107 protein-coding genes, 5 pseudogenes and 1 riboswitch (2 of these 113 cut by a window edge) are annotated in these 111,891 nt (G+C 71.6%); of the genes and pseudogenes, 73 read left to right on the top strand and 39 right to left on the bottom strand.

Going from position 1 to position 111,891, the window contains the following annotated elements; all coding sequences use genetic code 11:
- Window positions 1-701, top strand: partial view of a gamma-glutamyltransferase gene (gene ggt, locus HJD23_RS06030; RefSeq protein WP_171133992.1) — the final stretch only. The gene continues 1,102 nt to the left of window position 1, outside the view; only the last 701 of its 1,803 coding nucleotides appear in the window; the start codon falls outside the window, past its left edge; it ends in the stop codon at window positions 699-701.
- Window positions 702-730: 29 nt separating this feature from the next.
- Here ggt and HJD23_RS06025 read toward each other — a convergent pair whose 3' ends face one another.
- Both HJD23_RS06025 and map read right to left on the bottom strand, forming a co-directional pair.
- On the bottom strand, window positions 731-3,265 hold the full coding sequence (locus HJD23_RS06025; RefSeq protein WP_171109377.1) for an ATP-dependent Clp protease ATP-binding subunit: 2,535 nt from the start codon (window positions 3,263-3,265) through the stop codon (window positions 731-733).
- 122 nt (window positions 3,266-3,387) lie between these two features.
- On the bottom strand, window positions 3,388-4,158 hold the full coding sequence (map, locus tag HJD23_RS06020; protein WP_171109378.1) for a type I methionyl aminopeptidase: 771 nt from the start codon (window positions 4,156-4,158) through the stop codon (window positions 3,388-3,390).
- 32 nt (window positions 4,159-4,190) lie between these two features.
- Between map and HJD23_RS06015 the strand changes: the two genes are divergently transcribed.
- From HJD23_RS06015 to HJD23_RS05975, 9 genes are all read left to right on the top strand, one after another.
- Entirely contained in the window at window positions 4,191-4,442 is a 252-nt protein-coding gene (locus tag HJD23_RS06015; RefSeq protein ID WP_171109379.1) for a helix-turn-helix transcriptional regulator, read from the top strand.
- 150 nt (window positions 4,443-4,592) lie between these two features.
- Window positions 4,593-6,692, top strand: coding sequence for a hypothetical protein (locus tag HJD23_RS06010; RefSeq protein ID WP_171133991.1), 2,100 nt, complete (start codon window positions 4,593-4,595; stop codon window positions 6,690-6,692).
- 154 nt (window positions 6,693-6,846) lie between these two features.
- On the top strand, window positions 6,847-7,689 hold the full coding sequence (locus HJD23_RS06005) for a nitrilase-related carbon-nitrogen hydrolase (protein ID WP_171109381.1): 843 nt from the start codon (window positions 6,847-6,849) through the stop codon (window positions 7,687-7,689).
- On the top strand, window positions 7,686-8,972 hold the full coding sequence (locus HJD23_RS06000; protein WP_171109382.1) for an aspartate aminotransferase family protein: 1,287 nt from the start codon (window positions 7,686-7,688) through the stop codon (window positions 8,970-8,972). The genes HJD23_RS06005 and HJD23_RS06000 overlap by 4 nt, the downstream gene beginning before the upstream one ends.
- A gap of 229 nt (window positions 8,973-9,201) precedes the next feature.
- Complete coding sequence (locus tag HJD23_RS05995) at window positions 9,202-10,770, top strand: PucR family transcriptional regulator (RefSeq protein WP_171109383.1); 1,569 nt, start codon at window positions 9,202-9,204, stop codon at window positions 10,768-10,770.
- 164 nt (window positions 10,771-10,934) lie between these two features.
- Complete coding sequence (locus tag HJD23_RS05990) at window positions 10,935-11,777, top strand: nitrilase-related carbon-nitrogen hydrolase (protein ID WP_171109384.1); 843 nt, start codon at window positions 10,935-10,937, stop codon at window positions 11,775-11,777.
- A 112-nt stretch (window positions 11,778-11,889) separates the two neighbouring features.
- Complete coding sequence (gene hydA / locus HJD23_RS05985) at window positions 11,890-13,293, top strand: dihydropyrimidinase (protein WP_171109385.1); 1,404 nt, start codon at window positions 11,890-11,892, stop codon at window positions 13,291-13,293.
- A gap of 11 nt (window positions 13,294-13,304) precedes the next feature.
- Window positions 13,305-14,324 carry a TIGR03842 family LLM class F420-dependent oxidoreductase gene (locus HJD23_RS05980; RefSeq protein ID WP_171109386.1) on the top strand — a complete coding sequence of 340 codons (1,020 nt, stop codon included), beginning with the start codon at window positions 13,305-13,307 and terminating at the stop codon, window positions 14,322-14,324.
- Between the two features lie 144 nt (window positions 14,325-14,468).
- Window positions 14,469-16,013, top strand: a complete 1,545-nt coding sequence (locus HJD23_RS05975; RefSeq protein WP_171109387.1) for an NCS1 family nucleobase:cation symporter-1 — start codon at window positions 14,469-14,471, stop codon at window positions 16,011-16,013.
- Between the two features lie 27 nt (window positions 16,014-16,040).
- Here the strand turns inward: HJD23_RS05975 and HJD23_RS05970 are convergent, their stop codons facing one another.
- Window positions 16,041-16,703 (bottom strand): hypothetical protein, encoded by a 663-nt coding sequence (locus HJD23_RS05970; protein ID WP_171109388.1) that lies wholly within the window; start codon window positions 16,701-16,703, stop codon window positions 16,041-16,043.
- Between the two features lie 322 nt (window positions 16,704-17,025).
- Window positions 17,026-17,153, top strand: a riboswitch (cobalamin riboswitch).
- Between the two features lie 58 nt (window positions 17,154-17,211).
- Here HJD23_RS05970 and HJD23_RS05965 point away from each other — a divergent pair.
- The 15 genes from HJD23_RS05965 to HJD23_RS05895 all read left to right on the top strand — a co-directional run bounded on the left by HJD23_RS05965 (window position 17,212) and on the right by HJD23_RS05895 (window position 34,099).
- On the top strand, window positions 17,212-17,616 hold the full coding sequence (locus HJD23_RS05965; protein ID WP_171109389.1) for a (2Fe-2S) ferredoxin domain-containing protein: 405 nt from the start codon (window positions 17,212-17,214) through the stop codon (window positions 17,614-17,616).
- Window positions 17,617-17,709: 93 nt separating this feature from the next.
- Window positions 17,710-18,663, top strand: coding sequence for an ABC transporter substrate-binding protein (locus tag HJD23_RS05960; RefSeq protein WP_171109390.1), 954 nt, complete (start codon window positions 17,710-17,712; stop codon window positions 18,661-18,663).
- 74 nt (window positions 18,664-18,737) lie between these two features.
- Entirely contained in the window at window positions 18,738-19,769 is a 1,032-nt protein-coding gene (locus tag HJD23_RS05955; RefSeq protein ID WP_171111515.1) for an iron ABC transporter permease, read from the top strand.
- Window positions 19,766-20,596, top strand: coding sequence for an ABC transporter ATP-binding protein (locus HJD23_RS05950; RefSeq protein WP_171109391.1), 831 nt, complete (start codon window positions 19,766-19,768; stop codon window positions 20,594-20,596). The genes HJD23_RS05955 and HJD23_RS05950 overlap by 4 nt, the downstream gene beginning before the upstream one ends.
- Window positions 20,593-21,288: a (2Fe-2S)-binding protein gene (locus HJD23_RS05945; protein ID WP_171109392.1), complete on the top strand. Its 696-nt coding sequence runs from the start codon at window positions 20,593-20,595 to the stop codon at window positions 21,286-21,288. Before HJD23_RS05950 ends, HJD23_RS05945 begins: the two co-directional genes overlap by 4 nt.
- A 236-nt stretch (window positions 21,289-21,524) precedes the next feature.
- On the top strand, window positions 21,525-23,351 hold the full coding sequence (locus HJD23_RS05940) for a gamma-glutamyltransferase (RefSeq protein ID WP_171109393.1): 1,827 nt from the start codon (window positions 21,525-21,527) through the stop codon (window positions 23,349-23,351).
- Window positions 23,352-23,466: 115 nt separating this feature from the next.
- On the top strand, window positions 23,467-24,312 hold the full coding sequence (locus tag HJD23_RS05935; RefSeq protein WP_171109394.1) for an inositol monophosphatase family protein: 846 nt from the start codon (window positions 23,467-23,469) through the stop codon (window positions 24,310-24,312).
- A 108-nt stretch (window positions 24,313-24,420) separates the two neighbouring features.
- The gene (locus HJD23_RS05930) at window positions 24,421-25,830 is read left to right on the top strand and encodes an NAD(P)/FAD-dependent oxidoreductase (protein ID WP_171109395.1); all 1,410 of its coding nucleotides are present in this window, start codon (window positions 24,421-24,423) and stop codon (window positions 25,828-25,830) included.
- Window positions 25,827-26,348: an O-acetyl-ADP-ribose deacetylase gene (locus HJD23_RS05925; protein ID WP_171109396.1), complete on the top strand. Its 522-nt coding sequence runs from the start codon at window positions 25,827-25,829 to the stop codon at window positions 26,346-26,348. Before HJD23_RS05930 ends, HJD23_RS05925 begins: the two co-directional genes overlap by 4 nt.
- 206 nt (window positions 26,349-26,554) lie before the next feature.
- Window positions 26,555-30,445: a glycoside hydrolase family 2 TIM barrel-domain containing protein gene (locus HJD23_RS05920; protein WP_171109397.1), complete on the top strand. Its 3,891-nt coding sequence runs from the start codon at window positions 26,555-26,557 to the stop codon at window positions 30,443-30,445.
- A 115-nt stretch (window positions 30,446-30,560) separates the two neighbouring features.
- A complete protein-coding gene (locus tag HJD23_RS05915) occupies window positions 30,561-31,202 on the top strand; it encodes a phosphoribosyltransferase family protein (RefSeq protein ID WP_171109398.1) in 642 nt (213 codons plus the stop codon).
- Between the two features lie 22 nt (window positions 31,203-31,224).
- The gene (locus HJD23_RS05910) at window positions 31,225-31,650 is read left to right on the top strand and encodes a CBS domain-containing protein (RefSeq protein WP_171109399.1); all 426 of its coding nucleotides are present in this window, start codon (window positions 31,225-31,227) and stop codon (window positions 31,648-31,650) included.
- Window positions 31,651-31,709: 59 nt separating this feature from the next.
- A complete protein-coding gene (locus tag HJD23_RS05905; protein ID WP_232108079.1) occupies window positions 31,710-32,030 on the top strand; it encodes a DUF6343 family protein in 321 nt (106 codons plus the stop codon).
- A 102-nt stretch (window positions 32,031-32,132) separates the two neighbouring features.
- Complete coding sequence (gene lpdA / locus HJD23_RS05900) at window positions 32,133-33,545, top strand: dihydrolipoyl dehydrogenase (protein ID WP_171109400.1); 1,413 nt, start codon at window positions 32,133-32,135, stop codon at window positions 33,543-33,545.
- A 122-nt stretch (window positions 33,546-33,667) separates the two neighbouring features.
- Window positions 33,668-34,099, top strand: coding sequence for a hypothetical protein (locus HJD23_RS05895; RefSeq protein WP_171109401.1), 432 nt, complete (start codon window positions 33,668-33,670; stop codon window positions 34,097-34,099).
- Between the two features lie 6 nt (window positions 34,100-34,105).
- On the opposite strand, the gene HJD23_RS05890 is transcribed toward HJD23_RS05895, so the two are convergent.
- Complete coding sequence (locus tag HJD23_RS05890; RefSeq protein WP_240980639.1) at window positions 34,106-34,453, bottom strand: metalloregulator ArsR/SmtB family transcription factor; 348 nt, start codon at window positions 34,451-34,453, stop codon at window positions 34,106-34,108.
- Window positions 34,454-34,566: 113 nt separating this feature from the next.
- Here HJD23_RS05890 and HJD23_RS43470 point away from each other — a divergent pair.
- The 3 genes and pseudogenes from HJD23_RS43470 to HJD23_RS05875 all read left to right on the top strand — a co-directional run.
- Window positions 34,567-34,776, top strand: a pseudogene (locus HJD23_RS43470) (heavy metal translocating P-type ATPase); the annotation flags it as partial.
- 79 nt (window positions 34,777-34,855) lie between these two features.
- Complete coding sequence (locus HJD23_RS05880) at window positions 34,856-36,337, top strand: AlkA N-terminal domain-containing protein (protein ID WP_277347769.1); 1,482 nt, start codon at window positions 34,856-34,858, stop codon at window positions 36,335-36,337.
- 9 nt (window positions 36,338-36,346) lie between these two features.
- Window positions 36,347-36,829 carry a methylated-DNA--[protein]-cysteine S-methyltransferase gene (locus tag HJD23_RS05875; protein WP_171109403.1) on the top strand — a complete coding sequence of 161 codons (483 nt, stop codon included), beginning with the start codon at window positions 36,347-36,349 and terminating at the stop codon, window positions 36,827-36,829.
- On the opposite strand, the gene HJD23_RS05870 is transcribed toward HJD23_RS05875, so the two are convergent.
- Window positions 36,826-37,551: a Sir2 family NAD-dependent protein deacetylase gene (locus HJD23_RS05870; RefSeq protein ID WP_171109404.1), complete on the bottom strand. Its 726-nt coding sequence runs from the start codon at window positions 37,549-37,551 to the stop codon at window positions 36,826-36,828. The genes HJD23_RS05875 and HJD23_RS05870 overlap by 4 nt on opposite strands.
- Window positions 37,552-37,633: 82 nt before the next feature.
- Between HJD23_RS05870 and HJD23_RS05865 the strand changes: the two genes are divergently transcribed.
- Window positions 37,634-37,834, top strand: a complete 201-nt coding sequence (locus tag HJD23_RS05865; RefSeq protein WP_171109405.1) for a type II toxin-antitoxin system VapB family antitoxin — start codon at window positions 37,634-37,636, stop codon at window positions 37,832-37,834.
- A gap of 15 nt (window positions 37,835-37,849) precedes the next feature.
- Here the strand turns inward: HJD23_RS05865 and HJD23_RS05860 are convergent, their stop codons facing one another.
- Both HJD23_RS05860 and HJD23_RS05855 read right to left on the bottom strand, forming a co-directional pair.
- Window positions 37,850-38,341: an NUDIX hydrolase gene (locus HJD23_RS05860; RefSeq protein ID WP_171109406.1), complete on the bottom strand. Its 492-nt coding sequence runs from the start codon at window positions 38,339-38,341 to the stop codon at window positions 37,850-37,852.
- Between the two features lie 97 nt (window positions 38,342-38,438).
- Window positions 38,439-39,524 carry an ADP-ribosylglycohydrolase family protein gene (locus HJD23_RS05855; protein ID WP_171109407.1) on the bottom strand — a complete coding sequence of 362 codons (1,086 nt, stop codon included), beginning with the start codon at window positions 39,522-39,524 and terminating at the stop codon, window positions 38,439-38,441.
- Window positions 39,525-39,706: 182 nt separating this feature from the next.
- Between HJD23_RS05855 and HJD23_RS05850 the strand changes: the two genes are divergently transcribed.
- Window positions 39,707-40,843: a glycerate kinase gene (locus HJD23_RS05850; RefSeq protein ID WP_171111523.1), complete on the top strand. Its 1,137-nt coding sequence runs from the start codon at window positions 39,707-39,709 to the stop codon at window positions 40,841-40,843.
- 162 nt (window positions 40,844-41,005) lie between these two features.
- Here the strand turns inward: HJD23_RS05850 and pssA are convergent, their stop codons facing one another.
- The 9 genes from pssA to HJD23_RS05805 all read right to left on the bottom strand — a co-directional run bounded on the left by pssA (window position 41,006) and on the right by HJD23_RS05805 (window position 51,904).
- A complete protein-coding gene (gene pssA, locus HJD23_RS05845) occupies window positions 41,006-41,788 on the bottom strand; it encodes a CDP-diacylglycerol--serine O-phosphatidyltransferase (protein WP_171111524.1) in 783 nt (260 codons plus the stop codon).
- Between the two features lie 58 nt (window positions 41,789-41,846).
- Window positions 41,847-42,503: a phosphatidylserine decarboxylase gene (locus tag HJD23_RS05840; RefSeq protein WP_171109408.1), complete on the bottom strand. Its 657-nt coding sequence runs from the start codon at window positions 42,501-42,503 to the stop codon at window positions 41,847-41,849.
- A 169-nt stretch (window positions 42,504-42,672) separates the two neighbouring features.
- Window positions 42,673-43,878, bottom strand: a complete 1,206-nt coding sequence (locus tag HJD23_RS05835; RefSeq protein ID WP_171109409.1) for an acyl-CoA dehydrogenase family protein — start codon at window positions 43,876-43,878, stop codon at window positions 42,673-42,675.
- 2 nt (window positions 43,879-43,880) lie between these two features.
- Window positions 43,881-44,393 carry a MaoC family dehydratase gene (locus HJD23_RS05830; RefSeq protein WP_019757884.1) on the bottom strand — a complete coding sequence of 171 codons (513 nt, stop codon included), beginning with the start codon at window positions 44,391-44,393 and terminating at the stop codon, window positions 43,881-43,883.
- Window positions 44,394-44,398: 5 nt separating this feature from the next.
- A complete protein-coding gene (locus HJD23_RS05825) occupies window positions 44,399-45,361 on the bottom strand; it encodes a CoA ester lyase (protein WP_171109410.1) in 963 nt (320 codons plus the stop codon).
- A complete protein-coding gene (locus HJD23_RS05820; RefSeq protein ID WP_171109411.1) occupies window positions 45,358-47,385 on the bottom strand; it encodes a protein meaA in 2,028 nt (675 codons plus the stop codon). Before HJD23_RS05820 ends, HJD23_RS05825 begins: the two co-directional genes overlap by 4 nt.
- A gap of 10 nt (window positions 47,386-47,395) precedes the next feature.
- Window positions 47,396-48,733, bottom strand: coding sequence for a crotonyl-CoA carboxylase/reductase (ccrA, locus tag HJD23_RS05815; protein ID WP_171111526.1), 1,338 nt, complete (start codon window positions 48,731-48,733; stop codon window positions 47,396-47,398).
- A gap of 419 nt (window positions 48,734-49,152) precedes the next feature.
- On the bottom strand, window positions 49,153-49,962 hold the full coding sequence (locus HJD23_RS05810) for a TetR family transcriptional regulator (RefSeq protein WP_232108077.1): 810 nt from the start codon (window positions 49,960-49,962) through the stop codon (window positions 49,153-49,155).
- 136 nt (window positions 49,963-50,098) lie between these two features.
- Entirely contained in the window at window positions 50,099-51,904 is a 1,806-nt protein-coding gene (locus HJD23_RS05805) for a 3-hydroxyacyl-CoA dehydrogenase (RefSeq protein WP_171109413.1), read from the bottom strand.
- A gap of 369 nt (window positions 51,905-52,273) precedes the next feature.
- Here HJD23_RS05805 and HJD23_RS05800 point away from each other — a divergent pair, with 369 nt between their 5' ends.
- Window positions 52,274-52,855, top strand: a complete 582-nt coding sequence (locus HJD23_RS05800) for an adenylosuccinate lyase (RefSeq protein ID WP_171109414.1) — start codon at window positions 52,274-52,276, stop codon at window positions 52,853-52,855.
- A gap of 91 nt (window positions 52,856-52,946) precedes the next feature.
- Here the strand turns inward: HJD23_RS05800 and HJD23_RS05795 are convergent, their stop codons facing one another.
- From HJD23_RS05795 to HJD23_RS05780, 4 genes and pseudogenes are all read right to left on the bottom strand, one after another.
- Entirely contained in the window at window positions 52,947-53,492 is a 546-nt protein-coding gene (locus HJD23_RS05795) for a GNAT family N-acetyltransferase (protein WP_171109415.1), read from the bottom strand.
- Window positions 53,489-53,887 (bottom strand): RidA family protein, encoded by a 399-nt coding sequence (locus HJD23_RS05790; RefSeq protein ID WP_171109416.1) that lies wholly within the window; start codon window positions 53,885-53,887, stop codon window positions 53,489-53,491. Before HJD23_RS05790 ends, HJD23_RS05795 begins: the two co-directional genes overlap by 4 nt.
- A gap of 57 nt (window positions 53,888-53,944) precedes the next feature.
- Window positions 53,945-55,501 carry an alpha/beta hydrolase gene (locus HJD23_RS05785; RefSeq protein ID WP_171133990.1) on the bottom strand — a complete coding sequence of 519 codons (1,557 nt, stop codon included), beginning with the start codon at window positions 55,499-55,501 and terminating at the stop codon, window positions 53,945-53,947.
- 135 nt (window positions 55,502-55,636) lie between these two features.
- Window positions 55,637-55,789 (bottom strand): annotated as a pseudogene (locus tag HJD23_RS05780) (radical SAM protein); the annotation flags it as partial.
- A 113-nt stretch (window positions 55,790-55,902) separates the two neighbouring features.
- On the opposite strand from HJD23_RS05780, the gene HJD23_RS05775 reads away from it, so the two are divergent.
- Window positions 55,903-56,391: a hypothetical protein gene (locus HJD23_RS05775; protein ID WP_171109418.1), complete on the top strand. Its 489-nt coding sequence runs from the start codon at window positions 55,903-55,905 to the stop codon at window positions 56,389-56,391.
- Between the two features lie 27 nt (window positions 56,392-56,418).
- Here HJD23_RS05775 and HJD23_RS43465 read toward each other — a convergent pair whose 3' ends face one another.
- Both HJD23_RS43465 and HJD23_RS05765 read right to left on the bottom strand, forming a co-directional pair.
- A complete protein-coding gene (locus HJD23_RS43465) occupies window positions 56,419-56,631 on the bottom strand; it encodes a hypothetical protein (protein ID WP_232108076.1) in 213 nt (70 codons plus the stop codon).
- Between the two features lie 805 nt (window positions 56,632-57,436).
- Complete coding sequence (locus HJD23_RS05765; RefSeq protein ID WP_171109419.1) at window positions 57,437-58,183, bottom strand: class I SAM-dependent methyltransferase; 747 nt, start codon at window positions 58,181-58,183, stop codon at window positions 57,437-57,439.
- A 249-nt stretch (window positions 58,184-58,432) separates the two neighbouring features.
- Here HJD23_RS05765 and HJD23_RS42990 point away from each other — a divergent pair, with 249 nt between their 5' ends.
- Complete coding sequence (locus HJD23_RS42990) at window positions 58,433-58,825, top strand: hypothetical protein (protein ID WP_197973238.1); 393 nt, start codon at window positions 58,433-58,435, stop codon at window positions 58,823-58,825.
- Between the two features lie 23 nt (window positions 58,826-58,848).
- Here the strand turns inward: HJD23_RS42990 and HJD23_RS05755 are convergent, their stop codons facing one another.
- Window positions 58,849-59,373 carry a transposase gene (locus tag HJD23_RS05755; protein ID WP_269475825.1) on the bottom strand — a complete coding sequence of 175 codons (525 nt, stop codon included), beginning with the start codon at window positions 59,371-59,373 and terminating at the stop codon, window positions 58,849-58,851.
- Between the two features lie 232 nt (window positions 59,374-59,605).
- Between HJD23_RS05755 and HJD23_RS05750 the strand changes: the two genes are divergently transcribed.
- The gene (locus HJD23_RS05750; protein ID WP_171109420.1) at window positions 59,606-59,833 is read left to right on the top strand and encodes a hypothetical protein; all 228 of its coding nucleotides are present in this window, start codon (window positions 59,606-59,608) and stop codon (window positions 59,831-59,833) included.
- A 275-nt stretch (window positions 59,834-60,108) separates the two neighbouring features.
- Here HJD23_RS05750 and HJD23_RS05745 read toward each other — a convergent pair whose 3' ends face one another.
- Both HJD23_RS05745 and HJD23_RS05740 read right to left on the bottom strand, forming a co-directional pair.
- The gene (locus tag HJD23_RS05745; RefSeq protein ID WP_240980638.1) at window positions 60,109-60,732 is read right to left on the bottom strand and encodes a 2'-5' RNA ligase family protein; all 624 of its coding nucleotides are present in this window, start codon (window positions 60,730-60,732) and stop codon (window positions 60,109-60,111) included.
- A gap of 14 nt (window positions 60,733-60,746) precedes the next feature.
- Window positions 60,747-62,222 carry an XRE family transcriptional regulator gene (locus HJD23_RS05740; protein WP_240980637.1) on the bottom strand — a complete coding sequence of 492 codons (1,476 nt, stop codon included), beginning with the start codon at window positions 62,220-62,222 and terminating at the stop codon, window positions 60,747-60,749.
- A 302-nt stretch (window positions 62,223-62,524) separates the two neighbouring features.
- Between HJD23_RS05740 and HJD23_RS44930 the strand changes: the two genes are divergently transcribed.
- The 6 genes from HJD23_RS44930 (at window position 62,525) to HJD23_RS05710 (ending at window position 66,583) form a co-directional block, all read left to right on the top strand.
- Complete coding sequence (locus tag HJD23_RS44930) at window positions 62,525-63,049, top strand: hypothetical protein (RefSeq protein ID WP_332112088.1); 525 nt, start codon at window positions 62,525-62,527, stop codon at window positions 63,047-63,049.
- The gene (locus HJD23_RS05730) at window positions 63,049-63,405 is read left to right on the top strand and encodes a DUF6415 family natural product biosynthesis protein (protein WP_171109421.1); all 357 of its coding nucleotides are present in this window, start codon (window positions 63,049-63,051) and stop codon (window positions 63,403-63,405) included. Before HJD23_RS44930 ends, HJD23_RS05730 begins: the two co-directional genes overlap by 1 nt.
- A 391-nt stretch (window positions 63,406-63,796) precedes the next feature.
- On the top strand, window positions 63,797-64,093 hold the full coding sequence (gene tgmA, locus HJD23_RS05725; RefSeq protein ID WP_171109422.1) for a putative ATP-grasp-modified RiPP: 297 nt from the start codon (window positions 63,797-63,799) through the stop codon (window positions 64,091-64,093).
- The gene (gene tgmB, locus HJD23_RS05720) at window positions 64,093-65,058 is read left to right on the top strand and encodes an ATP-grasp ribosomal peptide maturase (RefSeq protein ID WP_171109423.1); all 966 of its coding nucleotides are present in this window, start codon (window positions 64,093-64,095) and stop codon (window positions 65,056-65,058) included. The genes tgmA and tgmB overlap by 1 nt, the downstream gene beginning before the upstream one ends.
- Window positions 65,058-66,188, top strand: a complete 1,131-nt coding sequence (locus HJD23_RS05715; RefSeq protein WP_171109424.1) for a protein-L-isoaspartate(D-aspartate) O-methyltransferase — start codon at window positions 65,058-65,060, stop codon at window positions 66,186-66,188. The genes tgmB and HJD23_RS05715 overlap by 1 nt, the downstream gene beginning before the upstream one ends.
- 62 nt (window positions 66,189-66,250) lie before the next feature.
- On the top strand, window positions 66,251-66,583 hold the full coding sequence (locus tag HJD23_RS05710) for a DUF6087 family protein (RefSeq protein WP_171109425.1): 333 nt from the start codon (window positions 66,251-66,253) through the stop codon (window positions 66,581-66,583).
- An 82-nt stretch (window positions 66,584-66,665) separates the two neighbouring features.
- On the opposite strand, the gene HJD23_RS05705 is transcribed toward HJD23_RS05710, so the two are convergent.
- The 3 genes and pseudogenes from HJD23_RS05705 to HJD23_RS05695 all read right to left on the bottom strand — a co-directional run bounded on the left by HJD23_RS05705 (window position 66,666) and on the right by HJD23_RS05695 (window position 68,291).
- Window positions 66,666-66,818: a hypothetical protein gene (locus HJD23_RS05705; protein WP_180686899.1), complete on the bottom strand. Its 153-nt coding sequence runs from the start codon at window positions 66,816-66,818 to the stop codon at window positions 66,666-66,668.
- Between the two features lie 17 nt (window positions 66,819-66,835).
- Window positions 66,836-67,118 (bottom strand): annotated as a pseudogene (locus HJD23_RS05700) (alpha/beta hydrolase); the annotation flags it as partial.
- 135 nt (window positions 67,119-67,253) lie between these two features.
- Window positions 67,254-68,291, bottom strand: a complete 1,038-nt coding sequence (locus HJD23_RS05695; protein ID WP_171109426.1) for an Rv2578c family radical SAM protein — start codon at window positions 68,289-68,291, stop codon at window positions 67,254-67,256.
- A gap of 179 nt (window positions 68,292-68,470) precedes the next feature.
- On the opposite strand from HJD23_RS05695, the gene HJD23_RS05690 reads away from it, so the two are divergent.
- The 12 genes from HJD23_RS05690 to HJD23_RS05635 all read left to right on the top strand — a co-directional run bounded on the left by HJD23_RS05690 (window position 68,471) and on the right by HJD23_RS05635 (window position 84,279).
- Window positions 68,471-68,914: an SRPBCC family protein gene (locus HJD23_RS05690; protein ID WP_141307564.1), complete on the top strand. Its 444-nt coding sequence runs from the start codon at window positions 68,471-68,473 to the stop codon at window positions 68,912-68,914.
- A gap of 162 nt (window positions 68,915-69,076) precedes the next feature.
- Window positions 69,077-71,464 carry an MFS transporter gene (locus tag HJD23_RS05685; protein ID WP_171109427.1) on the top strand — a complete coding sequence of 796 codons (2,388 nt, stop codon included), beginning with the start codon at window positions 69,077-69,079 and terminating at the stop codon, window positions 71,462-71,464.
- Between the two features lie 144 nt (window positions 71,465-71,608).
- Entirely contained in the window at window positions 71,609-74,056 is a 2,448-nt protein-coding gene (locus HJD23_RS05680; RefSeq protein ID WP_171109428.1) for a SpoIIE family protein phosphatase, read from the top strand.
- 153 nt (window positions 74,057-74,209) lie between these two features.
- Complete coding sequence (locus tag HJD23_RS05675) at window positions 74,210-74,935, top strand: class I SAM-dependent methyltransferase (protein ID WP_171109429.1); 726 nt, start codon at window positions 74,210-74,212, stop codon at window positions 74,933-74,935.
- Window positions 74,936-75,019: 84 nt separating this feature from the next.
- Window positions 75,020-75,853, top strand: a complete 834-nt coding sequence (locus HJD23_RS05670; RefSeq protein WP_171109430.1) for a M55 family metallopeptidase — start codon at window positions 75,020-75,022, stop codon at window positions 75,851-75,853.
- Window positions 75,846-77,150, top strand: coding sequence for a M20/M25/M40 family metallo-hydrolase (locus HJD23_RS05665; RefSeq protein ID WP_171109431.1), 1,305 nt, complete (start codon window positions 75,846-75,848; stop codon window positions 77,148-77,150). Before HJD23_RS05670 ends, HJD23_RS05665 begins: the two co-directional genes overlap by 8 nt.
- 4 nt (window positions 77,151-77,154) lie before the next feature.
- A complete protein-coding gene (locus tag HJD23_RS05660) occupies window positions 77,155-79,119 on the top strand; it encodes a prolyl oligopeptidase family serine peptidase (protein WP_171109432.1) in 1,965 nt (654 codons plus the stop codon).
- Complete coding sequence (locus HJD23_RS05655) at window positions 79,116-80,039, top strand: LD-carboxypeptidase (RefSeq protein WP_171109433.1); 924 nt, start codon at window positions 79,116-79,118, stop codon at window positions 80,037-80,039. The genes HJD23_RS05660 and HJD23_RS05655 overlap by 4 nt, the downstream gene beginning before the upstream one ends.
- Window positions 80,040-80,169: 130 nt before the next feature.
- Window positions 80,170-81,954, top strand: a complete 1,785-nt coding sequence (locus HJD23_RS05650) for a CocE/NonD family hydrolase (protein WP_171109434.1) — start codon at window positions 80,170-80,172, stop codon at window positions 81,952-81,954.
- Window positions 81,955-81,985: 31 nt separating this feature from the next.
- Complete coding sequence (locus HJD23_RS05645; protein WP_171109435.1) at window positions 81,986-82,537, top strand: GNAT family protein; 552 nt, start codon at window positions 81,986-81,988, stop codon at window positions 82,535-82,537.
- A 203-nt stretch (window positions 82,538-82,740) separates the two neighbouring features.
- On the top strand, window positions 82,741-83,244 hold the full coding sequence (locus tag HJD23_RS05640; RefSeq protein WP_171109436.1) for a phage holin family protein: 504 nt from the start codon (window positions 82,741-82,743) through the stop codon (window positions 83,242-83,244).
- An 18-nt stretch (window positions 83,245-83,262) separates the two neighbouring features.
- Entirely contained in the window at window positions 83,263-84,279 is a 1,017-nt protein-coding gene (locus HJD23_RS05635; RefSeq protein ID WP_171111537.1) for an SDR family oxidoreductase, read from the top strand.
- Here the strand turns inward: HJD23_RS05635 and HJD23_RS05630 are convergent.
- Window positions 84,269-85,225 carry an LLM class F420-dependent oxidoreductase gene (locus tag HJD23_RS05630; RefSeq protein WP_171109437.1) on the bottom strand — a complete coding sequence of 319 codons (957 nt, stop codon included), beginning with the start codon at window positions 85,223-85,225 and terminating at the stop codon, window positions 84,269-84,271. The genes HJD23_RS05635 and HJD23_RS05630 overlap by 11 nt on opposite strands.
- A gap of 162 nt (window positions 85,226-85,387) precedes the next feature.
- Between HJD23_RS05630 and HJD23_RS05625 the strand changes: the two genes are divergently transcribed.
- From HJD23_RS05625 to HJD23_RS05565, 12 genes and pseudogenes are all read left to right on the top strand, one after another.
- On the top strand, window positions 85,388-87,049 hold the full coding sequence (locus HJD23_RS05625; RefSeq protein WP_171109438.1) for an NAD(P)/FAD-dependent oxidoreductase: 1,662 nt from the start codon (window positions 85,388-85,390) through the stop codon (window positions 87,047-87,049).
- A complete protein-coding gene (locus tag HJD23_RS05620) occupies window positions 87,046-88,893 on the top strand; it encodes a transketolase (protein WP_171109439.1) in 1,848 nt (615 codons plus the stop codon). The genes HJD23_RS05625 and HJD23_RS05620 overlap by 4 nt, the downstream gene beginning before the upstream one ends.
- On the top strand, window positions 88,890-89,816 hold the full coding sequence (gene ligD, locus HJD23_RS05615; protein ID WP_171109440.1) for a non-homologous end-joining DNA ligase: 927 nt from the start codon (window positions 88,890-88,892) through the stop codon (window positions 89,814-89,816). Before HJD23_RS05620 ends, ligD begins: the two co-directional genes overlap by 4 nt.
- Before the next feature lie 45 nt (window positions 89,817-89,861).
- Window positions 89,862-90,212, top strand: coding sequence for a gas vesicle protein (locus HJD23_RS05610; protein ID WP_171109441.1), 351 nt, complete (start codon window positions 89,862-89,864; stop codon window positions 90,210-90,212).
- A 46-nt stretch (window positions 90,213-90,258) separates the two neighbouring features.
- Window positions 90,259-90,690: a gas vesicle structural protein GvpA gene (locus tag HJD23_RS05605; protein WP_171109442.1), complete on the top strand. Its 432-nt coding sequence runs from the start codon at window positions 90,259-90,261 to the stop codon at window positions 90,688-90,690.
- A complete protein-coding gene (locus tag HJD23_RS05600) occupies window positions 90,687-91,460 on the top strand; it encodes a GvpL/GvpF family gas vesicle protein (RefSeq protein ID WP_171109443.1) in 774 nt (257 codons plus the stop codon). The genes HJD23_RS05605 and HJD23_RS05600 overlap by 4 nt, the downstream gene beginning before the upstream one ends.
- Before the next feature lie 4 nt (window positions 91,461-91,464).
- Entirely contained in the window at window positions 91,465-91,728 is a 264-nt protein-coding gene (locus HJD23_RS05595; RefSeq protein ID WP_171109444.1) for a gas vesicle protein GvpG, read from the top strand.
- The gene (locus HJD23_RS43460) at window positions 91,725-92,486 is read left to right on the top strand and encodes a hypothetical protein (protein ID WP_240980636.1); all 762 of its coding nucleotides are present in this window, start codon (window positions 91,725-91,727) and stop codon (window positions 92,484-92,486) included. Before HJD23_RS05595 ends, HJD23_RS43460 begins: the two co-directional genes overlap by 4 nt.
- Entirely contained in the window at window positions 92,483-92,809 is a 327-nt protein-coding gene (locus HJD23_RS05580; RefSeq protein ID WP_171109445.1) for a gas vesicle protein, read from the top strand. Before HJD23_RS43460 ends, HJD23_RS05580 begins: the two co-directional genes overlap by 4 nt.
- Entirely contained in the window at window positions 92,806-93,594 is a 789-nt protein-coding gene (locus HJD23_RS05575) for a GvpL/GvpF family gas vesicle protein (protein WP_171109446.1), read from the top strand. The genes HJD23_RS05580 and HJD23_RS05575 overlap by 4 nt, the downstream gene beginning before the upstream one ends.
- A gap of 79 nt (window positions 93,595-93,673) precedes the next feature.
- A pseudogene (locus tag HJD23_RS43455) lies at window positions 93,674-93,769 on the top strand (hypothetical protein); the annotation flags it as partial.
- A gap of 6 nt (window positions 93,770-93,775) precedes the next feature.
- Window positions 93,776-94,060 carry a gas vesicle protein K gene (locus HJD23_RS05565; RefSeq protein WP_171109448.1) on the top strand — a complete coding sequence of 95 codons (285 nt, stop codon included), beginning with the start codon at window positions 93,776-93,778 and terminating at the stop codon, window positions 94,058-94,060.
- 15 nt (window positions 94,061-94,075) lie between these two features.
- On the opposite strand, the gene HJD23_RS05560 is transcribed toward HJD23_RS05565, so the two are convergent.
- The 3 genes from HJD23_RS05560 to HJD23_RS05550 form a co-directional block, all read right to left on the bottom strand.
- Window positions 94,076-94,246 carry a hydrophobic protein gene (locus HJD23_RS05560; protein WP_141307543.1) on the bottom strand — a complete coding sequence of 57 codons (171 nt, stop codon included), beginning with the start codon at window positions 94,244-94,246 and terminating at the stop codon, window positions 94,076-94,078.
- 40 nt (window positions 94,247-94,286) lie between these two features.
- Window positions 94,287-95,108, bottom strand: a complete 822-nt coding sequence (locus tag HJD23_RS05555) for a class I SAM-dependent methyltransferase (protein WP_171109449.1) — start codon at window positions 95,106-95,108, stop codon at window positions 94,287-94,289.
- A 101-nt stretch (window positions 95,109-95,209) separates the two neighbouring features.
- The gene (locus HJD23_RS05550) at window positions 95,210-96,706 is read right to left on the bottom strand and encodes a phosphatase PAP2 family protein (RefSeq protein ID WP_171109450.1); all 1,497 of its coding nucleotides are present in this window, start codon (window positions 96,704-96,706) and stop codon (window positions 95,210-95,212) included.
- Between the two features lie 71 nt (window positions 96,707-96,777).
- Between HJD23_RS05550 and HJD23_RS05545 the strand changes: the two genes are divergently transcribed.
- Entirely contained in the window at window positions 96,778-97,443 is a 666-nt protein-coding gene (locus HJD23_RS05545) for a histidine phosphatase family protein (RefSeq protein WP_171109451.1), read from the top strand.
- 70 nt (window positions 97,444-97,513) lie between these two features.
- Window positions 97,514-99,133, top strand: a complete 1,620-nt coding sequence (locus tag HJD23_RS05540) for an ATP-binding cassette domain-containing protein (protein ID WP_171109452.1) — start codon at window positions 97,514-97,516, stop codon at window positions 99,131-99,133.
- Window positions 99,134-99,168: 35 nt separating this feature from the next.
- Here the strand turns inward: HJD23_RS05540 and HJD23_RS05535 are convergent, their stop codons facing one another.
- On the bottom strand, window positions 99,169-100,293 hold the full coding sequence (locus HJD23_RS05535) for a Vms1/Ankzf1 family peptidyl-tRNA hydrolase (RefSeq protein WP_171109453.1): 1,125 nt from the start codon (window positions 100,291-100,293) through the stop codon (window positions 99,169-99,171).
- 57 nt (window positions 100,294-100,350) lie between these two features.
- Here HJD23_RS05535 and HJD23_RS05530 point away from each other — a divergent pair.
- A pseudogene (locus HJD23_RS05530) lies at window positions 100,351-100,596 on the top strand (DUF6158 family protein); the annotation flags it as partial.
- Window positions 100,597-100,820: 224 nt separating this feature from the next.
- Here the strand turns inward: HJD23_RS05530 and HJD23_RS05525 are convergent.
- The 4 genes from HJD23_RS05525 to HJD23_RS05510 form a co-directional block, all read right to left on the bottom strand.
- Window positions 100,821-101,363, bottom strand: a complete 543-nt coding sequence (locus tag HJD23_RS05525) for a type 1 glutamine amidotransferase domain-containing protein (protein ID WP_171109454.1) — start codon at window positions 101,361-101,363, stop codon at window positions 100,821-100,823.
- Window positions 101,364-101,398: 35 nt separating this feature from the next.
- Window positions 101,399-101,854, bottom strand: a complete 456-nt coding sequence (locus HJD23_RS05520; protein WP_171111539.1) for a CBS domain-containing protein — start codon at window positions 101,852-101,854, stop codon at window positions 101,399-101,401.
- A gap of 2 nt (window positions 101,855-101,856) precedes the next feature.
- A complete protein-coding gene (locus HJD23_RS05515) occupies window positions 101,857-102,237 on the bottom strand; it encodes a DUF2795 domain-containing protein (protein WP_171111541.1) in 381 nt (126 codons plus the stop codon).
- Between the two features lie 62 nt (window positions 102,238-102,299).
- Window positions 102,300-104,093, bottom strand: coding sequence for a thiamine pyrophosphate-requiring protein (locus tag HJD23_RS05510; RefSeq protein WP_171109455.1), 1,794 nt, complete (start codon window positions 104,091-104,093; stop codon window positions 102,300-102,302).
- A gap of 252 nt (window positions 104,094-104,345) precedes the next feature.
- On the opposite strand from HJD23_RS05510, the gene HJD23_RS05505 reads away from it, so the two are divergent.
- From HJD23_RS05505 to HJD23_RS05490, 4 genes are all read left to right on the top strand, one after another.
- Window positions 104,346-105,158, top strand: a complete 813-nt coding sequence (locus HJD23_RS05505; RefSeq protein ID WP_171109456.1) for an RNA polymerase sigma factor SigF — start codon at window positions 104,346-104,348, stop codon at window positions 105,156-105,158.
- A 228-nt stretch (window positions 105,159-105,386) separates the two neighbouring features.
- Window positions 105,387-105,980: a hypothetical protein gene (locus HJD23_RS05500; RefSeq protein WP_171109457.1), complete on the top strand. Its 594-nt coding sequence runs from the start codon at window positions 105,387-105,389 to the stop codon at window positions 105,978-105,980.
- A 133-nt stretch (window positions 105,981-106,113) separates the two neighbouring features.
- Window positions 106,114-107,343 (top strand): aminotransferase class I/II-fold pyridoxal phosphate-dependent enzyme, encoded by a 1,230-nt coding sequence (locus HJD23_RS05495; protein WP_171109458.1) that lies wholly within the window; start codon window positions 106,114-106,116, stop codon window positions 107,341-107,343.
- Window positions 107,344-107,357: 14 nt separating this feature from the next.
- On the top strand, window positions 107,358-108,458 hold the full coding sequence (locus HJD23_RS05490; protein ID WP_171109459.1) for an MBL fold metallo-hydrolase: 1,101 nt from the start codon (window positions 107,358-107,360) through the stop codon (window positions 108,456-108,458).
- A 65-nt stretch (window positions 108,459-108,523) separates the two neighbouring features.
- On the opposite strand, the gene HJD23_RS05485 is transcribed toward HJD23_RS05490, so the two are convergent.
- Together HJD23_RS05485 and HJD23_RS05480 are read right to left on the bottom strand one after the other, a co-directional pair.
- Window positions 108,524-109,144, bottom strand: coding sequence for a VTT domain-containing protein (locus HJD23_RS05485; protein ID WP_171109460.1), 621 nt, complete (start codon window positions 109,142-109,144; stop codon window positions 108,524-108,526).
- Window positions 109,141-109,914: an MBL fold metallo-hydrolase gene (locus HJD23_RS05480; protein ID WP_171109461.1), complete on the bottom strand. Its 774-nt coding sequence runs from the start codon at window positions 109,912-109,914 to the stop codon at window positions 109,141-109,143. Before HJD23_RS05480 ends, HJD23_RS05485 begins: the two co-directional genes overlap by 4 nt.
- An 82-nt stretch (window positions 109,915-109,996) precedes the next feature.
- On the opposite strand from HJD23_RS05480, the gene HJD23_RS05475 reads away from it, so the two are divergent.
- On the top strand, window positions 109,997-110,398 hold the full coding sequence (locus HJD23_RS05475) for a hypothetical protein (RefSeq protein ID WP_141307529.1): 402 nt from the start codon (window positions 109,997-109,999) through the stop codon (window positions 110,396-110,398).
- Window positions 110,399-110,490: 92 nt separating this feature from the next.
- Window positions 110,491-111,891 carry the 5' portion of a phage holin family protein gene (locus HJD23_RS05470; protein WP_171109462.1) on the top strand. Its footprint extends 696 nt past the window's final position, so the window shows 1,401 of its 2,097 coding nt (coding positions 1-1,401); its start codon is at window positions 110,491-110,493; its stop codon lies off the right edge, out of view.

Genomic DNA, 111,891 nt, shown 5'->3' with positions numbered 1-111,891 from the left:
GGGCGTGCCTGATCAAGGACGACGCGGTGCTGACCAGCCCGGTCGCGCCGGGTGACCCGCGTGACCCGGCGGCGTGCTCCGCGGGCGGCACGGCGGCCCCGACGACGTACGAGGGCGACAGCACCACCCACCTCACCACGGCCGACAAGTGGGGCAACGTCGTCTCCTACACGCTCACCATCGAGCAGACCGGCGGCAGTGGCATCACCGTCCCGGGGCGCGGCTTCATCCTCAACAACGAGCTGACGGACTTCTCCTTCACCCCGGCCAACCCGGCGGTGCACGACCCCAATCTGCCGGGTCCGGGCAAGCGCCCGCGGTCGTCGATGTCGCCGACGATCGTGCTGGACGAGCACAGGAAGCCGGTGGTGGCGCTGGGTTCGCCCGGCGGCGCGACCATCATCACCACCGTGCTGCAGACGCTGACCGGTTTCCTGGACCGCGGACTGCCGCTCGCCGACGCCATCGCCGCACCGCGAGCCAGCCAGCGCAACGCCGCCCAGACCGACGTGGAGCCCGGGCTGTACGACGACAGCGAGGTGCGCGAGCGGTTGCAGGACATCGGCCACTCCTTCCGCCTCACCCAGGAGATCGGCGCGGCCACGGCCGTCCAGCGCCTGCCGGGTGGCAAGTGGCTGGCGGCGGCGGAGAAGGAACGGCGTGGGGGCGGGTCGGCGATGGTGGTGTGGCCGGTGCGGTGACGCTCGTGCGGCCGCGCTCTCGCCGGCGGTTACGCCGTTGCGCTCTCCGTCCGGAACGTCAGCCTGCCGTTCTCCGTGTCCACCCTCACCCGGTCGCCCTCCTGTACCCGGCCGTCGAGGAGGAGGCGGGAGAGTTCGTTGTCGACCTCGCGCTGGATGGTGCGGCGCAGTGGGCGGGCCCCGTACTCCGGCTGGTAGCCCTGGCGGGCCAGCCAGTCCACGGCCGGGTCGGTGAACTCGACCAGGATGCCCTGGGCCTGCATCAGGCGGCGGGTGCCTTGCAGCAGCAGGTTGGTGATGCGGTGCAGCTGATCCGGCGTGAGCTGGCGGAAGACGACGATCTCGTCGATACGGTTGAGGAACTCGGGGCGGAAGTGCTCCCGCAGCGGCCGCAGGATCTGCTCGCGCCGCGCCTCCTCGTCCGCCTCGGCGTCGCCCGCGCCGAAACCGATTCCCGCACCACGCCGGGTGATCGCCTCGGAGCCGAGGTTGCTGGTCATCACGATCACCGTGTTGGTGAAGTCGACCGTGCGGCCCTGGGAGTCGGTGAGGCGGCCGTCGTCGAGGACCTGAAGGAGGATGTTGAAGACGTCGGGGTGCGCCTTCTCCACCTCGTCGAGCAGCAGCAGTGAGTACGGGTGCCGGCGCACGACCTCGGTGAGCTGCCCGGCCTCCTCGTGGCCGACGTATCCGGGCGGCGCGCCGACCAGGCGGCTGACGGTGTGCCGTTCCTGGTACTCGCTCATGTCGAGCCGGACCATCCGCTCCTCGCTGCCGAACAGCGCCTCGGCGAGGGCCCGCGCCAGCTCCGTCTTGCCGACGCCGGTCGGGCCGAGGAACAGGAAGCTGCCGATCGGCCGGTCCGGGCTGGCGAGCCCCGCGCGGGAGCGCATGACCGCCTCGGAGACGACCCGGACCGCCTCGTCCTGGCCGATGACCCGCTCGTGCAGGTGCTCCTCCAGGCCGAGCAGCCGTTCCTTCTCCTCCTCGGTCAGCCTGCTCACCGGGATGCCGGTCTGCCGCGACACCACCTCGGCGATGGCCTCGGCGGTGACCTCCAGGTTCTGTCCCTCGTCGGCCTCCTCGTCGCCGCTTGCCTCGGCGATCCGCCGCTTCAGCTCCGTGATCCGGTCCCGCAGCTGCGTGGCCTGCTCGTACTGCTCGGCGGCGACGGCCTGGTCCTTGTCCCGGACCAGCTGCTCGGCCTCCCGTTCCAAGGCCCGTACGTCCGTGCCCTTGGTGCGGGCGCGCAGCCGCACCCGCGCGCCCGCCTGGTCGATCAGGTCGATGGCCTTGTCGGGCAGGCGGCGGTCGGTGAGATAGCGGTCGGACAGCTCGACGGCGGCGACCAGGGCCTCGTCCGTGTAGCGGACCTGGTGGTGGGCCTCGTAGCGATCGCGCAGGCCACGCAGGATCTCGATGGCGTCCGAGGCAGTCGGCTCGGGGACCAGGATCGGCTGGAAACGGCGGGCGAGCGCCGCGTCCTTCTCGATCCTGCGGTACTCCTCCAGGGTGGTGGCGCCGACGATGTGCAGCTCACCGCGGGCCAGGGCGGGCTTGAGGATATTGCTCGCGTCCATGGAGCCGCCCTCGCCGCCGCCACCCGCGCCGACGACCGTGTGCAGCTCGTCGATGAAGATGATCAGCCGGTCGGAGTTGGCGCGGATCTCGCCCACGATGGTGTTGAGCCGCTCCTCGAAATCACCCCGGTAACGGGTTCCGGCGACCACACCGGGCAGGTCCAGGGCGATCACCCGCCGCCCGATCAGTACGTCGGGCACGTCACCGTCGGCGATCCGCTGCGCCAGCCCCTCCACGATCGCGGTCTTGCCCACCCCCGCGTCACCGATGAGCACGGGGTTGTTCTTGCCGCGCCGGGACAGCACCTCGATCGTCTGCTCGATCTCCTCGTCCCGCCCGATCACCGGGTCGATACGGCCCTGACGGGCCAGGTCGGTGAGATCACGGCCGAACTTGTCGACGGTCGGCGTGGCCGCCGGGCGGGCCTGCTCGGGGCGCGCCTGCGTGACGTCCGGGGCCTCCGGCGGCAGGCCGGAGGGGGCGAAGCGGGCCGCGTTGAGGATGTGCCCGGCGGCGGAGTCCGGGTTGGCGGCGAGGGCGCTGAGCACATGCTCGGGGCCGATGTAACCGGTGCCGCTCGCGCGGGCCAGGTCGTGCGCGTCCAGCAGGGCGCGCTTGACGGCCGGGGTGAGCGATAGCGAGGTGGGCGGCGGGACCTCGCCCTGCGGGTGCTGGACCGGGCCCGAGCGCTCGTCGATCTCCGACGCCAGGGTGTCGGGGTCCGCGCCGGCCCGACTGAGCAGGCTCCGGGTCGGCTCGCTGGCGAGCGCCGCGCGCAGCAGGTGCTGGGTGTCGAGATCCCGGCTGCCGTGTTCGGCGGCGTACTGGGCGGCGCCGCGCACCAGGTCCCGGGCCGGCTGACTGAGCAGCCGGCCGATGTCGATCTGGCGGGGCCCCGGGCGGGGGCCGCCGAAGAAGCGGGCCAGGAATTCTCCGAACGGGTCCGGGTTCATGCCCTCCGGGCCAGGGAAGCCGCTGGTCATCACAGTTCCGTTTCGCTGATCGGCGTACCGGTGTGCACGAGTGCGCCGGCGCTGCGCGGCTAAACGTGGGGCACGCTCCTTAACACCTTGGCACGATCGGGGGTGGGCGGCATGTGGGGCGCCTACCGTCTGGCCGTGAGGATGCGGGGGCCGGTCTCCGTGATCGCCACCGTGTGTTCCGCGTGGGCTGCGTGTGAGCCGTCGGTTGTGCGGAGGGTCCAGCCGTCGGGGGACGCGTGGTAGTCGTCCCGGCCGCCTGCGATGAGCATGGGTTCGATGGCCAGGACCATGCCCTTGCGCAGGGGGAGGCCGCGGCCCGGGCGGCCCTCGTTCGGGACCGAGGGGTCCTCGTGCATACGGCGGCCGATGCCGTGGCCGCCGAAGCCGTCCATGATGCCGTAACCGGCCTTGCGGCAGACCGTGCCGATGGCGTGGGCGATGTCGCCGATGCGGTTGCCGACGACCGCCGCCTCGATCCCGGCCGCGAGGGCCCGCTCGGCGGTCTCGATCAGGCGCAGGTCGGCGCGGCGGGGGCGGCCGACGACGAAGCTGATCGCCGAGTCGCCCACCCAGCCGTCCAGCTCGGCGCCGCAGTCGACGGAGAGCAGGTCGCCGTCGCGCAGCCGGTAGCCGGTCGGGATGCCGTGCACGATCGCGTCGTTCACCGAGGTGCAGATGACGGCCGGGAAAGGCGTGGGCGCGAAGGACGGGCGATACCCGAGGAAGGGCGACGTCGCGCCCGCCTCGCGCAGCACCTCGCGGGCCACCTCGTCCAGCTCCAGCAGGGAGACGCCCACGGCGGCGGCCTCGCGTACGGCCGTGAGGGCGCGGCCGACGACCTGGCCCGCCGCGTACATGGCGTCGATCGATGTGTCTGTCTTCAGCTCCACCATGCCAATTACTATACCGGTATTACAATGACGGTATGGTGCGCACCCCTCTCACCCCCGAAGAGCGTGAACGCGGCGAGCGGCTCGGACAGCTGCTGCGCGAGGCCCGTGGCGGCCGCAGCATGACCGAGGTGGCGGCTCGGGCGGGTATCTCCGCGGAGACCCTCCGGAAGATCGAGACCGGACGGGCCCCGACCCCGGCCTTCTTCACGGTGGCCGCGCTGGCCCGCGCGCTCGGTCTGTCCATGGACGAACTGGCCGGAGCCTGCGCGCCGGTTGGCGTCTGACGGCAGGGTCGGTTGCAGGGCTGATGTCACCGTCGCGACGTGGCTGATCTGAGGCCTCTGCGTCCCCTCGGAAAACTTCCCGTAGCGAGCCCGTAACACGACTGGTGTTGTCTACGGGCCGGAGTTGTCCGTCCTTACGGGGGTTGCGCGATGGCAGTGGATCAACTCCCGGCTCGGCTGCGGGAGTTCGCGAACTACCTGAACGGCCTGCTGGCGCGCCTGGATCAAGGCGCCGGGTGGTGCGCGGTGTTCTGGCAGCGCGATCCGGAGGGCATGCGGGCCTGCCTCGACGGGCGGGAGGTGCCGCCGTGGGACGTGGTCGAGGCGCTGCTGCACGATCTCGCCGCCGAGTACGGCCCCGAGGTCGCCGCCCCCGAGGAGGAACGGGCCCGCCCGCTGCACGCCGCCGCGCTCACCGCGTACGACGCCCGCCCCGGCGGCCGGGACGCCCTCGGGAACCGGCTCGACGTCATGCTCCGCGAGCAGCGGTACGCCGCGGAACGGGTCGCCGAGCTGGGGCGATTGCTGCCCACCGCCGCGAGTCAGGAGGACGCCGACGCCATCCGCCTGGACCTGGCGTGGGCCCGCGACGACCATGACCGGGCGACCGCCCGGTGCGCCGAACTCCGGTCTCGCATGGCGGAGTTGGACCGGCGCTCGGTGGGCGGCGGTCACGTGCGGGGCGCACAGCTGATCCGGCCGCGGAGTGCGGGGGAGAGGCAGGGACACGGGCCCGTGCTGCGCACGGAGGCCGGTCCGTACGGCTCACCGGGCGCCCACCCTTCCGGCGACGACGCGGGCGTAGCCACTCCCGACCCGGGCACCCCTTCCGTCCCCGGCAACTTCGCCGCCCCAGCCCCTGTCGCCAACGACCCCACCACACCGACCCCGACCGCCCCCACGCAGCCCACCCCCTTCGCCCACGAGCCCCGTCACCCCACCGCCTATGACCCGGCTCAGGCCTACGAGGGCTCAGAGCCCGCCGCCTTCGACCCGGGCCGTGTTCGTGAGCCCCGGCGGCCCACTGCCCATGACCCGGCTCAGGCCTACGACGGCTCACAGGCCGCCGCCTTTGACCCGGGCCGCGTCCGTGAGCCCCGGCGGCCCACTGTCCACGACCCGGCTCAGGCCTACGACGACTCAGAGCCCGCCGCCTTCGACCCCGGCCGCGTCCGCGAGCTCCGGCAGCCCACCGCCGACAACCCGGCCCAGGCCTACGAGGGCTCGCAGGCCGCCGCCTTCGACCCGGCTCTCGCCCGTGAGACCCCGCATCCCACCGCTTTCGACTCAGCCCCGGCCCCAGCCCGCAGGACCCCGCGCCCGTCGGCCTTCGACTCAGCCCCAGCCCCGGCTCGCGGGACCCCGAGCCCGTCGGCCTTCGACCCGACCCCAACCCCGACTAGCGGGACCCCGAGCCCGTCGGCCTTCGACCCGACCCCAACCCCCGAGCCCCCGCAACCCCCAGCCTCCGACCCGGCCCCCGCCTCCACCCCCGAGTCCCCCCGCCCCGCCCCCAAGCAACGCAAACGCCGCCGCGGCAGCGCCCGTTTCGCCGGGATGGTCGAGGAGGAGGCCGCCCCCACTGTCGTACCGCCGGGCGCCGTACCCGTACTGCCCGCCCCGGACCCCACCACCGGTCGTACCCTGCGCGGCGCCCGTTTCGCGGGGGCGGCCGAGGAAACGGGCGGGCGGCCGGAGCCGGAGGTTGAGGTGGTGGACGCGGTGGCGCGGCGGGACGTCGCCGGGATGGTCGAGACGCTGGTGCGGCTGCGCGGTGAGGGGCGCACGGGTGAGGCGCACGTTCTGCTGGTCGAAGCCGCCTATTGGCCCGCCGCCCGCTTCCCCCTGCTCGCCGCCGAAATGGAACGCGCCGGGCTCGGTGCCGACTGGGCGACGCTGCTGTGGGAGGCCGCCTCGCTGCCCGCCGAACAACTGGTCGCCGCCGCGGACGCGCTGGTCGCGGCGGGCCGGGACGCCGACGGGGAGCAGATCCTGCGGCAGGGCGTGGGGCGGCCCGCCGGTGAGATCGGCCGGGCCGTGCTCGGGCTGGCCCGCGAGGGCCGTCGCCGCGAGGTGCGGGCGCTGCTCGACGCGTACGTCCGGGTCCGCACCCCCGAGGAGGCCGCGCGCAGCGCCGAGCCCGACCCGCAGACCCTGGCGCCGCTCCTGCTGGAGGCCGCGCAGGGGGTGTCCGCCGAGCGGCACTGGGACCTCGTGCACGCCCTGCGTGTCGCCGGTCTCACGACGTAGCCACCCGTGATCACCCACAGGGGTGTGAAACAGCGCCGACTCCGCGGGTTAACGACGATGGTCTTGGCAAGGCCTTCACCTAGGCATACGTTCGTGCCTCTACAGCCCGCTCTACGGGCGTAGAGGCGCTGACGTCCCGTCGAAGGAGCAGCTCATGGCGAACGTCGTCCGTGCCGCTCTGGTCCAGGCCACCTGGACCGGCGACACCGAGTCCATGGTGGCGAAACACGAGGAGCACGCCCGCGAGGCGGCCCGGCAGGGTGCCAAGGTCATCGGGTTCCAGGAAGTCTTCAACGCCCCTTACTTCTGTCAGGTCCAGGAGCCGGAGCACTACCGGTGGGCCGAGCCGGTGCCGGACGGGCCGACCGTACGTCGTATGCGGGAACTGGCCCGCGAGACCGGCATGGTGATCGTGGTGCCGGTCTTCGAGGTCGAGCAGTCCGGCTTCTACTACAACACCGCGGCCGTGATCGACGCGGACGGCTCCTACCTCGGCAAGTACCGCAAGCACCACATCCCGCAGGTGAAGGGTTTCTGGGAGAAGTACTACTTCAAGCCCGGAAACCTCGGCTGGCCGGTGTTCGACACCGCCGTCGGAAAGGTCGGCGTCTACATCTGCTACGACCGCCACTTCCCGGAGGGCTGGCGCCAACTCGGGCTCAACGGCGCCCAGCTGGTGTACAACCCGTCCGCTACCCACCGAGGTCTGTCCGCCTATCTGTGGCGGCTGGAGCAGCCCGCGGCCGCCGTCGCCAACGAGTACTTCGTCGCCGCCATCAACCGCGTCGGGGTCGAGGAGTACGGCGACAACGACTTCTACGGGACGAGCTACTTCGTCGACCCGCGGGGGCAGTTCGTCGGTGAGGTCGCGAGCGACAAGACCGAGGAACTGCTCGTGCGCGACCTCGACCTCGACGTCATCGAAGAGGTGCGGCAGCAGTGGGCCTTCTACCGCGACCGCCGCCCCGACGCCTACGAAGGGCTGGTGCAGCCGTGACCAAGGACCTGCTGGGACGCCACCGGGCCGTGCTCCCCGACTGGCTCGCCCTCTACTACGACGAGCCGATCGAGATCACCCACGGCGAGGGCCGGCACGTCTGGGACGCCGACGGAAACCGGTACCTCGACTTCTTCGGCGGCATCCTCACCACGATGACCGCGCACGCCCTGCCCGAGGTGACGAAGGCGGTGAGCGAACAGGCCGGGCGGATCATCCACTCGTCCACCCTGTACCTGAACCGCCCGATGGTCGAACTCGCCGAGCGCATCGCCCAGTTGAGCGGCATCCCGGACGCCCGCGTCTTCTTCACCACGTCCGGCACGGAGGCCAACGACACGGCCCTGCTGCTGGCCACGACGTACCGCCGCAGCAACACGATCCTGGCGATGCGCAACAGCTACCACGGCCGCTCCTTCAGCGCCGTCGGCATCACCGGCAACCGCGGCTGGTCACCGACCTCCCTGTCCCCGCTGCAGACGCTGTACGTCCACGGCGGCGTGCGCACCCGAGGGCCGTACGCCTCCTTGAGCGACGACGAGTTCATCGCGGCCTGCGTCGAGGACCTCACCGACCTGCTCGGCCACACCCGCCCGCCCGCCGCACTGATCGCCGAGCCCGTCCAGGGCGTCGGCGGCTTCACCTCACCGCCGGACGGCCTGTACGCCGCCTTCCGCGAGGTGCTCCACGAGCGCGGCATCCTCTGGATCGCCGACGAGGTGCAGACCGGCTGGGGCCGCACCGGCGACCACTTCTGGGGCTGGCAGGCGCACGACCGCAGCGGCCCGCCGGACCTGCTCACCTTCGCCAAGGGCATCGGCAACGGCATGTCCATCGGCGGGGTCGTCGCCCGCGCCGAGATCATGAACTGTCTCGACGCCAACAGCATCTCCACCTTCGGCGGCACCCAGATCACCATGGCGGCGGGCCTCGCCAACCTCACGTACCTGCTGGAACACGACCTCCAGGGCAACGCCCGACGGGTCGGCGGGCTGCTGATCGAGCGGTTGCGGGCCGTGGCCGCGCAGGTGCCGGCCGTGCGTGAGGTGCGGGGACGCGGATTGATGATCGGCATCGAGGTGGCGCGGCCCGGCACGGACGAGGCCGATCCGCAGGCCGCGTCCGCCGTGCTGGAGGCGGCCCGCGCGGGCGGGCTGCTCATCGGCAAGGGCGGCGGACACAACACCAGCGCCCTGCGCATCGCCCCGCCGCTGTCCCTGACCGTCGCGGAGGCCGAGGAGGGCGCCGCCATCCTCGAACGCGCTCTGAGGAGCATCGGCTAGTGCCCCGGCAGGCAACGTTTGCCCGTCAAGGAGCGGCGTCGTGGGGGTCCCCCCGCTCGAGCGCAGCCGAGAGTGGGGGAGCGTGCTCTCGGCGTGCCGGCCGGAAGCCCTCGTACTGGATGTACTTGGGCTTTCGGCCGGTGCGGCGAGAGGGCGTGCCGGGCGTCGCGACGGGGCGAACGTTGCCTGATGGGGCACTAGGCACTGGTACGAGCAAGGGAACGCCGCCATGACCACCACCTTGGAGTCCTGGGAACCCTTGGAACCGGCCCTGTCGGTCCGGCAGGTCCTCACCCTGGAACGGGTGCTCGCCGGGGAGCCCGAAGTGGTGGCCGGCGCGAGCCAGCTGGACCGGCCGGTGCGCTGGGTGCACGTCGCCGAGGCCGCCGACGTCGGGGTGATGCTCAGCGGCGGCGAGATGGTCCTCACCACCGGCGTCCTGCTCGCCGGTGACCCGGACAAGCAGGCCGAGTACGTCCGGTCGCTGCACCGCGCGGAGGCGGCGGCCGTCGTGCTCGGCCTCGGCCGCGCCTTCCCCGCCGCGCCGGACGCGATGCGGCGGGTCGCCGAGCGGTGCGGGCTGCCCCTGGTCGTCCTGCACCGCCCCTTCCCGTTCGCCGAGCTCACCGAGGAGGTCCAGTCCCGGCTGGTGCGGCGGAAGTTCGCCGCCGTCAGCCTCTCCGAGGCCGTACGCACCGAACTCACCGCGCTGATCACCTCCGGCGCCCCCTTGCAACGCCTGCTCGACGAGGTGGCCCGGCACAGCGCCTGCCCCGTCGTCGTGACCAACCTCGCCCACCGCGTCCTCGCCACGGCGGGGGAGCGGCCGGCCGTCGACGACGTGCTGCGCGACTGGGAGCGCATCGCCCGCCAGGCCGGCGGCAGCGAGGGCGACGGCTGGATCCGCGCCGAGCTGAGCGGGCGCGGGGAGCGGTGGGGACGGATCGTGCTGTGCGGTTACCGGGGTGACACCGCCACCGGGCGACTGCTCGCCGACCGCGCCGCCGAGGCCCTCGTCCTGCACCGGATGCTCGGCGGCCCGTCGGGCAGCTGGGAGGAACAGTCGGCGCAGAGCCTGCTGACGGATCTGATCAGTGGCGTCGTACCCGCGCGGCAGTTGCTGCCCAGGGCACGGGCGGCCGGGCTGCCGGTCAACCGGCGCACCTTCGTGCCGCTGGTCGTGCGCGACCGTGAACCGGACCGGCTGGACCGCGTGATGCGCCTGCTGGGGCTGCCCGGAATCGCCGCCGAACTCGCCGACGGTGCCACCGCCGTGCTGCTCAGCCTCGCCCGGGACCAGGACGCCGAGGCGCTCACCGCCCACTTCGCGGCCCGGCTGCGGTCCACGTCAGGGCCCGTCGCCGCCGCGGCACCGCGCACCGACTGGGACGACGTGCCCGCCGGGCTGCGCGAGGCGCGGCACGTCGCCGACGCCGTGGCGGACTCCTCGGCCGCGCTGGACCTCCCGGCGGTCGTCCGCTTGAAGGACGTACATCTGCGGGGCCTGATCCGGCTGCTGCGGGACGACCCGCAGGTGCAGTCCTTCGCCGAGCGGGAGCTGGACGGGCTGCTGTGCGGGCCGGACGACGAGGCGGGAGCCCTGCTCGCCGTACTGCGCACCTATCTCGCCACCGGCCGCAACAAGTCCCGCACCGCCCAGCTGCACCATGTCTCGCGGCCCGCGCTCTACCGCCGCCTGGAAGCCATACAGGCGCGGCTCGGGGTGGACCTCGACGACTTCGAGCAGGCCGCGTCGGTGCACATCGCGCTCCTCGCACATGACGCGCAACAGGGGTGAAACATGCGACGACCTGGGAAAACGGTGGTGAAACATGAGCCTGCCGAAGGGTGACACGGTGACACGCCGCAGCGTCGCAGACGTGACACAGTGCACCTCAAAGACGACATCCGGACTTCCTAGGCTCACCGCACACCGAGCTACCGGAGCGACCGGAGGTCCCGATGAGCCGAGTGATCCGCGCCGCCGTCTTCCAGACCGCATGGACCGGCGACAAGGAGTCGATGATCCAGGTGCACGAGCAGGCCGTGCGCGACGCCGCCGCGCAGGGCGCCCAGGTCCTGTGTTTCCAGGAGCTGTTCTACGGACCGTACTTCTGCCAGGTCCAGGACCCCGCCTTCTACGAGTACGCCGAGCAGATCCCCGAGGGCCCGATCGTCCGGCGCTTCCAGGCCCTCGCGAAGGAGCTGGGCATCGTCCTCGTGCTGCCGATGTACGAGGAGGAGCAGCCCGGCGTCCTCTACAACACCGCCGCCGTGATCGACGCGGACGGCTCCTACCTCGGCAAGTACCGCAAGACGCACATCCCGCAGGTGAAGGGGTTCTGGGAGAAGTTCTACTTCCGGCCCGGCAACAGCGGCTGGCCGGTCTTCGACACCGCTGTCGGCAGGATCGGCGTCTACATCTGCTACGACCGTCACTTCCCGGAGGGCTGGCGGGCGCTCGGCCTCGCGGGCGCCGAGCTCGTCTTCAACCCGTCGGCCACCTCACGCGGCCTGTCCGCCTACCTGTGGCAGCTGGAGCAGCCTGCGGCGGCCGTCGCCAACGAGTACTTCGTCGGCGCGATCAACCGGGTGGGGGTCGAGGAGTACGGAGACAACGACTTCTACGGCACGAGCTACTTCGTCGACCCGGAGGCCCAGTTCGTGGGGGAGGTGGCGAGCGACAAGGAGCCCGAACTGGTCGTCAGGGACCTGGACATGGCGAAGCTGCGAGAGGTCAGGGACCGCTGGCAGTTCTACCGGGACAGGGCACCGGGAGCGTACGGTCCCCTGACGACGCCGTAAGGAGCGACGTACCTCAGGGGCGCGGGGCTGTGCTCGATGTGCGGCTGCCGCCGCGCGGGCGCGACCAGCCACAAACAACCCGCACACACCCACAACGAGGAGCGACCCGGACATGACCACCCGAACACTCATCCGCGGCGGCCTCGTCATCACCGCCTCCGACGAGATCCACGCCGACGTCCTGATCGAGGACGGCCGTATCGCCGCCCTCGCCACCTCCGGCACCCCGGCCGCCGAGGCCTGGACGGCCGAGCGGACGATCGACGCCACCGGAAAGTACGTCATCCCGGGCGGCGTCGACGTCCACACCCACATGGAGCTGCCGTTCGGCGGCACCTTCGCCTCGGACACCTTCGAAACCGGCACCCGCGCGGCAGCGCACGGCGGCACCACGACGATCGTCGACTTCGCGGTGCAGAGCGTCGGCCGCACCCTGCGCGAGGGGCTGGACGCCTGGCACGCCAAGGCCGAGGGCAACTGCGCCATCGACTACGGCTTTCACATGATCGTCTCCGATGTGAACGAGGAGACGCTCAAGGAGATGGATCTGCTGGTGGAGGAGGGGGTGACCTCCTTCAAGCAGTTCATGGCGTATCCGGGCGTCTTCTACAGCGACGACGGCCAGATCCTGCGCGCCATGCAGCGCTCCGCCGACAACGGCGGGCTGATCATGATGCACGCGGAGAACGGCATCGCCATCGACGTCCTGGTCGAACAGGCGCTCGCCCGCGGGGAGACCGATCCCCGGTATCACGGGGAAGTGCGCAAGGCGCTGCTGGAGGCCGAGGCCACGCACCGCGCCATCCGGCTCGCGCAGGTCGCCGGGGCGCCCCTGTACGTCGTGCACGTCTCGGCGATGGAGGCAGTCGCCGAGCTGGCCAAGGCACGCGACCAGGGGCTCAACGTCTTCGGCGAGACCTGCCCGCAGTATCTGTTCCTGTCGACCGACAACCTCGCCGAACCCGACTTCGAGGGCGCGAAGTACGTGTGCAGCACTCCTCTGCGGCCGCGCGAGCACCAGGCGGAGCTGTGGAAGGGGCTCAGGACCAACGACCTTCAGGTCGTCTCCACCGACCACTGCCCCTTCTGCTTCGTCGGGCAGAAGGAACTCGGCCGCGGCGACTTCTCCAAGATCCCCAACGGGCTGCCGGGCGTGGAGAACCGTATGGACCTGCTCCACCAGGCCGTCCTCGACGGGCACATCTCACGCCGCCGCTGGATCGAGATCGCCTGCGCCACCCCGGCCCGGATGTTCGGCATGTACCCGAAGAAGGGCACCATCGCGCCGGGCGCCGACGCAGACGTCGTGATCTACGACCCGCACGCCGAGCAGATCATGTCCGCCGAGACGCACCACATGAACGTCGACTACTCGGCGTACGAGGGGAAGCGCGTCACCGGCCGCGTCGAGACCGTGCTCTCCCGCGGCGTCCCCGTCATCACCGAGCGGGAGTACACCGGGCACGCCGGGCACGGCGTCTACACCCCCCGCTCCACCTGTCAGTACCTCAACTAGGAGCGGTGCCCATGGACTTCGGACTCGTGCTGCAGACCGACCCGCCGGCCTCCCGGGTGGTCTCCCTGATGAAGCGCGCCGAGCGCAACGGGTTCACCTACGGCTGGACCTTCGACTCGGCCGTGCTCTGGCAGGAACCGTTCGTGATCTACAGCCAGATCCTCGCGAACACCCGGAAACTGACGGTCGGGCCGATGGTGACGAACCCCGGCACCCGCACCTGGGAGGTCACCGCCTCCACCTTCGCCACGCTCAACGACATGTTCGGAAACCGCACGGTGTGCGGTATCGGGCGCGGCGACTCGGCGATGCGGGTGGCCGGCCGCAAGCCCAACACGCTGGCCCGGATCAGCGAGGCCATGAAGGTCATCCGGGCGCTGGGCAGCGGCCGGGAGGCCGACCTCGGCGGCACGGTGATCAGGTTCCCGTGGATCAAGCCGGGCGCCCAACTGCCCGTATGGATGGCGGCGTACGGGCCCAAGGCGCTGAAGATGACCGGCGAGGAGGCGGACGGGTTCATCCTCCAGCTCGCCGACCTGTATCTGACCGAGTACATGGTCAAGGCGGTCAAGGACGCGGCCGTCGCCGCCGGGCGCGACCCTGCCGAGGTGACCATCTGCGTGGCCGCCCCCGCCTACGTCACCGAGGACGACTCGCCCGAAGCCCTGGCGCACGCGCGGGAGCAGTGCCGCTGGTTCGGCGGGATGGTGGGCAACCATGTCGCCGACCTGGTCGCCAAGTACGGCGAGCACTCGGCGGCCGTACCCGACGAACTCACCGACTACATCAAGGCCCGTGAGGGCTACGACTACTCCCACCACGGGCGCAGCGGAAACCCCGACACCCGGTTCGTGCCGGACGAGATCGTCGACCGGTTCTGCCTCATCGGGCCGGTCGAGAGGCACATCGAGAAACTCAACGCGCTGCGTGAGCTGGGCGTCGACCAGTTCGCGGTGTACGACATGCACGACGCGCAGGAAGCGGTGATCGACGCGTACGGCGCACAGGTCATCCCGGCGGTCAACGCCTGATCCACCACCCCCGGGGTCAACGCCTGACCCACGCTCCACCCCGACCCCCCCCACACCTTGTCCCCCCTCTCCGCTCCCCCGGAGAGGGGCCCAAGGCCAGCCCCGCACGGCCTCTCCCGTCCCACCTTGTCGATTGGCCTGCCCATGACCGAAACAGTCCCCACGGGGTCGCCCGCCGCCCGGACCGCCGACACCGACGGCCGGATAGAACTCGCCCCCGAGGCCTTCCCCACCGACAGTCCGTTCGCCAACGAGGACCTGCGTCCCGTCCCGGTCGCCGAGCGCAAGTGGACGACCTACAACTTCGCGGCGCTGTGGATCTCCATGGCGCACTGCATCCCCAGCTGGACCCTGGCCTCCGGCCTGGTGGCGCTCGGCATGGACTGGAAGCAGGCGGTCTTCACCATCGCGCTGGCCAACGTCATCGTGCTACTGCCGATGCTGGCCACCGGCCACGCCGGCCCCAAGTACGGCATCCCCTTCCCGGTGCTCGCCCGCGCCTCCTTCGGGCTGCGCGGCGCCAACGTCCCGGCGCTGATCCGGGCGGCGGTGGCGTGCGGCTGGTTCGGCATCCAGACCTGGATCGGCGGCAGCGGCATCTTCGTCCTCGGCTCCAAGCTCACCGGCGGTGAGTGGGAGAAGGCCGGGCAGATCGCCGGCAACCCCTGGCCGTTGTGGCTGTGCTTCATCCTGTTCTGGGCCGTGCAGATCGCCATCATCTACCGCGGCATGGACTTCCTGCGGCACTTCGAGAACTGGGCCGCGCCCTTCGTGATCGTCGGCGCCTTCGTGCTGCTGATCTGGATCGCGGTGGAGGCAAACGGTTTCGGCGAGTTGCTGTCGCAGCCCTCGCAACTCGGCTGGGGCGCGGACTTCTGGCCGGTCTTCTTCCCGTCCCTCATGGGCATGATCGGCTTCTGGGCGACCCTCTCGCTCAACATCCCCGACTTCACCCGCTTCGGCGCCAGCCAGCGCGCCCAGACGTGGGGTCAGTCACTGGGCCTGCCCACGACGATGACCCTGTTCGCGATCCTCGCCGTGCTGGTCACCTCCGGCTCCGAGGTGGTCTACGGCGAGGCGATCTGGGACCCGGTCGTCCTCGCCGCCAAGGCGGACAACGTCTTCGGCCTGCTCTTCGCGCTCATCACCGTGCTGGTCGCCACCATCTCCGTGAACATCGCGGCCAACGTGGTGTCCCCGGCGTACGACCTGGCCAACCTGGCGCCGAAGTTCATCAACTTCCGTACCGGCGCGCTGATCACGGGCGTCATCGGCGTCCTGATCTTCCCGTGGAAACTGATCTCGACGCCCGAGTTCTACATCTTCACCTGGCTCGGCGTGGTCGGCGGCCTGCTCGGCACGGTCGCGGGCATCCTGATCGCCGACTACTGGATCGTCCGGCGTACGGTCCTGCATCTGGCGGATCTGTACACGCCGGGCGGGCGCTACTGGTACACCTCCGGCTGGAACTGGCGGGCCCTGGTGGCGTTCGTGGTCGGCGGTGTGCTGGCCGTCGGCGGGTCGTACTCCTCGGTGAACGCGGACGGAGTGAAGTCCGGCCCCTTCCCGGCGGACGGCGTGATCCCGTTCCTGAAACCGCTCGCCGACTACGGCTGGGCGGTGGGCCTGGCGGCCTCACTGCTGCTGTACGTGGCGCTGATGCTGCCGCGTGAGCGCACCGCGTCCTGACAGGTCGCCCGTCGGAGGGCGGTCGGCCTACTGACCGCCCTCCAGCGCCGCCACCGCCTCCTTGGCCGCCTTGATCGCACCCTTGTTGATCTCGTCGGAGCTGGGCGCACCCTTCGACTCGAAGTCGGAGCCGTTGTACGTCACGACCACCAGCGCGTTGGAGGCGCGCGCGATCACCACGCCCTCGCGGGTCTTCTGGTCGTCCTCGGTGGTGAGGTTCACGACGGAGTAGGCCGCGTCCCCCACGCCGGGGACGACGCCACCGCCGCTCTTCTCCTCGACGCGCTGCTGGTACTGCTTCTGCGCATCGTCGTCCGAGTCGCGGATCTCGAAGGAGACGTCGAGCCAGCGGTAGTCGTAGCCCTTGAGGGCGTTCCAGGAGCAGGTGCGGCGCACCGAACTGTCCGTCGAGGCGATCTCCTTCCCGGCCGTCTTGGCGCCCGGTACCAGCGACGTGATCGTCTTCTTGGCGAGGCTGCCGCACGGCGCCGGGGCCTTGGTGTACGTCTTCGGCACGGCCGTCGAGGACGGTGCCGAGGCGGACTGGGTCCCGGTCCTGTCCGCCGCCTTGTCCTGGGCGGCGGGCGCGGCGGACTCCGGGCCGGAGGTGAGCGCCCAGCCCGCGCAGGCGAGCACGGCGACCGGGGTCAGGCGCGCGGTGAGAGCGAGCGGCAGAGGTAGGGAACGCACGGCGCACTTCTCGTGGGGGATGGTGCGGAGGGGGTCCGCACTGCGGACGGGACGCCAGTGTCACACGACTCCCTGTGGGGCGGAAGTGCCAACTCGCTCCGTACTTGAGCGGTAACTGAGCCTGACGGTCGGTGCGTTGTGTGTCCCGTTATGTCCGCGCGGGCGCGGCAGGGGCGGTGCATCCTCGGCTGGGGCAGCCGGCGTGGTGACGAGCTCGGCAGCGGAAGGCAGATCGGTGATGAGGTCGACGCCCTCGCCCGTGGCGCCCTGATGACGCGCCGTGTCGCAGATGCGATGATGCTCGGCGACAAGGCGACGGCGGAACGAGGAAGCCGGTGTGAATCCGGCGCGGTCCCGCCACTGTGATCGGCGAGCGGATCCCGAACAGGCCACTGCCCGAAGGCGGGTGGGAAGGCCGGGACGAGCTTCGACCCGAGAGCCAGGAGACTCACGCGGTCGCCTCCTCGACGAACCCGGGGCGGATTTCCCCGGAGGAGGGTGGTTCGGCATGCCCGTGAGGCCGGCCGAGGGGGCGTACGAGAGCCCGGTGGGCAGAGGGTCGGTCGATCCGGTGCCGTGCCGGGTCGTCGTGTGCCGGGACTGCTGCTGCGGCAGTCCCAAGGTGACCGGGGTGGATCACACGGCGCAGACCGCGCGCCTGCGTGAGACCGCTCCCGTACGCGTCTCCGCCTGTCTGGACGTGTGCGATCAGGCCAACGTGATCGTCGTGCAGCCCTCCGCCGCCGGACGGGCCGCCGGGGCGCGGCCGGTCTGGCTGGGCCTGGTCAACGACCCGGCCGCCACCGAGGACATCGCCGCCTGGGTGAGCGCGGGCGGCCCCGGCATCGCTCCCCGGCCCGAGATCCTCGACCTCTACGCCTTTACCCCGCCTCGGCGCCGCGCGGTCTCCTGAGACCGGCAGCCTGCGCGCCGACCGTCCGTAACACCCGTACGAGAGGAACCTTCCCATGACGGGCAGACGACCGCTGTCCCCCCCCTGCTGGCCATGGCCACAGCTCTGCTGATCTCCGGTTGTGGCGGGAGCGCCCAGGACAACGGCGGTGGCGCCGAGGGCCCGGCCGCGAAGGGCTTCCCGGTCACCGTGTCCAACTGCGGGGTGATGACGACGTTTCAGCGCCCGCCGCAGCGCGCGGTGTCACTGAACCAGCACGCGACCGAGGTGATGCTGGCGCTCGGCCTGGAGAAGTCGATGGTCGGCACGGGCTACCTCGACGACGAGATCCTCCCCGAGTACCGGGCCGCCTACGACAAGGTCGAGGTGCTGTCGAAGGAGTACCCGTCGTACGAGACGCTGCTGGCCGCCGAGCCCGACTTCGTCTACGGCGGCTGGGCCTCCACCTTCGACGAGAAGGAGGGCCGCTCCCGTGACGCCTTCACCAAGGCCGGCATCAACACCCGCCTCAACATCGAGGAGTGCCCGTCCGGGCCGGTCACGATGACCCTGATGGACCGGGAGATCCGCGAGGTCGCCGAGGTCTTCGGCGTCCCGGAGCGGGCCGAGCGGCAGATCGAGCGGCTGCACGCCACCCTGGACGAGGTGGACAGGAAACTCGACGGCGTCGAGCCGGTGAAGCTGTTCGTCTACGACAGCGGCGACAAGACCGCCTTCACCGCGGGTGGCGCGGGCATCGGCAACGACATGATCGAGCGGGCCGGAGGGGTCAACCTCTTCGCCGACCTCGACAAACCGTTCGGTGACGTGTCGTTCGAGCAGGTGGCGGAGCGGGCGCCCGAGGTCATCGTCATCTACGACTACGGCGACCGGACCGTGGCACAGAAGAAGGAGTTCCTGCTCGCGAACCCGGCGCTGAAGGACGTGCCCGCCATCAAGAACCAGCGGTTCGCGGTGCTGCCGCTGTCCTCCACCGTCGTGGGCGTACGGGTGCCCGCGGCCGTTGCGTCGCTGGCCCGTCAGCTCCACCCGGACCGCTTCCGGTGACCGGCGTGACCGAGCCGGCCGCCGCCGAGGCGGTCGGCAAGAGCGACTCCCCCGGAGCAGGGGCCGCGCAGGCCGTGACCGGCCGCCGCAGACTCCCCTACGCCCTGGTGCTGGCCGGGCTCGCCGCCCTGGTGGCGGTGGCGGCGACGGTCGGGATCGCGGCCGGTTCGGTCACGATCCCCGCCGGGGAGGTGTGGGGCATCCTGCTCCACCACCTGCACCCCGCCCTGGCCGAAGCGACGTGGCCCCCGGTGCGGGAGACGATCGTCACCGACGTCCGGCTGCCCCGGGTGCTGTTGTGCGCGGTGGTGGGAGCCGGACTGTCGGTGGCGGGGATGGCGTTGCAGGCCCTGGTCCGCAACCCGCTCGCCGATCCGATGCTGCTGGGAGTGTCGTCGGGCGCGAGCGTCGGCGCGGTGCTGGTCCTCGTCTTCAACGTGACGCTGTTCGGGGCCTTCTCGCTGCCGCTCGCGGCGTTCTGCGGCGCTCTGGCGGCCCTGGTCGCGGTGTACTTCCTGGCCCGCTCCGGCGGACGGATGACCACCGTGCGGCTGGTCCTGGCGGGCGTGGCGACGGCCGAGGTGCTGTCGGCGGTGGCGAGTTTCCTCGTGGTCACCTCCAACGACCCCCACAAGACGCAGTCGGCGCTGCGCTGGATGCTCGGCGGACTCGCCGGCACCACCTGGACGATGGTGTGGATCCCGGCCGCAGCGGTCCTGCTCGGCACGGCCGTCCTGCTCGGCGTGAGCCGCCCGCTGAACCTGCTGCTCGCCGGAGAGGAGGCCGCCACCGCCCTCGGCCTGGACGTCCACCGCTTCCGTGCCGCACTGTTCACCCTGGTCGCACTGATGATCGGCACGATCGTCGCGGTCAGCGGCCAGATCGGCTTCGTCGGCCTGATCCTGCCGCACGTCGTACGGCTCCTGGTCGGGGCCGACCACCGCCGAGCGCTCCCGGCCGCGGCGCTGCTCGGCGCGGCCTTCCTGATCGCCGCCGACCTGGCCGCGCGCACCCTCATGAGCCCCGAGGAGATCCCCGTCGGCATCCTCACCGCCCTGGTCGGCGGCCCGTTCTTCCTCTGGCTGATGCGCAGGAGGACACGATGACCGGACGGCCGGAAGCGGCACCCGGAACCTTGGACATCGACGACGTGTCGGTGCTCGTCGACGGCAGGCCGCTGGTCGACCAGGTCTCCCTGACGGTGCCTGCCGGCGAGGTGGTCGGGCTCGTCGGCCCGAACGGCGCCGGCAAGTCCACCCTCCTGCGGACCGTCTACCGGGCGCTGCGCCCCACGTCGGGCCGCGTGCTGCTGGACGGGACGGACGTCTGGCGGATGCCCGGCAAGCGCCTGGCCCGGCACCTGGCGGCCGTCCTGCAGGAGCACGCCGGGGACTTCGAACTCACCGTGTACGAGGTAGTGGCCATGGGCCGCACCCCGCACAAGCGCCCCTTCGCGGGCGACGACGCCGACGACCGCGCCATCGTCACGGCCGCCCTGACGGAACTCGACGTCGCCGACCTGGCCGACGCACCCTTCGACCGGCTGTCGGGCGGGGAGAAGCAGCGCGTCCTCATCGCCCGCGCACTCGCCCAGCAGGCCGGAACGATGGTGCTGGACGAGCCCACCAACCACCTCGACCTGCGCCACCAGCTCGACGCACTCCGTCTCGTCCGCCGCCTCGGAGTCACCGCCGTGGTCGCGTTGCACGACCTCAACCTCGCCGCCTCGTTCTGCGACCGCCTCTGCGTGATGCAGGCCGGACGTCTGGTCGCCCACGGCGCGCCACGGGACGTCCTCACCCCCGCCCTGCTGGCCGGCGTCTACCGCGTCGAGGCGGACGTCACCGAGCATCCCCGCACCGGCCTGCCCCAGGTGACGCTGCTCACCGGCCACGATCCGACCGGACAGAGACAGGGAGTTGCGCAGACATGACGGCACCCGCACCCGCTCGCGCGCCCGCCGCGGCCGTCGCCGCCGCACTGGTGGACGTGGCGGCTCTCGGAGGTTTCTTCACCCTGGGCGTGGGCGGACCGGACCAGGGCTGGCACCCGGTCACCGACGCCTACGCCCGAGGCTTCACCGACCTCGCGGAGGCCGTCGCCGACCGGTACGACACCCACGAGAGGCGCATCGGCGTCTCCATCGCCCAGCTCGGACACGCCGCACGCCTGTGGTCCCCGGTCCTCGCCTGCACGCTCCTCCACGGCATCGTCCCCGACCTGGCCCGGCTGCACCGCGCCGACGAAGGCCCCGCGCTGCGGCTGCCCGCCCCCACCGGCTGGTACGCCGACCGTATCCCGCACCTCACCGAGGCGCTGTACGAGTTGGTGGTCGAGCAGCACCTGGACGTGCTGGCCGCCGGGCTCCGCGTCAAGATCTCCCCCCGCCTCCTGGACGGAAACGCCGCCTCCGCACTGGCCGGGACGGCCCAGGTGCTCCTGACGGCACGGCCGGACCTGCGCGACCCGCTCACCGAACTCACCACCGACCTGCTCGGCACCGGACGCCTGGCCGGCACCGGCCACTTCACCGGGTCCGACCTCAGCTTCCGCCGCCGCAGCTGCTGTCTCTTCTACCGCACGCCGGCGGGCACAAAGTGCGGAGACTGCTGCCTGGCCCGATGACTCAGCCGACGGCCGGGGCACCAGGGGGACACGGCCGGCCAAGGCGCCGGGCCTCACTGGTTTTCACACGTCCCTCGTGCTGGAGGCAGGGAAGAGGGGGCGCAAGGCGATCGATAGCCTGTTGGGGGAGCGGGCGGAGGGGAGTTCTGGCCCGAACTCCCCAGATTCTCCCCAGGAACGATCCTGAGCGTCGACCGGTCCGGCCGTTGCACGGAAACAGTGAGGTGAGAGGCCACATGTTCACCACCCGCCCCACCCTTCAGGGCACCTTCGGCATGGTGTCGTCCACCCACTGGCTCGCCTCGCAGTCCGCGATGGCCGTGCTGGAGGACGGCGGCAACGCCTATGACGCGGCCGTGGCCGGGGCGTTCGTGCTGCATGTCGTCGAGCCGCACCTCAACGGGCCCGCCGGGGAGGTGCCGATCCTGATCGCGCCCGCCGGCGGTGAGGTGAGGGTGCTGTGCGGGCAGGGCGTCGCGCCCGCCGGGGCGAGCGTCGCCCACTACCGGGGGCTCGGCCTCGACCTCGTACCCGGCACCGGGCCGCTCGCCGCCGCCGTCCCGGGCGCCTTCGACGCGTGGATGCTGCTGCTGCGCGACCACGGGACGAAGCCGCTCGCCGACGTCCTGAAGTACGCCATCGGGTACGCGGAGCACGGGCACGCGCCCGTGGAGCGCGTCGGCGAGACCGTCGAGACCGTGCGTGAGCTGTTCGAGACGGAGTGGACCTCGTCGGCGGAGGTGTACCTGCCGGGCGGCAGCGCCCCGCGCCCCGGGGAGCTGCTGCGCAACCCGGCGCTCGCCGCCACCTGGAAGCGGCTGCTCGCCGAGGTCGCCGGGGCGGGGGACCGGCAGGCGCAGATCGAGGCGGCCCGGGAGGTGTGGCGCACCGGATTCATCGCCGAGGCGCTGGTACGGCAGGCGGGGCGGCCCACGCTGGACACCAGCGGCGAGCGCCACACCGGTACGCTCACGGCCGACGACCTCGCCGGCTGGTCCGCGACCTACGAGGCGCCGGCGACGTACGACTGGAACGGCTGGACCGTGTGCAAGGCCGGCCCCTGGAGCCAGGGCCCGGTGCTGCTCCAGCAGCTCGCCCTGCTGCCGCCCGAGCTGCCGGCGTACGGCTCCGCGGACTACGTCCATCTGCTGATCGAGGGCTGCAAGCTCGCCATGGCCGATCGGGAGGCCTGGTACGGGGACGCCCGCGAGGTGCCGCTCGACGACCTGCTGTCGGCGCCGTACAACGCGAAGCGGCGCGGCCTCGTCGGTGACCGGGCGTCGTACGAGCTGCGGCCGGGCAGCCCCGGCGGGCGTATGCCGCGACTGTGCGCCCACGCGCGCGTGGTGGCCACCGAGGACCCGGGCTTCAACCCGATGGGGGTGGGGGAGCCGACCGTCGCCAAGAGCCCGACCTCCCCGGTGCCCGGCGAACCCGACGTCTCCGGCGACGGCGCCACCCGCGGCGACACCTGTCACCTCGACGTCGTCGACCGATGGGGCAACATGGTCGCCGCCACGCCCAGCGGAGGCTGGCTGCAGTCCAACCCCGTCGTGCCCGAGCTGGGCTTTCCGCTCGGTACGCGGTTGCAGATGACCTGGCTGGAGGAAGGGCTGGCGAACTCGCTCACGCCGGGCCGCCGGCCGCGGACCACGCTCACCCCCTCGATCGCGCTGCGTGACGGCGTGCCGGTGATGGCGTTCGGCACGCCCGGCGGGGACCAGCAGGACCAGTGGCAGCTGCACTTCTTCCTGGCGGTCGCCCTGCGCTCCCCGGTTCGCGGCGGACTCGACCTGCAGGGCGCGATCGACGCCCCGAACTGGCACAACGACAGCTTCCCCGGCTCCTTCTACCCGCGAGGGATGCGCCCGGGGAGCGTGACGGTCGAGGGACGGATGGCCCCGGACGTCGTCGAGGGGCTGCGGCGCCGAGGTCATGACGTCACGGTGGGTGACGACTGGTCGGAGGGGCGGCTGTGCGCGGTGGCGCGGGATCCGGAGACGGGTGTGCTGTCGGCGGCGGCGAATCCGCGCGGGATGCAGGGGTACGCGGTCGGCCGCTGACCCTGTGCAGTCGGGAAGCCGCGCGCGGAGGCGGGTGGCCGGGAGTTCATCCCGATTCCACCCGGAGTGCACCGCCCCGGCGGGCATTGTCAGCGCCGCGTGCTCTCATGGAGGCATGATCGAAGAGATGGAAACCATCGACGAGTTTCTCGCACGTAACTCGGCCGACGTGGAAGAAGCGGTGCGCAAGGCGGCCGCGGCCGAGATCATGCCGCGCTTCCGGCAGCTGGCCGCGCACGAGGTCGACCAGAAGAGCGGCCCGCACGACCTGGTGACGGACGCCGACCGGCTGGCCGAGCGGCACCTCACCGAGGCGCTCGGCGCGCTGCTGCCCGGCTCCGTGGTGGTCGGCGAGGAGGCGGTGCACGCCAACCCCGCGTCGTACGAGGCGATACGTGGCGACGCCCCGGTCTGGATCATCGACCCCGTCGACGGCACCCGGCAGTTCGTGCGCGGCGACGACGGCTTCTGCACGCTGGTCGCGCTCGCCCACCACGGCGTCGTGCTGGCCTCGTGGACCTACGCCGCCGCCCGCGACCAGCTGGCCACGGCCGTCCGCGGCCGGGGCGCCTTCCTCGACGGTGAGCGGCTGTTCGCCGGCCCGCCCACGCCGGGCCGTGACCTGCGCGTCGCCACCTCCCACCCGGACTACACCACCGACGAGGAGAAGCGCGCGCTGCTCGGCCTGTGGACGGACGGCGTCGCCCCGCGCGAGTGCGGTTCGGCCGGTCTGGAGTATCTTGCCGTCGCCCGGGGCGAGTCGGACGCCACGGCGTTCTCCTGGGAGGCCGCCTGGGACCACGCGGCGGGCCTGCTGCTCGTCGAGGAGGCCGGCGGTGCCCACCTGACCCGTACGGGCGAGCCGTTCCGCATCACGGGCGGCAACACCCTGCCCTTCACGGCGGCCCGCGACGCGGCCACGGCCCGGCGGGTGGCGGGACTGCTGGCCTCGGCGGTCTGAGCCCCGGTTCGTCCGTCACGGGCACCCGTCGCGGAGGGGTGTCAGTCCCCCGGCATATCCTGACCCTGAGTGGCCATCGGCTGACGAAGGAGTCCGAAGGTGCCGTCGATGCTCGATGCGGTCGTGGTGGGTGCGGGGCCGAACGGACTGACCGCCGCAGTGGAGCTGGCCCGCCGCGGCTTCTCCGTGGCGGTGTTCGAGGCGCGGGACGCGATCGGCGGCGGCGCCCGCACCGAGGAGCTGACGCTCCCCGGTTTCCGCCACGACCCGTGCTCCGCGGCCCACCCCCTCGGCATCAACTCCCCGGCGTTCCGGGCCCTCCCCCTGGACCGTTACGGCCTGGAGTGGCTGCACGCCGAGCTGCCCATGGCCCACCCGTTCCCCGACGGCACCGCCGCGATCCTGTCCCGCTCGGTCGGCGAGACCGCCGCCTCCCTCGGCCCGCGCGACGCGGGGACGTACCGCAGACTGGTGGAGCCCTTCCTGCACCACTGGGACACGCTGGCCCGCGACTTCATGTCCCTGCCGCTCAGCGCGCTGCCCCGCGACCCGGTGACCCTGGCCCGCTTCGGCCTGGCCGGCCTGCCCCCGTCCACCTGGCTGACCCGCCGCTTCCGCGACGAACCCGCCAAGACCCTCTTCGCCGGTCTCGTCGCCCATGTGATGGCCCCGCTCACCGGCTTCGCCACCGGCGCGATCGGCCTGGTCTTCGCCCTCGCCGCGCACGCCCGGGGCTGGCCCGTGGCCCGTGGCGGCTCCCAGTCCATCTCGGACGCGCTCGCCGCGTATCTGAAGGACCTCGACGGCGCGATCCACACCGACTACGAGGTCAAGCGCCTCGACGACCTGCCGCCCGCGCGCGCGTACGTCTTCGACACCTCACCCACCGCCCTGGCCCGCATCGCGGGCTTCGGCCGCTACTACGAGGGGTACCGGTACGGCCCGGGCGTCTTCAAGGTCGACTACGCGCTGGACGGCCCGGTGCCGTGGACCGCCGAGGAGCCGCGCAGGGCCGGGACCGTGCAGATCGGCGCCAGCAGCGCGGAGATCGGCACCGCGCTGCGCGAGGCGTCCCGCCTCGGCCGGGCGCCCGACCGGCCGTTCCTCATCACCGTGCAGCCCAGCCTCGTCGACCCCACCCGGGCCCCCGACGGCAAGCAGGTCTTCTGGGTGTACGGCCATGTCCCCAGCGGCTGGACCGGAGACCTCACCGACACCATCGAACGCCAACTGGAGCGCTTCGCCCCGGGATTCCGCGACCGCGTCCTCGCCCGCGCGACCGCCGGACCGCCCGAACTCGCCGCCCGCAACGCCAACTACGTCGGCGGCGACATCGGCTCCGGCGCGGTCAGCGGACTCCAGACGGTGCTGCGCCCCAAACTGTCCCTGTTCCCGTACAGCACCCCGCACCCGGCCGTGTACATCTGCTCCTCGGCCACCCCGCCGGGACCGGGCGTGCACGGCATGTCGGGGCACAACGCGGCGAAGGCCGTGTGGAGGAGGCTGAGGCAACCATGACCCCCGCAACCCCCACCATCACGCTCGTCCGGGGCGACATCACCGAGCAGAGCGCCGACGCGATCGTCAACGCGGCCAACTCCTCGCTGCTGGGCGGCGGGGGCGTGGACGGCGCCATCCACCGGCGCGGCGGCCCCGCGATCCTGGAGGACTGCCGCAAGCTGCGCGCCTCGACGTACGGCAAAGGGCTGCCGACCGGGCAGGCGGTCGCCACCACGGCGGGCGAACTGGACGCACGCTGGGTGATCCACACGGTGGGGCCGGTCCACTCCCAGCAGGAGGACCGCTCCGCGCAGTTGGCCTCCTGCTACCGGGAATCCCTGCGCGTCGCCGACGAGTTGGGCGCCCGGACCGTCGCGTTCCCGGCCGTCTCCGCGGGCATCTACGGCTGGCCGATGGACGACGCCGCACGGATCGCGGTCGAGACGGTACGGGCCACACGGACATCGGTCGAGGAGGTCAAGTTCGTCCTCTTCGACCAGCGGGCGTACGAGGCGTTCGCGGCGCAGGTGGGCTGACCCGGCACCCCCGACGCCCATCAGGAACCAACAAAGTCCGACGGGCCAATTGCTTGGTTGTGTTCGAAGTCCTAGGGTGATCCGGGCGCAGCAGCCGACACCGTCCCCATGAGCCGCCTCGCACCACGACGGCAACGGCTGCCCCGTCACCGTGAGGTGACCCGCCCTCAGTTCGTGCAGCGCACGTCCCGAGGAAGGACACGGTCATGCCGCACCCGTACCCCTCTCCCGCCGACCGGCCCGTCGTCAGCCGCCGCCGGCTCTTTCAGACCAGCGCCGCCGTCCTCGGCGGGCTCGCCCTGTCCTCGTCGCCCCTCGCCGCGTACGCCGCCCCGCGCGGCGCGACGGCGGACGGAACGCCGGAGTGGAACGGCACCATCGACCTGTTCCGGCTGGGCACCGAGCCCCCGCACACCACGCTCATGCCGTACGCGGACGTACGGCAGGCCCTGACCGCCGACCGCACCCGCTCCCCGTACCGGCTGAGCCTCGACGGCAGCTGGAAGTTCGCCTACGTCGACCGCCCCGCCGACCGGGACACCGACTTCTACCGCACCGACGTCGACGACCGGTCCTGGGACACCATCCCCGTCCCCTCCGTCTGGCAGCTGCACGGCTACGACTTCCCGATCTACGTCAACATCACCTACCCGTGGTGGGGCCCCAACGGCCTGGGCGAGGAACCGCAGCCCCCGGCCGCCCCGACCCGTTACAACCCCGTCGGCCAGTACCGGCGTACCTTCACGGTCCCGCGCAACTGGTCGGGGCGGCGAACCTTCCTGCATTTCGAGGGTGTCAAGTCGGCCCACTACGTGTGGATCAACGGGGAGCTGGTCGGCTACCACGAGGACTCGTACACCCCCGCCGAGTACGACATCACCTCGTACCTCAAGCCGGGCACCAATCAGATCGCCGTCGAGGTGTACCGCTACTCGGACGGGGACTGGCTGGAGGACCAGGACATGATCCGGCTGAGCGGAATCTTCCGCTCGGTCTACCTGTACTCCACACCGGTCGTCCATCTGCGCGACTTCAAGCTGGACACCCCGCTGAGCGAGGACTACACGGCCGCCGAGCTGGCGGTGACCGCGAGTGTGCGGGCGTACGCCGACGGCGGCGCCGGGCGGTACACGGTGGAGACCCAGCTGTACGACGAGCGCGGGCACCCCGTCTGGTCCCGGCCGCTGGAGCAGGCCGTCGACGTCACGGCGGTCGGCGAGGACGCCACCGTGCGGGCCGCCAGAGCCGTGCCCGCGCCCCGGCTCTGGTCGGCCGAGCACCCGAACCTCTACACCGCCGTCCTGCGGCTGCGCGACCCGCGCGGCAAGGTGATCGAAACGCTGTCGCACCGGGTCGGCTTCCGCGAGTTCGCGCTGAAGGACGGGCTGATGCGCATCAACGGCAAGCCCGTCTCCTTCCGGGGCACCAACCGGCACGAGATGCACCCCGAGCGCGGCACCGCGCTCACCCGCGCGGACATGGTCGAGGACATCGAGATCATCAAGCGGATGAACATAAACTCCGTCCGCACCTCGCACTACCCCAACAACCCGCTGTGGTACGAACTCGCCGACGAGTACGGCCTGTACCTGGTGGACGAGGCCAACGTCGAGACCCACGGCATACGCGACCGGTACCCCGGCAACCACGCCGACTGGAGCAGAGCGTGCGTGGCCCGCGCGCAGAACATGGTCCACCGGGACAAGAACCACGCCTCGGTGGTCATCTGGTCACTCGGCAACGAGGCGGGCGGCGGCAGCACCTTCGTCGCCATGCACGACTGGATACGCTCCTACGACCCGACCCGCGTCATCCAGTACGAGGGTGACGACCGGCCCGGGGTCAGCGACATCCGCTCGGAGATGTACGACAGCCCCGCGCGCGTCGAGGCCCGCGCCAAGGACACCGCGGACACCCGGCCGTACGTGATGATCGAGTACTCGCACGCGATGGGGAACTCGAACGGCAACTTCCGGAAGTACTGGGACATCATCCGCCGTCACGACGTCCTCCAGGGCGGCTGGATCTGGGACTTCGTCGACCAGTCGCTCAACTGGCCCACTCCGACACGGAAGCTGCTGACGGAGAGCGGTCCCGGCAAGCTGAAGGGCGAGATCCTCGCGCCCGGCGGCACCTTCGACCGGGCCAAGGGCGTCTCCGGCGGAACCGTCTTCGCCCGCGATCCCTTCCTCGACCTCACCGGCTCCCTGACGCTGGAGGCCTGGGTGACCCCGCACGTCACCGGGTACCACCAGCCCATCCTCGCCAAGGGCGACACCCAGTACGCGCTGAAACAGACCAACAGGAGCCTGGAGTTCTTCATCCACGGCGGCGGCCAGTGGATCACCGCCAGTTGGGCCCTGCCCGCGGAGGGCTGGACCGGCACCGAGCATCACATCGCCGGTGTCTTCGACGCCGCAACCGGCACGCTGACCCTCTACGTCGACGGCGTCGTCCGCGCCACCCGGACCACCACACGCCGGCCCGGCAGCAACACCGCGCCCCTCGCGCTCGCCACCGACGTCGACAACTGGACCCGGGAGTTCAGCGGCACGATACGCCGGGCACGCGTGTACGCACGTGCGCTGAGCGCCGGTGAGCTGGCCTCCGACAGCCGGGGTCCCGGCGACGACGGGGTGCGGCTCTGGTTCGACGCGGCCACGGTCGGGTTCGACGAGAGGAAGCCGCGTGAGAAGACGTTCCTCGCGTACGGCGGCGACTGGGGCGACAACCCCAACGACGGGAACTTCGTGGCGGACGGCATCGTGACCGCCGACCGCGGCCTCACCGGCAAGGCGACCGAGGTCAAGCAGGTCTACCAGGCCATCAACGTCACGCCGGGCACCGGCTGGGGAGCGGTCACCCTCACCAACGAGAACCTGTTCACCAACCTCCGTGCCTACGACGGCATCTGGACCCTGCTCGCCGACGGCAGGGCCGTTCAGCGCGGCAGGCTCACCCGAGGCCAGCTCGACGTACCGCCGCTGTCGAGCAAGGACATCACCCTCCCCGTACGCCGGCCGGGCAACCCGGCGCCGGGCGCGGAGTACTTCCTCCAGCTGTCCTTCACCACCAAGGAGCCCACGCAGTGGGCGAAGGCGGGCTTCGAGGTCGCCCGGCAGCAGCTGCCCGTCGACGTGGGCAGCCCGGCCGTGACGCCGGTGCCGCTGGCGCGCGTCCCGGCGCTGAGGTACGACGACGCCGAGACGTCCGTCACCGTCACGGGACGGGGTTTCTCCGTCACCGTCGACAAGGGCAGCGGGGTCATCACCTCGTACGAGGCCGCGGGCACCCGCCTGATCACCTCGGGCCCGGCGCCGAACTTCTGGCGGGCGCCCACCGACAACGACAAGGGCAACGGCCAGCACACCCGCAACCAGACCTGGCGGGACGCCGGCGCCCTGCGCGAGGTGACCGGTGTGAGCGTGCGCGCCCTGCGGGACCGGGCCGTCGAGATCAAGGTCAGCGGCACCCTGCCCACGACGACCGAGTCGACGTACACCACCACCTACACGGTGTTCGGCAACGCTGAGATCAAGGTCGACCACACCCTGCACCCGGGCGCCGCGAACCTGCCGTACCTCCCCGAGGTCGGCACCCTGCTGTTCCTGCCACGGCGCCTCGACCGGCTGCACTACTACGGCCGTGGCCCCGAGGAGAACTACTGGGACCGCGACAGCGGCACCGACGTCGGCGTGTACTCGGCAACCGTGGCCGACCTGTGGACGCCGTACATCCGCCCGCAGGAGAACGGCAACCGGACGGGCGTCCGCTGGGCCGCGCTGACCGGGCGCGACGGTGCCGGACTGCTGATCTGCGGGGAGCCGCTGGTGGAGGTCAACGCCTCGCACTTCACGCCGGAGGACCTGTCGTCCGGCGTGCGGCACGACTACCAGCTCACCCCGCGCGACGCGGTCGTGCTGCGGGTGAACCACCGGCAGATGGGCGTGGGCGGCGACAACAGCTGGGGCGCGCACACCCACGACGAGTACAAGCTGTTCGCCGACCGCGACTACGCCTACACCTACCGGCTGCGCCCGCTGAGCGACGTCCGGGACGCGATGGCGGCGGCGCGGCGGCCGACGGCCACCGAGTAGCAGTTCCCCGAATGCCCGGCACCCCACGGACGATCTCGGGGTGTCGGGCGCCGCACGCGGGAAACCCGTACCACCACAGGGCGAGAAGAAGGGCCCCGTGGCGGAAGGGGAGCACATGAGTTTCCGTGACCGCGCGCACGCCGGCCGGGAACTGGCCGAGCATCTGCGCATTCTGCAGGAGAAAGGGACACTCCCGGATCCCGTGGTCCTCGCCCTGCCCCGCGGCGGCGTCACGGTGGCCCGGGAGGTCGCGCGGGCCCTCGGCGCGCCGCTCGACGTGCTGGTGGTCCGCAAGATCGGAGCGCCGTTCCACGAGGAGTTCGGGGTCGGCGCGATCGCGGGCGACGAGCCGCCGTACTTCGACACCCGGGCCCTGGAGCAGCTGGGCCTGACCGAGGCCGAGCTGGCCCCGATCGTGGCCCGGGAGCGGACCGAGCTGCGCCGCAGGGAACAGCGGTACCGCCAGGACCGACCCGCCGCCGAACTGAAGGGACGTACCGCCATCCTCGTCGACGACGGGCTGGCCACCGGGTCGACCGCGCGGGCCGCCGTGCGCGCGGTGCGGCACCGGGAGCCCGAACGGGTGGTCGTCGCGGCGCCGGTCGCCTCGCACGAGGCCGTCGAGCTGCTGCGCCACGAGGCCGACGACGTGGTGTGCCTGATGCGGCCGAGCCCGTTCCACGCGGTCGGCCTCTGGTACGAGGACTTCGAACAGCTGACGGACGAGGACGTGCTGGAAGCGCTGCACGGCAGCTGACCCAGCGGGCCAGGAGATGATCATGACCAGGTACATACGTGAGGTGATGTCGTCGAGCACGGCGTCGATCGAACCCATGACCACGGTGGCCCGGGCCGCCCAGGTCATGCGGGACCGGGACATCGGCGACGTCCTGGTGGCGTACGACTGCGATCTGTTCGGCGTGCTCACCGACCGCGACATCGCGGTCCGGGCGGTCGCCGAGGCCCGCGACCCGCGCGTCACACCGGTCGGTTCGCTGTGCACGCGACCGCCGGTGGTGACCGTGGCGCCGGACGACACGACGGAGCACGCCGTCGAGCTGATGCGGCAGCACGCGGTCCGCAGGCTGCCCGTCGTCGACCGCGGCGGCTGCCCGGTCGGCATGGTCAGCCTGGGCGACCTCGCCACCACCGAGGACCCGCACTCCGCGCTGGCCGACATCAGCCGGGCGGCCCCCAACCACTGACGGTCGAACCACTGACGGTCGAACCACTGACGGTCGAACCACTGAAGGGAGGCACCGCCATGAACCGTGGACGGCCGGTGCCCCGCGAACGGTCGGGCATGATCGGCCGCCGCTTCCCGCGTACGGGCACCGAACCGGTCACCGCCCGCAGCGCACTGGGCCTGCGCGTGCTGCTCACCGCCGTCTTCCTGCCCGTCTTCGTCGCGGCGACCGTGCTGTTCGCCGTCTGGGCCGCGAGTTCCTCGCCTGGTGAGACACCCGGTCCGGCGCCGCTGACCGGCCTCGCCGTCGCCTCCGGCGTACTCGCCCTGGTCGCCGCCGCGGACGGTGTGGTCCTCCTGCGCCGGATGCGGCGGGAACGGGGCAGGCCCCAGGCCTGAGACCGGCGGCATGGCGATCAGTGTGGCGATGAGCGCAGCGCGGCGAAAGAATCCCCTACACCGGGCCAACCGCTCTTCACCACACCGAAAGGGACCTGACGCATGGACGAGCAGGACGAGCGCTTCGACGTCGTCGTTCTCGGAGCGGGCCCCGGCGGCTACGTCGCCGCCGTCCGGGCCGCCCAGCTGGGCAAGCGCGTCGCCGTCGTGGAGGAGAAGTACTGGGGCGGCGTCTGCCTGAACGTCGGCTGCATCCCCACCAAGGCCCTGCTGCGCAACGCCGAGCTCGCGCACATCGTCACCCGCGAGGCCAAGACCTTCGGCATCAAGGTCGACGGCGAGGTCTCCTTCGACTACGGCGAGGCCTTCCGGCGCAGCCGCCGGGTCGCGGACGGCCGGGTCAAGGGCGTTCACTACCTGATGAAGAAGAACAAGATCACGGAGTACGACGGCCGCGGCACGTTCCTCGACCCGCACACGCTCCAGGTCACCGACTACGAGGGCACCACCCGCACCATCGGCTTCGAGAACTGCATCATCGCCACCGGTGCCACCCCGAAGCTGCTGCCCGGCACCCGCCGCACCTCACGCGTGGTGACGTTCGAGGAGCAGATCCTCGCCGAGGAGCTGCCGCAGTCGATCATCATCGCGGGCGCCGGCGCGATCGGTGTCGAGTTCGCGTACATCCTGAACAACTACGGCGTGAAGGTCACCGTCGTCGAGTTCCTGGACCGCGCCGCCCCCCTGGAGGACGCCGAGGTCTCCACCGAACTCGCCCGCCAGTACCGCAAGCTGGGCATCGACGTGCTCACCTCGACCCGCGTCGACGCCATCGACGAGGCCGGCCCGCAGGTCCGGGTCACGGTCACCGCCAACGACGGCTCCCAGCAGGTCCTGGAGGCCGACAAGGTGCTCCAGGCGATCGGGTTCGCGCCGAACGTCACCGGCTACGGCCTGGAGAACACCGGCGTGACCGTCACCGAGCGCGGCGCGATCGACGTCGACGGCCGCTGCCGCACCTCCGTCCCGCACATCTACGCCATCGGCGACGTCACCGCGAAGCTGATGCTCGCGCACGCGGCCGAGGCGATGGGCGTGGTGGCGGCGGAGACCATCGCCGACGCGGAGACCATGGAGCTGGACTACGCGATGATCCCGCGGGCCACCTACTGCCAGCCGCAGATCGCCAGCTTCGGCTACACCGAGGCGCAGGCCCGCGACCTCGGCTACGACGTCAAGGTCGCCAAGTTCCCGTTCACCGCCAACGGCAAGGCGCACGGCCTCGGCGACACCACCGGTTTCGTGAAGCTGATCAGCGACGCGACGTACGGCGAGCTGATCGGCGGCCACCTCATCGGCCCCGACGTCACCGAGCTGCTGCCCGAGCTGACCCTGGCCCAGAAGTGGGACCTCACCGTCCACGAGGTGGCCCGCAACGTCCACGGCCACCCGACCCTCGGCGAGGCGATCCAGGAGGCCGTGCACGGCCTGGCCGGCCACATGATCAACATGTGAGCACCCTGCCTGGGCGGCCGTGTGCCTCCCTCCCCGGGTGTCACCCGACCGGCGTAACCGGAATGGCGGCACCCCTGGCGGCGCCCGGAGGCTGGAGTCACCCACATGAAGGGACGGCCGCCATGGCTCAGCACGCTGCACATCCGACAGGACCGCAGGCCGCACCGACGGGCCGCCGCGAGGGGTGGGCGACCGGCGGCGTCATGTTCGCCGGTGTGCTGATGTTGTGCGGCGGTCTGCTCGCGGTGCTCCAGGGCATCGCGGCGATCGCCGCGGACGACGTGTACGCCCGCGTCGGCACGTACGTCTACGAGCTCAACCTCACCGGCTGGGGCTGGATCCACCTGGTCGTCGGCGTCCTCGTCGCCGTCACCGGCTGGGGCCTGCTCATGGGGGCGGCCTGGGCACGGATCGCCGGTATCACCCTGGCCGCGCTGAGCCTGATCCTGCAGTTCCTCTTCCTGCCGTACCAGCCGGTCTGGTCGGTCGTCATGATGGCGATCGACGTATTCGTGATCTGGGCGCTGGCCTCCTACCGGGAACCCGCCCGCTGAACCGCCCTACTCGGCGGTGTCGCTGATGCCCAGCCGCAGGTGCTCCACGTGGTACACGGCCTGGTCGAGGAGTTCCGCGACGTGGTGGTCGTGCAGCGCGTAGACGACCGACCGGCCGCGCCGCTCGCCGACCACCAGCCCGAGATTGCGCAGCTGGTGCGAGCAGGCGGACTGTTCCATGCCGACCTCGGCCGCCAACTCCGTGGCGGGCAGCGGGCCTTCGCGCAGCCGCGCCAGGATCAGCAGGCGGGACGGGGTGGACAGGGCCTGGAGGGTGGTGGCCACCTTGGCGACATTGGCCTCGTCCAGACGTACGCGCTCGGCGGCTGCGGGGGTGACGGCTCCATGACCCATGACCGGTATCGTACCGGTCGTATATGAACACATGAATGGGTCTTCATGTGCCCCTGTACGGTGCTCGTGTGTCAGCGACTCTCACGCCGCGAACGGCGCCCCCTGCCCGCACCCTGGCGATGGGGAGCGCGGGCGCCGACCTCGCGCTGGAGAGCGCGGACGCCGTCGTCGTACGCGACGAACTCGCCACCGTCCCGGCGGTCGTACGACTGTCCCGGGCCGCCCGCCGCCTCGTCGTCCAGAACCTGGTCATCGCCGGTACGTTCATCACCGTGCTGGTCGGGCTGAACGGGCTGCGGCTGCTGCGCGAGTCGGCGTGGCGATCCGGGGCGGTCCAGGACAGCGAAGGTAGATGTCGGATTCTCGCCAGCGTCGGCCCGCCCGGTGGTCGATGCTGGACGCATGCAGAAGGGGATGCACACCGACACCGAGCGCTGTCTGCGAGCCGTTCAGGCCAAGGACGCGCGCTTCGACGGGTGGTTCTTCACCGCCGTCCTGACCACCGGAATCTACTGCCGGCCCAGCTGCCCCGTCGTGCCGCCCAAGCCCGAGAACATGGTGTTCCACCCGAGCGCGGCGGCCTGCCAGCAGGCCGGTTTCCGGGCGTGCAAGCGCTGCCGCCCGGACACCAGCCCCGGCTCCCCGGAGTGGAACCGGCGCGCCGACCTCGTGGCCCGCGCCATGCGGCTGATCGCCGACGGCGTCGTGGACCGCGAGGGCGTGCCCGGCCTCGCCGCCCGGCTCGGCTACAGCGCCCGGCAGATCGAACGCCAGCTGCTCGCCGAACTCGGCGCGGGCCCGCTCGCCCTGGCCCGCGCCCAGCGCGCCCAGACGGCCCGGCTGCTCATCGAGACGACGGCACTGCCCATGGCGGAGATCGCCTTCGCGGCCGGTTTCTCCTCCATCCGCACCTTCAACGACACCGTCCGCGAGGTCTACGCCCTCACCCCCAGCGACCTGCGCGCCCGGACACCGCGAGGGCCCGCCGGAGGCACCCCGGGCGCCCTGTCGCTCCGCCTCCCGTTCCGCGCCCCGCTCAACCCCGACAACCTCTTCGGCCACCTCGCCGCCACCGCCGTACCCGGCGTGGAGGAGTGGCGCGACGGCGCCTACCGCCGCACGCTCCGCCTCCCCTACGGCCACGGCATCGCGGCGCTCACCCCGCGCCCCGACCACATCGCCTGCCGCCTCACCCTCAGCGACCTGCGCGATCTGCCCGTCGCCATCAGCCGCTGCCGCCGGCTGCTCGACCTGGACGCCGACCCGGTCGCCGTCGACGACCAGCTGCGGGCCGATCCTCTGCTGGCGCCCCTGGTCGACAAGGCCCCGGGCCGCCGCGTCCCGCGCACGGTCGACGAGGCGGAGTTCGCCGTACGGGCCGTGCTGGGCCAGCAGGTCTCCACGGCCGCCGCCCGCACCCACGCGGCCCGCCTGGTCACCGTGCACGGAGAGCCGGTCGACGACCCCGAGGGCGGGCTCACCCACCTGTTCCCGTCGGTGGACGCGCTCGCGTCGGTGGACCCCGAGTCACTCGCCATGCCCCGCACCCGCCGCACGACCCTCACCACCCTCGTCGGCCAACTCACCGACGGCTCACTGCACTTGGGCGTGGAGAGCGACTGGCCGCGGACCCGCGCCCAGCTCCTGTCCCTCCCCGGCTTCGGTCCCTGGACCGCCGACGTCATCGCGATGCGCGCCCTCGGCGACCCCGACGCCTTCCTCCCCACCGACCTCGGCATCCGCCGTGCCGCGGGGGAGCTGGGCCTGCCGTCCACCCCGGCCGCGCTCACCGCACGGGCGGCGGCCTGGCGCCCGTGGCGGGCGTACGCCGTCCAGTACCTGTGGGCGACCGACAGCCACCCGATCAACTTCCTTCCGGTGTAAGGACTTCCGATGCGACAGCACACCGTCATCGACAGCCCGTACGGCCCTCTCACCCTGGTCGCCGAGGACGGCGTCCTGTGCGGCCTGTACATGACCGACCAGCGCCACCGCCCGGCGGAGGAGACCTTCGGCGAACGGGACGAGACACCCTTCGGTGAGACCATCGACCAGCTGACGGCCTACTTCGGCGGCGAGCTGAAGGAGTTCACCCTCGAACTGCGCTTGAACGGCACCCCGTTCCAGCGCACCGTCTGGGACCAGCTCCGCCGTATCCCGTACGGCGAGACCCGCTCGTACGGCGAACTGGCCGAGGCCCTCGGCAACCACAGTGCCTCCCGCGCGGTCGGCCTCGCCAACGGCAAGAACCCCATCGGCATCATCGTCCCCTGCCACCGCGTGATCGGCGCGAGCGGCAGCCTGACCGGCTACGGCGGCGGCCTGGAACGCAAGCAGCGCCTGCTGGACTTCGAGCGCGGCGAGGCCCTGTTCTAGTCACTCAGCGTGCGCAGCAGCTTCGGCAGCGCCGTCCCGATCGGTTCCCGTACGACCTCGTCGGCGAGTTCGTCGTACGGCGTCGGCTCGGCGTTGACGATGACGAGGCGGGCGCCGTGGTCGGCGGCGACCCCCGCGAGCCCGGCCGCGGGCTGCACCTGCAGACTCGTCCCGACCGCGATGAACACCTGGCAGGCCTTGCTGATGGCGAGCGCATCACCCAGCACCACCGGATCGAGCCGCTCGCCGAACATGACGGTCGCCGACTTCAGGATCCCGCCGCACTCCAGACACGCGGGATCGTCCTCACCCGCCTCGACGCGCGCGATCGCGTCCGCCATCGGACCGCGCGCATGACAGCCCGTGCACACGACACTGCGCGCGCTGCCGTGCAGTTCGAGCACCTTGCGGGCGGGCATCCCGGCGAGCTGGTGCAGCCCGTCCACGTTCTGCGTGATCACCCGCACCGGCACCCCGGACCGCTCCAGCTCGGCCACCGCCCGGTGCGCGGCGTTCGGCTGCGCCTGCAGCGTGCGGTTCTTCCGCCGCATCTGCCAGGACCGCCGCCGGATCTCCGGATCGCCCATGTAGTACTCGTACGTCACGAGCTTCTCGGCCTCCGGATCCCGCCGCCACAGCCCGTTCGGCCCGCGGTAGTCCGGGATGCCGGAGTCGGTGGAGATACCGGCGCCGCTGAGGATGGCGACGAGGGGCTTGGTCATGCGATCGAGGGTAGGGCGGGGGGGGACGGACGGCGAACAGATTGTCGGGTCGGCGGGGCGTGGCTGCTGTTAGGGTCCGCGCATGGCAAAGGTCAACGTCTCGCTCGATGCCGAACTCGTCGTGGAGGCCATGGTGCTCTCGGGCGTCGGCAATCCCCAGGACGCCGTCGAGGTCGTCCTGCGCGACTACATCGAGCGCGGCCACCGCACGGAGGCCAGGATCGCCCAGCGGGACGAGGCCCTGCGCGATGTGGACGGCAAGCCGCGGGACGTGGAGGGCTGACCCACGGCCACCGGATCAGCCGACCCGGTGGCCGTTCTCCAGCTCTACCGTCTCCGAGCCGTTCTCCAGGGCGTCCAGGGCGGCCACCACACGGCGGCCCGTGGCGCCGGGCAGATGGTCGAGGAGCTCGGCGGGCGCGACGAACCGCCACGACAGCAGCTCCTCCTCCTGCAGCCGGATCGCCTTGATGTCCTCCGGGCTCAGGACTCCGCCGTCGTAGAGGTACGCCACCAGCGGCGGCCGGGCCGTCCCGTGCACCCAGTCCACGGCGAGCAACCGCCCGAGTTCGCGGTCCAGGCCGATCTCCTCCGCGGTCTCGCGGCGCGCGCCCTGCCGTGGGGTCTCGCCGTCGTCGGACTCGATCGTGCCGCCCGGCAGCGCCCAGCCGTCACGGTAGTTGGGCTCGACGAGCAGCACACGGCCCTCGGCGTCCCGGAAGAGGGCGGCGGCACCGGCGAGGACGCGCGGCAGGCTCGCGATGTACGTGGCGAAGTCAGGAGTGGTCACCCTGGACAGGGTAACCAGCGCACAGGGCCGCCTTCTCCGGCGCACGAGGCTCCGCAACGCGCCGCCCCCGGCCTCCGCCCGCCTCGAACGCGCCGCCCTACGCTTCCGCCTCCGACTCCGCCTGCGCCAGTCGCAGGGTCCGTTCCGCCAGTTCGCTGATCCGGACGCCGTCGAAGCCGAAGACCGCGCTGCGCACCGTGTCGTGGAGCGGCTCCTTCCACTGGACCGGGATCGCGTCCGCGCCGGTCAGTACGCCGGCCACCGAGCCCGCCGTGGCGCCGTTGGAGTCGGTGTCCAGACCGCCGCGGACGGTCAGCGCGAGCGTCCGCGTGAAGTCGCCGTCGCCGTACAGCAGCCCCGCGGTGAGCACGGCGGCGTTCGGGATCGTGTGGATCCAGCCCAGCCCGGCGGTCTCCTCGGCCACCGTGGTGAGCGTGTCCTCCCAGGTCATCCGGGTCTCGTGGAGCGAGATGACCCGGCGGACCGTGCGCGCCAGGCGGCTGCTCGCCGGAACGACGGCCAGCGCCTCGTCCAGGGCGTGCCGCACCGTGGGCGCGGTGAACGCCGCCGAGATCAGTGCCGCCGCCCACATCGCGCCGTAGACGCCGTTGCCGGTGTGCGAGAGCACCGCGTCCCGGCGGGCCAGCGCGGACGCGCGGCGGGGCGCGCCGGGGCAGGTCCAGCCGTAGATGTCGGCGCGGATCAGAGCGCCGATCCACTCCTGGTACGGGTTGTCGTACGTCGCCGTCAGCGGCGGCTTCAGGCCGCTCGCGAGGTTCCGGTACGCCGCCCGCTCGGCCGTGAAGGTCTGCAGATACGGCAGCCGCAGCAGCCACAGGTCGCCGACCTGCTCGGTGCTGAAGCCGAAGCCGTGGGTCTCCAGCAGGTCCAGGCCGAGGATCGCGTAGTCGACGTCGTCGTCACGGCAGCTGCCGTGGATACGGCCCCGGACGCACTGGCGCCACTCGGGACGCAGTTCGATGGCGGAGCCGCCGGGCGGCGGCTCGGGGAAGTAGTCGGTGAGGGGCAGGGCGGAGGCCTGCCGCAGGTAGTCGTCGATACGGTCCCGCGTCCACAGGTCGCCCTGCTCGACCGGTTTGCCCAGCATGTTGCCCGCGATCCGGCCCAGCCAGCCCCCCAGGACGCGGTCGGCGAGCTCTGGCTCGGTGCCCACAGGGGTCATGGTTCCGGTTTACCCACTTCCGGCCACCGTCACAGGCCCTCCTCAGCCGCTCGCCGGGGGATTCCGGGGACCGGGCAGGGGCATGACGGCGGGGGTGTCCTGCGGTTAAGGTCGCAGCGGCGCGACTGGCCCTGACGTGCGCGGGGCCCGGAAAGCAAGGGGATGACAAGGTGGCTGACGCTGTGGACGGCGCCCGCGGGGTGCTCATCGCCGCGGACAAGTTCAAGGGGTCGCTGACGGCCGTACAGGTCGCCGAGCGGGTCACGGCCGGGCTGCGCCGCGTCGTGCCGGACCTCGCCGTGGAGGCGCTGCCCGTGGCCGACGGCGGCGACGGGACCGTGGACGCGGCGGTCGCGGCCGGGTTCGAGCGGCGTGAGGTACGGGTCGCGGGGCCCCTTGGGCAGGAGGTGACGGCCGCGTTCGCGCTGCGCGGCGACACCGCGGTCGTGGAGATGGCCGAGGCGAGCGGGTTGCAGCGGCTGCCGGCCGGGGTCTTCGCGCCGCTGACGGCGTCCACGTACGGGTCCGGGGAGCTGCTGCGGGCCGCCCTGGACGCCGGGGCGCGCACGATCGTCTTCGGGGTCGGGGGCAGTGCGACCACGGACGGCGGCGCGGGGATGCTGTCCGCGCTCGGGGCGCGGTTCCTGACGGCCGACGGGGAGCCGGTGACGCCGGGCGGCGGGGGGCTGGGCGAGCTGGCCTCCGCGGACCTGTCGGGGCTGGACGCGCGGCTTTCTTCGGTGGAGCTGGTGCTGGCCAGCGATGTCGACAATCCGCTGACCGGGCCGAAGGGCGCTCCCGCGGTGTACGGACCGCAGAAGGGGGCCTCGCCGGACGACGTGGCGACCCTGGACGCGGCGCTGGGGCACTTCGCGAAGGTGCTGGAGGAGGCCGTGGGGCCGAAGGCGGCGGAGTACGCCGGGGAGCCGGGGGCCGGTGCGGCGGGTGGTATCGGGTACGGCGCCCTGCTGATCGGCGCCCGCTTCCGGCCCGGCATCGAGGTCATGCTCGACGTGCTGGGTTTCGCGCCCGCCCTGGAGCGCGCGGACCTGGTGATCACCGGCGAGGGCTCGCTGGACGAGCAGACCCTGCACGGCAAGGCCCCGGCGGGCGTCGCCGCGGCGGCCCGGGCGGCGGGCAAGGAGGTCGTCGCGGTGTGCGGGCGGCTCGCGCTGGCACCGGAGGCGCTGGGGCGGGCGGGTATCCGCCGGGCTTACCCGCTGACGGAGGTCGAGCCGGACGTGGCGAAGTGCATCGCGGACGCCGGTCCGATCCTGGAGCGGGTGGCGGAGCGGATCGCGCGGGACTTCCTGGCCTGAGGCCGATCATCCAGCCCGTCCGGCGTTTGAGGACGATGCCCGTTCAGGGCCGAAGCGGGGGCCTGGGGGCGGCAGCACCCAGTAGCGCCCGCACCAACACCGGACACGCACAAAGCGAAGGGCCCCGAACCAACCCGGTCCGGGGCCCCACCCAGCGGAGCGCTACGGCAACTGCGCCGCCCGCGCCTCCCGCCGGTTGTCGCGGAAGTTGTTCACCCGGCGGGCCGTGGCGAACAGCGGTATCACCGCGCCCATGACCAGCTGCAGCGCGCAGCCCGTCTGCAGCAGCAGCTGGCCGCTGGGGGCGCCGAAGGCCCAGGCCACCAGCAGGCCCATGCTGAGCACGATCCAGCAGAGCATCGCGCCGGCCAGGCGGCCCCGCGGCTTGGGGTACTCGACGCGGCTCACCATCAGCCACGCGGTGCCCAGGATCGCCAGCAGCGTCGCCACGAACGGCAGCTCCAACAGCACGATCGCGACGACGGTCAGCGCGCCGAAGGGGCTCGGCATGCCCTGGAACATGCCGTTCGTCGGCGTCACACAGGAGAATCTCGCGAGTCTCAGCACCACGGCGAGCAGAACGACGATCGCGCCGACCGCCGCCACCCGCTGGTGCGCGTCGTCGGCGACCATGCCGTAGACCAGGACGAAGTACGCCGGGGCCAGGCCGAAGCTGATCAGGTCCGAGAGGTTGTCCAGCTCGGCGCCCATGGGGGAGGAGCGCAGCTTGCGCGCGACCAGTCCGTCGAACAGGTCGAAGACCGCGGCGCAGAGCATGAGGATGACCGCCGTGGCCGCGCTGTGGCGGGCCATGCCGGTCTCCTGGCTGCCGGTGAGGTGCGGGATCAGGATGCCGGTGGTGGTGAAGTACACCGCCATGAAGCCGCAGGTGGCGTTGCCCAGGGTGAGGGTGTCCGCTATCGAGAGGCGCAGAGAGAGGGGCATCTCCTCCTCTTCGTCCTCCGTCGCCGCCTCCGGGACCCAGCCCGGCTGCGTCCCGGGATCAGTCACGGTCAATGCGAGTCACCCCAGCCACGGTCTTCTGGCCGACCTCCACCGCGACCTCGACGCCCTCCGGCAGGTAGAGGTCGACGCGCGAGCCGAAGCGGATCAGGCCGATCCGCTCGCCCTGCTCGACCTTGGTGCCCTGCGGGATGTAGGGGACGATACGGCGGGCCACGGCGCCGGCGATCTGGATCATCTCGATGTCACCGAGCTCGGTGTCGAAGTGCCACACGACCCGCTCGTTGTTCTCGCTCTCCTTGTTGAAAGCAGGAACGAAACCGCCCGGGACGTGCTCGACCGACGTCACGGTGCCGGCCAGGGGAGCGCGGTTGACGTGGACGTTGAGCGGGCTCATGAAGATCGCGACCCGGGTGCGTCCGTCCTTCCACGGCATGATGCTCTGCACCACACCGTCGGCCGGGGAAATGACCCGGCCCTGGGCGATCTCACGCTCGGGGTCGCGGAAGAACCACAGCATCCCCGCCGCGAGCGCGGTGGCGGGGACGGCGACGGCCTTCGCCGCGCCGGAGCGGCGCGCGCGGACCAGGCTGAGGGCTGCGGTGGCGACGGTCGGCAGAAGCCACGGCGATGCTCCGCGCGCGAGGCGTACGCCGACCAGGCTGTCGCGAGGTGCAGAGGTTTGGCTGTGGGGCATGGATGACCTTCGTAGCGGATGATGCCGCTTCTGACGGGGGACGGCGGCTTTCCGGCGATCGTAGCGGCTAAGCGCCACAACTGGGTAAGTCAGGAAGCCGAGTCGACGGCCGGAGAGCGCCTACGGGGTGTGATCTTCTTCTCGAAGAAAACACCCCGTTTCCAGACATTCAGCCCTGGAACCGATACTCTTCGAGCAGCCTTCGGCCAATGATCATTTTCTGGATCTCGGCGGTACCTTCACCGATCAGCAGCATCGGGGCCTCGCGGTAGAGGCGCTCGATCTCGTACTCCTTGGAGAAGCCGTAGCCGCCATGGATCCGGAAGGCATCCTCCACGACCTCCTTGCAGTACTCGGAGGCGAGGTACTTCGCCATCCCGGCCTCAAGGTCGTTTCGCTCCCCGGAGTCCTTTTTGCGTGCCGCGTTGACCATCATGGCATGCGCGGCCTCGACCTTGGTAGCCATCTCGGCGAGCTTGAACTGGATCGCCTGGTGCTGCGCGATCGGCTTGCCGAAAGTGTGACGCTGCTGGGCGTACTGGACGCCGAGCTCGAACGCACGCTGAGCGACGCCGCAGCCACGCGCCGCCACATTGACGCGGCCGACTTCCACGCCGTCCATCATCTGGTAAAAACCGCGGCCGGTCACCCCGCCGAGCACGCGATCGGCCGGAATCCGCAGGCCGTCCATGATGAGCTCGGTGGTGTCGACGCCCTTGTAGCCCATCTTGTCGATCTTGCCCGGGATGGTCAGACCGGGACGGACCTCACCGAAGCCGGGTTCCTTCTCGACCAGGAACGTGGTCATCGACTTGTGCGGCGCGGTGCCCTCGGGGTGACCTTCGTCACTTCGCACCAGAACGGCGACGAGGGACGACGTGCCCCCGTTGGTCAGCCACATCTTCTGACCGTTCAGGATGAACTCATCCCCGTCGCGGACCGCCTTCGACGTGATCGCCGACACATCGGAGCCGAGCCCCGGCTCCGACATCGAGAAGGCGCCACGGATCTCACCGGCCGCCATCTTCGGCAGGAAGTAGTCCTTCTGCTCCTGCGTGCCGTGCTGCTTGAGCATGTACGCCACGATGAAGTGCGTGTTGATGATGCCGGACACCGACATCCAGCCGCGGGCGATCTCCTCGACGCAGAGGGCGTACGTCAGGAGCGACTCGCCCAGACCCCCGTACTCCTCGGGGATCATCAGGCCGAACAGGCCCAACTCCTTGAGGCCGTCGACGATCGCCTGCGGGTACTCGTCGCGGTGCTCCAGCTCGGTGGCGACCGGGAGGATCTCCTTGTCCACGAAGTCCCGGACGGTGGAGAGGATCTCCTGCTGGATGTCGGTCAGACCGGCGGTCTGGGCGAGTCGCGCCATGGCTACTTCTCCTGCTGCTTCAGCTCCGGGCGGCCGGGCTGCTCGCCGCCGCGCTCCTTGATGTACGTCTCGGTCGGCACCATCACCTTGCGGCGGAACACGCACACGAGCGTGCCGTCCTGCTTGTAGCCCTTGGTCTCGACGTAGACGATCCCGCGGTCGTTCTTCGACTTCGACGGCCACTTGTCCAGCACGGTCGTCTCGCCGTAGATCGTGTCGCCGTGGAAGGTCGGCGCCACGTGCTTGAGCGACTCGATCTCCAGGTTGGCGATCGCCTTGCCGGAGATGTCCGGGACGGACATGCCGAGCAGCAGCGAGTAGATGTAGTTCCCGACGACGACGTTCTTGCCGAAGTCCGTCGTCTTCTCCGCATAGTTGGTGTCCATGTGGAGCGGGTGGTGGTTCATGGTGAGGAGACAGAACAGGTGGTCGTCGTACTCGGTGACCGTCTTGCCCGGCCAGTGCTTGTACGTCGCCCCGACCTCGAACTCCTCGTAGGTCCGTCCGAACTGCATGGCCGTCACGCCTCCGGGATCTCGAACGTGCTGGTGCGCTGCATACCGGCGGCGCGTCCCTTGCCCGCGATGACCAGCGCCATCTTGCGGCTGGCCTCGTCGATCATCTCGTCGCCGAGCATCGCGGAGCCCTTCTTGCCGCCCGCCTCGGACGTGTAGTAGTCGTACGCGTCCAGGATCAGCTCGGCGTGGTCGTAGTCCTCCTGCGACGGCGAGAAGATCTCGTTGGACGCCTCGACCTGGCCCGGGTGCAGCACCCACTTGCCGTCGAAGCCGAGGGCGGCGGCGCGCTGGGCGACCTCGCGGTAGCCTTCGACGTTGCGGATCTGCAGGTAGGGGCCGTCGATCGCCTGGAGGTTGTTGGCGCGGGCGGCCATCAGGATCTTCATCAGGATGTAGTGGTAGGCGTCCGCCGGGTAGCCGGGCGGCTGCTCGCCCACGACCAGCGACTTCATGTTGATCGACGCCATGAAGTCGGCCGGGCCGAAGATGATCGTCTCGATGCGCGGCGAGGCCTGCGCGATCTCGTTGACGTTGTTCAGGCCCTGCGCGTTCTCGATCTGCGCCTCGATGCCGATCCGCCCGACCTCGAAGCCCATGGTCTTCTCGATCTGGGTGAGCAGGAGGTCGAGCGCGACGATCTGCTGGGCGTCCTGCACCTTGGGCAGCATGATGCAGTCCAGGTTCGGGCCCGCACCCTCGACGACCGTCACGACATCACGGTACGTCCACTCGGTCGTCCAGTCGTTGACGCGCACGACCCTCGTCTTGCCCGTCCAGTCGCCCTCGTTGAGGAACTTGACGATGGTGTGCCGCGCCTCCGGCTTGGCGAGCGGCGCGCACGCGTCCTCCAGGTCCAGGAAGACCTGGTCGGCCGGGAGGCCCTGCGCCTTCTCCAGGAAGCGGGGGTTCGAGCCCGGTACCGCCAGGCAGGAACGCCGGGGACGAAGGCGGTTGACCGTGGTCATGCGGGGACCTCCAGGGGGTCGAGCTTGTTCGCTGTGCGGATCTCGTCGACGATACGGCCGATGATCCCGGTGATGTCGAAGTCCTTCGGTGTGAAGACCGCGGCCACTCCGGCGGCCCTGAGCTGCTCGGCGTCGCCGTTCGGGATGATCCCGCCGGCGATCACCGGGATGTCGGTCGCACCGGCCTCGCGCAGCCGGTCCAGCACGTCCGGGACCAGCTGGGCGTGCGAGCCGGAGAGGATCGACAGGCCGACCGCGTGCACGTCCTCGGCGAGGGCGGCGTCCACGATCTGCTCGGGCGTCAGCCGGATGCCCTGGTAGACGACCTCGAAGCCGGCGTCACGCGCGCGGACGGCGATCTGCTCGGCGCCGTTGGAGTGCCCGTCCAGGCCCGGCTTGCCGACCAGGAAGCGCAGCTTGCCGACGCCGAGGTCCTGGGCCGTCGCGTCCACCTTGCGGCGCACCTGGGACATGGCGCTGCCCTCCTCGGCCGGGACGGCCACCGGCGCCGACGACACGCCCGTCGGCGCGCGGAACTCGCCGAACACCTCGCGCAGGGCCCCCGCCCACTCGCCGGTCGTGACCCCGGCGCGGGCGCACTCCAGGGTGGCCTCCATGAGGTTGCCGGTGCCCTTGGCGGCCTCCTTCAGGCGCTCCAGCGCCTTGCAGGGGCGGGGGTGGTTGAAGGGCGGCTGGTAGCGGGTGTCGCGCCAGTTCTGCAGCGAGGCGATGACCCGGGCCTCGACCGCCGGGTCGACCGTCTGGATCGCGGTGTCCAGGTCGGCGGTCAGCGGGTTCGGCTCGGTGGTCTCGAAGATGTTGACGCCGACGATCTTCTCGTCGCCGGACTCGATCCGCGCCCGGCGCTCCGCGTGCGAGGCGACCAGCTGCGACTTGAGGTAGCCGGACTCGACGGCGGCCATCGCGCCGCCCATCTCCTGTATGCGGTCGATCTCGGCGAGGGACTCCTCGACGAGTTCGCTCACCTTCGCCTCGATCACCTTCGAGCCCTCGAAGATGTCGTCGTACTCCAGCAGGTCGCTCTCGTGCGCGAGGACCTGCTGGATGCGCAGGGACCACTGCTGGTCCCAGGGGCGGGGCAGGCCCAGCGCCTCGTTCCAGGCGGGCAGCTGCACGGCACGCGCGCGTGCGTCCTTCGAGAGGGTCACGGCCAGCATTTCGAGGACGATCCGCTGGACGTTGTTCTCCGGCTGCGCCTCGGTCAGGCCGAGAGAGTTGACCTGGACGCCGTAGCGGAAGCGGCGGTGCTTGGGGTTCTCGATGCCGTACCGCTCGTGCGTGACCTTGTCCCAGATGCGGCCGAACGCCCGCATCTTGCACATCTCCTCGATGAACCGGACGCCCGCGTTGACGAAGAACGAGATGCGGGCGACGACATCGCCCTTGCGGTCCTCGGGGACCTGGCCGGAGGCGAACACCGCGTCGAGCACGGCGATCGCGGTGGACATCGCGTACGCGATCTCCTGTACCGGAGTGGCGCCCGCCTCCTGCAGGTGGTAGCTGCAGATGTTGATCGGGTTCCACTTCGGGATGTTGTTGACCGTGTACGCGATCATGTCCGTCGTCAGCCGGAGCGAGGGCCCCGGCGGGAACACATGCGTCCCGCGCGAGAGGTACTCCTTGACGATGTCGTTCTGGGTCGTGCCCTGGAGCTTGGTGATGTCCGCGCCCTGCTCCTCCGCGACGACCTGGTAGAGCGCCAGCAGCCACATGGCCGTGGCGTTGATGGTCATCGAGGTGTTCATCTGCTCCAGGGGGATGTCCTGGAACAGCCGGCGCATGTCACCGAGGTGCCCGATCGGCACGCCGACCCGGCCGACCTCGCCGCGGGCGAGGATGTGGTCGGAGTCGTAGCCGGTCTGCGTCGGCAGGTCGAACGCCACCGACAGACCCGTCTGACCCTTGGCGAGGTTGCGCCGGTACAACTCGTTGGACGCCTCGGCCGTGGAGTGACCGGCGTAGGTGCGCATGAGCCACGGCCGGTCCTTCTGACGCTCAGTCATGCATCGCTCCTCAGATGTTCCGGAAGCGGTTGATGGCGTCGAGGTGCTGGGCGCGCATCTCGTGGTCGCGCACGCCGAGACCCTCCTCGGGCGCCAGGCACAGCACACCGACCTTGCCCTGGTGGGCGTTGCGGTGGACGTCGTGGGCGGCCTGGCCGGTCTCCTCCAGCGGGTAGACCTTCGACAGCGTCGGGTGGATCTTGCCCTTGGCGATGAGGCGGTTGGCCTCCCAGGCCTCGCGGTAGTTGGCGAAGTGGGAGCCGATGATCCGCTTCAGGGACATCCACAGGTAGCGGTTGTCGTACTGGTGGTCGTACCCGGAGGTCGAGGCGCAGGTGACGATGGTGCCGCCCTTGCGGGTGACGTACACGCTGGCGCCGAAGGTCTCGCGGCCCGGGTGCTCGAAGACGATGTCGACGTCCTCGCCGCCGGTCAGCTCACGGATGCGCTTGCCGAACCGCTTCCACTCCCTGGGGTCCTGGGTGTGCTCGTCCTTCCAGAACTTGTAGTCCTCGGCGGTGCGGTCGATGATCAGCTCGGCGCCCATCTTCCGGCAGATCTCGGCCTTCTGCTCGCTGGAGACGACACAGATGGGGGTCGCCCCGCCCGCGAGCGCGAACTGCGTGGCGTAGGAGCCGAGTCCGCCGCTCGCGCCCCAGACGAGGACGTTGTCGCCCTGCTTCATCTGGGCGCCGTTGCGGGAGACCAGCTGGCGGTACGCGGTGGAGTTGACCAGGCCCGGGGCGGCGGCCTCCTCCCACGACAGGTGGGCGGGCTTGGGCATCAGCTGGTTGGACTTCACCAGCGCGATCTCGGCGAGGCCGCCGAAGTTGGTCTCGAAGCCCCAGATGCGCTGCTCGGGGTCGAGCATGGTGTCGTTGTGGCCGTCGCTGGACTCCAGCTCGACCGACAGGCAGTGCGCCACGACCTCGTCGCCGGGCTTCCAGGAGTTGACGCCCGGGCCGGTGCGCAGGACGACGCCCGCGAGGTCGGAGCCGATGATGTGGTACGGCAGATCGTGGCGCTTGGTGAGCTCGGAGAGCCTGCCGTAGCGCTCCAGGAACCCGAAGGTGGACAGCGGCTCGAAGATCGAGGTCCACACCGAGTTGTAGTTCACCGAGGAGGCCATGACGGCCACCAGGGCCTCGCCGGGGCCGAGTTCCGGCACCGGCACCTCGTCCAGGTGGATCGACTTGCGGGGGTCCTTGTCGCGGGTCGCGAGGCCCGCGAACATCTCCGTCTCGTCCTTGTGCACGGTGATCGCGCGGTACGACTCGGGGAGCGGCAGAGCGGCGAAGTCGGCCGGCGTGGATTCGGGCGACTGGATCGCGTCCAGGATGTCCTTCACGGTCACGGTGTTGCCTCCGGCGGTGTGCGCCCTTGAGGGAAGGGCGCTGAGGGTTACGTCGGTGCTGCTGAGGGATGAGGGTTGCCGTCGGTTCGGCGGGTGGTGCTGGGTTCGGCAGCGCTTTGTGGCGCGGGAGGTTGCCTGTGACGCAGGCGTCCGGGCGCGCAGGCCATCGGCTTGCGGGGACAGCCGGCGTACGAAAGGTCGCTGCACGCCGGCCGCCCGGACTCCTTCAACGTATGACACCGCGTGTCAGCTGACAAGGCACTGAGTGCCAGAACTTGCTCTCAGATGAAATCTTTACGTAACAAATGAGCGATGATCGATCGAATGCCGTCTCGGAAGGCGTCGAAAAAGGGTGCTGACATGGCAAAACGGCCACCCGGGCGGGTGGCCGTTCTCACAGGGTGCGGGGGCGCTCAGCGCTCCTTGAGCGCCTCCTCGATGGTCCGCATGACCTCGTCCAGCGGGACGTCCGTGCGGGCGACCGTCACCAGCACCTCGCCCTGCGTCGAGACCGACGCGGGGGCCGGCTTCGGCGCCGCGGCACGCCCTATCCCGATGCCCGCCCCGAACGTCTTGCGCACGATCGCGAAGGCGTGGTCCAGCTGCGCCTCCACGTCCCCCTGGCCGCCCGCGCGCAGCCAGCGCCGCAGCACGTGGTTGTGGGCCGTGACGACGGCGGAGGCGGCGACCTCGGCGAGCAGCGGGTCGTCGTTGGCGTCGTCGTCGTGCGCGTGCTCGTCGAAGTGGCCGAGCAGATAGCGGGTGAACAGGCGCTCGTAGCGGGCCACCGAGGCGATCTCGGCCTCGCGCAGGGTGGGCACCTCGCGGGTGAGCTTGTAGCGGGCGACCGAGATCTCCGGCCGGGCCGCGTACATCTTCATGACTTCCTTGATCCCCCGGCACACCGTGTCGAGCGGGTGCTCGTGCGCGGGTGCCGCGTTCAGCACCGCCTCGGCCCGGATCAGGGTGTCGTCGTGGTCGGGGAAGATCGCCTCTTCCTTGGAGCGGAAGTGGCGGAAGAAGGTGCGGCGGGCGACCCCGGCCTGGGCCGCGATCTCGTCGACGGTGGTCGCCTCGTAGCCCTTGGTCGCGAACAGCTCCATGGCCGCGGCCGCCAGTTCCCGGCGCATTTTGAGCCGTTGGGCGGCGGCGCGACTGCCCGCGGCGCTCTCCGGCGCGTCGGGCGTGGCTGGTGTACGTGAGGACTTGGCGGGCTGGGGCATGCCCCGAACGTACTGCATGCGCGCAGTTCGATGCGCAGGTCGGGGGTTTCCCCCGCCCCCGAGAGGCGGGGGAGAACCAGCGGGGTCGAGCAGTCCGCCCCACTCCGCACCTGCCGTGAACCAGTCGCCGGGCCGGTCAGCGGCGGGCATATTCGCGGAAGCCGCGGCCCGTCTTGCGGCCGAGGCAGCCCGCGGCCACCAGGTGCTCCAGCAGGGGCGCCGGGGCCAGGCCCGGGTCGCGGAACTCGCGGTGCAGCACCTTCTCGATGGCCAGCGAGACGTCCAGGCCGACCACGTCCAGCAGCTCGAAGGGGCCCATCGGGTAGCCGCCGCCCAGCTTCATCGCGGCGTCGATGTCGTCGAGGGACGCGTAGTGGTCCTGGACCATCTTGATCGCGTTGTTCAGGTACGGGAAGAGCAGGGCGTTGACGATGAAGCCCGCCCGGTCGCCGCAGTCGACGGCATGCTTCCTGATCTTGCCGCAGACCTCGCGGACCGTGGCGTGGACGTCGTCGGCGGTCAGCACCGTGCGGACGACCTCGACCAGCTTCATCGCCGGCGCCGGGTTGAAGAAGTGCATACCGATGACGTCCTGGGGACGCGAGGTGGCGCGGGCACAGGCGACGACCGGCAGCGACGAGGTGGTCGTGGCCAGCACCGCGCCCGGCTTGCAGACCTTGTCCAGCGCCGCGAACAGCTGCCGCTTGACCTCCAGGTCCTCGGCCACCGCCTCGACCGCCAGATCGACGTCGGCGAAGGCGTCGTACGAGCCCGCCGGGGTGATCCGGTCCAGCGTCTGCGCCGCCGCCTCGGCGGTCAGCCGGCCCTTGTCGACGGAGCGCGACAGCGACTTGCCGATGCGGGCCTTGGCGGCCTGCGCCTTCTCCTCGCTGCGGGCGGCGAGGACGACGTCGTACCCGGCCTTGGCGAACACCTCGGCGATGCCGGACGCCATGGTGCCGGAGCCCGCGACACCGACCGAGCGGACCGGGCGGCCGGGGACCTGGAGGTCACCGGAGAGGGGGGTTTGGGCGTCCCCGACGACGGTGGCGCTGCCCGGAGCCTCGTAGGTGTAGAAGCCGCGGCCCGACTTGCGCCCCGTCAGGCCCGCCTCGCTGAGCTGCTTCAGGATCGGCGCGGGGGCGTGCAGCCGGTCGCCGGACGCGGCGTACATGGCCTCCAGGACCGTGCGCGCGGTGTCGATGCCGATCAGGTCGAGCAGGGCCAGCGGGCCCATGGGCAGACCGCAGCCGAGCCGCATCGCGGCGTCGATGTCCTCACGGGAGGCGTACTTCGCCTCGTACATCGCGGCGGCCTGGTTGAGGTAGCCGAACAGCAGTCCGTCGGCGACGAATCCGGGCCGGTCGCCGACCGCCACGGGCTCCTTGCCGAGCTGGATCGCGAGGTCCGTGACCGCGGCGACGGCCTGCGGCGCGGTGAGCACCGAGGAGACCACCTCGACCAGCCGCATCGCCGGCGCCGGGTTGAAGAAGTGCAGGCCCAGCACGCGCTCCGGCCGGGCCGAGTCGGCGGCCAGCCGCGTGACGGACAGGGCGTTGGTGCCGGTCGCCAGGATCGTCTCCGGGCGCACGATGCCGTCCAGCTCGCGGAAGATCTGCTGCTTGAGCTCGTACGACTCCGGCGCCACCTCGATCACCAGGTCGGCGTCGGCCGCCGCGCGCAGGTCGGTGGAGGTGCGGACGCGGGCGAGGGCCTCCGCACGCTCCTCCTCGGTCAGGCGGCCGCGCTCGACGGCGCGGGCGGTGGAGGACTCCAGGGTGGCGACGCAGCGCACCGCCTGGGCCTCGCTGATGTCGATACCGACGACCTCGCGGCCGGCCTTGGCCAGGACTTCGGCGATGCCGGTGCCCATGGTGCCGAGGCCGACGACGGCAATGGTCTTGAGCGGGGACAGAGGGCTGTCGGACTGGGGAGTGGCCATCGCGGGACTCCTGGAATTGAGGGTGACGACTGGAAACGCGCCCGGGTGCGCCCAGGGGCGCACCGGGTGCGTGAGGAGTGCGGGTGGTGCCGGGCTGCTGGCGCACACGCCCGGGACCGTCGCTGCGGACGTGCACACGTCCGAGGAACGGTGATGACCGACCGGCCCTGTCCCGTGGCCGAGTCGTACTGCGGTACCTGGTGTACCGAACCGACTGCTCTCACAACGGCTGCGTCACCAGGCCGTCGCGAGCAGGGATGCGAGCGGGTAACTCGCTCGTCTGAGCTTAACTTGCGGGTAACGAGCGCGCCAGTCCTTTGTCTTTGTGATGTAGGTCCCTTGGGCCGAGATCGTTTGTACGCTCGCGTCATGGACGAAGAGTTGCGATCGCTCACGGAGCGCTTACGGCGGGAGTCCGGGGGTTCCGTGGAGTACGAGCGGCTGGCGGGGACCGGGGATCACGACGAACTGGCCGGAGTGCTCACCGCGCCCGGGCAGCCGCTGTGGGCCAGGGAGTTGGCCGCGTTCCGGCTGGGCCTCGCGGGCGACCGGCGGGCCTTCGAATCCCTCGTCCTCCTGCTCAACCACCGCGATCCACCGCGCTGCGCCTCCGCCGCCCACGCCCTCGCCCGGCTCGGCGACCCACGCACCGCCCGCGCGGCGGCCGCCCTCGCGACGAACGAACTGCGGGTGGCTTATGCCCTGCACCCCGTGCGTCTGCTCGTGGAGCTGCGGGCCCCCGAGTCCGTACCCGCCCTGATCACGACACTGCAACGCCGCCTCCGTCCGCACGACCCGTACCGCCGCGTGGCCCTCGCGTGCGTGGAAGGCCTGGGGGAGCTGGGGGACACCCGGGCCAGGCCGGTACTGAACGAGGCCCTGGCGCACCCGGCGCTGGCGGAGGCCGCGGTGGCGGCACTGGCGCGGATTCCTGGGCGGGGGCGGGGCTGAGGGGCGGGGGCAGGGGCAGGGCAGGGGTGAGGGGCAGGGCTGAGGGACAGGGGCAGGGGGTGAGGGGCAGCGGCGTGGTGCGGGAGGTATGTCAGTGCTGGGTGCCCTCCCCGGCGTCCGTCAACTCCCGCGCGTACCGCACCTCCGGCACCTCCACCCCCTCCACCTCGAACGGCTCCTGCGCCCCGTCCGCCGTGAAGCCCGCCCGTTCGTAGAAGTGCCGCGCGGGGGCGTTGTCCCTGAGGACCCACAGCAGCATGCGCGGGTGACCGGCGGCCCGGCAGCGGCGTACCGACTCCTTCAGCAGGGCGTGCCCGATGCCCTCGCCGTACCGCTCGGGGTCCACGTAGATCGCGTACAACTCGGCGTCCGACGTGCGCACTTCGCCGTCCCGGTACGGGCCGTGGCAGGCCCAGCCGACGACCTCTCCCTCGCGCTCGGCGACCAGGTTCACCACGCTGCCGTCGCCCTGCCCGAAGCGGGCGCGGTGGCGTGCGGCGTCCTCCGGGACGCTCAGCGCGTCGAGGTAGGACTGCGGCATCAGCCCCCGGTACGCGGTCCGCCAGCCGCCGACGCGGATCTCGGCCACGCGCTCGCAGTCGTCGACCGTCAGCTCCCGGATGTGCACCCCCGTCATGCGGCCACCACCGCGAACGCCTCGATCTCCATCAGGTACTCGGGGCGGACCAGCCCGGCGACCTGCACGGCCGAGGCGGCCGGGAGACGGTCGTCGGGTATGTGCTCGGCACGGGCCGCACGGATCGCGGGCATGTGGGCCATGTCCGTGACGAAGTAGGTGAGCTTGATGACGTCGTCGAAGGTGGCTCCGGCCGCCGCCAGGCAGCGGCGCAGGTTCTCGAAGACCTGGCGGGCCTGGGCGGCCGGGTCGCCCGCGCCGACCAGTTCGCCGCGCTCGTCGAGCGGGAGCTGCCCGGCGACGGCGACGAAACGGCCGGTGCCCATGACGACGTGCGCGTACTGCGCGGCGGCGGCGACCCCGTCGGGGGCGGGGATCCTGGTCGGCTCACTCATGCGTCCATGGTGGACCATGGGTCTGACAACGCCCCCGACGGGCCGTCACCTCACGGTTCAGCCACGGAAGCCCAGCAGCCCGTGCAGCGTCGAGCCCCGCGAGTCCCCGGCCACCTTCGCGGTCAGCGGCTTGGGGTCGGGCAGCGCCGCGCACACCGCGTCGGCCTCGCCGCGACCGCGCGGCACCGTGCCGTCGGTCAGATAGGCCGCCAGGTGCTCGTCCAGGCAGGCGTTGCCGCTCAGCGTGATGCCGTGATTGCCGCCGTTCTCCTCGACCACCAGGCTGGAGCCGCGCAGCAGCCGGCGGACCGTCGCACCGCCCTGGTACGGCGTGGCCGCGTCGTGTGTCGCCTGGAACAGCAGGACCGGCGGCAACTGGCTGTTGGCCACGTTCACCGGCCGCAGCGAGCTGGTCGGCCAGAACGCGCAGGGCGCGTTGTACCAGGCGTTGTTCCAGGTCATGAACGGTGCCTCGGCGTGCGCCGCCCAGTTGTCCTTGCGCCACTGCTGCCAGTCACGCGGCCAGCCGGTGTCCCGGCACTGCACCGAGGTGTAGATGCTGTAGCCGTTCTCCCCGGCGGCGTCGACCGCGCCGAAGTTGTCGTACGCCTCGACCAGCGGGGCGGGGTCCTTGTCGTTGAGGTATGCGGCGAACGCCTCGGCGAGGTACGGCCAGTAGCCGTTGTAGTAGCCGCCGGGCAGGAACGTGTCCTCCAGTTCGGCCGGGCCCACCGCGCCGTCCGCGGGCCGCTTCGCCAGCGCCGCCCGCATCGCGTACCACTTGGCCTCGACCTGCTCCGGGTCGCTTCCCAGCCGGTACGTGCCGTCGTGCTTCGCGACCCACGCCATGAAGGCCCGGTGCCGGTCGTTGAAGGCGTGGTCCTGCGCGAGGTTGTTGTCGTACCAGACGCCGGTGGGGTCGACGACCGAGTCGAGGACCATGCGCCGCACGCGGTCCGGATGCAGCTTGGCGTAGACCGCGCCGAGGTAGGTGCCGTACGAGTAGCCGAAGTAGTTGATCCGCGGTGCGCCGAGGGCGCGCCGGATCCAGTCGATGTCCTGCGCGGCGCTCAGCGTGTCGAGGTACGGCAGCTCGCGCGCGTACTTCTTGCCGCAGGCCTCGGCGAAGGTCTTCGCGCGCGTGAGGTTGGCCCGCTCGACCGCCGGGCTGGATGGCACGGAGTCGGGGCGTACGGGGTTGACGTGGCCGGGATCGCAGTTCAGCGCCGGTTTGCTCGCGCCGACGCCGCGCGGGTCGAAGCCGATGACGTCGTACTGGGCCGCCACCGCCTTGGGCAGCGTGGCGGCGACGAACCCGGCGAGGGTCAGACCGCTGCCGCCGGGGCCGCCGGGGTTGACCAGCAGCGGGCCCTGGTACTTCTTCGCGGTGTGCGGGACGCGGGACAGGGCGAGGGTGATCTTCCGCCCGTCCGGGTTCGCGTGGTCGAGCGGTACCTGCACGGACGCGCACTGGAGTGTCGGATAGTCGGCGGTGCCGCACTCATTCCAGGTCGGCTTCGCGAGGTGCGGGGCGCTCGCCTGAGCGGGGACGGCCGTGAACGTCCCGGCCACCACGAGGGCGGCGCCGCACAGCGCGGCTGCACGTTTCTTCATGGGGTCCTCCCAGGACGGAGGGTCGCGGACCGCGAGTCCCGCGGTCCTCGCCGCATCGTCCCGAAAAGAGCACCCGGAGGAATGCGTTCTGCCAGTTCTTGACCCGATTGGGTCGCGAGGTGCGCTAGAACGCTCTCAGATCAGCGACAGTTGGGTCTGCTCGGGCATCGCCGGTGGGGCAGGCTCCGGCTCCCGGATCCGGCGGGGCATCCCCGCGCGCGTGGGGCCGATGCCGTACTCCTGGGCCGGCTCGTGCACCTGACGGGTGATCCGGCGTTGGTACCCCTTCAGGGTCATGGGATGGCGGCCGCCGACTCTGGGCGCGTGGGTGCCTACCGGTCGACTCGTGTAGTTCCGGATTACTACACTGCGGTGCTTCAGTGATGACGGGGGTTGGGCCGATGGAAGAGGTACAGGACAGCCTCCGCAACGGGCTGTACTGGTGCGCGCTGTTCTCGGTGATCTTGCTGCCGGTCGGATACGCAACCGGGTTGTGGGTGTGGGTCGCCCTGGGCTATGCGGCGATCATCGGCGTCAGCGTGATCGTGGGCGTGGTGTTGGCCCTCGACGGCTGGGTGCTGACGGTAGCGGCCTTCCTGTTGTGGCTGCTCGTCCTGGGAGTCGGAGTGGGCCTGGTTGCCTTCGGGGTGCACGCCATCGTGACGTTCGAGCCGTACTGCACTCCGTCCGAGACGGTCGACTGCCGCCTGCTGCTCAACGGGCAGGACGTGGGCGAGGCGAGCGTGGCCGACCAGCGCAGGAGCATGGTCACCGACTCGTTGGTGCCGATCGGGGGCGGGGCGGCGATCGCCATTGCCGCGCTGGTCTTCGGAGCTGCGCGCGTGCGCGACCGTGCCCCACTGGCTAGGTACTTGTTCCGCCGCCGGTGAATCTTTGGTGCAGCGCGGGGTGTTCGGTCAGGTGCCGTCGTTCATGCGGTTGAGCAGTGCTCGGGCCTCGGCGGTGCGGTGGTGGTCCGGACCGAAGGCGGTCAGACAGGCGTCGTGGGCAGCCACGGCCTGGGAGCGGGCCTCGGTGTGACGGCCCAGCCCCAGGAGGGCGGTGGCCACGGCCAGTTCGACGGCGCCGGTCTCCGGGCCACGCTGCTCCTCGGGCAGGCCGCGGCGCAACTCGTCGGCGCGCCCCGCCTCGTCGAGAGCCTCTTCATGACGGGCCTGACCGTTGAGGCTGCGTGCCAGACCGAGCCGAAGGGCGAGGGTGAGTCGGTCCGAAAGGGGTGGAGCAGCGAGCGCCTCCCGGGCAAGCGCCTCGGCCTCCGGCCCTGCCCGTTGAGCGCGTAGATCATTCCGATGCGAGCGGCCGCCACGATGAGCGGCATCTCCGGCCCTGTGCCGAAGCCCGCGGTACGGGCGACGGCCGCGCACTCCACCTCGCCTTCGGCGTGCCGACCGAGGACGATCAGCGTCTGGGGGTCCGACCGAAGTTTCAGGGTCTGCCAGTGTTCGGCGCCGAAGGTCCTGCCGAAGACGGGAAGCAAGGCGTCGTATGCGGCGAGGGCCTCGGTGTGGCGGCCCTGGGCGCTGGTCGCGGCCGCCGCGATGCTCAGCGCCCGCGGTGCGCAACTGTCGTCGGGCAGTCGGAACGGGGTTGCGGCCAGGGCACGGGCCTCGGTCTCCGCCTGGGCATAGCGCCCGGCACCGTAGAGGGCCGTGACCCGGCTCAGGGGGGGATGTTGTCGTGTGCCCGGCGCCGTTTCGGCCACGTGGCCGGAAGAGTTTCATACACGGAGGGTACGAACGCAGCGCACGCCCGTTCGAGGAAGGGGGTGAGATTTGACCGAGTAATAGTCAAGACCTGTGGATCACGTGGCGCGTGGACAGGCTCTCGGTGTTTCAAGGGGGGGCCGGGGGCGAGGTGCGGTGCCACGCGGGTGAGCCCCGGCAGGTGGCGCCGGGGCTCACTAGGAGTGGTGTGTCAGCGGTCCATCAGGACGAACACGCCCCACCCGAGGTATTCGCGCTGGTACCTGGCGTGCTGGACGGGTGCCGCAGCGAGTTCCGCACGCATTTCGTCGGCGAGGTCGTCGTCGGGGTTGGCATCGAGCCAGCGTCGGATGTTGAGCCACTGTGCCGCGACGTACCGGTCCCAGCTGTCCTGATCGGCAAGGACCATCTCGACGACATCACAGCCCAGGGCCCTGAACTGTTCGAGCAGTGCTGGCAGCGGGAGCAGGTCGTCCTTGCGGGCCATGTGACAGCCCTCGACGGCGGCTTGGTCCTCAGGCTCGCGGCGCCAGTACGGTTCGCCGATCAGCAGAATGCCGCCGGGAACGAGACTGCGCCGCAGGAGTTCGACGGTACCCGCCACGCCAGAGCCGATCCAGGTGGCGCCGACGCAGGCGGCGATGCCGACGGGATCGTCGGCGACATGGCCCGAGGCGTCCGAATGCACGAAGCCGACTCGGTCGGCAACGCCCAGCTCCACGGCCCGCCCGCGGGCGGCGTCGATGAAGACGGTGCTGATGTCCACCCCGGTGCCGGCCACACCGTGGTCCCGGGCCCAGGTGCACAGCATCTCGCCCTTGCCGCAGGCGAGGTCGAGCATGCGGGTGCCCGGCGACGGGCTGATGGCCTGACCCAGGATGGTCAGTTTCTCGCTGGTGAACGGGTTGCAGATGCGATGGCTGCTCTCGCGGATGGTGAAGCTACGTGGCAGATCCACTACAAGGGTTCCTTCGGTCCGTGGAGGTCAGAACGGCTGGGCAGTGCGGCCGACGGGAGTTGGCCACGAGTACCTGGACCGTCATCAAATGCACCTCTTCGGACGTGTGAAGGCTGGGACCGGTGGAGGGTACGGCCGCTGAGATCGCCGTGTCCATCGCATTTCACGTCCTGCCAGCACGCGCCTCCACGGCAGTGAGCGCAAGGCGGCGAACAGGTCGGGCTGGTTGGCCTTGACCAGGAAGAGGTAGTGCGCCTGTTTCTGCCCGACGAGGAAGCGGGCGTGAGCGGTCTGGGTGTGCAGGGCATCGGCGGTCACCACGACGTCGCGCAGGTCGAACGGCGCGAGCAGGGCGGCGAAGCACGTGATCTCGTTCGTCTTGTCCGGCACCGGCTACCTGAAGGGGGCTTGGGCGCCTTCGACGCTTATGAAAGCGCTGTCCTGCCCCTCCTTTCCGAGTATGGAGGGCGTCTTGAGCGCCGACTGCGCACTCTGAACGATCAGGTCGAGGCCCACCTCATAACCTTTCCCGCCAGCGAGGATCTCGCTGCCTACCGGGCGGATCCCCGGCCTTCTGCCGCTGCACCACTGCTGGAGTCGTCTGGGGCAGCGGTCGAACTGCTCGCGGTGCGCGACGCTTAGATGTGGCGCGGATCAGGGTGCGGTCATGGTCGGCGGTTCGGGCGTTCGTCCCAGCGGTGAGTCGTCCATGCCCGCCGGATCAGACTGCGCACAGTGATGACCGCGTCGGCGAGGTCGAAGAAGGCGTCGACGACGGTGGCGCGCCGCTCGTAGCAGCGGGCGAACCGGTAGAAGGCGTTCTGCCAGGCGTGGGTACGTTTGACGTGCCAACGCTGACTGGCCTGGATGGGCGCCGCCTCGCCCTTGTGCGCGATGCGTCCGTGCAGGCCGCGTTCGTCGAGCACAGCGCGGGTCTTGTCCGAGTCGTAGCCGGCGTCCAGGTGCGCGGTGAAGTCCTCGGGCAACGGGCCCAGCTCGTCCAGACGGTCCAGGGTCGGGGCGAGCAGCGGGGAGTCGTGGCGGTTGGCGCCGGCCAGGACACGGCCCAGCGGAATGCCGTATCCGTCCGTCATGCCCGAGCGTTTCCAGTTTCCCGTTCGACGGTTGGGGCGGTACAGCGCAGGCCAGGCTGCTCGGCATGAAGCCGAAAATGGAGCGGATCGTCGCATGGATGATCGTGGCCGTCGTGCATAACGCAAAGCGGATCGCGGTCGGCGTGATCATTGCCCTCGTGATCGTCGGGTATGCACTGCTCTTGTGGCGAGGCCCTTGGTGGATCGACGGCGCGCACCTCCGCACCAGGAACCTCCAGCCCGCCGACGGTGTCGTCATCACAGGCGTCCGTACTGCTCTCGTTGCCTTGGGTGCCGGAGCCGTCGCGGCACGCTCTAATCGGGGCCCATGGTCAGATACGGAGTCCCCTACCTAACGGAGCGGCAGGAGCGCATCGTCCAGTGCATCCGAAAGTGGATCAGCGAGCACGGGGAGGCACCGACCGTCGTGGAGATCGGCCAGGCGGTCGGGCTGCGCAGCCGCGCGTCCGTTCACGAGCAGCTGGTGAAGATCGAGGAGAAGGGCGCCATCGTCCGTGAGCCTGGACGCGCGCGTGGCATTCGGCTCGCCGGGTGACTACCCGGCATCTGCGTTCTATGTATTGCCCTTCCGGCCATCGTGGCGCATTGTTATCGCCTCATCGCCTCATCGCCTCACCGGCGCCCCCTTCTGGGTACCGGCGCCTCCCGGGGGCGGTGGGGCGCCCCTTTCACGCGAGGCAACGCAGGGGCGCTGTATCAGGCCTCGGCCGCGGAATCCCCCGTCGGCGGCCGGGGCCCGAGACACCGCGGGCCTTACGGTCTGATGACCGCAAGGCCCGTAGCCGGTACGCCCGTTGCCACCATCTGGTGCTATCCCAGCGGTACCTTGGCGAAGGTTTCCCACTCGTACATGCAGTTGTCGCGGTGGATCACGATGAGTTCCGCACTGGAGATCCGGGCCCGGGCGGGTGTCGCGTCGTTCTCGGCGAGGGCCTGCGCAATCGGATCCGCAGGGTCGTCGCTGGCGCTGTAGGCGACGGAGACGTGCGGGGTGAACCCTTCGGCTTTCTCGGGGACGTTGCCGAGGACCTCGCCGATGGCTGCGCGGATGGAGTCCCTGACGGCTCGAACCGGCCCGTCCGGGTGGACGTGCAGCAGTACGGCTTCCGGATCAAGGACTGCTGGTCCGATCCCCAGGTCGAAGGCGGGCACGCTGGCCAGGCGGAGGCGCGCGGCTTCGGCGATCGCGTGGACGGCGGCTTCCTTGACCTCGCCCACGAAGCCGATGCCCTGCATGGTCAGGTGAAGCCACTGATCAGGGATGGGGGTGAGGATGTCTCCGAGGGGCGCGAGCGCGGATCGGTACTCGGCGGCGAGCCGGTGCACGTCGTCCTGGCCCTCGAAGGTGAGGTGCCAAGTGTAGAAGCGGCGTCCCACGCTCCAGCCTGGCCGCCACCACCAATGGTTCCGCATCGTCTCGGGTTGAGTCGTCATAGCCCGAGATCAAATCAGGCGGAGCCTTCTCCTGGCGAGAGCGCAAGGTGGCGCGGAGCCGAGTCCAAGCAGAAGTCCTCGATGGCCGCTCGTAGGCCGATGGCTGCCTTTCCGTTCCTGTGCGGCTGTGTAGTGCCGAGGGGCAGTTCGCCCAGTCGTCGGGTAACAGGCGCGAGGCGGTGATCAGGTGGAAGGGCAAGCACGGGCGCGAGCGCTTCGAAGGCACCTTCGGCTTCACCGACGCTGAGGTGCGCTGCCGCTTTGCTGATGTGGATCTGGGCCTCGGTGCCGTAGGCCCGTACGGGCTGGGCCGCCAGTAGGGCGAGAGCGTGGTCGGCGGCGTGCAGGGCGTCGACCGATCGGCCGACGCGGAGTTGAACGGCTGCGGCGTAGTTCTCCTGGCGTGCGGGGGCGCAGGAGAAGATTCCCCCGATGTCGTCCTCTCCACTCAAGGTGTCGCGGGCTTCGTTGGCGCGGGCGAGGGCCGCCTGTGATTCGTCTTCGGCTCCGAGTTGGGACCAAGCGTCGGCCTCCTGGCAGGCCAGGAGCACGGAGACAGTGCCGGAGGGGCGGCATGTGGCGCCGCGCCGGGCGTAGTTGATGGCGTCGCGCAATCGCCCGTCCCAGAACGCCACCTTCGACCGGGTGGACAGGACCCAGGCGCGCAGGTCGTTGTGTCCGGACAGTTCGGCGCACAGCCACGCCGTGCGGCCTTGGGTGTCCGCGTCCCGGAGGTGTCCGAGGTCGGAGGACATCCATGCGAGCAGCCCGCACAGGTAGCCGGCCGCCATGTATAGGTCTGCGGACTGGCGTGGGTACTGGTGGCCTTCGAGGAGGGTGAAGACCCGGTCGCGCTGGGCGCGTGTGCGGATGAAGAGTGGGATCGGGTCTGAGGTGAGGTAGTCGGCGGCGAGCGCTCTGGTGTCGGCCATGAGTTGTTCGAGCGCGATGTCACCGACGTTGGAGGACTCCGCCCATTGGGCCCACGTGGCGGACTCATCCGCGGCCAGGCGTACCAGTTCGCTGCCGGTTGGCTCCCGCGCTTCAGTTGCGGGAGCGAGTACGACGGGCGATGAGACCGGGGCAGGCAGCGGCTGGCTGAGCATGCGCAGATCGGCATCAGGAAGCGCCCGCCGGTCGTCCAGGTCGAGGAGGTCTTCCACGCGGCATGCGAAGGCGTCCGACATGGCGAGCAGAACGGCGAGAGTAGGACGTCGCGAAGACGGCCCTGGCCACTTCTCCCATTTGCCCACCAGGGAGGCATCGGCTGCGACGACCTGGCCAGCTCGATCGCTGCTGGCCTGGGTGAAGCGATCTGCCGCTTCCTGGAGAGTCCAGCCGTGGGCGTGCCGCCACGCCTCCCTGGGACGCATGCGATAACGGGCGCGCATCTCGATGGCGATGTCGGCGATGGTGCATCCGGCGGCGGTCATGTCGTGGCGGAGGGCATCCCGGTCTGCCTTGGAACCGGGCTTGGGGCGGTCGTTCATGGGCGGGCTCCCTGCGCGGCGTCGTGAACTCACCGTAGCGATGCGATCGCTGAACTGGGTGGCATCTGGCGGAGGTTGAGCCGACGCAGCGCCCAAGGCCTTGTCCAATTCTGGTCGTCGTGCCAGGTCAGTCCGGTGTGCAGTGTCCAGAAAAGTTGGGCACCGCCGCCCGTGACGCTACGTGCCTCTCTTGGAACTGTAGGAGACCAGTTCAAAGACCCATCGGACAACGGTTGTGACAAACCCCGGCGACCGCTCGCGACGGCCCCGGGGCGCGGCCAACGCTGCAAAGGAGCGTCGACATGACATATGTACCACGGGCCCTCGCACGGCTGAGAGGTCGCGTATTCGGGCGGCGCGCGCCCGGCACGCACGCCCGCACCACCACGACCCCCAGGGTCCCGCCGGAGCCGACGAGGCGCCCGTCGCCGGAGATGTGGGCCGCGATCCTCGCCGGTGCGCGCCGCCGCAGGGCCGTGCACCGGTGGCCGTCCCAGGCGGCCGTCGTCGTGGAGCCGGAGACGAGCGCCTTGGTGCGCGCGTACGTGCTGCCTCCGGAGGAGCGCGCGAGTGCTCGCGGCACCGGCCGGGGAGGCGCAGTGGCGATGACGGCGTACAAGCCCAAGCTTCACGAGACCGTCGAGGACACCGCCGCCAGGAAGGTCGGCAAGGTGATGGGCTTCGAGGGCCCGTACGTGCAGCTGCGGCCTATCGGCGGCGGCCGGGAGTGGGACGCCAAGCCGGAGAACCTGAAGCCGGTCCCGGCCCGCGAGGCTCTCAGTGAGGGTGTCGCGGCCGCCAGCGCCCGCTCCAGGGGTGAGCTGTGATGACCGCGAACACCTCCCTCCCGATCGACATCCAGACCATGCGCGCCACCGCGCACCGGCTACTCGGGGACGACGCCGAACCGCCCAGCCCTGAGCAGTTGGAGACGCTCACGCTCCAGCTGCGCGGGCACATCGATCTCCTCAGTCCTGAGGTGGAGACGGCCGCGTTGAGGCTGCCGAGGTACTACCCGCCCCGCGACGGCGCGCTGACGTCCGTGTGGGTGGCGCGCAGGCTCCTGGAATCCGGTCCGCCTTCGGGTGCGGAGGAATACCGGGAGCTCGCCTACTGCCTTACCTTCCTGTGCGACCGCTATCAGGAGCTGAGCGGAAGCCCGGCTGGGCAGGGCGGGCCATGACCGCCCCCGCGACGGAGAGCGCGCCCCTGTCGGCCGAATGCACTCTCGCGAGCAACCCGGAATACCGGGGGCTGCACGGTGACTGTCGCCAGACGCAGGACATCCCGTTGCCCCACTCGATGGGCATCTTGCTCCAGCGCCGCTGCGGTTGCTCCTGCCACGCCTACAACTACAACTCACGGCCCGGAGCCTGAACGCCCGCCCCGGCATGAAGCGGCCCTACGGCGACCACCGGGTCACGGTCGCACCACGAGCGCCCGTCCCGTCGGAGGACCGCAAGCCTCCGGCGGGACGGGTCCCAAGACGTCCGCCCCGGCTCCCCAACCCTGGACAGGTCGAGCAGCCGGGGCGGGCCCTTCCGCACTACCACCGCAACCGAATCGAGGAGATCGTGAAGACAGCTCTGGACCGTGAAGCGTTCCCCCTCACCCCGCCCGGAGGCCGTATCCCCTACAGCGCGGAGGCACCGTCGGGGCAGCAGACCCGGCCGTGGGTGCTGCGCTTTGCCCGCGTTCCCGACTCCACTGGAGCCGTCCGCATCCCGACTCACACCTACGACCCCGACCGCCAGGTCAACGTCTCCTGCGACGGCGGCCTGCTGACGTGCATGGCGAACACGCACACCCCGACCGTGCCGGACGGCTCAACGACGAACCCGCCGCCGCTGGACGAGGGGCCGAAGGACTGATGACTGCACCCGTCCTCATCGTCGCCGCCTCCGACGACTGGCCCACGGACCGAGTCGTCGTCGAGCTGGAGCGTCGCGGAGTCGAGGTGTTCCGCATGGACACGGCCGACTTCCCGCAGCAGCTCGCCATGGCCGGAAGGATCGACCGGATGCGTGCGTGGACGGGCGACCTCACCACCGGGCACCGCACGGTGGAGCTGTCCCGGGTCGGCGCGGTCTACTACCGCGCCCCCGGGGCGTTCCGGTTACCTGAGGGGATGTCCGGCCCCGAGGAGAGGTTCGCCGCCGCCCAGGCCCGCGCCGGCCTCGGCGGTGTTCTGTCCGCGCTGGAATGCCGATGGGTCAACCACCCCACGGCCATGGCGCGCGCCGAGTACAAGCCCGTGCAGCTCGCTGCCGCGCGCGCGTGCGGTCTGCGCATACCTGCCACCCTCATCACCAACCGGCCCGAAGACGTGCTTGCCTTCGCCGCCAACGTTGGATCCGACATCGTGTGCAAGCCGGTCGCCTCACCCGTGCTGATCGAGGACGGTCAGCTCAAGACGGTGTACACGCGCCTCCTCACCCGGTCTGACCTGGCGGACCTGCGAGGCATCAGCACCACCGCCCACCTCTTCCAGGAGTGGATCACCAAGGACCACGAGGTGCGCCTGACCGTGGTCCGCGACCGGATGTTCGCCGCCGCCATCCACGCTGGCAGTGATGCCTCGCACGAGGACTGGCGCAGCGACTACGGCGCCCTGACCTACAGCGTCACGGCCGTGCCGGGGGAGGTTGCCGCCGGTATGCGGCGTCTGATGAACCGGCTACGGCTCCGCTACGGCGCGGCAGACTTCATCGTGGACCCCGAGGGGCATTGGACGTTCCTCGAAGTCAACCCGTGCGGTCAGTGGGACTGGATTCAAGGCGCGACCGGCCTGCCGATCGCCGAAGCCATCGCCGATGAGTTGCAAGGAGTTTCCTGATGGACTGGAAGGCGCTCGCGGCCGCGCTCGCGAGCAGGATCTCCTACGCGGGCTCGGACTGGTGGGTTCCAGTGAGCGAGACGCCACGGCACCTGATGGTCGAGCGCTGGTTCACCCCTGGCCCGCAGGGGTGGACCGTCGTGGAGGGCCCGTCCGATAAGGACGCATGGGCGACGGCCGCCTACTCCGACACGACGCTCGTGACCCGCATTGGCCCCATACATGCCGATCACGCCGCCGCGGGCCAGCCGGTCACCGGGCACCCCACCTCTTCGTCCACGCTTCCGAGCCTGGTCGTGACGATGCTGCGGCACGGCCACCTCAGCCCGGGTGTACGGCTGCTGGACCTGGCCACCGGCTCCGGCTACAGCGCGGCCCTGGCCTGCCAGCGGCTCGGTGACGACCTGGTGACGACGCTGGATGTCGACCCCTACCTCACCCAGGCCGCGGCGGAACGCCTCGACCGGATCGGCCAGCACCCCGAGGCCATCACCGCGGACGCCGACCGCGAACTGCCCGGCACGTACGACCGGATCGTGTCCATGGTGTCCGTGCCCCGCATCCCCGCGCACTGGCTGACCGCCCTCTCACCTGGCGGCCGCCTGGTCACGACCATCACGGGAACCGGGCTGATCATCACCGCCGACAAGACCGACGAAGGCGGCGCGATGGGACGCGTCGAGTGGGACCGGGCCGCGTTCATGGCCACCCGCGCCGGCGACGACTACCCGCCGTCGCTGAACAACCTCTTCACCACCGCCAGCACCGAAGAGGGCGAGGTCACTGTTTCACCGTTCCCGGTACTCGACGTGATGCAGGCGTGGGAGGTGTGGTCGATGCTCTCCCTGCTCGCGCCCGGCATCGAGCACCGCACTGGCACCGGAGACGACGGCAGCCGCATGACCTGGATGCTGCACCGGGACGGATCCTGGGCCCGCGCCCGCACCGAACCGGGCGAACGCACGACGACCGTCCACCAGGGCGGCCCGCGCCGCCTGTACGACATCCTCGAACAGATCCGATGGCAGTGGCTGGAACATGGCGAACTCCCCGTGTACGGAGCGAAAGTCACCATCACCCCCGATGGTGAGACCACCCTGTCACGCGGCGGGTGGACGGCCACGCTGTAACCACGACCTGGTCGTCGCTTCCGCGGCACACTGGAAGAAGGCGTCGAGGAAGGAGCCACCGCATGGACGACGAGCACCTGGAGGAATGGGCGGCCCGCCGTGAGCAGAGTCGTCCCGATGAAGGGGAGCGGCGCGCTACCCCGCTCGACGGCCAACCGGAGCGGGCCTCACACGTCGCCCCCCACGCACCGCGCGGCATCCAGGAATGGGACGGACACCAGTGGGTTCCGGCCGGAGTCGCCGAGGACTTGCCGGCCGCCGCCGGCGAAACCGGCCGCGATGCCCAGGCGCGCGCTGAACGGGTCCCGCTGCCGAAGTTCAGCAAGCTGCCTCCGCGGCCCGAGCCGTGGCGGCCGACCAAGGTCTTCCGCCGACCCGACAGCCCACAGTCCTGAACCGCTGCTACTGACTCGGCAGACCGGCCCCGCTCGTCTGCATCCCTCGTGGCGGAGGATGGGCGGGGCCTCGCTCTTGGGGCTAGTCGCCGTCGGTGGGAGCCTCCGGCTTCCGTTGGGCGACGAACGACCCGACGCCGGGCTTGGTGTAGATCAGGCCGTCATCGCGCAGCTGCCGGTGGACCTTCTGCCCGGTCGCCCCGGCGATCCCGAACTCCTGCTGCAACTGGATCACGGATGGGATGCGGGTGCGCTGCCGCCGGGGCCGCCGGGGTTGACCAGCAGCGGGGCCCTGGTACTTCTTCGCGGTGTGCGGGACGCGGGACAGGGCGAGGGTGATCTTCCGCCCGTCGGGGTTCGCGTGGTCGAGCGGTACCTGCACGGACGCGCACTGGAGTGTCGGATAGTCGGCGGTGCCGCACTTCTTCCAGGTCGGCTTCGCGAGGTGCGGGGCGCTGGCCTGAGCGGGGACGGCCGTGAACGTCCCGGCCACCACGAGGGCGGCGCCGCACAGCGCGGCTGCACGTTGCTTCATGGGGTCCTCCCAGGACGGAGGGTCGCGGACCGCGAGTCCCGCGGTCCTCGCCGCATCGTCCCGGAAAGAGCACCCGGAGGAATGCGTTCTGCCAGTTCTTGACCCGATTGGGTCGCGAGGTGCGCTCGAACGCTCTCAGATCAGCGACAGTTGGGTCTGCTCGGGCATCGCCGCTGGGGCAGGCTCCGGCTCCCGGATCCGGCGGGGCATCGCCGCGCGCGTGGGGCCCATGTCGTACTCCTGGGCGAGCTCGTGCACCTGACGGGTGATCCGGCGCTGGTACCACTTCGGGGCGTAGGCGCCGTCGGCGTACAGCCGCTCGTAGCGGCCCACCAGGTGCGGGTGCTCACGGCCGAGCCAGGCCATGAACCACTCGCGCGCCCCCGGACGCAGATGCAGCACCAGCGGGGTGACGGAGGTGGCCCCGGAGGCCGCGATCGCCCGCACGGTGGCCCGCAGTTGCGCCGGTTGGTCGCTCAGGAACGGGATCACCGGCGCCATCAGCACCCCGCAGCCGATGCCGTGCTCGCCGAGCGTCCGTACCACGTCCAGGCGCCGCTCCGGCGCGGGTGTGCCCGGCTCCACGGTGCGCCACAGCTGGGGGTCGGTGAAGCCGACCGAGACGGATATGCCGACATCCGTCACCTGGGCCGCCTGCGTCAGCAGCTCCAGGTCGCGCAGGATGAGCGTCCCCTTGGTCAGGATGGAGAAGGGGTTCGCGTGGTCGCGCAGGGCGGCCAGGATGCCCGGCATCAGCCGGTAGCGGCCCTCGGCGCGCTGGTAGCAGTCGACGTTGGTGCCCATCGCGATGTGCTCGCCCTGCCAGCGGCGTGAGCCGAGCTGGCGGCGCAGCAGCTCCGGCGCGTTCACCTTCACCACGATCTGCGAGTCGAAGCCGAGGCCGGTGTCGAGGTCCAGATAGCTGTGGGTCTTGCGGGCGAAGCAGTACACGCACGCGTGCGTGCAGCCGCGATAGGGATTCACCGTCCACTCGAAGGGCATGCGGGAGGCCCCCGGCACCCGGTTGATGATCGACCGGGCCCGCACCTCGTGGAACGTGATGCCGGCGAACTCGGGGGTGTCGAAGGTACGAGTGATCACCGCGTCCGCGCCGAACAGCGCGGCGTCGGCCGGGCCGTCGCCGGATTCCAGGGTGAGGTTCTCCCAGCGCATGAGGCCTCCTCGGTAGCACTGGGCCCACAATAGAACATGTGTTCCCATGATCGTGCGAGCGTCACCTCCGATCGCATGACGAAACCCGATCGATCACTTCCGAGCCCCCGATTTGGCGGCCGGGGACCGGGGTGGTTGGCTTGCCCCAACCCCGAGAACTCAGGTGCTGGAGGAACTCAATGGCGCAGGTCGAGGCCACTACGGAACGGGTCGTCGCGGCGGACCCGGAGAAGGTGTTCGACACCCTCGCCGACTACAGCGGCACGCGCGCGACGCTGCTGCCCGAGCACTTCAGCGAGTACGAGGTGCGCGAGGGCGGCGACGGCGAGGGCACCCTCGTCCACTGGAAGCTGCAGGCCACCAGCAAGCGCGTCCGCGACTGCCTCCTGGAGGTCACCGAGCCGACCGACGGCGAGCTGGTCGAGAAGGACCGCAACTCCTCCATGGTCACGACCTGGCGGGTCACCCCGGCCGGCGAGGGCAAGTCCCGGGTCGTGGTGACCACCACCTGGACCGGCGCCGGTGGTATCGGCGGCTTCTTCGAGAAGACCTTCGCGCCCAAGGGGCTCGGCCGGATCTACGACGCGATCCTGGCCAAGCTCGCCGCCGAGGTGGAGAAGTAACCCAAGGGGTCACCCAAGAGGCCGCTCTCGAAAGGGTGTTGGCCTCTCACCGGTTCGAGTGGTCTCCGCGCCGGGCGGCATGATGCCGTAACTCGTCGCGCTTGTTGATGGTTGTCGCTTTTACGCGGGAATTGTGCAGCAGCGCGACGAGGGGAGCGTTACGTGGGCGGGACCACTCTGGTACAGGACGAACCGGTCGCCGCGGCGCCCCCGCGGCTCCCGGCGTCACCGCCCTCCCAGGTCGTCGAACTCGGCCCGCGCCGCGTGCGGTTGGTCTTCTTCGGGCTGATGCTCGCCCTGCTCCTCGCCGCCCTGGAGCAGATGATCGTCGCCACCGCGCTGCCGAAGATCGTCGGCGAACTGCACGGCCTGGACAAGATGTCCTGGGCGATCACCGCCTATCTGCTCACGGCCACCGTCGGACTGCCGATCTACGGCAAACTGGGCGACCTGCTGGGCCGCAAGGGCGTCTTCCAGTTCGCCATCGTCGTCTTCGTCGTCGGCTCCGCCCTCGCGGGCCGCGCCCAGACCATGGACCAGCTGATCGCCTTCCGCGCGGTGCAGGGCGTCGGCGCGGGCGGGCTCATGATCGGCGTCCAGGCGATCATCGCGGACATCGTGCCGCCCCGGCAGCGCGGCAAGTTCATGGGGCTGATCGGCGCCGCCTTCGGCCTCGCCTCCGTCGCCGGACCGCTGCTCGGCGGCTACTTCACCGACCACCTCTCCTGGCGCTGGTGCTTCTACATCAACGTGCCCTTCGGCCTGGTCACCATGGCCGTCGTCGCCGTCGTCCTCAAACTGCCCAAACCCGAGGCCAAGCCCCGGCTCGACATCCTCGGCGCGCTGCTGCTCACCGTGGCCTCCACCTGCCTGGTGCTGCTGACCAGCTGGGGCGGCACCGAGTACGCCTGGAACTCCCGTGTCATCCTCGGCCTGGCCGCCGCGGCCGTGGCCGCCACCGTGCTGTTCCTGGTCGCCGAGCACTTCGCCGCCGAACCCCTCATCCCGCTCAGGCTGTTCCGCGACTCCGTCTTCAACGTCACCGGCCTGGTGGGCCTGGTGGTCGGCGTCGCACTGTTCGGCGCCGCCAGCTACCTGCCGACCTTTCTGCAGATGGTGGACGGGGCCAGCGCCACCGAGTCCGGTCTGCTGATGCTGCCGATGATGGGCGGCATCGTCGGCGCGTCGATCATCTCCGGGCAGCTCATCAGCGCCACCGGCCGCTACAAGGCCCACCCGATCCTCGGCAGCGCCCTGTCCGTCGCCGGCATGTGGCTGCTCTCCCGGCTCGAAGCCGACACGCCCCGGATGCACTACAGCCTCTGGATGGCCGTACTCGGCGCCGGGATCGGCATGGTGATGCCGGTGCTGATCCTCGCCGTGCAGAACTCCGTGCGCCCCGCCGACCTCGGCACCGCCACCAGCGCCAACAACTACTTCCGCCAGATCGGCGGCAGCGTCGGCGCCGCCGTGTTCGGCACCCTGTTCGCCGACCGGCTCACCGACGCCCTCGCCGAGCAGCTGCCCCCGCGCGCGGGCGCCGCCCTGCCCGACGCCGAGTCCATCACCCCGCAGGCCGTCCACGCCTTGCCCCCGGCGCTGCGCGACGGCTACGTCCAGGCCTACGCCGACGCCATGCCGAGGATCTTCCTGTACCTCGTGCCCGTGCTCGTCGTCGGCCTGGTCCTGTCGTTCTTCCTCAAGGAGAAACCCCTGGTGACCCAGCACATCCCCGAGACGGACACCGCGCCGGTGAACGCCCCGATCCCGCAGGCCCGTTCGCCGTACGCCGCCGGAATCGCCGTCTGCGGCACGGTGCAGCACCCCGACGGAACCGTCGTCCCGCGCGCGGCCCTCACCCTCATCGACGTCGCCGGACAGCAGATCGGACGGGGCGCCAGCGGCGACGACGGGCGCTACGCGCTGGCCACGCCCGGCTCCGGTTCGTACGTCCTCATCGCGGCGGCGGGCGGGCACCAGCCGCAGGCCGTCTCCGTGACCGTCGGCGAGCGCCCCGTCGAACTGGACGTCGTCCTCGGCGGCGCCGGACGCCTCGCCGGGAGCGTCCGCACCGCCGACGGCACGCCCGTACGGGACGCCACGGTCACCCTCACCAACGTGCACGGCGAGGTCGTCGCCACCACCCGCAGCGGACGCGAGGGCGGCTACGTCATCACCGAACTGGTCGCCGGTGAGTACACCCTCGCCGCCAGCGCGCCCGCGTTCCGCCCCGCCGCCCTCCCCGTCACCGTCCAGGCCGCCCGCGAGACCCGGCAGGACATCGAACTCGCCGGCGGCGCCGTGCTGCGCGGCACGGTCCGGGCGAGCGGCGGACGGCCCGTGGAGGACGCGCGGGTGACCCTGCTGGACGCGGCCGGCAACGTCGTCGACACCCTCACCACCGGGCCCGACGGCGCGTTCCGGTTCGTCGACCTGTCCTCCGGCGAGTACACCGTCATCGCGGCCGGGTATCCGCCCGTGGCCACCGTGCTCCAAGTGGCGGGCGGGAGGCGCACCGAACGGGACCTCCTGCTGGGCCACGAGGACTGACCCTGCCCGGGGGCGCGCAACCGTGCGCCCGCGTGACCGGGGGCAGCAATTCCCGTATTGCCGCACATCGCGTAGGGGCCGCCCCGTACGGTGGTGACCCGGGGCACAGATCTTGCACAGTCGTGGGGAGAGAGGGCCTGGGCCATGGAGCGTGGCACCGACCTGGAAGCACCTCCCAGCCACCTGGCGGGGAGCGGTGCGCCGGCGGGACGTGTCCCGCTGGCCGTGGTCGTCGTGGACCGTGAGGGCCTGGTCTCCCACTGGAGCACCGGCGCGCGGCGGCTGTTCGGCACCGCCAAGGAGTCCGCGGTCGGCCGCCCGGTGAGCGACCTGCTGCCCGTCTCCGGTGCGCTGCCCGAGGACCAGGAGGACTCGCCGTACGGGCCCTACGGGGCGTACGACGGGCTCGGCCCGGACCTCGGGGCCTCCATCGACGGTGGGCTGTCCTACCCGGCGGCGGGCAGCGCCCGCATCACCGTGCCCGACGACGACCGGGTCGACGTGCTGTGGTGGGCGTACCCGCTGGTGGGTCCCGGCGGTCAGCGGCTGCTGGTGCTCGCCGCCGACGCCGCCGCACTGCGCCCGCACCCGACGGACGAGGACACGGCCGTCGAGCGGATCGCGCCCGCCTTCGCCCTGCACACCGACTTCCCCGGCGCCGACGAACTGGCCCGCCGGCTCCCCGAGATCCTGCCCAGCATGAGCGTCGAGGAGAGCGCCCGGATCGTCGGGCAGGTCCTCGAACTGGGCTACCCGATCCTGGAGTTCAGCCAGAACGACCGCGTGCCCGTCACCCCCGACTGGGGTGTGCCCCGGCGTGCCGAGCGCAAGGCGCGGCGCGAGCGGCTCGTCCGGGCCATGGCCGCGGGGGAGCCCGTACCGGAGGAACTCCAGGAGGAGGGCGAGGACCTCGAGTACGCGGCCGTACGGGAGCGTCTGGAGTTCCTCAACGAGGTCAGCGGGAAGATCGGCACCTCGCTCGATCTGGCGCGGACGATCGTCGAGGTCAGCAAGGCGGTCGTACCGCGCTTCACCGATGTCGCGGGCACCTATCTGCGCGAACAGGTCGTCGCCGGCGAGGGCTTCCCGGACGGTGTTCCGGACACCACCACCATGTGGCACCGGGTGGCCGTCGAGCACACCGACGAACCCGGCCGCTGGGACGACGTCGTCCCCGTCGGCGAGGCCATGCCGTTCCCGGCGCACACGCCGTTCTTCCAGTGCATGACCACCGGCGAACCCGTCCTCGTGCCCCGGATCAGCGAGCAGATGGGCCACGCCATCGCCTCGCAGTTCGAGAAGCGGGACATCCGGCCGCTGATCACCGGCCGCAGCATGCTCGTCGTACCGCTGAAGGCGCGCAACGTCGTGCTCGGCTTCATGATCCTACTGCGGCATCCGGAGCGCGCCGAGTTCAACGACATGGACCGCGTCACCGGCGCCGAACTCGCCGCCCGCGCGGGCCTCGTGCTCGACAACGCGCGCATGTACACCTTCCAGGAGAGCGTCGCCGAGACCCTCCAGGACAGCATGCTGCCGCACATCCCGCCGCGCATGGCGGGCTGCGACATCGCCACCCGCTATCTGCCCGGCACCCTGCTCGGGCGGGTCGGCGGCGACTGGTTCGACTCGGTGAAACTGCCCGGCGCGCGCACCGCGTTCGTCGTCGGCGACGTCATGGGGCACGGCCTCAACTCGGCCGCCATGATGGGCCAGTTGCGTACGGCCGTACAGACCATGGCCGCGCTCGACCTGCCGCCCGCCCAGCTGCTGCGCAACCTCGACGACCTAGCCCAGCGGCTCGGCGACACCTACCTCGCGACCTGCCTGTACGCCGTGTACGACCCGATCGCGAGCGAACTGCGCATCGCCAACGCGGGCCACATCCCGCCGGTGCTGGTCCGAGCCGAGGACGGGCGCAGCGACCTGCTCGACCTGCCCACGGGAGCGCCGATCGGCGTCGGCGGGGTGCCGTTCGAGGCGGTACGCGTGCGCGTGCAGCCCGGTGACCGGCTGGTGATGTGCACCGACGGGCTGGTCGAGATGCGCGGCGAGGACATCGGCGTCGGACTCGCCACGCTGTGCGAGTCGGCCGCACACCCGGCCGCGTCCATGGACGACGCCTGCGACACGATCATCCGCGCCCTCAACACCCGCGGCGGCCGCAAGGACGACGTGGCCCTGCTGATGGCCCGCCTCAACGGCATCGAGCCCGACGACGTCGCCGAATGGCGGTTCACCCGCGATGCGGCCGAGGTGGGCCGGGCCCGTGCGGTGGTCCGTGAGCAGCTGCACGAGTGGGGTCTGGCGAAGCTGGCCGAGAACGCCGAGCTGATGGTCAGTGAGCTGGTCACCAACGCCGTACGGCACTCGCACCGCGGGCCGGTCGAACTGCGTCTCGTGCGCGGCGACACCCTGCTGTGCGAGGTGGACGACGACGATCACGACCTGCCGACGCTGCTCAGCGCCGGGCCCGGCGACGAGACCGGGCGCGGACTGCGCGTGGTCAGTACCCTGGCGCGCGAGTGGGGCGCCAGCCGGACCGGTGCCGGCAAGACCGTCTGGTTCGAACTCACGCTGCCGCGCCGCTGATTCGCCCGGCCGGGGCGGCGTACGCCGGTCGAACGAGCCGTGAGGGTGTGCGTGTGTATGCGCCGTGTGCTTGTGACCGCGCCCCGGACGCGATAGACCGTACTGGCCCGTCACATGTGGCGGGAAAACGGCGTCGGACCTGGGGAGTTGGCCATGAGCGTGACAAGTCGGTACCGGGAGGCCTGGGAGGGGTTCTGGCGTGAGGCGCCCGGCGGGCAGGGCTCCGTGTTCTGGGACGCCGAGCCCGCGCTGACCGCCGGACGGCATGTCGCCCTGTTCGAGCCGCACCTGGCCGACCCCGGGCTGCCCCTGGTCGACCTGGGCTGCGGCAACGGCACCCAGACCCGTTTCCTGGCCGGCCGCTTCCCGCGCGTGGTCGGCGCCGATCTGTCCGCGGCGGCGCTCGCGCACGCCGAGCGGGCGGACCCGGCGGGGCAGGCGACGTACCGGGTGCTGGACGCCGCCGACAAGACCGAGACGGAGGCCCTGCGCGCGCAACTCGGCGACGCCAACGTGTACATGCGCGGCGTACTGCACCAGTGCGAGCCCGCCGACCGGCAGCCGCTGGTGGACGGGATCGCGACGCTGGTCGGCGAGCGCGGCCGGGTCTTCCTCGTCGAGCTCGCCGAGGCCGCCGGGCTCGTCCTGCGCGGCCTGGCGCAGAGCCCGGACGGGCCGCCCGCCAAGCTGGCCCCGGTCTTCCGGCACGGCATCGCGCCCGGCGAGGTCGCCGACGCCGCGGTGCCCGAGTTCCTGACCTCGGCGGGCCTCACCGTGCTGGCGAGCGGTGAGCTGCCGCTGACGACCACGGAGTCCGGTCCGGACGGCACCCGGATCGAGCTGCCGTCGAAGTGGCTGGTGGCGGGCCGCACCGGGTGACGTGCGGTGCCGCACACCGACTGACCAGCCGGTGCCTCCCGGGATCCTGGTCGGCCGTCGCATCTCCGCGTAACGTGGCGCACCATGAAGATCCTCATCAGCGCCGACATGGAGGGCGCCACCGGTGTCACCTGGCCGGCCGACGTGCTGCCCGGAACACCCCAGTGGGAGCGCTGCCGGTCGATGTTCACCTCGGACGTGAACGCCGCCGCGCTCGGGTTCTACGACGGCGGCGCCGACGAGGTCCTCGTCAACGAGGCGCACTGGACCATGCGTAACCTGCTGCTGGAACAACTGGACGAGCGGGTGCAGATGCTCACCGGGCGGCACAAGTCGCTGTCGATGGTCGAGGGCGTGCAGCACGGGGACGTGGACGGAATCGCGTTCGTCGGCTACCACGCGGGGGCCGGCGCGGAGGGCGTCCTCGCGCACACCTACCTCGCCAACTCCATCACCGGCGTCTGGCTGAACGACGTGCGGGCCAGCGAGGGGCTGCTCAACGCCCATGTCGTCGCCGAGTACGGGGTGCCCGTGGTGCTGGTGACCGGCGACGACATCGCCTGCGAGGACGCGCTCGGGTACGCGCCCGAGGCGCTGAAGGTCGCCGTCAAGGACCACGTGTCGCGGTACGCGGCCGTGTGCCGTACGCCGGCCAGGACCGCCGCCGACATCCGGGCCGCGGCGAAGGAGGCGGCCTCGCTGGCGGTGCGGTACGAGCCGGTCGCCGCCGGCCCGCACACCGTCGCGGTCGAGTTCGACGCCGAGCACCTGGCCATGGCGGCGACCGTGGTGCCGGGCGTCGACCGGACCGGGGAGCGGAAGGTGGCGTACACCTGCGCGACCATGTACGAGGGGATCCGCACCTTCAAGGCGGTCACCACTGTCGTCTCGGCCGCCGTGGAGGAGCAGTATGGCTGATCAGCGCGCGCTGGACGAGGTCGTCCAGTTCACTTCCGATCTCATTCGCATCGACACCACCAACCGGGGTGGCGGCGACTGCCAGGAGCGGCCCGCCGCCGAGTACGCGGCGGAGCGGCTGGCCGGGGCGGGACTTGAGCCCACGCTCCTGGAACGCACCAAGGGCCGCACCAACGTGGTCGCCCGCATCGAGGGCACCGACCCGGAAGCCGACGCGCTGCTCGTGCACGGGCATCTCGACGTCGTGCCCGCCGAGGCCGCCGACTGGAGCGTGCACCCGTTCTCCGGAGAGGTCCGCGACGGGGTCGTCTGGGGCCGGGGCGCGGTCGACATGAAGAACATGGACGCGATGATCCTCGCCGTCGTGCGGTCCTGGGCCCGGGAGGGCGTACGGCCCCGGCGGGACCTCGTCATCGCGTTCACCGCGGACGAGGAGGCCAGCGCCGAGGACGGGTCCGGCTTCCTCGCCGACAAGCACGCCCCGCTGTTCGAGGGCTGCACCGAAGGCGTCAGCGAGTCCGGGGCGTTCACCTTCCACGACGGGGCGGGCCGCGAGATCTACCCGATCGCGGCCGGTGAGCGCGGCACGGGCTGGCTGAAGCTGACCGCGCGCGGGCGCGCCGGGCACGGCTCCAAGGTGAACCGCGAGAACGCGGTGACCCGGCTGGCCGCCGCCGTCGCGCGGATCGGCGCGCACGAGTGGCCGCTCCGGCTCACCCCGACCGTACGGGCGGCGCTCACCGAACTCGCCGCGCTGTACGGCATCGACACCGACCTCAAGGACGTCGACCGGCTGCTGGAGAAGCTCGGCCCGGCCGCCAAGCTCGTCGAGGCCACCGTCCGCAACAGCGCCAACCCGACCATGCTGGACGCCGGTTACAAGATCAACGTCATTCCGGGCGAGGCCGTGGCGTACGTCGACGGACGCTATCTGCCGGGCGGGGAGCAGGAGTTCCGCGACACCCTCGACCTGCTCACCGGGCCGGACGTGGACTGGGAGTTCGACCATCGCGAGGTCGCGCTGCAGGCGCCGGTCGACTCGCCGACGTACGCCAGGATGCGGGCCGCAGTCCAGGAGTTCGCGCCCGAGGGGCACGTCGTGCCGTACTGCATGTCCGGTGGCACCGACGCCAAGCAGTTCTCGCGGCTCGGCATCACCGGCTACGGCTTCGCGCCGCTGAAGCTGCCCGAGGGCCTCGACTACCAGGCCCTCTTCCACGGCGTCGACGAGCGCGTGCCCGTCGAGGCGCTGCACTTCGGCGTCCGCGTCCTCGACCGCTTCCTGCGGGACGCCTGACCACATGGGGGAGAACGTGCAGACCCTGCCGTACGGTTCCTGGCCCTCGCCCATCGACGCGGCCCTCGCCGCCGCGCACGACGGGCACCCGGAGTTCGTGGGCTTCGTCGGCGACGAGGCGTGGTGGACCGAGCCACGGCCCACCGAGGGCGGCCGGCGCACGCTGGTGCGGCGGCACGCCGACGGGACGGAGGAGTCCGTGCTGCCCGCGCCGTGGAACGTGCGCAGCCGGGTCATCGAGTACGGCGGACAGCCCTGGGCCGGTGCCCTCGTCGACGGGCGCCCGGTCGTGGTCTTCGTGCACTTCGCCGACCAGCGGCTGTACCGGTACGAGGAGGGCGGCGAGCCGCGTCCGCTCACCCCCGTGTCGCCGGTGGGCGGCGGGCTGCGGTGGGTGGATCCGCAGCTGCGGGTGGAGCGCGGCGAAGTGTGGTGCGTCCTGGAGGAGTTCACCGGCGACGGACCCACCGACGTGCGGCGCGTCCTGGCCGCCGTGCCGCTGGACGGCTCCGCCGCCGAGGACCGGGACGCCGTACGCGAACTCACCGGCGCCCGGCACCGGTTCGTCACCGGGCCCCGCCTCTCGCCCGACGGGCGGCACGCGGTGTGGCTGGCCTGGGACCATCCCCGGATGCCGTGGGACGGTACGGAACTGGTGTTCGCCGAGGTCACGGACGACGGCACGCTCACCGCGCCCCGCACGGTCGCCGGCGGCCCCGAGGAGGCCATCGCGCAGGCGGACTTCGCCGCCGACGGCTCCCTGCTGTACGTCAGCGACCGCACCGGCTGGTGGAACCTGTACCGCGACGGTGAGCCGCTGTGCCCGCGCGAGGAGGAGTTCGGCGGGCCACTGTGGCGCATCGGCCACCGCTGGTTCGCGCCGCTGGACAGCGGGCTCGTCGCCGTCGTGCACGGCCGCGGCGCCACCGCCCTCGGCATCCTCGACCCCGAGACCGGCGAGGTCGTCGACGCGGCCGGACCCTGGACCGAGTTCGCGCCCGCCCTCGCGGTGCACGGCGAGCGGGTGGTCGCCGTCGGCGCCAGCCCGCGCAGCGCCTACGAGGTGGTCGAACTGGACGCCCGTACCGGCCGTGCGAGGGTGATCGGCGCCGAACACGACGACGTGGTCGACCCGGCGTACTACCCCGAACCCCAGATCCGCACCTTCACCGGACCCGCCGGACGCGAGATCCACGCGCACGTCTACCCGCCGCACCACCCCGGCTGCACCCCGCCCGGCGCCGAGCTGCCGCCGTACGTCGTCTGGGCGCACGGCGGCCCGACCGGCCGCGCCCCGCTCGTCCTCGACCTCCAGATCGCCTACTTCACCTCGCGCGGCATCGGGGTCGCCGAGGTCAACTACGGCGGCTCGACCGGCTACGGGCGGGAGTACCGGAACCGGCTGCGCGAGCAGTGGGGCGTCGTCGACGTCGAGGACTGCGCGGCCGTCGCGCTGGCCCTCGCCGAGGAGGGCACCGCCGACCGCGACCGGCTCGCCGTGCGCGGCGGCAGCGCGGGCGGCTGGACCACGGCCGCGTCGCTCGCCATGACCGACGTCTACGCCTGCGGCACGATCATCTACCCGATCCTCGATCTCACCGGCTGGGCGTCCGGCGAGACCCACGACTTCGAGTCGCAGTACCTGGAGAGCCTGGTCGGACCACTCGCCGAGGTGCCCGGGCGGTACGCGGAACGCTCGCCCGCCGAGCACGCCGACCGGATCACCGCACCCTTCCTGCTGCTCCAAGGCCTGGACGACGTGATCTGCCCGCCCACCCAGTGCGAGCGGTTCCTCGCACGGATGGAGGGGCGGCGCGTACCGCACGCGTACATCGCGTTCGAGGGCGAGGGGCACGGGTTCCGGCGGGCCGACACCATGATCCGCGCACTGGAGGCGGAACTCTCCCTGTACGCCCAGGTGTTCGGGCTCAATCCGCCCGGTGTCCCCACGCTGGAGCTGGCCAAGTGAAGCAGCTGGTACGACCGCCCCGGCTGGCCTCCGGGGCCCGGGTGGCCGTCGTCGCGCCGAGCGGGCCGGTGCCCGAGGAACGGTTGCAAGCAGGGCTCGACGTGCTGCGCGGCTGGGACCTCGACCCGGTGGTGGCACCGCATGTGCTGGACCGGCACGGTGAGTTCGACTACCTGGCGGGCACGGACGCCGACCGGGCCGCCGACTTCCAGGCCGCCTGGTGCGATCCGTCCGTGGCCGCCGTGCTGTGCGCCCGCGGCGGGTACGGGGCGCAGCGGATGGTCGACCTGCTCGACTGGGACGCCCTGCGGGCGGCCGGGCCGAAGGTGCTCGTCGGCTTCAGCGACATCACCGCGCTGCACGAGGCCTTCGCCACCCGGCTCGGCCTGGTCACTCTGCACGGGCCGATGGCGGCCGGCGTCGACTTCCTCAAGAACGCCCGGGCACAGGACCATCTGAAGGCCACCCTGTTCGCGCCGGAGACGGTCCGCACCATCGCCGCCGGTGGCGGCGCGCTGGTGCCCGGGCGGGCGCGGGGCGTCACGCTCGGCGGCTGTGTGAGCCTGCTCGCGGCCGATCTCGGCACGCCGTACGCCCGCGGCGGGGCCCGTGGCGGGCTGCTGATGATCGAGGACGTGGGGGAGGAGGCGTACCGTCTCGACCGGATCCTGACCCAGCTGCTGCGCGCCGGTTGGCTCGACGGGGTCGCCGGGATCGCCCTCGGCTCGTGGCTCGACTGCGGTCCGTACGACAAGCTGCGCCGGGTGTTCGCCGACCGGCTGGGCGGGCTCGGGGTGCCGGTGGTGGAGGAGTTCGGGTTCGGGCACTGCGAAGGGGCGTTGACGATTCCGTTCGGGGCGCGGGCGGAGCTGGACGCGGAGGCGGGGACGCTGACGCTGGAGGAGCCCGCGTTGCGCTGAGAGAGTCGAACTGAATCTCCGTCAAGAAAACTCCCTCACGGTGATTGACCCCGCATGACACAGGTCACAGCATGACAACCGGCCAGTACGTACTGGCCGGTATCCGGGTTGTCCTCAGCGTGGAGGTCCTGTGTCCCGACGTGTGCCCAGATCCCGTGCCGTCCTCGCCGCCGCTCTCGGCGCCGTGCTCACCGCACCCCTCGCACTCACCGCCCCCGCCACCGCCGCGACCGGCCAGTACACCGTCACCGCCCTGAAGTTCACCGTCCAGGCGGGCGGCCGCACCTGCACGATCGACGCAGACCTCTACCGGCCCGCGGGCGTGGACAGCGCCCACCCCGCCCCCGCCGTCCTCGCCACCAACGGCTTCGGCGGCAGCAAGAACGACGGCTCCACCGACGCCATCGGCAGGAACTTCGCCCAGCGCGGCTATGTCGGGCTCGTCTACTCCGGACTCGGCTTCGGCCGCACGGGCTGTCTCATCTCGCTCGACGACCCGGCCATCGACGGCCACGCGGCCTCCCAGCTGCTGGACTTCCTCGCCGGCAAACGCGCCGCCGACGACGGGACCAGCGCCGACTTCGTCACCCTGGACCGGCCGGGCGACCCGCGCGTCGGGATGATCGGCGGCTCCTACGGCGGGGCCGTCCAGCTCGCCACGGCGTCCGTCGACCACCGTGTCGACGCGCTGGTGCCGATGGTCACCTGGCACAACCTGGCGTACTCGCTCGACCCGAACAACGCCGTCGGCGCGGGCAGGGTGCCCGGCGCCTTCAAGTGGCAGTGGACCAACGGCTTCTACCTCATCGGCGAGGGCCAGCCGCTGCTCCAGCCGAGCCTCGACCCGTCCCGCATCAACTCCCTGGCCTGCCTGCACTTCGTCACCCAGGCTTGCGCCACCGTGCGCACCCTCAACACCGGCCGCTACCCGGCCGACCGGACCGAGAAACTGCTCGACTACGCCCACAGCGTCTCCCCGGTGTCCTATCTGCACCGGGTCCAGGCACCGACGCTGCTGGTGCAGGGGCAGGCCGACAGCCTGTTCAATCTCAACGAGGCGACAAAGACGTACAAGACGCTCAAGGCCCAGGGCACGCCGGTGAAGATGATCTGGCAGTCGTGGGGGCACAGCGGCGGCACCGGCGACCCGGCGGACGGCGAACTCAACCTCGGCGCGGGCAACCTGGAGACCAGTTACGTCGGCAGGCGGATCCTGGCCTGGTTCGACCGCTATCTGCACCGCAGGACCGGCGTCGACACCGGACCCGCCTTCGCCTACTACCGGGACTGGGTGAGCGACCCCGGCAGCCGGTACGCCACCGCCGAACGGCTGCCCGCGCTCGGGCAGACGCTGTACCTCTCCGGCGACGGCAAACTCGTCGACAACCGCAGGAAGGTGGCGCGCGGCAGCCGGACGTACACCAACCGGCTCTTCCCCACGAGCCATTCGGAGAGATCCCTGGCCGCGATGCTCGGCCTGCCGGACCGGGCGCCGTACGACACCAAGGGCACCTACCTGGGCTGGACCAGTGAGCCGCTCGCGCGGGCCGTGGACGTCGTGGGCGAGCCCCGGGCCACGCTGAAGGTGGTCTCGCCGAAGGCCGCGCGGACGCAGGGCTCGGGGGACGCCGCCGACAAGCTGGTGCTGTTCGCCAAGCTGTACGACGTCGCCCCGGACGGCACGCAGACGCTGGTGCACCGGCTGGTCGCGCCGGTCCGGGTGCCGGATGTGCGCAGGCCGTTCACCGTGACGCTGCCGGGGATCGTGCACCGCTACGAGCAGGGGCACCGGCTGCGGTTCGTGATCGCGGCGAGTGACGGGGCGTACTTCGGCAACCGGGGGATCAAGCCGGTGACCGTGGTGAGCGCGCCCGGCGACACCGGGGTGCTTCAGCTGCCGGTGGTCCGCGACTGACGCCGCGCACGGCCGGTCGTAGGGTGGCGGGATGCCGCACATCGCGTCCCGCTACCTCGCCGAGGGCCCCCGCGTGGGCATACGCCACTTCACCCACGAGGACGGCGCAGAATTTACGGCGCGGGTGAGGGAGAGCAAGGATCTGCACCACCCGTGGCTGTTCCCGCCGGACACCGCCGCGGCGTACGCCCGCTATGCGGGGCGGCTGATCGAGGACCCGACGAAGGCGGGGTTCCTGGTCTGCGAGACGGCCACGGGTGCCCTCGCCGGATACATCAACATCAACAACATCGTCGGCGGCGCCTTCCAGAGCGGTGCCCTCGGATACGGCGCCTTCGCGCACGCCGCCGGGCGGGGCCTGATGCGCGAAGGGCTGAACCTGGTGATCGACCACGCCTTCGGACCGATGCGGCTGCACCGGCTGGAGATCAACGTGCAGCCAGGCAACGCCGCCTCCATCGCCCTGGCCCGCGCCTGCGGATTCCGCCTGGAGGGATTCTCGCCGGACATGCTGTACATCGACGGCGCCTGGCGGGACCACGAGCGCTGGGCGCTCACCGTCGAGATGCGGGCTCGTAGTTGATCTTCATCTCGTCCTTGGAGGGGGCGTCGATCCAGCTCGGCGCGTTCCTCCCAGGTCCTCGACAGCGCCGACCCGGACGGACTGCCGAGGGCACGGCGGGCGCGCTGCTCGTGGACGTCGTCGTGGACGCCGTTGCGCCCTCCTGAGCGTGGACGCGGCGGGGCGTGGCGTTACGCGGGGTTGCGCATGGGTACCCGGGCGCCATGGACCGCATGGATCATCTGGAGCACCTGGACAAGCATCTGGTCGACGAGCTGGCACAGGTCGCGCGCGAGACGGTCCGCGACGAACTGCGGCAGCAGACGCGCAAGCAGCGCCGCAAGGCCACGCTGTACGCCGCGTCCGGGGTCGTCGCCCTGTACGCGGGCGCGGCTGTCGCCCTCGCGGTCGGCCTGGCGCTCGCCGCCGCCCTGCCGGGCTGGGCCGCCGCGCTGATCACCGCGGCGATCCTCGGTGTCGTCGCCTACCTGCTGCGCGGTGCCGCCAGGCCGCACGCCGCCGGGACGCCGCACGGGCGCGCCGAGCTGGCGGCGGACCGGGACCGCGCGCACGGCGCCGCTCCGCCCCCCGGCCCGCCCGGCGGGCTCAGCAACGCGCCGTACCCGTCGGTGCGCCCCTTCCCGCCACCCCCGGCGGGCGCGGACACGCCAGGCACGCTGCCGCCGCCGGACCGCATCGACCCCGAGAACCCGCACCACCGGGCGTGATGCGGGGTGCGCACACCGATCGGAAGGGGCAGGGCCGTCGTCGTGACCGGAGCCACCGCCGGGGTGGGCCGGGCCACGGCGGTGGCCTTCGCCGCGCGGGGTGACCGGGTCGCCCTGCTGGCCCGCGGGCGCGAGGGGCTCGCCGCGGCGGCGGACGAGGTGCAGCGCGCCGGCGGTGAGGCGCTCGTCGTACCGGTCGACATGGCCGACGCCAAGGCCGTCGACAACGCCGCCGAACAGGTCGTGGACGCCTTCGGGCGGATCGACGTATGGGTCAACAACGCCTTCGCCGGATTGTTCGCGCCGTTCACCGAGATCACGCCGGACGAGTACCGGCGGGTGACCGAAGTGACGTATCTCGGCTATGTGTTCGGTACGCGGGCGGCGCTGCGGCACATGCTGCCCCGGGACCGGGGCACGATCGTGCAGGTCGGCTCCGCGCTGGCGTACCGGGGGATCCCCCTGCAGTCGGCGTACTGCGGGGCCAAGCACGCGATCCAGGGGTTCAACGAGTCGCTGCGCTGCGAGCTGCTGCACCAGGGCAGCGGGGTGCGGACGACGATGGTGCAGCTGCCCGCGCTCAACACCCCGCAGTTCGACTGGGTGCTGAACCGGATGCCGGGGCGGGCCCGGCCGGTGCCCCCCGTGTATCAGCCCGAGGTCGCGGCGCGGGCGATCGTGCACGCGGCGGGGCACGGGCGGCGGCGGGAGTACTGGGTGGGGGGTTCGACGGTGGGCACCCTGATCGCCAACGCCGTCGCCCCCGGGTTGCTGGAGCGGTATCTCGCCCGGACCGGGTTCGACGCGCAGCAGGACCCCGGGGAGCACGGTGGAGTCGGTAACCTGTGGAGCCCGGCGGACGGGCCGCGCGGACGGGACTTCGGCGCGCACGGGCGTTTCGACGGGGAGGCGCGTCCTGCCAGCTCACAGGGGTGGGCATCGCGGAATCGCGGACGTGTGGCCAAGGCACTCGGTGTCGGTGTCGGCGTCGGCGTCCTGGCCGTACGCAAGCTGACCCGAAACTCTACGTCGTGAGCTGGGGCAGCACCTTCGTGCGGTAGAAGTCGAAGAAGGCGCGCTGGTCGGGGCCGATCTGGTTGACGTAGATCCGGTCGAAGCCCGCCTCGGCGAAGGCGCTGAGCGCGGACACGTGTTCGTCGACGTCGTCGCCGCAGACCGTGTTCTCGCGGACCATCTCCTCGGTGATCAGCGGCTCCAGCTGCTCGAAGTGCCGCGGAGAGGGCAGGATCTGGCCCATCTCGCCGGGCAGCAGCTGGTTCGACCACAACCGGCGGACCGTACGGACCGCCTCGTCGCTGTCGGCCCCGTAGCAGACCTTCGTGCCGCCGCTCACCGGCTTCGCGCCCCCGCCGCCCTTGCGGAACTGCTCCACCATCGACTCCTCGGGCATCATCGTGATGTAGCCGTCGCCGACCCGGGCGGCGAGTGCCGTCGCCTGCGGGCCGAAGCCGGAGATGTCGATCGGGACCGGCCCGTCGGGCACGGTGTACAGGCGGGCGTTCTCCACCTTGTAGTGCGTGCCGTAGTGGCTGATCTCCTCGCCCGTGAACAGCTTGCGCATCACCTGGATGGCCTCCTCCAGCATGTCCATCCGGACGGAGGCGGGCGGCCAGGTGTGGCCGACGATGTGCTCGTTGAGTGCCTCACCCGTGCCCACGCCCAGGCGGAAGCGGCCGTTCGTCATCACCGCGCTGGTCGCGGCGGCCTGCGCCACCACCGCCGGGTGGACCCGGACCGTCGGACAGGTCACCGCGGTCTCGATCGGCAGGGACACCGCCTGGGAGATCGCGCCGATCACCGACCACACGAAGGGGCTCTGTCCCTGGGCGTCGTTCCAGGGGTGGTAGTGGTCCGAGATCCACAGGCTCTGGAATCCGGCCTGTTCGGCCATCCTCGCCTGCTCGACGAGATCCGCGGGCCCGAACTCCTCACAGGACAGGAAGTAGCCGTACTCGGGCATGGGGGACACCTCCGCGTCCGGGGGATGGGGGGTGGGTCACCGGCCGGGTATCCGGCCGCCGGGGCGCGAAACGCCGGGCCGAACGGGGGCCGTCCGGGTTTGGGCGCCCTGACCAGGGGGACGCGGAAAACCTCGTACGAGACGACCGCCGGAGGCGAAACCGTGAGTCGACCCCGCATCGTGATCGTCGGTGCCGGCTTCGCCGGCTACCGGACGGCCCGCGTCCTGTCGCGGCTGGCCCGGGACAAGGCCCACATCACCCTGCTCAACCCGACCGACTACTTTCTGTATCTGCCGCTGCTGCCCCAGGTGGCCGCCGGGATCCTGGAGCCACGCCGGGTCACCGTCTCCCTCTCCGGCACCCTGCCCCGGGTCCGGCTCGTCCTCGGCGAGGCCGACGGCATCGACCTCGACACGCGGACCGTGCACTACTCCGACCCCGAGGGCGGGAGCGGCACGCTGGACTACGACCGGCTGGTGCTCGCCGCCGGCAGCGTCAACAAGCTGCTGCCCATCCCCGGCGTCGCCGAGCACGCCCACGGCTTCCGCGGCCTGCCCGAGGCGCTCTACCTGCGCGACCACGTGACCCGGCAGGTGGAGCTGGCGGCCGCCGCCGACGACCCCAAGAGCTGCGCCGCGCGCTGCACCTTCGTGGTGGTGGGCGCCGGCTACACCGGGACCGAGGTGGCCGCGCACGGGCAGATGTTCACCGACGCGCAGGTGCGCAAGCACCCCCTGCGCGAGGGCATGCGGCCGCGCTGGATGCTGCTGGACATCGCGCCGCGCGTCCTGCCCGAGCTGGACGAACGGCTCTCCCGCACCGCCGACCGGGTGCTGCGGCAGCGGGGCGTCGACGTGCGGATGGGAACCTCCGTGAAGGAGGCCATGCACGGCGGGGTGCTGCTGACCGACGGGGAGTACGTCGACACGCGCACGCTGGTGTGGTGCGTGGGCGTACGGCCCGATCCCCTCGTCGAGTCCCTCGGGCAGCCCATGGAACGCGGGCGGCTGCTCGTCGACCCGCACCTCCAGGTGCCGGGCCGCCCCGAGGTGTTCGCCTGCGGGGACGCCGCCGCCGTGCCCGACCTCGACAAGCCCGGTCAGTACACGCCGATGACGGCACAGCACGCCTGGCGGCAGGGCAAGGTGTGCGCCCACAACATCGCCGCGTCGTTCGGCGCGGGGGAGCGGCGGGCCTACCGGCACCGGGACATGGGGTTCGTGGTCGACCTGGGCGGCACCAAGGCGGCGGCGAACCCGCTGGGCGTGCCGCTGTCCGGGATCGCCGCCGGCGCGGTCACCCGCGGCTACCACCTCGCCGCCATGCCGGGGAACCGGGTGCGGGTGGCGGCCGACTGGCTGCTGGACGCCGTACTGCCGCGTCAGGCCGTGCAGTTGGGGCTCGTACGGTCCTGGTCGGTACCGCTGGACACGGCGTCGCCGGAGCTGGCGCGGGTGCCGGGTGGGGCGGAGACGGGGGGCGCGGCGGAGACGGATGCGCGGGCCGGGGCGGATACGGGGGCCGGGGCGGATACGGGGGCCGGGGGCCGGAGCGGTCCCGGGGCTGCCACCGCCTCCGATGCCGGTGGCGAGCCCGCGAAGAATCAGCCGGGTGGCGAACCGGCCAAGAACCAGCCCGGTGGTGAGCCCGCGAAGAACCAGCCCGGTGGCGAACCCGCGAAGAATCAGCCGGGTGGGGAACCGGCCGAGAGCCAGCCCGGCGGTGAACCCGCCGAAGACCAGCCCGCCCCCGAGTCCGGCGAGCAGCACCCCTCCCCAGGCCCCGTGAAGCGCAGCGACATCCCCGACGAAGGAGACCGATGAACACCCGCGAACTCGTCGAGCTGGCCCAGCAGTTGCGCGTGGACAGCGTGCGGGCCTCCGCCGCCGCAGGCTCCGGGCATCCGACCTCGTCGATGTCCGCCGCCGATCTGATGGCCGTACTCCTGGCCAACCACCTGCGCTACGACTTCGACCGCCCGGACCACCCGGGCAACGACCGCTTCGTGCTGTCCAAGGGACACGCCTCCCCCCTGCTGTACTCCGCCTACAAGGCGGCCGGTGCCATCGACGACGCCGAGCTGCTCACCTTCCGCAAGCTGGGCAGCCGGCTCGAAGGGCACCCCACACCCCAGCGGCTGCCGTGGGTCGAGACGGCCACCGGATCGCTCGGGCAGGGACTGCCGGTCGGCGTCGGGATCGCGCTCGCCGGCAAGCGGCTCGACCGCACGGACTACCGCGTGTACGTGCTGTGCGGGGACAGCGAGCTCGCCGAGGGCTCCGTGTGGGAGGCCGCCGAGCACGCCTCGTACGAGCATCTCGACAACCTCACCGCGATCGTCGACGTCAACCGGCTGGGCCAGCGCGGCCCCACCCGGCACGGCCACGACCTCGACGCCTACGCCCGCCGCTTCCAGGCGTTCGGCTGGCACACCATCGAGGTCGACGGGCACGACGTGGACGCGATCGACCGGGCGTACGGGGAGGCCCTGTCGACCAGGGGCCAGCCGACGGCCGTCCTCGCCCGCACCCTCAAGGGCAAGGGCGTCGAGGGCGTCCAGGACCGCGAGGGGCTGCACGGCAAGCCGCTGCCCGAGGCCGAGGAGGCCATCGCCGAACTCGGCGGCCCCCGCGACCTGCGCGTCCATGTGCAGGAACCGCCGACCGCGCGCCTGCTGCACGCCGTGCGCGAGGCACACGTCGAACTGCCCCGCTTCGACCCGGGCGAGGAGGTGGCGACCCGGGACGCCTACGGCAAGGCGCTCGCCGCCCTCGGCACCGGACGCGGTGACGTCGTCGCCCTCGACGGCGAGGTGAGCGACTCCACGCGGTCGGAGGCCTTCGCCAAGGAGCACCCCGAGCGGTTCTTCGAGTGCTACATCGCCGAGCAGCAGATGGTCGCCAACGCGGTGGGCATGGCCTCGCGCGGCTGGGTGCCGTACGCCTCGACGTTCGCGGCCTTCCTCACACGCGCGTACGATTTCGTCCGCATGGCCTCGATCGGCGGGGCCGGGATCAACCTGGTCGGCTCGCACGCGGGCGTCGCCATCGGCCAGGACGGGCCCTCGCAGATGGGCCTGGAGGACCTGGCGATGTTCCGGGCGGTGCACGGCTCGACCGTGCTGTACCCGTGCGACGCCAACCAGACCGCCCGTCTCGTCGCCGCCATGGCCGACCTGGACGGCATCCGCTATCTGCGCACCTCGCGCGGCAAGAGCCAGGTGATCTACGGCTCCGACGAGGAGTTCCCGGTGGGCGGCAGCAAGGTGCTGCGTTCCTCCGGGACCGACCGGCTCACCCTCGTCGCCGCCGGCGTCACCGTGCCGGAGGCGCTGGCCGCCGCCGACGCGCTGGACCGCGAGGGCATCCAGGTGCGGGTGATCGACCTGTACTCGGTGAAGCCCGTCGACCGGCTGACGCTGCGCCAGGCCGCCGAGGAGACCGGCTGCCTGGTGACCGTCGAGGACCACCACCAGGAGGGCGGTATCGGGGACGCGGTCCTCGACCCCTTCCTCGACGGGCGCCCCATGCCGCGCCTGGTGCGTCTCGCGGTGCGTACGATGCCGGGTTCGGCGGCGCCCGACCAGCAACTGCACGCCGCGGGCATCGACGCCGAGTCGATCGCCGCCGCCGTACAACTGCTGGTCGAACAGGCGGTCGTACGGTGAGCGGTGATGACGTCCACACCGTGCGCGCCGGGCGGCGCACGGTGGAGGTGCACCGGCCGGACAAGGTGCTCTTCCCCGGCGGTGGGGACGCCAAGGAGTACACCAAACGGGATCTCGTCGACCACTACCGGGCCGTCGCGCCGTTCATGCTGCCGCATCTGCGCGGCCGTCCACTGATGCTCCAGCGGCATCCGGACGGCCTCGACGGCCCCGAATTCATGCAGAAGAACACGCCGGAGAACTATCCGGAGTGGATCACCCGTGTCGAGGTGCCCAAGGAGGGCGGCACCGTCTGCCACACCGTCTGCGACGACACCGCCACCCTCGTCTACCTCGCCGACCAGGCGTGCCTCACCCTGCACCGCTGGCTCTCCCGCACCGGTCGGCTCGACCGGCCGGACCGGATGGTGTTCGACCTCGACCCGTCCGGCGACTCCTTCGCCCCCGTGCGCGAGGCGGCCTGGCAACTCGGGGACCTGCTCGACGAACTGAAGCTGCCCTCGGCGCTGATGACCACCGGCTCGCGCGGGTTGCACGTCGTCGTGCCGCTCAACGGGCACCACGACTTCGACGATGCGCGCGAGTTCGCCCGGGACGTCGCCGACACCCTCGCCGCCGCGCACCCCGACCGGTTCACCACCGCAGCCCGCAAGAAGGACCGCGGCGACCGGCTCTACCTCGACGTACAGCGCAACGCCTACGCCCAGACCGCCGTCGCCCCCTTCACCGTACGGGCCAGGCCCGGCGCGCCCGTCGCCGTGCCCGTCGCCTGGGACCAGCTCGACCACCCCGACTTCGGGCCGCGCCGCTGGACCATCGCCGACGCCGTCGACCAGGCCCGCACCAACCCCTGGGCCGACGTGCTGAGCCGCGGCCGCGCCCTCGGCCCGGCCCGGCGCCGGCTCAACGCGTTGCGTAGCTGAAGGTTTGGCCAAGGGCCGTCAGGCCACCCGAAGTTCGAGGTGGCCATGACGAACACACGGAACACGTCCGATTCACAGGATTCACGTAACTCCCGCAACGCGGAAGAAGGTACGGCGGACGACCGGCCGAGCCCCATGCAGGTGCTGCGCCAGGCGCGCACCCAGCTGGCCGAGCTCACCGGTATGGCCGCCGAGACCGTGTCGTCCTTCGAACAGACCGAGGACGGCTGGTCCCTGGAGGTCGAGGTCCTCGAACTCGCCCGCGTGCCCGACACGATGAGCCTGATGGCGAGCTACCAGGTCGATCTCGACCCCGACGGACAGCTCACCGGCTACCGGCGCGTTCGCCGTTACGAACGCGGGCGGGCCGACTCACACAGGCCGGGCGGCCGTTAGGCCGCCCACCCGGAGCCACACCCACCGACAAGGAGGAACGGCCGGCATGACCGTTGTACCGGCACAGCAGACCGGCGGTGGAGGCGGCAGCAGCGGCCTCTACGACGTGCTTGAACTCGTTCTCGACAGGGGGCTCGTGATCGACGCCTTCGTCCGCGTGTCCCTGGTCGGCATCGAGATCCTGAAGATCGACGTCCGGGTCGTCGTCGCCAGCGTCGACACTTATCTGCGCTTCGCCGAGGCGTGCAACCGGCTCGACCTGGAGGCCGGGCCGCGCAAGAGCCCCGGCCTGCCCGACGTCGTCGGCGAGGTCACCGAGTCCGGCGCGCGCGGCAAGTCCAAGGGCGCGCTGTCCGGCGCCGCGCAGGCCGTCTCCGACGCCTTCAAGCAGGCGCGCGGGGAGGGCGAGGGCGAATCCCGGCCGCGTGCCCGCAAGACCACGTCCACGTCCTCGCGCCGGAAGGAGGAGCAGGAGTGAGCACATACGTCTACGGCATCGCCGCGCGCTCGCATCCCGCCCTCCCCGACGGCATGGGCGGCGTCGGCGACCCGGCCCGGCCCGTGCGCATCCTGGAGGAGGGCGACCTGGCGGCGATCGTCAGCGACGCGCCCGAAGGGCTGCGCCCCAAGCGCAAGGAGCTGCTGGCCCACCAGAACGTGCTCGCCGAGAGCGGATCGGCCGGGTGTGTGCTGCCGATGCGGTTCGGCAGCGTCGCCCCGGACGACGCGGCGGTCACGGGCGTGCTGGCCGAGCGCGCCGAGCACTACGAGGAACGCCTGACGGCGCTGGACGGCCGGATCGAGTACAACGTGAAGGCCAACCACGTCGAGGAAGCCGTCCTGCACCACGTGATGGCCGAGAGCCCCGAGATCCGAGCGCTCGCGGAGGCCAACCGGAAGGCGGGCCGGGGCGGTTACGAGGACAAGATCCGGCTCGGCGAGATGGTCGCGGCCGCGGTCAAGGCCAAGGAGGCCGAGGACGCGCTCGCGCTGCGGCGGGCCCTGGAGCCGGACGCGGACGCGGTCGGCGTGGGGCCGGAGTCCACCGGTTGGCTCGCCAACGTGTCGTTCCTGGTGGACCGGCGGTCGGCGGAGAACTTCCTGGCCGCCGTGGAGCAGGCCCGCAAGGACCTGCCGCACCTGGAGGTCCGGGTGAACGGCCCGCTGCCCCCGTACAGCTTCGTCGAGCCCGGCCCCACCGAGCCGGCGGGCAGCGCGGCGGGCGGCGTGGACACCGGGGCCGGGTGAGGACATGGGCCTGATCTCGGAGGTGCTGCTGCTGCCGTTCGCTCCGGTGCGCGGCAGCGCCTGGGTCATCGGGCAGGTGCTCCACGAGGCGGAGCGGATCTACTACGACCCCGCCACGATCCGGGCCGAACTGGCCCGGCTGGAGGAGCGGCTGGAGGCCGGGGAGATCAGCGAGGAGGAGTTCGACCGGGAGGAGGACGAACTCCTCGACCGGCTGGAGATCGCTTCGCGCCACAGCGCGGGAACGGGCAACGGGACAGCACGATGAACCGAGTGGGACTGGGCCTCGCGGTAGGGGCCGGATACGACCTCGGACGGACGAGGAAACTGAAACGGATGAACCCGGGCCCGCGGGCGCTCGCGGACCTGGTGTCCGGGCGGCTGCGGAACAACCCGCAGTTCAAGGAACTCGGGGACCAGCTCCGCCAGGACCTGCGAGGCATCGGCGGTGCGGCGACGGGCGCCCTGCTGGAACGGCAGCTCGACACCCTCGCCGACCGCCTGCACGACCGGACGGCGAGGCTGCGGGAGCGGCTGAGCGAAGCCGTACCGGAGGGACGGGACCTCGGGTACGGGGAGAAGGAACCGGCCGACGAGGAACGTGACGCCGAGGAGCCGGACGCCGGGGAGCCGGACGCCGGGGAGTGGGCTGGGGATGGGCCGGACGCCGGGGAGCGAGCTGCGGGGGAGCCGGACGACGCAGAGCGGTACGTGGACGAGCCGCATGGCGAGGAGCCGGACGACGTGGAGCGCGACGCGGAAGAGCCGGTCCTGCTGGTGATCGAGTACTACCCGAAGGGCCTGTTCGAGAAGACCGGAAACCTCTGGCGCGCCCAGGGCCGGCGCGGGGAGATCCGCGACGGCGAGGTCGTACACGGCCATGAACCCCGCGCGGAAGGGGAACCCGGAGCGCAGAAAGAGACCGAGGAACCCGACGAGACAGAGGAAACCCGCGACACCGAGGAGCCCGAGGAGATCGACGACGAGTACCGCGACGAGTACGCCGACGCCCGGAGCCGTCGATGACGTCACCGACCCGCATGCCCGAGCCCTACGGTCACGGCGGGGGCGCCAACCTCGCCGACATCCTGGAGCGGGTGCTCGACAAGGGCGTCGTCATCGCCGGCGACATCCGGATCAACCTGCTCGACATCGAACTGCTCACCATCAAACTGCGGCTCATCGTCGCCTCCGTCGACAAGGCGAAGGAGATGGGCATCGACTGGTGGGAGGACGACCCGGCCCTGTCGTCGGGCGCTCGCCGCAACGAACTCGCCCGGGAGAACGCCGAGCTGCGCGAGCGACTGGCGGCGCTGGAGACCGGCCGCGCACAGGAGGAGAGCCCATGACCGGACTGCGGTACGTGTACGCCGTCTGCCGCCCCTTCGACGCGGCCCTGCAGTCCCAGCTGACGGGCGTGGCGGGCGCGCCGCCCAAGCTGCTGCACCACCGCGGCCTGGTAGCGGTGGTCAGCGCGGTGCCGGAGCGGGACTTCGCCGAGGAGCCGCTGCGCGCCCATCTGGAGGACCTCGACTGGCTCACCGCCACCGCCAGGGCCCACCAGGGCGTGATCGACGCGCTCACCACGGTGACGACGCCGCTGCCGCTCCGGCTGGGCACGGTCTTCCGGGACGACAGCGGCGTACGGATGATGCTGGAGGCCCGCGAGGGCGATTTCCTGCGCACTCTGGACCGGCTGGCGGGCCGGGTGGAATGGGGCGTGAAGGTGTACGCCGAATCGGCGGCCGGGGAATCCGCGGAGTCCCCGCAGGGCCCGGATACGGAAAACGGCTGGGCGGCCGGAAAGGCCATGTCCGGGCGGGACTATTTGCGGCGCCGCAGCCAGAGCGTCAAAGAACACGAGTCGGGACTGAGGAAAGCCGAGGAGTTCGCGGACCGGCTGCACGAAAGGCTCGCCGCGCACGCCGAGGACTCCCGGCTGCACGCGCCCCAGAGCGCCCAGCTGTCCGGTGCCTCGGGCCGCAATGTGCTGAACGCGGCCTATCTGGTGCCGCGCGCCCGGTCCGAGGAGTTCGTGGAAATAGTGGACCGCACGAAAGGCGAGATGCCGGGAATCCGGGTGGAACTCACCGGCCCCTGGGCGGCCTATTCCTTCGCGGGGGAAAAGCCGTGACGGTGATCGAACGCCGTGAGATCGCCCTGGTGGACCTGCTCGACCGGCTCCTGGCCGGCGGCGTGGTGATCACCGGCGACATCACCCTGCGCATCGCGGACGTCGACCTCGTCCGCATCGACCTCAACGCACTGATCAGCTCCGTGAACGCACAGGTCCCGGCCCCCTGGGGTGATCCGACGTGACAGCTCCCCGCAAACGACTCGACCTGGAGCCCGACACGGTCGAACGCGACCTGGTCAAACTCGTCCTGACCGTGGTGGAACTGCTGCGCCAGCTGATGGAACGGCAGGCGCTGCGCCGGTTCGACGAGGGCGACCTGAGCGAGGAGCAGGAGGAGCGGATCGGGCTCACACTGATGCTGCTCGACGACCGTATGACCGAGCTGCGTGAGCGCTACGGACTGCGGCCCGAGGACCTGAACCTGGACCTCGGGCCGCTCGGACCTCTGCTGACCCGGGAGTGACGCCCCCGGGTCAGTTCACCACCGGTACCAGCGTCCCCTGCCTCCTGCCGCGGTCGTACCACGGAGCAGGAATCCCAGGAGCCAAAGGACCAGCACGGCGATGGCGATCCACCAGAGCACCTCGACGGCGAACCCGGCACCGAAGAGAATCAGCACGAGAAGCAGTACGAGCAGGATGGGAACCATAATGAACCTCCTGCCGTCCGGGTTTCCCGAAATCGCTTTTTCAGCCTTCCTTGCGGCACAGAATTTCTCCGTGCAGAACGCCGAACCAGCCGTCGGCCGCTTTCCCCCACTCCCGCCAGGCCCGAGCCATGGCCCGCAACTGCTCCTCGGTCGCGTGACCGCCCTCGGTGGCCTGCCGCGCATAGACGGACGCCAGCGTCCGGTCCGCCCACAGGCCGCTCCACCACTCCCGCTCCTCCGGTGTCGCGAAGGTCCAGGTGCTCGACGTGGCCGTGATGTCGCTGAGGCCCGCCCGCAGCGCCCAGGCCTTCAGCCGCCGCCCCGCGTCCGGCTCGCCCCCGTTGGCGCGGGCCACCCGCTGGTACAGCTCCAGCCAGTCGTCCAGGCCGGGTGAGGCGGGATACCAGGTCATCGCGGCGTAGTCCCCGTCGCGGGCGGCGATCAGCCCGCCCGGTCGCGTCACCCGTGTCATCTCGCGCAGCGCCTGCACCGGATCACCGACGTGCTGGAGCACCTGGTGGGCGTGGACCACGCAGAAGGCGTCGTCGGGGAAGTCCAGGGCGTGCACGTCGCCGACCGCGAAGTCCACGTTGGTCAGCCCCCGGTCCGCGGCCGTGGCGCGCGCCCGGTCCAGGATCTCCGGCGCCCGGTCGACGCCGGTGACGTGCCCGTCCGGGACCAGCGCGGCCAGATCGGCGGTGATCGTGCCGGGCCCGCAGCCGATGTCCAGGATCCGCATGTGCGGCTTCAGGGAGCCGAGGAGGTAGGCCGCCGAGTTGGCGGCCGTCCGCCAGGTGTGTGACCGCAGCACGGACTCGTGGTGCCCGTGCGTGTAGACGGCGGTCTCCTGCGCTTTCGGCATGGCGGTACCCCTTCTCGTCCGACCGGTCGGCGTCCTCCGCCACCGTACGCGTCCGGCCGAATGATGAGACAGTTGGTTTTGCCATGTGGACTGACGGGCTGTCAGGTCGACTCGGGCAGTGGCCGGTAGACCACCAGCGCCTCCGGTACCTTCTCCAGCGTCACCTCGCCCGCCACCTCGGTGACCTCGCCGTCGTAGGCGAGGAGCGTGCCCGGGGCGACGCCGGACAGCCGCAGGCGGCGGACCTGGACGGCGGCGTGGGCGGGTGAGCGGGTCAACGGACCGGCGAGGGCAGCGGCGAGCAGCCGCAGCGCGGGCCCCCGGCCGCCGTGCACGACCCGTACGTCGAACCGGCCGTCCGCGAGGTCCATCCGGCGGGCCGGTGCGAGCCCCATCCGGTGGTAGGTGCCGTTCCCGGCGAACAGCAGCCACAACGGCCGTGCCTTGCCGCCGAGTTCGGCCTCCAGCGGATGCCGGTCGGCGCGCAGGACACGCAGCGCCGCGAGCACCCCGGCGGGCCAGCTGCCGATCCGGTGGGACCAGCGGTCCCGCTCGCGCACCAGCTCCGGATAGACGCCCAGGCTGCACGTGTTGACGAAGACGCCCTGCTTCTCGCCGCACATGAACCGGCCCACGTCCACGCGGACCGCGTCGCCCTGCTGGATGGCCCGGACCAGCGTCCGGACGTCCTCCACGCCGAGGTCGTGGGCGAAGTGGTTCAGGGTGCCGCCGGGCAGTACGGCGAGCGGCAGACGGCGGCGCAGGGCGATCTCGGCGGCCGCGTTCACCGTGCCGTCGCCCCCGCACACGCCGAGCACCTGGGCCCGGGCGGCCGCCTTCTCCAACTCGTCCGGCACGTCCTCCGGCACGCACTCGACGACCTCCGCCCGGGGCAGTGCGTCCCGCAGCGTCCGTACCCGGTCGGAGCTGCCCGCCGCCGTGTTGGCGACGACGACCAGCCCCTCGCCCTCGGGCAGCGCCGGGGCGTCGGCGCGCGGCCGGGGCGGCAGCGTGACCTGGTCGCGGGTCGGCACCAGCCCTCGTACGGCGAACGCGGCACCCACGCCGAGGGCCGCGCCCGCCAGCACGTCGCTGGGGAAGTGGACGCCGGTGTAGACGCGCGACATCGCCACCGAGAACGCGACCGGGGCGACGACGGCACCCCAGGTGGGGGACTCCATGGCCACGCCGGTCGCGAAGGCCGCGGCGGAGGCGGAGTGGCCGGACGGGAAGGACGTGGTGATCGGCTGCCGCTTCAGATGCCGGACGGCCGGCACCGGGTCGAGATCCGGGCGGGGGCGGCGCACGCTGCGCTTGCCGATGGTGTTGATGGTGGCCGAGGCCAGGGCGAGGGAGGCCGCACCGCGTACCGCGGCCCGGCGGCCCCTCGGGGTGCGGCTCGCCGCGATGACGCCGGCGGTCGCGAACCACAGCAGACCGTGGTTCGCGCCGCGGCTCAGCCGGGGCAGGACGGGTTCGGCGGCGGGCCAGTTCCGTGCGGCGGCGAACTCGAACAGCCGGTAGTCCAGTGCGAGCAGCCGGTCGCGCAGGGCGTGGCGGCCGGGTTTCGGGGCGGTGAGGTCGACGTCTGGGCTCATGCAGGGGCGGGTACCCTGAAGTGGCCGTTTTCTGCCCGGCCGGTGGTGACCGGCACTCGGAGGAACCATAGATGCGCCTGCTGCTCGTCCGCCACGGCCAGACCCCGTCCAACGTCGCCTACGTGCTGGACACCGACGTCCCCGGCCCCGGCCTGACCGAGCTGGGCGAACGCCAGGCCGCCGCGCTGCCGGCCGCGCTCGCCGACGAGGACATCGAGGCCGTCTACGCCTCCACGCTCGTGCGCACCCAGCTCACCGCCGCGCCGCTCGCCGCGGCCCGCGGCCTCGACGTGATCGTCCGCGACGGCATCCGTGAGCTGTCGGCGGGCGAGCTGGAGATGCTGCCGGGCGACTCGGAGCGCGGCGAGGAGTACATGCGGATCGTGTTCTCCTGGGCGGCCGGGGAGACCGACCTGCGGATGCCGGGCGGGGAGAGCGGCGCGGAGGCACTCGCGCGGTACGACGCCGTGGTCGCGGAGGCCGCAGGCAGCGGCGCCGGGACCGTCGCCATGGTCAGCCACGGCGCCGCGATCCGCATGTGGACGGCCGCCCGCGCCGACAACGTCGACGTGGCCTTCGCCGCCGCCCACCCCCTGGACAACACCGGCGTCGTGATCCTCGAAGGCTCCCCGACCGACGGCTGGAAGGCCCTGACCTGGGCAGGCGCAACGGTCACACCGACGGGCGAGGGCGGACCCACGGGGCACCGGGTGGACGAGGCGGGACACCCGCAGTAGCCGCCCCGGAGCGCGCCCGGCGCGATAACGGTTTGCCGCACCACGCCGCCCGCCCGCACAATGCGGCCCCATGGGACATCTGGAAGCCGCGCACATCGAGTACCACCTCCCCGACGGGAGGACCCTGCTGGGCGATGTGTCCTTCCGGGTGGGCGAGGGTGCCGTCGTCGCCCTCGTCGGGCCCAACGGCGCCGGCAAGACCACCCTGCTCCGGCTGCTCTCCGGCGAGCTGAAGCCGCACGGCGGCACCGTCGCCGTGAGCGGTGGGCTCGGCGTGATGCGGCAGTTCGTGGGATCCGTACGGGACGACACGACCGTACGCGACCTGCTGGTGTCGGTGGCGCCGCCCCGCATCCGCGAGGCCGCCGAGGCCGTCGACGCGGCCGAGCACGCCATCATGACGGTCGACGACGAGGCCGCCCAGCTGACGTACGCGCAGGCGCTCGCCGACTGGGCCGAGGCACGCGGCTACGAGGCGGAGACGCTGTGGGACATGTGCACCACGGCCGCGCTCGGGATGCCGTACGACAAGGCGCAGTGGCGGCAGGTGCGGACGCTCTCCGGCGGCGAGCAGAAGCGGCTCGTGCTGGAGGCGCTGCTGCGCGGCACCGACGAGGTGCTGCTGCTCGACGAGCCCGACAACTACCTCGACGTACCCGGCAAACGCTGGCTGGAGGAGCGCCTCACCGAGACCCGCAAGACGGTGCTCTTCGTCTCCCACGACCGGGAGCTGCTCGCCCGCACCGCCGAGAAGATCGTCTCCGTCGAGCCCGGCCCGGCCGGCGCCGACGCCTGGGTGCACGGCGGCGGCTTCGCCACCTACCACGAGGCCCGGCGGGAACGCTTCGCCCGTTTCGAGGAGTTGCGCAAACGCTGGGACGAGAAGCACGCCCAGCTGAAGAAGCTGGTGCTGAACCTCCGTCAGGCCGCGGCGGTCAGCCACGAGATGGCGTCCCGGTACGCGGCCGCCCAGACCCGGCTGCGCAAGTTCGAGGAGGCCGGACCGCCGCCGGAGCCGCCGCGCGAGCAGGACATCACCATGCGGCTCAAGGGCGGCCGTACCGGCGTACGGGCCATCACGTGCACGGGACTCGAACTCACCGGGCTGATGAAGCCGTTCGACCTGGAGATCTTCTACGGCGAACGGGTCGCCGTCCTCGGCTCCAACGGCTCCGGCAAGTCGCACTTCCTGCGGCTGCTCGCCGGGGACGACGTGTCCCACACGGGCGAGTGGAAGCTCGGGGCGCGGGTCGTGCCCGGCCACTTCGCGCAGACGCACGCCCACCCCGAGCTCATGGGCCGCTCCCTGCTCGACATCCTGTGGCGGGAGCACGCCCAGGACCGCGGCGCCGCCATGTCCCGGCTGCGGCGCTACGAGCTGACCGGCCAGGCCGAACAGAGCTTCGACCGGCTCTCCGGCGGCCAGCAGGCCCGCTTCCAGATCCTGCTGCTGGAACTCCAGGGCGCCACCGCCCTGCTCCTCGACGAGCCGACCGACAACCTCGACCTGGAGTCCGCCGAGGCGCTCCAGGAGGGCCTGGAGGCGTTCGACGGCACGGTCCTCGCGGTCACGCACGACCGCTGGTTCGCCCGCTCCTTCGACCGCTTCCTGGTCTTCGGCAGCGACGGCCGGGTCCGGGAGACCCCGGAGCCGGTGTGGGACGAGCGGCGGGTGGAGCGGGCCCGGTAGGGCCTGCCGTCCGGATCGCGTCCCAACGGCAGGCCCTATTCCGGTTCGGTCCAGCGCAGCAGCGCGCCCAGGCCGCCCACCGGCACGTCCTGCTCCCGGGCCGCCTCGACCGGGGCCAGGGAGATCGCCGGGGCGTTCGTCGCGACCGCCGACCTGATCAGGGCGTCGTCCGCGCGGGCGGACCAGGAGTGCTGTTCGCCGAGGATCTTCAGGTCCGTACGGCGCACCGCCAGCTGGTCGGGGTCCTCGCCGATCCACACCTCGCGGTGCGTGTCGCCGCCGTCCGGGCGGACCACCAGCTCGTCGATACGGTGCTCGCGCGCCGCCTCGATCAGCGCGGGTACGCCCTCCGCCGCCCCGGCACGGCCCTCGTCGTCCGGTGCGCGGGCGGCCAGGAACCGCTCCAGCTCCGCCTCGGCATGCCGGCGCACATGGGTGGCGCGGGCCTCCTCCACGTCCGCGTCGAGCAGCCGGCTGCCCGCTCCGTGCGGGGCCTCCACCACACGGTCGTGGAGCCGCTTGGGCAGCCGCTCGTGCACGGCCCGCCGCTCCCGGTCCTCCCCGACGAGAATCAGCAGGTCGGCACGGGTCTCCTCCTGGCAGACGGCGAGCGCGTCGGCGATCTCCGCCGCGTTGTGCTCCCAGGTGTTCTCCACCCGCAGCTGGAAGTGCCGCTCCGACCAGTCGACGGTGCTCGTCCGGTGCACGGGCCACTGGCGTCCGGTGACCGAACCGGCCGTCTCCCGGGCCAGCGCGCTGCGCAGCTCGAACTCGGCGCCCCGGCGGTCGATGTACGCCACCACGGCCACCGCGTCCTCGCCGGTCAGGTCCAGCAGCGGGGTGGCCCGGGGCAGCGACGCCCACTCGGCCCAGCCGCCCTGCGGGGCGCGGGCCAGCGGCGGGTCGAGGACCACCGCACCCGCACGGGCGAACAGGGCGCGGCCGTGCGGCTCCGGCGAGTGCTTCAGCTCCTCGATCGCGTCCCGCACGGCACGGCAGGTGGCCTCGTCGGCACCCTGCCCCGCGAGCTCCCGGGACATCGCCTCGGCCGTCAGATGCCGCTCGTGGGGCGTGTCCTCCGTGTGCCGTGACAGGTCCACGTACACGGAGGCCCACGGGCCCGGATGTTCGTAGAGTGGATGCAGGAACGCGAGATCCATGGCTCCCTCCCGGTTGCCGCTCGGGGGTTTTGCTTGCCGGGCGGGTACCCGTACCGCATGAGAGAACACGACGAGCGGGGCACCATGATGACCGGAGTCGACCCGGGCCGGCTGGATGATCAGCAGCTCATGAAAGAGCTGGAGACCATTCACCGCACGCGCCACGACACCCTGCTGTACGGCTCGAACGACGCGCTGCGCGCGCACAACGAACGCATGGCCCAGCTGGAGGGCGAGTACCTGCGTCGCAACCCGCGCCGCTTCGTCGCCCCCGGCCGCACCCGTGACGGCGCCCGGGAACGCGCCGGGGACGGGACCTGCGACTCCCACGACTCCGGCGACTCCCGCGGACCCCGCGGTGAGCAGACCCCCGTGGGCAAGTGGGGCTCGGGTCGCGCAGGCGGCCCGTGAGTCCGGCCCGGACGCCGGCCCCGCGCGTATGACACGGCTCGGGCCGGGCTCCGCGCCGCGGAACCCGGCCCGGCTCGGTCCGTCCGGTTGGCGTCCGGTTGCGCGATTACGCGCGATTACGCGGGCTCCTTCGCGAACACCTCCAGGAACGTCTCGCAGAACGCCTTCAGGTCGCCCGGCTTACGGCTGGTGACGAGCTTGTTGGTGCCTTGGTCGCACACCTTCACCTGCTCGTCCACCCAGGTGCCGCCCGCGTTGCGGATGTCGGTCCGCAGGCTCGGCCAGGAGGTCAGCACCCGGCCCCGTACGACATCGGCCTCGACCAGCGTCCACGGCGCGTGGCAGATCGCCGCCACCGGACGGCCCTGCTCGAAGAAGTCCCGGACGAACGCCACGGCCTTCGGGTCCATCCGCAGGAAGTCCGGGTTGGCGACCCCGCCCGGCAGCACCAGGCCGCCGAAGGAGTCCGCGGAGGTCTCGCCCACCACCTCGTCGACGGGAAACGTGTCCGCCTTGTCGAGGTGGTCGAAGGCCTGGATCTCGCCGCTCTTCGTCGACACCAGCACCGGTTCGTGCCCGGCGTCGGCGGCCGCCTTCCAGGGGTCGGTCAGCTCGACCTGCTCGACTCCCTCGGGCGCGGTCAGAAACGCGATACGCATGATGCTTCAGCGTCCTTCCATGTGCTGGACGGGCCTCACACCGGGCCCCGGATGTCGGGTGCGGGGCGTGTGGCCTCGTCCGGTGCGGCCCTGCTGATGTCGGCGAGGGCGCTGTCCGGGTCCTGGGCCATCGCCAGGTCCCCGAGGCTCACCATCCCGACGGGCAGGCCGTCCTCGACGACCGGGAGGCGGCGTACGGCCTTCTCGCGCATCAGCGCCACCGCCGTCGACACCGGGTCCTGCGGCCCGACCACCACCGGGTCCGGTGTGCACACCGACGCGGCGCTCACCGTGAGCGGGTCGATGCCCTCGGCGATCGCCCGCACGGTGATGTCCCGGTCGGTCAGCACCCCGACCACGCGTTGCCCGTCGGCCACCACGACATCGCCGATGTCCTGGGAGCGCATCAGCTGCGCCGCCTCCACCAGCGAGGCGTCCGGACGGACGGCCACCACCCCCGGTGTCATCACTTCACGCACATAGTCGGCCATCATCACGTCTCCCTCCGCCGCTCACCGCGGGTCAGGGCCTCGGCCAGCTCCTGCACGTTGACGTAGCGGGCCGAGCGGGGCAGCCGCCGCAACGGCTCGATCAGGGCGTCGGGCGCGTTGCGCCGGCGCAGGGCGCTCATCAGGTCGCCCGGGCCCGCGGGGAACGCGCTGCGCCCCAGAATCCGGCCCAGTTCCAGCCGGACCTCCGCCAGCGAGCCCGGCATGACCGGGCCGCCCGCGATGCGCGGGTCGTCCTCGGCGGTGGGCTCGGGGTCGTGCCACTCCTCCGAGCGGGTGGGGTGGCCCGACCTGAGCAGCCCCTGCAGTTCGTGCTTCATCTCCTCGTCCCGGTGGACGCTGAGCCGGTCACTGCCTCGCTGCATGTCGTGCTCCAGATCTTCGGGGTCGCGCACCGCGTACCCGAAGGGCGGGCGGCGACACAGGGTCACTTCTTCTCCCGTCCCGGCAGGAACTCCTGCACCTTCGCCTTGAAGCCCTGCTTGACCATGGAGCCCCGGTCGGCGTCGCCCTTCAGGATCGACGCGGCCGTCGCCTCCATCTGCTCCCACGTGGCGTGCGGCGGGATCGGCGGCACCGCCGGGTCGGTCAGGAACTCGATCACCGCCGGCCCGTCGGCCTCCAGACCGGCCCGCCAGCCCGCCTCGACGTCCTCCGGCTTCTCCACCCGGACCCCGGTCAGGCCGAGCGAGCGGGCGAAGGCGGCGTACTGCACGTCCGGCAGCGCTTGCGAGGGCAGGAAGGACGGCGCGCCCTCCATGGCCCGCATCTCCCAGGTGACCTGGTTCAGGTCCTGGTTGTTCCACACGGCGACCACCAGCCGCGGATCCTGCCAGCGGCCCTGGTACTTCGCCGCCGTGATCAGCTCCGCCAGCCCGTTCATCTGCATCGCCCCGTCGCCGACCAGCGCGATCGCGGGCCGGTCCGGGTGGGCGAACTTCGCGCCGATCGCGTACGGCACCCCGCAGCCCATCGTCGCCAGCGTCCCGGAGAGCGAGGAGCGCATGCTGCCGCGCATCGTCAGATGGCGGGCGTACCAGTTGGCCGCCGAACCCGAGTCGGACGTGACGATCGCGTTCTCGGGCAGCAGCGGGTCCAGCGCCCGGGCCACGTACTCCGGGTTGATCGGGTCCGCCGACAGCCCCGCCCGGCGCTCCATCACCTGCCGCCAGTGCCGCACGTTGTCGCACACCGTCTCGTACCACTCGCGCCCACGGTCGGTGTCCACCAGCGGGATGAGCCGCTGGAGGGTCTCCCTGGCGTCGCCGACGAGATTCACCTCGTACGGATAACGCATCCCGACCATGTGCGGGTCGATGTCGATCTGCACCCCGCGCGCCTTGCCGAACTCCGGCATGAACTGCGTGTACGGGAACGAGGAGCCGATGGTCAGCAGCGTGTCGCAGTCGCGCATCAGCTCGTACGACGGACGGGTGCCCAGCAGGCCGATCGCGCCGGTGACGTACGGCAGTTCGTCGCTCAGCGCGTCCTTGCCGAGCAGCGCCTTGGCGACGCCCGCGCCGAGCAGCTCGGCGATCGTCTCCACCTGCGCCCGGGCGCCCGCCGCGCCCTGGCCGATCAGGATGGCCACCTTGTCACCGGCGTTGAGCACCTCCGCCGCCCGGCGCAGGGCGTCCTCGGAGGGAATCGCCGTCCAGGCGCTGCGGTCCAGGCTGGAGGGCACCATCTTGAACTCGTGCGTCGGCGGCGAGTAGTCGAGCTCCTGCACATCCCCGGGAATGATCACCGCCGTGGGGGCGCGGCGCGCGTACGCGGTGCGGATCGCCCGGTCGAGCACGTTGGGCAGCTGCTCGGACACCGTCACCGTCTCCACGAAGTCCGAGGCGACGTCCTTGAACAGCGTGTGCAGGTCCACCTCCTGCTGGTACGAGCCGCCCATCGCCGTGCGGTCCGTCTGGCCGACGACCGCCAGCACCGGCACGTGGTCGAGCTTGGCGTCGTACAACCCGTTGAGCAGGTGGATCGCACCCGGTCCCGACGTCGCCGCGCACACTCCGAGACGGCCGCTGAACTTGGCGTAACCGACCGCCTGGAACGCCGACATCTCCTCGTGCCGGGACTGGATGAAGCGCGGCTGGTCGTCGGCGCGGCCCCAGGCGGCGAGCAGCCCGTTGATGCCGTCGCCGGGGTAGCCGAAGACGTGTTCCACTCCCCACTCGCGCAGCCGCTGCAGGACGTGGTCGGAGACCTTGGTGCTCATGGAGGGACCTCCAGGACGTGACGAACGACATGGGCGGCTCACGTTCCGAGTCACCCTCCGGGCACCCGGAAAACCCCGGTGCGGGTGGTGTTTGCGCCCAGGGGCCAGGGGCAGGCGCGACTCAGTGCTTCGGACAGGAGGCACGTCCGTGGGAGCGGCCCGACCGGCCCCGCGTGCGTCCGTCCGGACCGTGTACGCGCTCCCACGGTGACCGTCCAACGCACAGCACTGCCAAGGGAGTTGCGACGCATCATGCGAACCACCCCAGTGAGCGCCAAGCACCACCCCCACGACGACGCCCCCGACACCGCCGACGCCTTCCGCCGCCTGGCCGAACTGCCCGGCGGGCCCGAGCGCGACGCGCTGCGCGACGAGATCGTCGAGGCCTGGCTGCCCATGGCTCAGCGGCTGGCCGGCCGGTTCCGCAGCCGCGGCGAGAGCTACGACGACCTGCGCCAGGTCGCCGCCCTCGGGCTGGTGAAGGCCGTCGACCGGTACGACCCCGCGCGCGGCAACGCGTTCGAGAGCTATGCCGTGCCCACGGTCACCGGCGAGATCAAGCGGCACTTCCGGGATCACATGTGGACGTTGCATGTGCCGCGCCGGGTACAGGACCTGCGCAATCGGGTGCGGATCGCCGTGCAGGAGCTGTCGGCGGGCGTCCAGGGTGCCGGTGCTTCCGGGCGGCAGCCGAGTGTGGCCGAGATCGCCGAGCATGCCGACATGAGCGAGGAGGACGTGCGGGCCGGGCTGGAGGCGCTGGAGAGCTTCAGCGCGTTGTCGCTGGACGCGGAGCTGCCGGGCAGCGACGACGGGTACTCGCTCGGCGACGCGCTCGGATCGGCGGATCCCGCGCTGGACACGGTGGTGGACCGGGAGGCGGTGAAGCCTCGGCTGGCCGCGTTGCCGGAGCGGGAGCGGGCGATTCTGTACATGCGGTTCTTCCGGGACATGACGCAGAGTCGGATCGCGGAGCAGTTGGGGATTTCGCAGATGCATGTGTCTCGGTTGATCAGTCGGTCGTGTGATCGGGTGCGGGAAGAGGTCATGCGGGGGGCCGCCTAGGGGGTTCTGCGGTGTGCCGGGTGCGGGCTGTGTGTGGTTGAGCGCGCCCACGCGGCGGAGCCGCAGATTGATACAGCCCCGCGCCCCTGGGCGGCGTTGTTCACCTGGTTGGGTGTCTGGTTGCCGCCAATGGGGGTGCGGAGGCGCGCGTGCTCGTGACCGGCGGGCTGTGATGGCTGTGGGGGTGCGGGCCTCGTGCCCCCTCGTCGGTCTTAAGGAGCCCGTCTCATGTGGCGCAGCGCCCGTGTCCTGTCCGTGGTCGTCATAGCCGGGTTCGCTCTGGGCGGGGCCGTTCCCCTTGCCTCGGCGGACCCGGCCGCAGAGGTGTCGCCCGACGCCGCTCAGCCGGGCGGTACCGTCACCGTGGCCGTGGTCTGCGATTCCGTCGGTGGGGCGTCGCCCGAGGTGATCGAGGCGACCTCCCAGGCCTTCGCCGAGGGCACGGTGCAGTTGCAGCGGGAGTTCGGCGAGGACGGCGAGGCGGACGGGCCCACGTATCGGGGGACCGCCCTCATCGCGGCCGACGGCAACGACTCGGCGTGGACCGTCGACGGCGCCTGCCCTGGGGCGGCCGGTGCGCAGGGCAAGCCCTGGAGCACGTCCTTCACCGCCGCGCCCGAGACGGGCGGCGGCACGTCGGCCTGCGTCGAGCCGAAGGACTGCTACGGAGGTGCTGTGGTGGAGCACGGCGTGCAGGCGGGGTGGGGCGGGGCGTTCAGCGAGTCCGTGCCCGCGCTGGTCGCCGGTGGGCTGCTGATCGCGGGGGCGCTCGGTGCCGCCGGGCACCGGCTGTGGCGCAGGGACACGCGGGGGGACGCCTGAGGCGGGGTCCGGCTGGGTACGCAGAGCGCGAGAGCACGACCGGCACCGTACGCACGACGCACCGTCCGACGACCTGACTCGGCGCGAGGGCGACACGGCACCGGCACGGCACAGGGACAGCGCGGAGGTACGCATGCGGCGGACGGAACCGGAAGGCCACGGCCCCGTCCGCTACGGGCCGCCCCTCCCCGACGACGGGCTGCCCGTGCTGCCGGAGCTGTCCGCCGTGCTCGCCGCCGCCGCGGGCCGTGCCGTCAGTGAGCCGGTGGGCGGCGCCACGGCGCTGCTGGACGCGGCCTGCGGGTACTGGGAGCGGCGCGGGCTGGCCACCGGGCCGGGGCATGTCGTGGCCGCCCCGGGCGCGCCCGCCCTGCTGCTGGCGCTGACCGCGGCGCTCGGCGGCGATGTCCTGGTGCCACGGCCCTGCGCGGCCTGGTGGGCGCCGTACGCACGCCTGCTCGGCCGGCCGGTGTTCCATGTGGCGACGTCCGCCGAGTGCGGGGGCGTACCGGATCCGTACGCCCTGCTGGAGACCGTGCGCCGGGTGCGGGCCGAGGGCGGTGACCCGCGGCTGCTGGTGCTGTCCGTCGCCGACGACCCGACGGCCACGGTGGCGCCCCCCGAACTGCTGCACGAGACCGTCGAGGCCGCCACCGGCGAGGGACTGCACCTGGTCAGCGACGAGACCTGGCGCGACACCCTGCACGCCCCGCACGACACGGTGCTGCTCAGCCCGGCCGAGATGCTGCCCGACCAGGTCACCGTCGTCTCCGACCTGGCCGGTGCCCTGCTGCCGCCCGGCTGGCCCGCCGCCGTCGCCCGCTTCCCCGAGGGCGCGGCCGGGGACGGGCTGCACGCGCGCGTACTGGATGTGCTCACCGCGCTCGGCGCGCGCGTCGCCGGACCGGTCGCCGCCGCGGCCACCTACGCGCTGGGCGAGCCAGAGCCGCTCGGCGGCCATGTGGACGCCGTCGTACGCCTGCACGCGCGCGTGGCCGAGGCCGCGCACCACGCCGTGGTCGCCGCGGGCGCCCTCGCCCAGCCGCCGCAGGCCGGCCGGCACCTGTACGTCGACCTCGGCCCGCTGCGGTCGGGGCTCGCCGCGCACGACGTGGGGGATGCCCAGGAACTGGAGGACTTCCTCGCCGCCCGGCTCGGCATGCCCGCCCCCGGTGGCCACCGCTTCGGCGACGACCTGGCCGCACTGCGCGTACGGCTGTCCACCGGCCCGCTGCTGGGCGGCACGGACGCCGAGCGCGCGGAATGCCTCGATGCGCCCGCGCCGTTGGAACTGCCGCACGTGGAACGCGCGTTGATCAACCTGAAGTCGGTCCTTGACGATCTCCGTGACGACGCTCAGTGATGGGAGTCTCCTCGATGACGCAGCAGTCCGAGTCGACCACGAGCACACCCACCCAGGAGTCCGACAATCCGGCGTCCAGGTCGTCGGCGGCATCGGCGATGTCGCCGCTCGCGCCCCCGTTCCCGCCGCTCGCCGAGCCCCGCCCGCTGGGCGAGCGGCGCGTGTGGCCGCGTACCTTCCACGACCGGCTGACCGCCCCGCTGCCCGGCATCAAGGCCCTCGCCCGGTTCGCCCGCGAAGGTACCGTCCGCCCCGGCCGCGAGGGCCTCGCCGACATCCCCCGGCTGCCCTTCGAGCCCGGCCCGCTGCCCCGCGTCGACGCCCGCACGGTCGCCGTCACCTGGGCGGGACACGCCAGTTGGGTGCTGCGCGTCGGCGGGCTCACCGTGCTCACCGACCCGGTCTGGTCCCGCCGCATCCTCGGCACCCCGGCCCGGATCACGCCGGTCGGGATCCCCTGGAGCGAACTGCCACGGATCGACGCGGTGGTCATCAGCCACAACCACTACGACCACCTGGACGCCCCCACGTTGCGCAGGCTCCCGCGCGACACGCCGGTGTTCGCCCCGGCCGGGCTGGGCCGCTGGTTCCAGCGCCGCCGCTTCACCTGCGTCACCGAGCTGGACTGGTGGGAGGCGGCCGAACTGGACGGCGTCCGCTTCGACTTCGTCCCCGCCCACCACTGGTCCAAGCGCACCCCGACCGACACCTGCCGCACCCTGTGGGGCGGTTGGGTGCTCACCGACCCCGACGGCAGGCGCGTCTACTTCGCGGGCGACACGGGATACGGCCACTGGTTCACGCGCATCGGCCGCCGCTACCCCGGCATCGACCTCGCGCTGATGCCGATCGGCGCGTACGACCCGCGCTGGTGGCTCAGCGACGTCCACTGCGACCCGGAGGAGGCGGTACGGGCCGTAAAGGACCTGGGCGCGCGACGGATGGCGCCGATGCACTGGGCGACGTTCGTCCTGTCGGCGGAGCCGGTCCTGGAACCACTGACGCGCGTGCGAACGGCATGGGAGAAGGCGGGGCTGGACAGGGAGGACCTGTGGGACTTGCCGGTGGGCGGCTCAAGAGTGCTGGATCGCCTCTATGACGGGCGCGAGGACTGACGCCGATCAGGGGCGCGGGGAACTGCGCGACCAGCCACATCGCGCCCGCACCCCGCAACGAAGCATCACTTGGCAGCCCGAACCCGCCGCCACAAACCCGGCACCGCACTGATGACCAACGTCAGCACCACCACCGCGACCACCCCCTCCCACGGCTCGGGAAACAACGACCCACCCAGAATCCCGATCAACTGATACGTCACCGCCCACGCCAAACACGCCGGCAAATTGCCCCGCGCAAACCTCCGCATCGGCCACCGCGCCAGCAGACACGCCAGCATCACCGGCAGCCGCCCCGCCGGCACCAGCCGGGACAGCACCAGCACCGCGACCCCGTGCGCGGCGAGCTTGTCCTGCGCCCGCGCCAGCCGGTCCTCCGGCGCCCGCGCGCGGATCGCCTCCAGCCAGCGCGAGCCGTTCTTCGACTTCAGGCCCCGCCGCGCCAGCCAGTACAGCGTGACGTCGCCGAGGAACGCCGCCAGCGACGCCGTCACGAACACCAGCGCCAGCGAGAACGGCGCCGTCTGGTGAAACGCGACCACCGCCGCCGAGCTCACCAGCGCCCCCGTCGGCACGACCGGCACCAGCGCCCCGATCAGCACCAGCAGGAACAGCGACGGATAGCCGATCGCCTGCTGGGTGGACTCCGCCGGTAGGGGCGTCGTGGCGGCCGCGAGCCAGCTCACCGGGCGACCTCCAGGCGCACACTCTCCCCGTGGCCGAGCAGATGCACCGCCACCTGCGGCGCCCGCCGCGCCGCGAGGCGCACGAACTCGTCGCCCGGCGCGTGGAACTCGTGCGGGCGCACGGAGTCCATGCCGATCGGCCAGTACGTGCCGAAGTGCACCGGCACCGCGCTGTGCGGCGCCAGCCGGGCCAGCGCCTCGGCGGCCAGTGCCGGGTCCAGGTGGCCGTGGCCGAGGTAGGGGCCCCAGCCGCCGACCGGCAGCAGCGCCACGTCGACCGGCCCGATCTCTTCCGCCATCGTGTCGAACAGCCCGGTGTCCCCGGCGAAGTAGGTGCGGGCCTCGCCCTCGATGACATAGCCGAGGGCGGGGCAGCGGTGCGGGCCGATGGGCAGGCGTCGTCCGTCGTGCCGCGCGGACACGGCCCGTACGGTCAGATCGGCCACCCGTGTGGTGTCGCCGGGCGCCATCTCGGTCAGGCGCAGATGGGCGAGCCGGCGCAGCGCCGGTACCGCCTGGGGTGCGCCCCGGGGTACGAGCAGGCGCGTGCCCGGCGCGAGCCGGGCCAGCGACGGCACGTGCAGGTGGTCGGCGTGCAGGTGGGAGACCAGGGCGACGTCCGCGCGCCACGCGCCGGGCGGTGGGAGCGCGCCCCGGCGGCGGCGCAGATGGACCAGCCTGCGGACGAACAGGGGATCGGTGAGCACGCGTATGTTCGAGTCCGCGACCGTGCAGGTGGCGTGCCCCCACCAGGTGATCTCCACCGGCACCTCTTTGCCTCCTTCGCGCGACTCCCCGAAGCCTACGGGCAGGAGTAGGGTCGACGGTCAAACCCGGAGGTGAGGGGGCGCCATGGGAGCAGTGCGCGTCACGGCGATCGCCAGTCTGACGCCGTTGGAGGAGCTGGACGCGGACCCCTTTCTGGTCGACTCCCGCAGCCAGCACGCGATGTGCGCGCGGTGGGCCGCGGAGCGCGGGTACGTCGTCGCCCGGCAGCTGCTGGTGTGCGGGCTGCGCGCCGACCACTGCGCCCTGTGGGACGGCGTACGGCCCGGACGTGACGTCTTCGTGGCGCCGAGCCGCCGGGTGCTGGAGAGCGCCCTGTCCGACGTGGAGGAGTTCACCGCGGAGTGCGCCCGGCGGGGAGTGCGCATCGAGACCGTGGGGCGGGCCGAGCCGTCGTACGACGCGCAGATGAAGGCCCAGGTGCATCGGCGGCTGTCGATGCCGACGGCCGGGTACGACGGGCGCTGACGGTTCGTCGTACCCGGGGACGCATCGGTTCCGGTACGCGTTGTGACAATCTGGACGCAGGCCTGCTCCGGCGGCGGGCCGGGACGTGAGGTGTGCGGGGCGTGCTCAAGGGGCGGTGGCGGCGGATCGTCAGCCAGGTGGGGCGGAGCGTCACGGTGTGGGCCGTCAGCACGGTCACGATGCTGGTGCTCGCCGGGATCCTGCCCGACTTCCAGTTGCAGAGCGCCGACGGCGACAGCGCCACCACCATCGCCGTGACCGCCGCGTTGGCGGCCGGTGCCTTCGGTCTGCTGTCCGCCGTGGTGTGGCCGCTGCTCGTACGGCTCCTGCTGCTGGTGCCCGCGCTCGTGCTCGGGCTGCTGGTGTTCTTCCTCAACGGCGCGCTGCTCCTCGTGGCCCTGCGCCTGAACCCCGCCGAACGCGGCGCCGTGAACCCGGAGACCGCGGTGGTCGTCGCCGCCGTGATGTCCGCCGTCGCCTCCGCCACCGGCGCCGCCCTCGCCGTCCGCGACGACGACGCCTACCGGCGCCGCCTGTACCGCCTCGCCGACCGGCGCCGCCGCGCCCTGCCGCCCGGCCCGGTCACCCCGGGCACCGTCTTCGTCCAGCTGGACGGCGTCGGGCACGACGTGCTGACGGCCGCCGTCGGCAAGGGGCTGATGCCGACCGTCGCCCGCTGGCTCGGCTACGGATCGGCCGACGGCCCCGGCAACCCCACCCACCGCCTCACTCCCTGGCGCACCGACTGGTCCAGCCAGACCGGCGCCAGCCAGCTCGGCATCCTGCACGGCAGCACCTTCGACATCCCCGCCTTCCGCTGGTACGAGAAGGACACCCAGGAGGTGATGGTCAGCAACCGGCCGACCAGCGCCGCCGAACTCCAGCGCCGCGCGGTCGAACGCACCGGCGACGGCGGACTGCTCACCGTCGACGGCGCCAGCCGCGGCAACCTGTTCAGCGGCGGCGCCGACGAACAGGCCCTCGTGCTGTCCATCGCCACCCGGCGCCGCAGCCGCGAGAACCGCTCCCGCGCCGGCTACTTCGCCTACTTCTCCGACCCGGCCAACGCCGTGCGCACCGCCCTGTCCTTCGTCGCCGAGGCCGGCCGCGAGATCGGTCAGTCCACCCGGGCCCGCCTGCACAAGGTCCGCCCGCGGGTCTCCCGGGGCGGCCTCTACCCGTTCGTCCGCGCCTTCGCGACCGTCGTCGAACGGGACGTCGTCGTCGCCGCGGTGATGGGCGACCTGCTCGCCGGGCGCACCGCCGTCTACGCCGACCTGGTGGCGTACGACGAGGTGGCGCACCACTCCGGGCCGATGAGCCGGGACGCCGAGAAGGTCCTCGGACGCCTGGACCGGGCGCTCGCGCTGATCGAGAAGGTCGCCGAGCACGCGCCCCGCCCGTACCGGATCGTCGTCCTGTCCGACCACGGCCAGAGCCCCGGCGAGACGTTCCGCGCCCGCTACGGCCTCACGCTCGGCGACCTGGTCCGG

This window comes from Streptomyces sp. Z423-1 (genome assembly GCF_013009255.1).
Classification (GTDB): Bacteria; Actinomycetota; Actinomycetes; order Streptomycetales; family Streptomycetaceae; genus Streptomyces; species Streptomyces gossypiisoli.
Note: the sequence above shows the minus strand (reverse complement) of the source record. Positions and strands in the feature narration are given on the sequence as shown.

What these genes read in the sequence shown, in the direction of transcription:
- HJD23_RS05830 (WP_019757884.1), bottom strand. Translation starts at nt 44,393, where the DNA reads ATGCAGTTCGGACGGACCTACGAGGAGTTCGAGGTCGGGGCGACGTAC.
- HJD23_RS05785 (WP_171133990.1), bottom strand. Translation starts at nt 55,501, where the DNA reads ATGAAGAAACGTGCAGCCGCGCTGTGCGGCGCCGCCCTCGTGGTGGCC.
- HJD23_RS05895 (WP_171109401.1), top strand. Translation starts at nt 33,668, where the DNA reads ATGGCTCAGCACGCTGCACATCCGACAGGACCGCAGGCCGCACCGACG.
- HJD23_RS05795 (WP_171109415.1), bottom strand. Translation starts at nt 53,492, where the DNA reads ATGACGGGGGTGCACATCCGGGAGCTGACGGTCGACGACTGCGAGCGC.
- HJD23_RS05915 (WP_171109398.1), top strand. Translation starts at nt 30,561, where the DNA reads ATGAGTTTCCGTGACCGCGCGCACGCCGGCCGGGAACTGGCCGAGCAT.
- HJD23_RS05695 (WP_171109426.1), bottom strand. Translation starts at nt 68,291, where the DNA reads ATGCGCTGGGAGAACCTCACCCTGGAATCCGGCGACGGCCCGGCCGAC.
- HJD23_RS05805 (WP_171109413.1), bottom strand. Translation starts at nt 51,904, where the DNA reads ATGGCCACTCCCCAGTCCGACAGCCCTCTGTCCCCGCTCAAGACCATT.
- HJD23_RS05745 (WP_240980638.1), bottom strand. Translation starts at nt 60,732, where the DNA reads ATGACGACTCAACCCGAGACGATGCGGAACCATTGGTGGTGGCGGCCA.
- HJD23_RS05825 (WP_171109410.1), bottom strand. Translation starts at nt 45,361, where the DNA reads ATGACCACGGTCAACCGCCTTCGTCCCCGGCGTTCCTGCCTGGCGGTA.
- HJD23_RS05595 (WP_171109444.1), top strand. Translation starts at nt 91,465, where the DNA reads ATGGGCCTGATCTCGGAGGTGCTGCTGCTGCCGTTCGCTCCGGTGCGC.
- HJD23_RS05910 (WP_171109399.1), top strand. Translation starts at nt 31,225, where the DNA reads ATGACCAGGTACATACGTGAGGTGATGTCGTCGAGCACGGCGTCGATC.
- HJD23_RS05840 (WP_171109408.1), bottom strand. Translation starts at nt 42,503, where the DNA reads ATGCCCCACAGCCAAACCTCTGCACCTCGCGACAGCCTGGTCGGCGTA.
- HJD23_RS05575 (WP_171109446.1), top strand. Translation starts at nt 92,806, where the DNA reads ATGACCGGACTGCGGTACGTGTACGCCGTCTGCCGCCCCTTCGACGCG.
- HJD23_RS05730 (WP_171109421.1), top strand. Translation starts at nt 63,049, where the DNA reads ATGACCGCGAACACCTCCCTCCCGATCGACATCCAGACCATGCGCGCC.
- HJD23_RS05710 (WP_171109425.1), top strand. Translation starts at nt 66,251, where the DNA reads ATGGACGACGAGCACCTGGAGGAATGGGCGGCCCGCCGTGAGCAGAGT.
- HJD23_RS05620 (WP_171109439.1), top strand. Translation starts at nt 87,046, where the DNA reads ATGAACACCCGCGAACTCGTCGAGCTGGCCCAGCAGTTGCGCGTGGAC.
- HJD23_RS05490 (WP_171109459.1), top strand. Translation starts at nt 107,358, where the DNA reads ATGACGCAGCAGTCCGAGTCGACCACGAGCACACCCACCCAGGAGTCC.
- HJD23_RS05920 (WP_171109397.1), top strand. Translation starts at nt 26,555, where the DNA reads ATGCCGCACCCGTACCCCTCTCCCGCCGACCGGCCCGTCGTCAGCCGC.
- HJD23_RS05475 (WP_141307529.1), top strand. Translation starts at nt 109,997, where the DNA reads ATGGGAGCAGTGCGCGTCACGGCGATCGCCAGTCTGACGCCGTTGGAG.
- HJD23_RS06025 (WP_171109377.1), bottom strand. Translation starts at nt 3,265, where the DNA reads ATGACCAGCGGCTTCCCTGGCCCGGAGGGCATGAACCCGGACCCGTTC.
- HJD23_RS05890 (WP_240980639.1), bottom strand. Translation starts at nt 34,453, where the DNA reads ATGGGTCATGGAGCCGTCACCCCCGCAGCCGCCGAGCGCGTACGTCTG.
- HJD23_RS05940 (WP_171109393.1), top strand. Translation starts at nt 21,525, where the DNA reads ATGTTCACCACCCGCCCCACCCTTCAGGGCACCTTCGGCATGGTGTCG.
- HJD23_RS05945 (WP_171109392.1), top strand. Translation starts at nt 20,593, where the DNA reads ATGACGGCACCCGCACCCGCTCGCGCGCCCGCCGCGGCCGTCGCCGCC.
- HJD23_RS05500 (WP_171109457.1), top strand. Translation starts at nt 105,387, where the DNA reads ATGTGGCGCAGCGCCCGTGTCCTGTCCGTGGTCGTCATAGCCGGGTTC.
- HJD23_RS05950 (WP_171109391.1), top strand. Translation starts at nt 19,766, where the DNA reads ATGACCGGACGGCCGGAAGCGGCACCCGGAACCTTGGACATCGACGAC.
- HJD23_RS05740 (WP_240980637.1), bottom strand. Translation starts at nt 62,222, where the DNA reads ATGAACGACCGCCCCAAGCCCGGTTCCAAGGCAGACCGGGATGCCCTC.
- HJD23_RS05775 (WP_171109418.1), top strand. Translation starts at nt 55,903, where the DNA reads ATGGAAGAGGTACAGGACAGCCTCCGCAACGGGCTGTACTGGTGCGCG.
- HJD23_RS06005 (WP_171109381.1), top strand. Translation starts at nt 6,847, where the DNA reads ATGGCGAACGTCGTCCGTGCCGCTCTGGTCCAGGCCACCTGGACCGGC.
- HJD23_RS05810 (WP_232108077.1), bottom strand. Translation starts at nt 49,962, where the DNA reads ATGCCCCAGCCCGCCAAGTCCTCACGTACACCAGCCACGCCCGACGCG.
- HJD23_RS05505 (WP_171109456.1), top strand. Translation starts at nt 104,346, where the DNA reads ATGCGAACCACCCCAGTGAGCGCCAAGCACCACCCCCACGACGACGCC.
- map (WP_171109378.1), bottom strand. Translation starts at nt 4,158, where the DNA reads ATGGTGGAGCTGAAGACAGACACATCGATCGACGCCATGTACGCGGCG.
- hydA (WP_171109385.1), top strand. Translation starts at nt 11,890, where the DNA reads ATGACCACCCGAACACTCATCCGCGGCGGCCTCGTCATCACCGCCTCC.
- HJD23_RS05515 (WP_171111541.1), bottom strand. Translation starts at nt 102,237, where the DNA reads ATGCAGCGAGGCAGTGACCGGCTCAGCGTCCACCGGGACGAGGAGATG.
- HJD23_RS05525 (WP_171109454.1), bottom strand. Translation starts at nt 101,363, where the DNA reads ATGCGTATCGCGTTTCTGACCGCGCCCGAGGGAGTCGAGCAGGTCGAG.
- HJD23_RS05550 (WP_171109450.1), bottom strand. Translation starts at nt 96,706, where the DNA reads ATGAGCCCAGACGTCGACCTCACCGCCCCGAAACCCGGCCGCCACGCC.
- HJD23_RS05750 (WP_171109420.1), top strand. Translation starts at nt 59,606, where the DNA reads ATGGTCAGATACGGAGTCCCCTACCTAACGGAGCGGCAGGAGCGCATC.
- HJD23_RS05755 (WP_269475825.1), bottom strand. Translation starts at nt 59,373, where the DNA reads ATGCGACGATCCGCTCCATTTTCGGCTTCATGCCGAGCAGCCTGGCCT.
- HJD23_RS05535 (WP_171109453.1), bottom strand. Translation starts at nt 100,293, where the DNA reads ATGGATCTCGCGTTCCTGCATCCACTCTACGAACATCCGGGCCCGTGG.
- HJD23_RS05540 (WP_171109452.1), top strand. Translation starts at nt 97,514, where the DNA reads ATGGGACATCTGGAAGCCGCGCACATCGAGTACCACCTCCCCGACGGG.
- HJD23_RS05605 (WP_171109442.1), top strand. Translation starts at nt 90,259, where the DNA reads ATGACCGTTGTACCGGCACAGCAGACCGGCGGTGGAGGCGGCAGCAGC.
- HJD23_RS05660 (WP_171109432.1), top strand. Translation starts at nt 77,155, where the DNA reads ATGGGGGAGAACGTGCAGACCCTGCCGTACGGTTCCTGGCCCTCGCCC.
- HJD23_RS05610 (WP_171109441.1), top strand. Translation starts at nt 89,862, where the DNA reads ATGACGAACACACGGAACACGTCCGATTCACAGGATTCACGTAACTCC.
- HJD23_RS05935 (WP_171109394.1), top strand. Translation starts at nt 23,467, where the DNA reads ATGATCGAAGAGATGGAAACCATCGACGAGTTTCTCGCACGTAACTCG.
- HJD23_RS05905 (WP_232108079.1), top strand. Translation starts at nt 31,710, where the DNA reads ATGAACCGTGGACGGCCGGTGCCCCGCGAACGGTCGGGCATGATCGGC.
- HJD23_RS05875 (WP_171109403.1), top strand. Translation starts at nt 36,347, where the DNA reads ATGCGACAGCACACCGTCATCGACAGCCCGTACGGCCCTCTCACCCTG.
- HJD23_RS05880 (WP_277347769.1), top strand. Translation starts at nt 34,856, where the DNA reads ATGCAGAAGGGGATGCACACCGACACCGAGCGCTGTCTGCGAGCCGTT.
- HJD23_RS05510 (WP_171109455.1), bottom strand. Translation starts at nt 104,093, where the DNA reads ATGAGCACCAAGGTCTCCGACCACGTCCTGCAGCGGCTGCGCGAGTGG.
- lpdA (WP_171109400.1), top strand. Translation starts at nt 32,133, where the DNA reads ATGGACGAGCAGGACGAGCGCTTCGACGTCGTCGTTCTCGGAGCGGGC.
- HJD23_RS05640 (WP_171109436.1), top strand. Translation starts at nt 82,741, where the DNA reads ATGGACCGCATGGATCATCTGGAGCACCTGGACAAGCATCTGGTCGAC.
- HJD23_RS05870 (WP_171109404.1), bottom strand. Translation starts at nt 37,551, where the DNA reads ATGACCAAGCCCCTCGTCGCCATCCTCAGCGGCGCCGGTATCTCCACC.
- HJD23_RS05855 (WP_171109407.1), bottom strand. Translation starts at nt 39,524, where the DNA reads ATGACCCCTGTGGGCACCGAGCCAGAGCTCGCCGACCGCGTCCTGGGG.
- HJD23_RS05865 (WP_171109405.1), top strand. Translation starts at nt 37,634, where the DNA reads ATGGCAAAGGTCAACGTCTCGCTCGATGCCGAACTCGTCGTGGAGGCC.
- HJD23_RS05665 (WP_171109431.1), top strand. Translation starts at nt 75,846, where the DNA reads ATGGCTGATCAGCGCGCGCTGGACGAGGTCGTCCAGTTCACTTCCGAT.
- HJD23_RS44930 (WP_332112088.1), top strand. Translation starts at nt 62,525, where the DNA reads ATGACATATGTACCACGGGCCCTCGCACGGCTGAGAGGTCGCGTATTC.
- HJD23_RS06010 (WP_171133991.1), top strand. Translation starts at nt 4,593, where the DNA reads ATGGCAGTGGATCAACTCCCGGCTCGGCTGCGGGAGTTCGCGAACTAC.
- HJD23_RS05820 (WP_171109411.1), bottom strand. Translation starts at nt 47,385, where the DNA reads ATGACTGAGCGTCAGAAGGACCGGCCGTGGCTCATGCGCACCTACGCC.
- HJD23_RS05995 (WP_171109383.1), top strand. Translation starts at nt 9,202, where the DNA reads ATGACCACCACCTTGGAGTCCTGGGAACCCTTGGAACCGGCCCTGTCG.
- HJD23_RS05925 (WP_171109396.1), top strand. Translation starts at nt 25,827, where the DNA reads ATGACCCCCGCAACCCCCACCATCACGCTCGTCCGGGGCGACATCACC.
- HJD23_RS05675 (WP_171109429.1), top strand. Translation starts at nt 74,210, where the DNA reads ATGAGCGTGACAAGTCGGTACCGGGAGGCCTGGGAGGGGTTCTGGCGT.
- HJD23_RS05680 (WP_171109428.1), top strand. Translation starts at nt 71,609, where the DNA reads ATGGAGCGTGGCACCGACCTGGAAGCACCTCCCAGCCACCTGGCGGGG.
- HJD23_RS05990 (WP_171109384.1), top strand. Translation starts at nt 10,935, where the DNA reads ATGAGCCGAGTGATCCGCGCCGCCGTCTTCCAGACCGCATGGACCGGC.
- HJD23_RS05580 (WP_171109445.1), top strand. Translation starts at nt 92,483, where the DNA reads ATGACGTCACCGACCCGCATGCCCGAGCCCTACGGTCACGGCGGGGGC.
- HJD23_RS05975 (WP_171109387.1), top strand. Translation starts at nt 14,469, where the DNA reads ATGACCGAAACAGTCCCCACGGGGTCGCCCGCCGCCCGGACCGCCGAC.
- HJD23_RS05790 (WP_171109416.1), bottom strand. Translation starts at nt 53,887, where the DNA reads ATGAGTGAGCCGACCAGGATCCCCGCCCCCGACGGGGTCGCCGCCGCC.
- HJD23_RS05495 (WP_171109458.1), top strand. Translation starts at nt 106,114, where the DNA reads ATGCGGCGGACGGAACCGGAAGGCCACGGCCCCGTCCGCTACGGGCCG.
- HJD23_RS05965 (WP_171109389.1), top strand. Translation starts at nt 17,212, where the DNA reads ATGCCCGTGAGGCCGGCCGAGGGGGCGTACGAGAGCCCGGTGGGCAGA.
- HJD23_RS05645 (WP_171109435.1), top strand. Translation starts at nt 81,986, where the DNA reads ATGCCGCACATCGCGTCCCGCTACCTCGCCGAGGGCCCCCGCGTGGGC.
- HJD23_RS05930 (WP_171109395.1), top strand. Translation starts at nt 24,421, where the DNA reads ATGCTCGATGCGGTCGTGGTGGGTGCGGGGCCGAACGGACTGACCGCC.
- tgmB (WP_171109423.1), top strand. Translation starts at nt 64,093, where the DNA reads ATGACTGCACCCGTCCTCATCGTCGCCGCCTCCGACGACTGGCCCACG.
- HJD23_RS05670 (WP_171109430.1), top strand. Translation starts at nt 75,020, where the DNA reads ATGAAGATCCTCATCAGCGCCGACATGGAGGGCGCCACCGGTGTCACC.
- HJD23_RS05800 (WP_171109414.1), top strand. Translation starts at nt 52,274, where the DNA reads ATGGACGAAGAGTTGCGATCGCTCACGGAGCGCTTACGGCGGGAGTCC.
- HJD23_RS05520 (WP_171111539.1), bottom strand. Translation starts at nt 101,854, where the DNA reads ATGGCCGACTATGTGCGTGAAGTGATGACACCGGGGGTGGTGGCCGTC.
- HJD23_RS05960 (WP_171109390.1), top strand. Translation starts at nt 17,710, where the DNA reads ATGGCCACAGCTCTGCTGATCTCCGGTTGTGGCGGGAGCGCCCAGGAC.
- pssA (WP_171111524.1), bottom strand. Translation starts at nt 41,788, where the DNA reads ATGCCCCTCTCTCTGCGCCTCTCGATAGCGGACACCCTCACCCTGGGC.
- HJD23_RS05630 (WP_171109437.1), bottom strand. Translation starts at nt 85,225, where the DNA reads ATGCCCGAGTACGGCTACTTCCTGTCCTGTGAGGAGTTCGGGCCCGCG.
- HJD23_RS05545 (WP_171109451.1), top strand. Translation starts at nt 96,778, where the DNA reads ATGCGCCTGCTGCTCGTCCGCCACGGCCAGACCCCGTCCAACGTCGCC.
- HJD23_RS05555 (WP_171109449.1), bottom strand. Translation starts at nt 95,108, where the DNA reads ATGCCGAAAGCGCAGGAGACCGCCGTCTACACGCACGGGCACCACGAG.
- HJD23_RS05835 (WP_171109409.1), bottom strand. Translation starts at nt 43,878, where the DNA reads ATGGCGCGACTCGCCCAGACCGCCGGTCTGACCGACATCCAGCAGGAG.
- HJD23_RS05560 (WP_141307543.1), bottom strand. Translation starts at nt 94,246, where the DNA reads ATGGTTCCCATCCTGCTCGTACTGCTTCTCGTGCTGATTCTCTTCGGT.
- HJD23_RS05715 (WP_171109424.1), top strand. Translation starts at nt 65,058, where the DNA reads ATGGACTGGAAGGCGCTCGCGGCCGCGCTCGCGAGCAGGATCTCCTAC.
- HJD23_RS05980 (WP_171109386.1), top strand. Translation starts at nt 13,305, where the DNA reads ATGGACTTCGGACTCGTGCTGCAGACCGACCCGCCGGCCTCCCGGGTG.
- HJD23_RS06015 (WP_171109379.1), top strand. Translation starts at nt 4,191, where the DNA reads ATGGTGCGCACCCCTCTCACCCCCGAAGAGCGTGAACGCGGCGAGCGG.
- HJD23_RS05690 (WP_141307564.1), top strand. Translation starts at nt 68,471, where the DNA reads ATGGCGCAGGTCGAGGCCACTACGGAACGGGTCGTCGCGGCGGACCCG.
- HJD23_RS43460 (WP_240980636.1), top strand. Translation starts at nt 91,725, where the DNA reads ATGAACCGAGTGGGACTGGGCCTCGCGGTAGGGGCCGGATACGACCTC.